The 115,343-nt window shown below is 56.8% G+C and carries 103 protein-coding genes, 1 tRNA gene and 1 pseudogene (1 of these 105 running past the window's edge); 55 read left to right on the top strand and 50 right to left on the bottom strand.

The genetic code is table 11. The features are described from left to right. Both VFA76_13500 and VFA76_13495 read right to left on the bottom strand, forming a co-directional pair. Window positions 1-890, bottom strand: partial view of an agmatine deiminase family protein gene (locus VFA76_13500; GenBank protein HZR32855.1) — the 5' portion only. Its footprint begins 169 nt before the window's first position; the window shows 890 of its 1,059 coding nt (coding positions 1-890); it begins with the start codon at window positions 888-890; its stop codon lies off the left edge, out of view. A 95-nt stretch (window positions 891-985) separates the two neighbouring features. Continuing rightward, window positions 986-1,909, bottom strand: a complete 924-nt coding sequence (locus VFA76_13495) for a carbon-nitrogen hydrolase (GenBank protein HZR32854.1) — start codon at window positions 1,907-1,909, stop codon at window positions 986-988. Window positions 1,910-2,011: 102 nt separating this feature from the next. On the opposite strand from VFA76_13495, the gene VFA76_13490 reads away from it, so the two are divergent. After that, complete coding sequence (locus VFA76_13490; protein HZR32853.1) at window positions 2,012-3,145, top strand: deoxyhypusine synthase family protein; 1,134 nt, start codon at window positions 2,012-2,014, stop codon at window positions 3,143-3,145. Window positions 3,146-3,156: 11 nt separating this feature from the next. Here VFA76_13490 and VFA76_13485 read toward each other — a convergent pair whose 3' ends face one another. Next, window positions 3,157-3,714 carry an arginine decarboxylase, pyruvoyl-dependent gene (locus tag VFA76_13485; protein HZR32852.1) on the bottom strand — a complete coding sequence of 186 codons (558 nt, stop codon included), beginning with the start codon at window positions 3,712-3,714 and terminating at the stop codon, window positions 3,157-3,159. Window positions 3,715-3,875: 161 nt separating this feature from the next. Further along, a complete protein-coding gene (locus tag VFA76_13480) occupies window positions 3,876-4,214 on the bottom strand; it encodes a hypothetical protein (GenBank protein HZR32851.1) in 339 nt (112 codons plus the stop codon). 172 nt (window positions 4,215-4,386) lie between these two features. Between VFA76_13480 and VFA76_13475 the strand changes: the two genes are divergently transcribed. Continuing rightward, complete coding sequence (locus VFA76_13475) at window positions 4,387-5,964, top strand: M20/M25/M40 family metallo-hydrolase (protein ID HZR32850.1); 1,578 nt, start codon at window positions 4,387-4,389, stop codon at window positions 5,962-5,964. 7 nt (window positions 5,965-5,971) lie between these two features. Here VFA76_13475 and VFA76_13470 read toward each other — a convergent pair whose 3' ends face one another. Beyond that, window positions 5,972-6,880, bottom strand: coding sequence for a LysR family transcriptional regulator (locus VFA76_13470; GenBank protein HZR32849.1), 909 nt, complete (start codon window positions 6,878-6,880; stop codon window positions 5,972-5,974). A gap of 369 nt (window positions 6,881-7,249) precedes the next feature. Here VFA76_13470 and glnA point away from each other — a divergent pair, with 369 nt between their 5' ends. The 4 genes from glnA (at window position 7,250) to mdh (ending at window position 14,362) form a co-directional block, all read left to right on the top strand. Next, window positions 7,250-8,662, top strand: a complete 1,413-nt coding sequence (gene glnA, locus VFA76_13465; GenBank protein HZR32848.1) for a type I glutamate--ammonia ligase — start codon at window positions 7,250-7,252, stop codon at window positions 8,660-8,662. 211 nt (window positions 8,663-8,873) lie between these two features. Further along, window positions 8,874-11,882, top strand: a complete 3,009-nt coding sequence (locus VFA76_13460) for a hypothetical protein (protein HZR32847.1) — start codon at window positions 8,874-8,876, stop codon at window positions 11,880-11,882. 47 nt (window positions 11,883-11,929) lie between these two features. Beyond that, entirely contained in the window at window positions 11,930-13,354 is a 1,425-nt protein-coding gene (locus VFA76_13455) for an NADP-dependent isocitrate dehydrogenase (GenBank protein ID HZR32846.1), read from the top strand. Between the two features lie 81 nt (window positions 13,355-13,435). After that, window positions 13,436-14,362: a malate dehydrogenase gene (mdh, locus tag VFA76_13450; protein ID HZR32845.1), complete on the top strand. Its 927-nt coding sequence runs from the start codon at window positions 13,436-13,438 to the stop codon at window positions 14,360-14,362. Between the two features lie 64 nt (window positions 14,363-14,426). On the opposite strand, the gene VFA76_13445 is transcribed toward mdh, so the two are convergent. From VFA76_13445 to VFA76_13400, 10 genes are all read right to left on the bottom strand, one after another. Continuing rightward, on the bottom strand, window positions 14,427-14,954 hold the full coding sequence (locus VFA76_13445; protein ID HZR32844.1) for a peptidylprolyl isomerase: 528 nt from the start codon (window positions 14,952-14,954) through the stop codon (window positions 14,427-14,429). A 23-nt stretch (window positions 14,955-14,977) separates the two neighbouring features. After that, window positions 14,978-15,706 (bottom strand): peptidylprolyl isomerase, encoded by a 729-nt coding sequence (locus VFA76_13440; GenBank protein ID HZR32843.1) that lies wholly within the window; start codon window positions 15,704-15,706, stop codon window positions 14,978-14,980. Between the two features lie 77 nt (window positions 15,707-15,783). Continuing rightward, window positions 15,784-17,046: a dipeptidase gene (locus VFA76_13435; protein HZR32842.1), complete on the bottom strand. Its 1,263-nt coding sequence runs from the start codon at window positions 17,044-17,046 to the stop codon at window positions 15,784-15,786. 65 nt (window positions 17,047-17,111) lie between these two features. Then, window positions 17,112-17,891 carry a DUF5715 family protein gene (locus VFA76_13430; GenBank protein HZR32841.1) on the bottom strand — a complete coding sequence of 260 codons (780 nt, stop codon included), beginning with the start codon at window positions 17,889-17,891 and terminating at the stop codon, window positions 17,112-17,114. Between the two features lie 129 nt (window positions 17,892-18,020). Continuing rightward, complete coding sequence (sdhB, locus tag VFA76_13425) at window positions 18,021-18,773, bottom strand: succinate dehydrogenase iron-sulfur subunit (GenBank protein HZR32840.1); 753 nt, start codon at window positions 18,771-18,773, stop codon at window positions 18,021-18,023. 33 nt (window positions 18,774-18,806) lie between these two features. After that, a complete protein-coding gene (sdhA, locus tag VFA76_13420) occupies window positions 18,807-20,597 on the bottom strand; it encodes a succinate dehydrogenase flavoprotein subunit (protein HZR32839.1) in 1,791 nt (596 codons plus the stop codon). 39 nt (window positions 20,598-20,636) lie between these two features. Beyond that, the gene (locus VFA76_13415; protein ID HZR32838.1) at window positions 20,637-21,374 is read right to left on the bottom strand and encodes a succinate dehydrogenase; all 738 of its coding nucleotides are present in this window, start codon (window positions 21,372-21,374) and stop codon (window positions 20,637-20,639) included. 164 nt (window positions 21,375-21,538) lie between these two features. Beyond that, a complete protein-coding gene (locus tag VFA76_13410; protein HZR32837.1) occupies window positions 21,539-21,973 on the bottom strand; it encodes a hypothetical protein in 435 nt (144 codons plus the stop codon). Between the two features lie 35 nt (window positions 21,974-22,008). Beyond that, window positions 22,009-23,208: a zinc-dependent alcohol dehydrogenase gene (locus tag VFA76_13405; protein HZR32836.1), complete on the bottom strand. Its 1,200-nt coding sequence runs from the start codon at window positions 23,206-23,208 to the stop codon at window positions 22,009-22,011. Then, window positions 23,205-23,981 carry an SRPBCC family protein gene (locus tag VFA76_13400; protein ID HZR32835.1) on the bottom strand — a complete coding sequence of 259 codons (777 nt, stop codon included), beginning with the start codon at window positions 23,979-23,981 and terminating at the stop codon, window positions 23,205-23,207. Before VFA76_13400 ends, VFA76_13405 begins: the two co-directional genes overlap by 4 nt. 147 nt (window positions 23,982-24,128) lie before the next feature. Between VFA76_13400 and VFA76_13395 the strand changes: the two genes are divergently transcribed. The 6 genes from VFA76_13395 to VFA76_13370 all read left to right on the top strand — a co-directional run bounded on the left by VFA76_13395 (window position 24,129) and on the right by VFA76_13370 (window position 30,549). Further along, complete coding sequence (locus tag VFA76_13395) at window positions 24,129-24,416, top strand: glutaredoxin family protein (GenBank protein HZR32834.1); 288 nt, start codon at window positions 24,129-24,131, stop codon at window positions 24,414-24,416. 40 nt (window positions 24,417-24,456) lie between these two features. Continuing rightward, entirely contained in the window at window positions 24,457-26,031 is a 1,575-nt protein-coding gene (locus VFA76_13390; protein ID HZR32833.1) for an AMP-binding protein, read from the top strand. Window positions 26,032-26,169: 138 nt separating this feature from the next. Further along, window positions 26,170-28,704, top strand: coding sequence for a sulfatase-like hydrolase/transferase (locus tag VFA76_13385; GenBank protein HZR32832.1), 2,535 nt, complete (start codon window positions 26,170-26,172; stop codon window positions 28,702-28,704). Window positions 28,705-28,794: 90 nt separating this feature from the next. Continuing rightward, window positions 28,795-28,884, top strand: a tRNA-Ser gene (locus VFA76_13380). Between the two features lie 112 nt (window positions 28,885-28,996). Continuing rightward, a complete protein-coding gene (locus VFA76_13375; GenBank protein HZR32831.1) occupies window positions 28,997-29,839 on the top strand; it encodes a DUF5677 domain-containing protein in 843 nt (280 codons plus the stop codon). Between the two features lie 50 nt (window positions 29,840-29,889). Continuing rightward, window positions 29,890-30,549 carry a hypothetical protein gene (locus VFA76_13370; GenBank protein HZR32830.1) on the top strand — a complete coding sequence of 220 codons (660 nt, stop codon included), beginning with the start codon at window positions 29,890-29,892 and terminating at the stop codon, window positions 30,547-30,549. Window positions 30,550-31,387: 838 nt separating this feature from the next. On the opposite strand, the gene VFA76_13365 is transcribed toward VFA76_13370, so the two are convergent. Beyond that, a complete protein-coding gene (locus VFA76_13365) occupies window positions 31,388-33,868 on the bottom strand; it encodes a glucan 1,4-alpha-glucosidase (GenBank protein ID HZR32829.1) in 2,481 nt (826 codons plus the stop codon). A gap of 204 nt (window positions 33,869-34,072) precedes the next feature. After that, window positions 34,073-35,026, bottom strand: a complete 954-nt coding sequence (locus VFA76_13360) for a hypothetical protein (protein ID HZR32828.1) — start codon at window positions 35,024-35,026, stop codon at window positions 34,073-34,075. A 355-nt stretch (window positions 35,027-35,381) separates the two neighbouring features. Here VFA76_13360 and VFA76_13355 point away from each other — a divergent pair, with 355 nt between their 5' ends. Then, a complete protein-coding gene (locus tag VFA76_13355) occupies window positions 35,382-37,094 on the top strand; it encodes a sodium:solute symporter (GenBank protein ID HZR32827.1) in 1,713 nt (570 codons plus the stop codon). 5 nt (window positions 37,095-37,099) lie between these two features. Then, window positions 37,100-37,645, top strand: coding sequence for a hypothetical protein (locus tag VFA76_13350; protein HZR32826.1), 546 nt, complete (start codon window positions 37,100-37,102; stop codon window positions 37,643-37,645). Window positions 37,646-37,663: 18 nt separating this feature from the next. Here the strand turns inward: VFA76_13350 and tadA are convergent, their stop codons facing one another. Then, the gene (gene tadA / locus VFA76_13345; GenBank protein ID HZR32825.1) at window positions 37,664-38,137 is read right to left on the bottom strand and encodes a tRNA adenosine(34) deaminase TadA; all 474 of its coding nucleotides are present in this window, start codon (window positions 38,135-38,137) and stop codon (window positions 37,664-37,666) included. A 166-nt stretch (window positions 38,138-38,303) separates the two neighbouring features. Between tadA and VFA76_13340 the strand changes: the two genes are divergently transcribed. The 12 genes from VFA76_13340 (at window position 38,304) to VFA76_13285 (ending at window position 51,956) form a co-directional block, all read left to right on the top strand. Next, a complete protein-coding gene (locus VFA76_13340; GenBank protein HZR32824.1) occupies window positions 38,304-39,383 on the top strand; it encodes a hypothetical protein in 1,080 nt (359 codons plus the stop codon). Between the two features lie 156 nt (window positions 39,384-39,539). Then, window positions 39,540-40,007, top strand: coding sequence for an NADH-quinone oxidoreductase subunit I (locus VFA76_13335; GenBank protein HZR32823.1), 468 nt, complete (start codon window positions 39,540-39,542; stop codon window positions 40,005-40,007). A gap of 3 nt (window positions 40,008-40,010) precedes the next feature. Further along, complete coding sequence (locus VFA76_13330) at window positions 40,011-41,447, top strand: hypothetical protein (protein HZR32822.1); 1,437 nt, start codon at window positions 40,011-40,013, stop codon at window positions 41,445-41,447. A gap of 84 nt (window positions 41,448-41,531) precedes the next feature. Further along, window positions 41,532-43,643, top strand: coding sequence for a prolyl oligopeptidase family serine peptidase (locus VFA76_13325; GenBank protein HZR32821.1), 2,112 nt, complete (start codon window positions 41,532-41,534; stop codon window positions 43,641-43,643). Between the two features lie 33 nt (window positions 43,644-43,676). After that, entirely contained in the window at window positions 43,677-44,567 is an 891-nt protein-coding gene (gene mtnP, locus VFA76_13320) for an S-methyl-5'-thioadenosine phosphorylase (GenBank protein HZR32820.1), read from the top strand. Next, window positions 44,564-45,487 (top strand): PfkB family carbohydrate kinase, encoded by a 924-nt coding sequence (locus tag VFA76_13315; protein HZR32819.1) that lies wholly within the window; start codon window positions 44,564-44,566, stop codon window positions 45,485-45,487. The genes mtnP and VFA76_13315 overlap by 4 nt, the downstream gene beginning before the upstream one ends. After that, window positions 45,484-47,196, top strand: a complete 1,713-nt coding sequence (locus VFA76_13310) for a hypothetical protein (GenBank protein HZR32818.1) — start codon at window positions 45,484-45,486, stop codon at window positions 47,194-47,196. Before VFA76_13315 ends, VFA76_13310 begins: the two co-directional genes overlap by 4 nt. Before the next feature lie 138 nt (window positions 47,197-47,334). After that, window positions 47,335-48,000: an MgtC/SapB family protein gene (locus VFA76_13305; protein ID HZR32817.1), complete on the top strand. Its 666-nt coding sequence runs from the start codon at window positions 47,335-47,337 to the stop codon at window positions 47,998-48,000. Then, window positions 47,997-48,803, top strand: a complete 807-nt coding sequence (dapF, locus tag VFA76_13300) for a diaminopimelate epimerase (GenBank protein HZR32816.1) — start codon at window positions 47,997-47,999, stop codon at window positions 48,801-48,803. The genes VFA76_13305 and dapF overlap by 4 nt, the downstream gene beginning before the upstream one ends. A gap of 23 nt (window positions 48,804-48,826) precedes the next feature. Further along, window positions 48,827-49,834: an LD-carboxypeptidase gene (locus tag VFA76_13295; GenBank protein HZR32815.1), complete on the top strand. Its 1,008-nt coding sequence runs from the start codon at window positions 48,827-48,829 to the stop codon at window positions 49,832-49,834. After that, a complete protein-coding gene (gene mpl, locus VFA76_13290; protein HZR32814.1) occupies window positions 49,831-51,255 on the top strand; it encodes a UDP-N-acetylmuramate:L-alanyl-gamma-D-glutamyl-meso-diaminopimelate ligase in 1,425 nt (474 codons plus the stop codon). Before VFA76_13295 ends, mpl begins: the two co-directional genes overlap by 4 nt. Beyond that, window positions 51,252-51,956 carry a lysophospholipid acyltransferase family protein gene (locus VFA76_13285; protein ID HZR32813.1) on the top strand — a complete coding sequence of 235 codons (705 nt, stop codon included), beginning with the start codon at window positions 51,252-51,254 and terminating at the stop codon, window positions 51,954-51,956. Before mpl ends, VFA76_13285 begins: the two co-directional genes overlap by 4 nt. Before the next feature lie 18 nt (window positions 51,957-51,974). Here VFA76_13285 and VFA76_13280 read toward each other — a convergent pair whose 3' ends face one another. From VFA76_13280 to VFA76_13270, 3 genes are all read right to left on the bottom strand, one after another. Next, entirely contained in the window at window positions 51,975-52,754 is a 780-nt protein-coding gene (locus VFA76_13280; GenBank protein ID HZR32812.1) for a response regulator, read from the bottom strand. A gap of 34 nt (window positions 52,755-52,788) precedes the next feature. Further along, complete coding sequence (gene lpxD, locus VFA76_13275; GenBank protein ID HZR32811.1) at window positions 52,789-53,805, bottom strand: UDP-3-O-(3-hydroxymyristoyl)glucosamine N-acyltransferase; 1,017 nt, start codon at window positions 53,803-53,805, stop codon at window positions 52,789-52,791. A 90-nt stretch (window positions 53,806-53,895) separates the two neighbouring features. Then, complete coding sequence (locus tag VFA76_13270; GenBank protein HZR32810.1) at window positions 53,896-54,372, bottom strand: hypothetical protein; 477 nt, start codon at window positions 54,370-54,372, stop codon at window positions 53,896-53,898. A 319-nt stretch (window positions 54,373-54,691) separates the two neighbouring features. Between VFA76_13270 and VFA76_13265 the strand changes: the two genes are divergently transcribed. The 5 genes from VFA76_13265 to VFA76_13245 all read left to right on the top strand — a co-directional run bounded on the left by VFA76_13265 (window position 54,692) and on the right by VFA76_13245 (window position 64,030). Then, on the top strand, window positions 54,692-56,299 hold the full coding sequence (locus tag VFA76_13265) for a CCA tRNA nucleotidyltransferase (protein ID HZR32809.1): 1,608 nt from the start codon (window positions 54,692-54,694) through the stop codon (window positions 56,297-56,299). Between the two features lie 98 nt (window positions 56,300-56,397). After that, window positions 56,398-59,871 carry a DNA polymerase III subunit alpha gene (dnaE, locus tag VFA76_13260; protein HZR32808.1) on the top strand — a complete coding sequence of 1,158 codons (3,474 nt, stop codon included), beginning with the start codon at window positions 56,398-56,400 and terminating at the stop codon, window positions 59,869-59,871. A gap of 23 nt (window positions 59,872-59,894) precedes the next feature. Continuing rightward, window positions 59,895-60,977, top strand: coding sequence for an acetyl-CoA carboxylase carboxyltransferase subunit alpha (locus tag VFA76_13255; protein ID HZR32807.1), 1,083 nt, complete (start codon window positions 59,895-59,897; stop codon window positions 60,975-60,977). A 169-nt stretch (window positions 60,978-61,146) separates the two neighbouring features. After that, window positions 61,147-62,982 (top strand): 2-oxoacid:acceptor oxidoreductase subunit alpha, encoded by a 1,836-nt coding sequence (locus VFA76_13250; protein HZR32806.1) that lies wholly within the window; start codon window positions 61,147-61,149, stop codon window positions 62,980-62,982. Window position 62,983: 1 nt separating this feature from the next. Beyond that, on the top strand, window positions 62,984-64,030 hold the full coding sequence (locus VFA76_13245; protein HZR32805.1) for a 2-oxoacid:ferredoxin oxidoreductase subunit beta: 1,047 nt from the start codon (window positions 62,984-62,986) through the stop codon (window positions 64,028-64,030). A 14-nt stretch (window positions 64,031-64,044) separates the two neighbouring features. On the opposite strand, the gene VFA76_13240 is transcribed toward VFA76_13245, so the two are convergent. After that, window positions 64,045-64,392 carry a hypothetical protein gene (locus VFA76_13240; GenBank protein ID HZR32804.1) on the bottom strand — a complete coding sequence of 116 codons (348 nt, stop codon included), beginning with the start codon at window positions 64,390-64,392 and terminating at the stop codon, window positions 64,045-64,047. A 152-nt stretch (window positions 64,393-64,544) separates the two neighbouring features. Here VFA76_13240 and VFA76_13235 point away from each other — a divergent pair, with 152 nt between their 5' ends. Beyond that, window positions 64,545-64,835 carry a hypothetical protein gene (locus VFA76_13235; protein HZR32803.1) on the top strand — a complete coding sequence of 97 codons (291 nt, stop codon included), beginning with the start codon at window positions 64,545-64,547 and terminating at the stop codon, window positions 64,833-64,835. Between the two features lie 64 nt (window positions 64,836-64,899). Continuing rightward, window positions 64,900-65,208 carry a hypothetical protein gene (locus tag VFA76_13230; protein HZR32802.1) on the top strand — a complete coding sequence of 103 codons (309 nt, stop codon included), beginning with the start codon at window positions 64,900-64,902 and terminating at the stop codon, window positions 65,206-65,208. A gap of 98 nt (window positions 65,209-65,306) precedes the next feature. Here the strand turns inward: VFA76_13230 and VFA76_13225 are convergent, their stop codons facing one another. Beyond that, window positions 65,307-68,573: a TonB-dependent receptor gene (locus VFA76_13225; protein ID HZR32801.1), complete on the bottom strand. Its 3,267-nt coding sequence runs from the start codon at window positions 68,571-68,573 to the stop codon at window positions 65,307-65,309. 728 nt (window positions 68,574-69,301) lie between these two features. Here VFA76_13225 and VFA76_13220 point away from each other — a divergent pair. Beyond that, entirely contained in the window at window positions 69,302-69,760 is a 459-nt protein-coding gene (locus VFA76_13220) for a hypothetical protein (GenBank protein ID HZR32800.1), read from the top strand. 69 nt (window positions 69,761-69,829) lie between these two features. Here the strand turns inward: VFA76_13220 and VFA76_13215 are convergent, their stop codons facing one another. The 6 genes from VFA76_13215 to tolQ form a co-directional block, all read right to left on the bottom strand. Next, window positions 69,830-70,657, bottom strand: a complete 828-nt coding sequence (locus tag VFA76_13215) for a tetratricopeptide repeat protein (GenBank protein ID HZR32799.1) — start codon at window positions 70,655-70,657, stop codon at window positions 69,830-69,832. A 162-nt stretch (window positions 70,658-70,819) separates the two neighbouring features. Then, entirely contained in the window at window positions 70,820-71,554 is a 735-nt protein-coding gene (gene pal / locus VFA76_13210; GenBank protein HZR32798.1) for a peptidoglycan-associated lipoprotein Pal, read from the bottom strand. Between the two features lie 122 nt (window positions 71,555-71,676). After that, complete coding sequence (gene tolB, locus VFA76_13205; GenBank protein ID HZR32797.1) at window positions 71,677-73,008, bottom strand: Tol-Pal system beta propeller repeat protein TolB; 1,332 nt, start codon at window positions 73,006-73,008, stop codon at window positions 71,677-71,679. Window positions 73,009-73,078: 70 nt separating this feature from the next. Beyond that, window positions 73,079-73,870, bottom strand: coding sequence for a TonB family protein (locus tag VFA76_13200; protein HZR32796.1), 792 nt, complete (start codon window positions 73,868-73,870; stop codon window positions 73,079-73,081). Next, the gene (locus VFA76_13195; GenBank protein HZR32795.1) at window positions 73,854-74,282 is read right to left on the bottom strand and encodes a biopolymer transporter ExbD; all 429 of its coding nucleotides are present in this window, start codon (window positions 74,280-74,282) and stop codon (window positions 73,854-73,856) included. Before VFA76_13195 ends, VFA76_13200 begins: the two co-directional genes overlap by 17 nt. Before the next feature lies 1 nt (window position 74,283). Beyond that, window positions 74,284-74,994 carry a protein TolQ gene (tolQ, locus tag VFA76_13190; protein ID HZR32794.1) on the bottom strand — a complete coding sequence of 237 codons (711 nt, stop codon included), beginning with the start codon at window positions 74,992-74,994 and terminating at the stop codon, window positions 74,284-74,286. Between the two features lie 228 nt (window positions 74,995-75,222). Between tolQ and recN the strand changes: the two genes are divergently transcribed. From recN to VFA76_13125, 13 genes are all read left to right on the top strand, one after another. Then, window positions 75,223-76,923, top strand: a complete 1,701-nt coding sequence (recN, locus tag VFA76_13185) for a DNA repair protein RecN (GenBank protein HZR32793.1) — start codon at window positions 75,223-75,225, stop codon at window positions 76,921-76,923. Window positions 76,924-77,089: 166 nt separating this feature from the next. Then, window positions 77,090-78,073: a 4-hydroxy-3-methylbut-2-enyl diphosphate reductase gene (gene ispH, locus VFA76_13180; GenBank protein ID HZR32792.1), complete on the top strand. Its 984-nt coding sequence runs from the start codon at window positions 77,090-77,092 to the stop codon at window positions 78,071-78,073. 5 nt (window positions 78,074-78,078) lie between these two features. Beyond that, the gene (gene shc, locus VFA76_13175) at window positions 78,079-80,055 is read left to right on the top strand and encodes a squalene--hopene cyclase (protein ID HZR32791.1); all 1,977 of its coding nucleotides are present in this window, start codon (window positions 78,079-78,081) and stop codon (window positions 80,053-80,055) included. A 28-nt stretch (window positions 80,056-80,083) separates the two neighbouring features. Then, complete coding sequence (gene hpnH / locus VFA76_13170) at window positions 80,084-81,205, top strand: adenosyl-hopene transferase HpnH (GenBank protein ID HZR32790.1); 1,122 nt, start codon at window positions 80,084-80,086, stop codon at window positions 81,203-81,205. Next, complete coding sequence (locus VFA76_13165; GenBank protein HZR32789.1) at window positions 81,202-81,633, top strand: hypothetical protein; 432 nt, start codon at window positions 81,202-81,204, stop codon at window positions 81,631-81,633. Before hpnH ends, VFA76_13165 begins: the two co-directional genes overlap by 4 nt. An 18-nt stretch (window positions 81,634-81,651) precedes the next feature. Then, entirely contained in the window at window positions 81,652-82,638 is a 987-nt protein-coding gene (hpnA, locus tag VFA76_13160) for a hopanoid-associated sugar epimerase (GenBank protein ID HZR32788.1), read from the top strand. After that, entirely contained in the window at window positions 82,631-83,374 is a 744-nt protein-coding gene (locus tag VFA76_13155) for a hypothetical protein (protein ID HZR32787.1), read from the top strand. The genes hpnA and VFA76_13155 overlap by 8 nt, the downstream gene beginning before the upstream one ends. Before the next feature lie 2 nt (window positions 83,375-83,376). Further along, the gene (locus VFA76_13150) at window positions 83,377-84,501 is read left to right on the top strand and encodes a zinc-dependent dehydrogenase (GenBank protein HZR32786.1); all 1,125 of its coding nucleotides are present in this window, start codon (window positions 83,377-83,379) and stop codon (window positions 84,499-84,501) included. A gap of 8 nt (window positions 84,502-84,509) precedes the next feature. Next, on the top strand, window positions 84,510-85,547 hold the full coding sequence (locus VFA76_13145; protein HZR32785.1) for a zinc-binding dehydrogenase: 1,038 nt from the start codon (window positions 84,510-84,512) through the stop codon (window positions 85,545-85,547). A 46-nt stretch (window positions 85,548-85,593) separates the two neighbouring features. Next, window positions 85,594-86,550, top strand: a complete 957-nt coding sequence (hpnC, locus tag VFA76_13140; protein ID HZR32784.1) for a squalene synthase HpnC — start codon at window positions 85,594-85,596, stop codon at window positions 86,548-86,550. Window positions 86,551-86,571: 21 nt separating this feature from the next. Further along, a complete protein-coding gene (locus tag VFA76_13135) occupies window positions 86,572-87,507 on the top strand; it encodes a phytoene/squalene synthase family protein (GenBank protein HZR32783.1) in 936 nt (311 codons plus the stop codon). A gap of 22 nt (window positions 87,508-87,529) precedes the next feature. Beyond that, window positions 87,530-88,942 carry a hydroxysqualene dehydroxylase HpnE gene (gene hpnE, locus VFA76_13130; protein ID HZR32782.1) on the top strand — a complete coding sequence of 471 codons (1,413 nt, stop codon included), beginning with the start codon at window positions 87,530-87,532 and terminating at the stop codon, window positions 88,940-88,942. Window positions 88,943-88,999: 57 nt separating this feature from the next. Continuing rightward, window positions 89,000-89,968, top strand: coding sequence for an ATP-dependent Clp protease proteolytic subunit (locus VFA76_13125; GenBank protein HZR32781.1), 969 nt, complete (start codon window positions 89,000-89,002; stop codon window positions 89,966-89,968). 285 nt (window positions 89,969-90,253) lie between these two features. Here VFA76_13125 and VFA76_13120 read toward each other — a convergent pair. The 7 genes and pseudogenes from VFA76_13120 to VFA76_13090 form a co-directional block, all read right to left on the bottom strand. Then, window positions 90,254-90,352: pseudogene (locus VFA76_13120) on the bottom strand (IS1 family transposase). A 328-nt stretch (window positions 90,353-90,680) separates the two neighbouring features. Then, window positions 90,681-91,061, bottom strand: coding sequence for an EamA family transporter (locus tag VFA76_13115; protein HZR32780.1), 381 nt, complete (start codon window positions 91,059-91,061; stop codon window positions 90,681-90,683). Then, complete coding sequence (locus tag VFA76_13110; protein ID HZR32779.1) at window positions 91,058-91,483, bottom strand: EamA family transporter; 426 nt, start codon at window positions 91,481-91,483, stop codon at window positions 91,058-91,060. The genes VFA76_13115 and VFA76_13110 overlap by 4 nt, the downstream gene beginning before the upstream one ends. A 9-nt stretch (window positions 91,484-91,492) precedes the next feature. After that, on the bottom strand, window positions 91,493-93,010 hold the full coding sequence (gene hpnJ / locus VFA76_13105; protein ID HZR32778.1) for a hopanoid biosynthesis associated radical SAM protein HpnJ: 1,518 nt from the start codon (window positions 93,008-93,010) through the stop codon (window positions 91,493-91,495). A gap of 205 nt (window positions 93,011-93,215) precedes the next feature. Next, window positions 93,216-94,445, bottom strand: a complete 1,230-nt coding sequence (locus VFA76_13100; GenBank protein HZR32777.1) for a TolC family protein — start codon at window positions 94,443-94,445, stop codon at window positions 93,216-93,218. A gap of 199 nt (window positions 94,446-94,644) precedes the next feature. Continuing rightward, window positions 94,645-95,595 (bottom strand): tetratricopeptide repeat protein, encoded by a 951-nt coding sequence (locus tag VFA76_13095; GenBank protein ID HZR32776.1) that lies wholly within the window; start codon window positions 95,593-95,595, stop codon window positions 94,645-94,647. A gap of 36 nt (window positions 95,596-95,631) precedes the next feature. Further along, window positions 95,632-96,888: an efflux RND transporter periplasmic adaptor subunit gene (locus VFA76_13090; protein HZR32775.1), complete on the bottom strand. Its 1,257-nt coding sequence runs from the start codon at window positions 96,886-96,888 to the stop codon at window positions 95,632-95,634. A 273-nt stretch (window positions 96,889-97,161) separates the two neighbouring features. Between VFA76_13090 and VFA76_13085 the strand changes: the two genes are divergently transcribed. From VFA76_13085 to VFA76_13070, 4 genes are all read left to right on the top strand, one after another. Further along, complete coding sequence (locus VFA76_13085; protein HZR32774.1) at window positions 97,162-98,013, top strand: YihY/virulence factor BrkB family protein; 852 nt, start codon at window positions 97,162-97,164, stop codon at window positions 98,011-98,013. Window positions 98,014-98,072: 59 nt separating this feature from the next. Further along, on the top strand, window positions 98,073-98,489 hold the full coding sequence (queF, locus tag VFA76_13080; GenBank protein ID HZR32773.1) for a preQ(1) synthase: 417 nt from the start codon (window positions 98,073-98,075) through the stop codon (window positions 98,487-98,489). 252 nt (window positions 98,490-98,741) lie between these two features. Then, window positions 98,742-99,989, top strand: a complete 1,248-nt coding sequence (locus tag VFA76_13075) for an MFS transporter (GenBank protein HZR32772.1) — start codon at window positions 98,742-98,744, stop codon at window positions 99,987-99,989. Between the two features lie 74 nt (window positions 99,990-100,063). Beyond that, window positions 100,064-101,161 (top strand): glycosyltransferase, encoded by a 1,098-nt coding sequence (locus tag VFA76_13070; GenBank protein HZR32771.1) that lies wholly within the window; start codon window positions 100,064-100,066, stop codon window positions 101,159-101,161. 5 nt (window positions 101,162-101,166) lie between these two features. Here the strand turns inward: VFA76_13070 and VFA76_13065 are convergent, their stop codons facing one another. From VFA76_13065 to VFA76_13045, 5 genes are all read right to left on the bottom strand, one after another. After that, the gene (locus VFA76_13065; protein HZR32770.1) at window positions 101,167-101,742 is read right to left on the bottom strand and encodes a hypothetical protein; all 576 of its coding nucleotides are present in this window, start codon (window positions 101,740-101,742) and stop codon (window positions 101,167-101,169) included. A gap of 5 nt (window positions 101,743-101,747) precedes the next feature. Next, on the bottom strand, window positions 101,748-102,014 hold the full coding sequence (locus VFA76_13060) for a hypothetical protein (protein HZR32769.1): 267 nt from the start codon (window positions 102,012-102,014) through the stop codon (window positions 101,748-101,750). An 18-nt stretch (window positions 102,015-102,032) separates the two neighbouring features. After that, window positions 102,033-102,272, bottom strand: a complete 240-nt coding sequence (locus tag VFA76_13055) for a carboxymuconolactone decarboxylase family protein (GenBank protein ID HZR32768.1) — start codon at window positions 102,270-102,272, stop codon at window positions 102,033-102,035. A 164-nt stretch (window positions 102,273-102,436) separates the two neighbouring features. Continuing rightward, complete coding sequence (locus VFA76_13050) at window positions 102,437-102,781, bottom strand: STAS domain-containing protein (GenBank protein ID HZR32767.1); 345 nt, start codon at window positions 102,779-102,781, stop codon at window positions 102,437-102,439. Beyond that, window positions 102,778-103,224 (bottom strand): ATP-binding protein, encoded by a 447-nt coding sequence (locus tag VFA76_13045; GenBank protein HZR32766.1) that lies wholly within the window; start codon window positions 103,222-103,224, stop codon window positions 102,778-102,780. The genes VFA76_13050 and VFA76_13045 overlap by 4 nt, the downstream gene beginning before the upstream one ends. Before the next feature lie 521 nt (window positions 103,225-103,745). Between VFA76_13045 and VFA76_13040 the strand changes: the two genes are divergently transcribed. After that, window positions 103,746-104,984: a CBS domain-containing protein gene (locus tag VFA76_13040; protein HZR32765.1), complete on the top strand. Its 1,239-nt coding sequence runs from the start codon at window positions 103,746-103,748 to the stop codon at window positions 104,982-104,984. Between the two features lie 124 nt (window positions 104,985-105,108). Next, complete coding sequence (locus VFA76_13035; protein ID HZR32764.1) at window positions 105,109-106,368, top strand: Nramp family divalent metal transporter; 1,260 nt, start codon at window positions 105,109-105,111, stop codon at window positions 106,366-106,368. 13 nt (window positions 106,369-106,381) lie between these two features. On the opposite strand, the gene VFA76_13030 is transcribed toward VFA76_13035, so the two are convergent. The 9 genes from VFA76_13030 to VFA76_12990 form a co-directional block, all read right to left on the bottom strand. Continuing rightward, window positions 106,382-106,774, bottom strand: a complete 393-nt coding sequence (locus VFA76_13030; GenBank protein HZR32763.1) for a (deoxy)nucleoside triphosphate pyrophosphohydrolase — start codon at window positions 106,772-106,774, stop codon at window positions 106,382-106,384. A 7-nt stretch (window positions 106,775-106,781) separates the two neighbouring features. Then, the gene (locus VFA76_13025; GenBank protein ID HZR32762.1) at window positions 106,782-107,273 is read right to left on the bottom strand and encodes a GAF domain-containing protein; all 492 of its coding nucleotides are present in this window, start codon (window positions 107,271-107,273) and stop codon (window positions 106,782-106,784) included. A gap of 47 nt (window positions 107,274-107,320) precedes the next feature. Continuing rightward, window positions 107,321-108,142 carry an ABC transporter substrate-binding protein gene (locus VFA76_13020; protein HZR32761.1) on the bottom strand — a complete coding sequence of 274 codons (822 nt, stop codon included), beginning with the start codon at window positions 108,140-108,142 and terminating at the stop codon, window positions 107,321-107,323. A gap of 43 nt (window positions 108,143-108,185) precedes the next feature. Further along, window positions 108,186-109,373: a radical SAM protein gene (locus VFA76_13015; protein HZR32760.1), complete on the bottom strand. Its 1,188-nt coding sequence runs from the start codon at window positions 109,371-109,373 to the stop codon at window positions 108,186-108,188. Between the two features lie 80 nt (window positions 109,374-109,453). After that, a complete protein-coding gene (locus VFA76_13010) occupies window positions 109,454-109,810 on the bottom strand; it encodes an iron-sulfur cluster assembly scaffold protein (protein HZR32759.1) in 357 nt (118 codons plus the stop codon). Window positions 109,811-109,864: 54 nt separating this feature from the next. Next, window positions 109,865-111,139, bottom strand: coding sequence for an MFS transporter (locus VFA76_13005; protein HZR32758.1), 1,275 nt, complete (start codon window positions 111,137-111,139; stop codon window positions 109,865-109,867). 94 nt (window positions 111,140-111,233) lie between these two features. Further along, a complete protein-coding gene (locus tag VFA76_13000; GenBank protein HZR32757.1) occupies window positions 111,234-111,917 on the bottom strand; it encodes an HAD-IB family phosphatase in 684 nt (227 codons plus the stop codon). Between the two features lie 47 nt (window positions 111,918-111,964). Next, window positions 111,965-112,606, bottom strand: a complete 642-nt coding sequence (locus VFA76_12995) for a nucleotidyltransferase family protein (GenBank protein ID HZR32756.1) — start codon at window positions 112,604-112,606, stop codon at window positions 111,965-111,967. Between the two features lie 214 nt (window positions 112,607-112,820). Then, a complete protein-coding gene (locus tag VFA76_12990; GenBank protein ID HZR32755.1) occupies window positions 112,821-113,675 on the bottom strand; it encodes an XdhC/CoxI family protein in 855 nt (284 codons plus the stop codon). A 105-nt stretch (window positions 113,676-113,780) separates the two neighbouring features. Between VFA76_12990 and VFA76_12985 the strand changes: the two genes are divergently transcribed. Together VFA76_12985 and VFA76_12980 are read left to right on the top strand one after the other, a co-directional pair. Then, window positions 113,781-114,803 (top strand): zinc-binding dehydrogenase, encoded by a 1,023-nt coding sequence (locus VFA76_12985; protein ID HZR32754.1) that lies wholly within the window; start codon window positions 113,781-113,783, stop codon window positions 114,801-114,803. Between the two features lie 17 nt (window positions 114,804-114,820). Further along, on the top strand, window positions 114,821-115,342 hold the full coding sequence (locus tag VFA76_12980) for a GNAT family N-acetyltransferase (GenBank protein ID HZR32753.1): 522 nt from the start codon (window positions 114,821-114,823) through the stop codon (window positions 115,340-115,342). The last annotated feature ends 1 nt before the right edge of the window (window position 115,343 follow it).

Genomic DNA, 115,343 nt, shown 5'->3' with positions numbered 1-115,343 from the left:
ACCAGGACCAGGTTATCTGCAATATAGAAATTGGCGTAGCTTGCGGGCAGACGACGCCCACGGAAGCTCACCGGCCCGGGCATAGGCAGATCGACGACTTGAAGCCGCTGCCCTCTCTGGTCGGTGCTCGACTTCAGACGCTGCCGATTTTGCTGCAGTGGCGCGTAATTGGGATCACTGGAATTAAGTTCGACGGCTGCAACTACCGTATCAGGAGCCACGAAACGTGCGATGTCGTCCACGTGACCGTGGGTGTCGTCGCCGACGATGCCTCTGCCAAGCCAGATGACCTTTTTGATGCCCAAATACTCGGAGAAAAGTTTTTCCAGTTGCTCACGGCCAACCCCCGGGTTGCGCTGTTGTACCGAACTCAGCAGGCACTCCTCGGTGGTAAGCAAAGTGCCCTGCCCATTCACGTCAATGCTGCCACCTTCGAGCACGATCTGGCGCGGGCCTTCGGCGGCATTCAAGCTGGGTCGAACCTCGGGAACGCGCAGCTGACAGGCAATTCTGGTCGCCACCGTGGCGTCGTTCTGCCAGTCGGAATACTTCGCCCAGGCATTGAAGCGCCAAACTGTAGCCGCGATTCGGTCCTCCGCTGTCTGCTCTCTCACAAAGATCGGTCCATAATCGCGCGTCCATACCCGATCGGTGGCCCAGCGATGGAACCGGACCTTCTCAAGCGATGCGCCGGCCGTCTGCAGCACCTTGCGGGCGTTCTCTTCCACAAGGTTGTTGCCGACAATGATTTCTACCCGCTCGTTGCGTGAAAGATGGCGAACAATCTCAGCGTAGACCCAGGGGATGGGCTGAAATTTTCCCGGCCAGTCAGAGCGATTATGAGGCCAAGCGAGCCAGGTGGCGGCGTGCGGCTCCCATTCAGCCGGCATACGGTATTTGCCTGAAGCGGTTAAGCCCTTGAACTTCGGAGGAGAAGATTTCGAGGAAGAAGACTTCGGGGACGCAGACTTCGTTTTGCGCGGGCTCACGGAAGCGTTGTATCCAGGAAGCGACTGGTGATGGTCGCGTAGCTATCAATTCGCCGGTCGCGCAGAAACGGCCAGTTGCGGCGAACATCTTCTAACTTCCGCAAATCAACCTCGCCGATCAGGATTTCTTCTTTGTCGTGCGAAGCTTCGGCAATGACGGTCCCAAAGGGATCACAGATGAACGAGCCGCCCCAGAACTCAAGGCCGGCGCCGGGAGCCGAGTTGCCGCGAATGTCGCCGGTTTCATGTCCTACACGATTTACTACGGCCACATAGACGCCGTTGGCGATCGCGTGCGCTCGCTGGATGGTACGCCACGCATCATGTTGCGCGGCACCGTATTCTTCCTTTTCCGCGGGATGCCAGCCAATTGCTGTCGGATAAAACAGAACGTTCGCACCCTGCAGCGCGGTGAGCCGCGCGCCTTCGGGAAACCACTGGTCCCAACACACCAGTGCTCCGACCTTTCCGGCTTCGGTATCGAAAGCTCGAAAGCCGAGATCGCCGGGGGTAAAGTAGAACTTTTCGTAATAGAGAGGATCGTCGGGGATGTGCATCTTGCGATAAATGCCGCGCATGGCCCCGTCGGCATCGAAGACCACTGCAGTGTTGTGGTAAATACCAGACGCCCGCTTTTCGAAAAGTGAAGCAATCAGCACCACTTTTTGCTGGCGCGCCACTTGCGAAAGCCGTGTGCTACTGGGCCCAGGAATGGGCTCTGCAAGGTCGAACAGGCTGGCGTCTTCCCGTTGGCAAAAGTATTGAGTGCTGAATAATTCGGGCAGGCAGACCACGCGCGCCCCTCGCCCGGCGGCATCGCGTATGCGGTCCATGGCGCGCTCCAGGTTCTCCTCGGGATTGAGTGTGCAGGACATCTGCACCAATCCGACTTTAAAAGTTTGCGGCGCACCAGCAGACATGGCCTTAGCATAACAAAGAGGAGCGTTGCGGCGGTTGACGACGCAGCTACAAAGAGATACTTTGCTGTTTCCTGCGAACTGCGCGGTTAAGGAGGTGAACCGGTGAAGCGCGACAACCATCATCACGGAGAAGGAAGCGAGCGCAAGCTCCACGATCCGATCAAGGACAAACTCATTCCGCTGGAACCGCTCGATCTTTCACGTGCCCACACCATTGACGAGTTGCTGCGCGCGATGTCGCGAACCGCCTTCACCGGTCGTCAATTGGGCGAGGCCGCCGACGTTCTGGAAGCCATGGCGCGCGACAAAGATTGCTTTGTGGTGATGACCCTGGCTGGCGCCATGACGGTTGCTAAACAAGGTCTGATCATTACCGAGTTGATTGATCGGGGAATCGTGAATGCGCTGGTTTCCACTGGTGCGCTGATGGCGCACGGGTTGGTTGAAGCTACAGGCCGCGCCCATTTCCGTGTTAATCCCAATGTGAGCGACGAAGATCTTTACCAGGCTGGCTATAACCGCGTCTACGACACTATTGAGCCCGAGCAGAACCTCGACGATGTGGAGCGCGTGGTGTTTGAGGTGCTTCAGGGCTGGGATCCGAAGGAGGTTGCGTGCTCCTGGAAGTTGAACCGGGCCATTGGCCGCTACCTGAATCAACATGTTGAGGAGCGCGGCATTCTCAAGGCAGCTTATGAGAAAGATGTTCCTGTATTCGTCCCGGCATTCACCGATTCCGAACTCGGACTCGACTTTGCGTTGCATAACCGGTTACGCGCCAGGGAAGGGAAGCCCAACCTGAGGTTTGATCCCTTTGAAGATCTTGAGCACTTCGCGGCGACGCTGCTCAAGCAAAAGCGCCTGGGAATCTTCACCATCGGCGGCGGAGTACCCAGAAACTGGGCCCAGCAGTTCGGGCCGTTTATCGAGCTAAGGCATCGCCGCGCGGGCGAGCAGGTGCCCCTAAAGCGCTATCACTACGGGGTCAGGATATGCCCCGAGCCGGTGTACTGGGGAGGCCTCTCCGGCAGCCCCTACAGTGAGGCCGTTTCCTGGGGCAAGTTCGTACCCCCCTCCGAGGGCGGGAGATTTGGCGAAGTGTTCGTGGACGCGACCGTAGGTTTGCCTCTACTGGTGGCTGCCGTTCTGGAGCGCTTGGACAAAGATCCTGTGGAGGTGCAGGAAGCTACCTCAAACCGAAAAACAGGGAATAAGAAGGCACTCAGCCGAAGCTAGTCCCAGCCGAGCTAGTCAATAATAAGCATCGCGGCGGCGATCACTGTTGTCCACAGACCGCGTTTGTCGCCCACTGCGGACTGCGTAATGTTGGCGGTGCGGACGATCTTGTTGGAGATCCGGTAAATCTCCTTTTTCTCATCCCAGGAGCGGTCGGGATCGAACTCCACGTTCAGCGTCGTGGCCAGCATTTCAGCGGCTAGCTCTTCGGCATAATCGCCCGCAGCTTCTTCTTTTTCACCGAAAGAATGGTGTTCGCTCAAGTATCCGTAGGTGTTGCGGTCCGCAGGAATCGCCACTCCGATGCTCGCCGCCATCAGGCGATGGGGTTCGCGGGTTGAATTCTCCGCCACCACCGCAAATACCACCTCGCCATGACGCAGGTACTTCAGTCCTTGAGAGCGCGAAACCAGCTTGCAGTTGGGTGGGAAAATGGAGGAGACGCGGACAAGATTTTGGGAGGCGATGCCGGCATCACGGAGCGAAAGCTCGAAAGAGGTTAGCCGTTCCCGATGTTTCCCCACTCCCTTGGTGAAGAAAATTCTCTTGGGAACCATGCTCAGTGGCAATTCGCGAGTCCTCCGACCAGCGCAGGGATAAAAGCGATTTCAATCTAACATAGCGCCCTAAGTATGTGTATGAATTTAGGGAAAAATTTGACACAAATGGGAACGGCGGAAACCTACTGGCCCCCGCCCTCGACAGCTTGCAGACATTCGCGATCCAATCCTCAGAGCGCTTTAACCGAGGTGACTTCGACCGTGTCGCCCTTAACCGCGCCGGTTACCTTTACTTTTTGGTTCGCCAGCTTTCCGAGCTCGTCGCTGTGTCCCTCAAGGGTGTAGACCTTATCGCCCACTACCAGCGCGTACTTCGATCCTTGCTTCACGCAGGCGCGGAGGCAGTCGGCCTCTTTTCCTTCCATCATGTGTTTGGCTCCGCACATGGAATCGCTGACCACCCCAGTCAGGCTTTGCTTGCCGTTTTCTTTGTTTGGGGGCTCCGCCGCCACGAGTGTACTGAGCACAACCAGGGTTGCGAATAAGCTAAAAAGTTTGCAAGATTTCATCCGTATCTCCCGATAGTTCTGGATTGACCGCTGCCTCTAAAAGATAGCGAACTCTGCCAACGGTGTCATCAGTAGAGAGTAGCGGGCCTGAAAATGGTTTCACGATTTCAGCTACAATGAGATTCCGCTGCTCACATCAGGCAAGTCACCGCAGTACCTCTGGAGGACAATCATGCATGGTAATGTTCCCCGTGTTTTCGTAATTTCTCTTTGCCTGCTGGCCGGCATGAGCTTATGGGCCGCCGGACCGGCGATTCTCGATCCGCCCCCGCCTACCGAGGATGGCACTATGCCGGCACTCACGGCCATCGCCGGGCACGGCATGCTGGATTCTCATCCTGTCGAAGACCTGCAGGAACTGAGCGACGACATCGGCGGCCGAGTTACCGGCTCACCGCAAGCCGCGAAGGCAATTGAGTGGGGGCTGGCGAAAATGCGGGCGATCGGCTTGAGCAACGTTCACACGGAAAAATGGCAGCTCTCTCGCGGATGGACGCGTGTTTCGGGCGACGCTGAAGTGCTGTCACCCATCCAGAGGGGATTAACGATTGATTCCATGGGTTGGGTCGGATCTACACCCAAGGGCGGCGTGGAAGGCGAACTGGTTGCGGTTGACGTAGGCCACCTTGACCAGGAAGTAAAAGAGAACTCCGGAAAATGGCCGAACAAGATCCTGCTGGTGATCAGGAAGGAGAAAGGCGAAGAGCCCAAGCGGGAGGAGCGCAGGAAAGCGTTCCTGAAATTCGGTCCTTTTCTAAGGGCTGCGTACCAAGCTCACGCTTTGGCTGTGATCGGTGGACAGGGTGGCTCCACGGCCGCGGGGATGCACCTGACGCACACTGGAGTGCTCGGCTTCGATACGTTTTACGAAATTCCCGTGGTGAGCATCATCGCGGAAGACCATCAGCAGTTGGAGCGCTTTCTGGAGGCGGGCAAGACGGTGCGCCTGAAGATGAACGTCCAGAACCGCATCACAGATGGGCCGGTGGAATCGGCGAATGTGGTGGGTGAGATCCGCGGCACGCAGCACCCCGAGCAGGTGGTTGTGATTGGTGGACACCTCGATTCCTGGGACCTGGCGCAAGGCACCACTGACGACGGCTGCGGGGTTGCGACCACTCTGGGAGCGGCAGAAGCCATCGCTAAAGCCGGCCAGCGGCCCAAGCGGACCATGCGATTTGTGCTCTTCACTGGCGAGGAACAGGGGCTGCTCGGCTCGTTCGCCTACGTAAAAATGCACCAGGATGAAATGGCGAACCATGTGGCCGCGGTGATTCTGGACAACGGCCAGGGACCGGTGGTGAGCCTGAATCTGGGTGGGCGCGACGATTTAAAGCCTGCCGTCCAAAAGTTCGCCGAGTCAGTGAAATCCTTTGGCGAAATCAAAGTTGACGATAAGACCAGCTTCGGCACCGATAGCGGACCGTTCACTTTAGCCGGTCTGCCGGGAGTTAACATGGGACAGGATTCGCCCGAGTACAAGTACACCCATCACTCTGCGGTTGACACCTTCGACAAAGTCAAACCCGACCTGCTCACTCGTGACGCCACGTTGATGGCGCTCACCGCCTTCTGGATTGCGGATCGTCCAGAGCGCCTCGCCAGCCCATGGCCGCCGGAGAAGACTGCGCGGGCGTTGGTGAAACAGAAGGACGACCTTATGCTGAAGGCATTTGGCCTCTGGCCGTTTGGAGACTTGGGAAAAGATGCGCGACCGGATAAGGAGAGCTCGGAGTCAGACAGTGAATAATTCTGCCCTAATCGCGGCCTGAACTAGCCGTTTGCGCCGGCTTGAGCCGGACAGCGATATCAATGAAGGCTAGTGCCGCGCGGCTGAGCGCTTTGTCTTTGCGAAATACGAGCGCCAGGTCACGGCGAATTTGAGCATCCGCGATTGGTAGTGCCACCAGTACGCCAGCCCGCACGTCTTCAGCGACGTTGGAACGGGCAATGAAACCCACGCCAACATCGGCAGCCACAAAGCGCTTCAGCAATTCGCTGGAGTCGAGCTCCATGGAGACGTGAGGACGGAGCCGTCGTTCATGAAATAAATTCTCCAGGGCGTCGCGTGTGCGTCCGACCTTCGGCAACAGAAGCGGATATTTGGCAATTTCTGCCAGAGGCGCGCCTGCCATCTTTGCCAGCGGGTGCCGTGGCGGCGCGATCAGTACCAGGTCGTCTTTGTGAATTGCAACCACGGTCATGCGAGTGTCCGTGACCGGGAGTGATACCACACCGAAGTCCACCGAGTTATCAATCACGGATTCCAGAATCTTGCTGTGCTCGGACCGCTTAATACTCACCGCAACTTTGGCATATTGCTTTTTGAATTCAGCGAACACTTCGGGCAGGATGTGCAGGCAGGTGCCCTCATTAGCGGCCACAACAATTTCGCCGCGAGGGACGCGCTCCATCTCTTCGACGGTGGTCATCACCACGCGGCGGGACTGCAAAGCCTCCTCAGCATACTGCTGAAAGACCTTACCCGCGGCGGTGAGCGCTACCTTACCGCCGCTGCGGTCGAAAAGCCGGGCGCCGATTTCTTCTTCCAGGGCGCGAATCTGGGAAGAGATCGCGGGCTGAGTGCGGAAGCGCTTCTCCGCCGCCCGTGAAAAGCTGGCGTGCCGCGCCACTTCCAAAAACGTCTCTAGCTGGTCAAAGTCCATGGAGTGCAAAACTAGCTAAGCACAAACAACGCCGAGGGCACAAAGTAACCTTCGTGAACCTCTACGTTTTGAATCATGAGGCGCGATCACGGCGAGCCCAATTGCAGCTCCCACCGACCGGGAGTAAATAGTTAATTTTCATCAACATAGGGTCGGGGATAAAACACCTTTATGGGGCCCATAAAAACAATCAATTTCCCCGCACCAAGGTAAGCACGTATGCTCAACATGTCTTGCTGCGAGGAGATTGTAGCAGCAGGTGTTCCCGCCGAATTGATGAGACTTTCAGTTTTGCCCGAGCCCACAACACCTTTGCAGGTAGCGGTGTGGGGTCTATTCGCGCCCGTTGACGGCGCAAAGGAGAATTAAATGGCTGATCCGAAGACCATCCTGGAGTTCGTAAAGAAGAATGGGGTCAAGCTGCTCGACCTCCGCTTCACCGATCTCCCTGGATTATGGCACCACGTTTCTTATCCGATTGACCAGTTCACCGAGGATTCCTTCGAAGAGGGCTTCGGTATGGATGGCTCTTCCATCCGTGGCTGGGCGGCAATCCACGAGAGCGACATGCTGCTCATGCCCGATCCGGCGTGGTACATGCTCGATCCCTTCACCGAGGTTCCTACGCTGGTAATGGTGTGCGACGTCGTAGATCCGGTGACCAAACAACGGTACGACCGCGATCCGCGCTACATCGCAAAGAAAGCCGAGATGTATTTGGCGTCCACGGGGCTGGCTGACACCGCGTTCTTCGGCGCCGAAGCCGAGTTCTTCATCTTCGACAACGTGCGTTTCGACCAGCGCGAGCAGCATGGCTTTTACTTTATTGACGCCGAAGAAGGGCGTTGGAATTCCGGTCGCGCCGAGAACAACCTGGGCTATCGGCCGCGCTTCAAGGAAGGCTATTTCCCGGTTCCGCCCACAGACCACTATCAGGACCTGCGCACTGAGATGGCGATGACCATGCAAAATTGCGGCCTCACGGTCGAATGCCATCACCACGAAGTCGCAACCGGCGGTCAGACTGAAATTGACTTGAAATTCGATTCTCTGGTGCGCTCTTCCGACAACATGATGCTCTATAAGTACATCGTGCGGAACGTCGCCAACCAGTATGGCAAGACGGTCACCTTCATGCCCAAGCCGCTGTTTCAGGATAACGGCAGCGGAATGCACACCCACCAGTCACTGTGGAAGGGCGGCAAGCCGCTCTTCGCCGGAGACGGCTATGCGGGACTTTCGCAGATGGCGTTGTGGTACATCGGCGGGCTCATTAAACATGGCCCGGCGCTCTCCGCGCTCATCGCTCCTACCACCAACTCGTACAAGCGCCTTGTACCGGGCTTTGAAGCTCCGGTGAACCTGGCCTACTCGCGGCGCAACCGCTCGGCGGCGTGTCGTATACCGATGTACTCGGCTTCACCTAAGGCCAAACGCATCGAGTTCCGCCCGCCCGACCCGAGCTGCAACCCGTACATGGCCTTCGCCGCGATGATGATGGCTGGACTGGACGGCATCGAGAACAAGATCGATCCCGGCCAGCCGCTCGACAAGGACATCTACGATCTGGGCGCAGAAGAGTTGGCGAAGGTACCATCCATGCCCGGCTCGCTCGAAGACGCCCTCGATGCTCTGGAGAAGGACCACTCGTTCCTCCTCAAGGGTGACGTCTTCACGGAAGAGCTGGTTAAGACTTATGTTGACTACAAGCGTGAGAAAGAAGTGAATGCGGTGCGTTTGCGTCCGCATCCGTTTGAGTTCGCGCTGTATTACGACATTTAACCCGGTTGCTTACCTACGTGGCTGTTGGTTCAGGCCCGGCAGAAATGCCGGGCTTTTTTTTATTAACCACAGAGTGCACAGAAGCTCACAGAGTGAGAGAAAAGCGAGCGGATGCCTTATGCGGCCATTTTCTGTGGTTCACCTCTGTGTTCTCTGTGCCCCCTGTGGTACGCCAATCCCCGTGCTATGCTGAAAATTAGAGTCAAGCACCTTGTCCAGCGGACCTGTTTCGAACTCCCGAATTCTCCAGCACGCGACTGCTGCAGCGCCCATCGAGTTCCGCGACCCCGGCCGCGCTGCGGAGACGCTGGCGCGGATTGTGCAGCGCGCTCCCGCGGCAGTGTCTGCGGCGCTGCAACCTCTCTTGGCCGAATCCCCGGATCCCGATTCCGCTCTTAATCTTTTCGACCGCTTGGTGGAAGCTGACGCGGAAGCAGGTGGCGAACTATTGCGGTTACTGGACGCTCACCGTTTCCTGATTCACTACGCGCTGGTGGTGTTCGGGTACAGCCGCTATCTTGGGGACACGCTGATCCGCAATCCCGACCTGCTGCAGAGCTTTGTGCGTGGACGTAACAACCTGGACCGCAGCCTTTCTCGCGAAGAGTTCCATGAAGGGCTCGCCAGGTATAGGGCTCGATCTTTGGATACGGATATCGCGCTGTTGCTCTCCCGATTCAAGCGACGTGAGTATGTGCGCATCATGCTGCGCGACGTGCTGCGAATCGCGCCGCTGGCAGAAACTACCTCCGAGATCTCCGCCTTGGCAGACGTGCTCATAGAGGATGCCTTGCGCGAGGCGGAAGCCGTGCTGCGCCGCCGTTTCGAGGCCCCGAGGCATATGGACAGTGAGGGCCGCGTGGTAGAAACGCCATTCGCAGTGTTGTCTCTGGGGAAGCTTGGCGGCAACGAACTCAACTACAGCTCCGATGTTGACCTGTTTTTTCTGTATGGCGACGGCGAAGAGTTGCCATCTGCGGCCATTTCAAACCGCGAATACTTCATCCGGCTGGCGCAGCAGGTCAGCGAGATTCTCTCCCGCATGACCTTCGAGGGCCGGGTGTTCCGCATTGATCTTCGCTTACGTCCGCAGGGAAGAGAAGGCGAGCCGGCAGTTGCACTGGGCCATGCGCTCAGGTATTACGCCACCTTCGCCCACGACTGGGAGCGCCAGGCCCTGATCAAAGTCCGCTACACCGCGGGGGACGCGGCGCTGGCGCGAGAATTCATCCGCGGGGTGCAGCCACAGGTGTACAGCGGCGACACGACCCGGCTCAATTTTGCCGCCATTGCGACGGCGCTGGACACGCGCGAACGCATCAGTGCGCGCCGGCGCGCCACCCACGAACTGGGCGATATTGACGTAAAGCTTGATCGGGGCGGCATTCGCGACATCGAATTTCTGGTGCAGTGCCTGCAGCGCGTTCACGGCGGAGCAGAGCCGTGGCTGCGCTCCGGCGGCACTTTGTTTTCTCTGCAGAAATTGCATGACAAGGGCCACATTACCGGCAAGGAATTTCACGAGCTAACTACAGCCTACGAGTTTCTGCGCAAAGTGGAGCACCGGTTGCAGTTGCGCGAAGGCCAGCAGACACACCGTTTACCGCAGTCAAGCCATGATTTGCGGGTGCTCTATCGGTCGGTTGTAAGTGAAGCCCATGGTGGTAGTTCCTCCGGCGATCCCGCGACAGCGCTGCACAAAGAGGCGAAGATCCGGCCAAGCCAAGTGGTTCATCTCGTGCGTGGCTGCATGGCCGCAGTGGCGGATATTTATGAACGCATCATTCACCAGCAGCAGTTTCAGCAGGACCGGGAAGGCGAATTCCGATTGCGGCCGCGCATGGAAGATAGCGGCGCCGAACAGCAATACCATCAGCTTTTGCAACGTCTCGCTGAAGAATCCAGCGCGCTGTACGAAACAGCGATGCGTCCTGACCTGGACGCGATTACCAGACGCAATCTCTACCGTTTTCTTAGTGCAGCATTTACGAGTTCGGAGCGCTATGCAGCGCTGATGTCCGCGCCGCAAGCGGTGGAGCGCGCGTTGGCCTTATTTGGCTCAAGCGAATATCTCACCGACATTTTGGTCCGCCATCCGGAAGAGATTGAGACCCTGGCTGCACTTTCAAGCGGCCCTCGGACCGCCCAGCAGATTCCAGATTTGTTTGCGGGGGCTGATTCCATACAAGGGCCGAACGATTCGACGTTCGATTTTCTGTCCTCGTCGGTCTGGTCGGATGGAGACAAGCTGGCGCTACTGCGGCGCCACTATCGGCATCGTGTGTTTGCCTCGGGTGCAGCCGACATCCTGGATTTGCGGCCAGTGTATTACTCGCTGTGTAGCAGCACCCTGGTGGCCGAGCAATGCATCCGCGCCGCCCTGACCATTTCGGGACAGCCGCCCGGACTGGCGATTCTGGCATTTGGACGACTGGGAACTTCCGAGTTCGACCTGCTTTCGGATGCCGATGTGCTTTTCGTCCGTGACGAAAAGCTCGATCCTGCGGTGGCGACCAAAGCCGCCGAGCAGACCATGCAGGCACTGGCCGCCTATACGCGTGACGGAACCGTGTTTCCTGTGGACGCGCGCCTTAGGCCACACGGATCGGAGGGAGAACTGGTGGTCACTCCGGCGCAGTTGCGCGCCTACTGCGCTCAGGAGGCGCAACCCTGGGAGGCACTCACTTGTACCAAGCTGCGCTGGGTGGCCGGATCGGTTGAAGTCGGGACAGAGGCGGTGTTAGCAGCCCAAGAATGCCTGCGAAGGTATGCTAAGGAGCCGGCTTTTGGTTCCGCGGTGCGGGACATGCGACGGCGGCTTGAGGTCCTGGAGCCGCGAGAGCGAAATTTCAAAACTGATCCAGGGGCGGTTTACGACATTGATTTCATCACCTGTTATCTCAAAATTCGCCACCAGATCGAAGGCCATCAGGGCAACTTGCACGAACGTCTCGGCAGGCTCCGCGAGTACTCGCTATTGGCCGAAGATGATTACGTGCTCCTGGAAGAAGCTGCGGAGCTGATGCGCACCGTGGAACACGTGGTGCGATTAGTCGTGGGACGCTCGCGAAAAACGCTGCCGGCAACTGAGCACGCGCGGCGGATTACCGAGCGGCTGACCGCGCGCATTCTGTCCCGCGACCTGGTCGGCGGCCTGGATGCTGAGCTGGCACGCACTTTCCACGGTGTGCGTCAGGTTTTTGACCGCATAATCCGGTAGTTTCCTTTCGCCGCCCGGTTCTCGTATCATTCTGCAAAGGAGTGCCAATGGCTTCATACAACGGGGTTGCGTTGCCCAGTGATGGCGCGGCCATCACGTTTAGTAATGGAAGATTCAACGTTCCCGATAATCCCATTGTCCCTTTTATTGAAGGCGATGGCACGGGACGCGACATCTGGAAAGCTTCGCAACGGGTGTTCGATGCCGCGGTGAAGAAGGCCTATAGCGGCAAACGGCGGGTTGCTTGGTACGAAGTCTTCGCTGGCGAGAAAGCTTTCAGAAAGTTTAAAAACTGGTTGCCGGATGACACGGTCGCTGCGGTCCGCGAGCTGCGAGTCGCGATCAAGGGCCCACTGACCACGCCGGTGGGCGGCGGTATTCGGTCGCTGAATGTTGCATTGCGACAGATTCTCGATCTATATGCATGCGTTCGCCCGGTGAAGTATTACCAGGGAGTGCCTTCGCCGGTGAAGCATCCCGAACGCATGAACGTGGTCATCTTCCGCGAGAACACGGAAGATGTTTATGCCGGTATTGAATGGAAGCAGGGCACGCCGGAGGCCCGCAAGCTGATTGATTTCTTGAACAATGACATGTTGAAGAACAGTCCGAAAAAAGTGCGGACAGATTCCGGCGTGGGCATCAAACCTATCTCGGTCACCGGCACCAAGCGACTGGTGCGCATGGCGATTCAGTATGCGCTGGCGAATAATCGGAACGCGGTCACACTGGTACACAAGGGAAATATCCAGAAGTTCACCGAGGGTGCATTTCGGGAGTGGGGATACGAGTTGGCGACGGAAGAATTTCGCGACCAAGTGGTCACTGAGCGCGAGAGCTGGATTCTCGACAACAAAGATAAAAATCCGCAGCTCAGCATCGAGCAGAACGCGGCCATGGTTGAACCTGGTTTGGAATTCGCCAGCGAGGATTTTCGCAAGTCCGTCTATGCGGAAGTAAAAGGTGTTCTAGACAAGATCTACAAGACACACGGCCAGGCCGGATGGAAGAAGAAACTAATGGTCAACGATCGCATTGCCGATTCCATATTCCAACAGGTAGTTACTCGTGCCGATGAGTACTCCGTGCTGGCCACGCCTAATTTAAATGGAGATTACATATCCGACGCCTGTGCAGCGCAGGTGGGAGGCCTGGGCATCGCGCCTGGCGCCAACATTGGCGACGAGCACGCCATCTTTGAGGCGACCCACGGCACGGCACCAAAATATGCCGATAAAGACGTGATCAATCCCGGTTCGGTTATTCTTTCTGGCGTAATGATGTTTGACTTCCTGGGTTGGAAGGAAGCCGCCCGGCTGATTGAAGAGGCGTTGGAGCGCACCATTCAGCAAAAGAAAGTCACTTACGATTTCGAGCGCCTGATGGAAGGTGCGACCAAGGTCAAGACCAGCGAATTTGGGGACTACATCATCAGCAACATGGGCGCCAGATTCTCAACTGCGGCAGACTAGGATTTAACTTTTAATCGGCTGGGCATGGGTGGCATGGCTGATATCCACACACCCGCCATCGGCGCTGGAGAGAGAAGGTCAATGCGAAATAAAGTCACGATTGTTGGTTCGGGAAACGTAGGCGCTACCGCCGCGCACTGGATTGCGGCCAAGGAACTGGCGGACGTTGTACTCATTGACATTATTGAAGGTGTGCCGCAAGGCAAGGCCCTTGACTTGCTGGAAGCGATGCCGATCGAGAAGAAAGATTCCTTTATTCTTGGCACGCAGGATTACAAAGATACTGCCAACTCCGACATCGTCGTGATCACTGCCGGGGTACCCCGCAAACCAGGCATGAGCCGCGACGACCTGCTCAACATCAACCACAAGATCATGAAAGACGTGGTGGGCAGCGCGGTGCAGTATTCGCCCAATTGCATTCTGATCATCGTTTCCAACCCTCTGGATGCGATGGCGCAAGCCGCCTACAAGCTGAGCGGTTTTTCTCGGAACCGGGTGATTGGCATGGCGGGTGTGCTCGATTCAGCGCGCTTCCGCGCCTTTATCGCCATGGAGTTGAAGGTCAGCGTGGAGAACGTCACCGCATTTGTGCTCGGCGGTCACGGTGACACCATGGTCCCATTGGCACGCTATTCAACTGTGGCGGGCATTCCTATTACCGAACTGATGGACAACGCGACTCTAGAGCGGCTGGTGCAGCGCACCCGGGACGGCGGAGCCGAAATCGTCAAATATTTGAAAACCGGCAGCGCCTATTACGCGCCTTCGGCCGCAGTTACGGAGATGGTCGAGGCCATCCTCAAGGACAAAAAGAAGATTCTTCCCTGTGCCGCTTATCTGGAAGGCGAATACGGATTGAAGGGCCTATTTGTCGGCGTTCCTTGCAAACTCGGAGCGCGTGGTATTGAGCAAATCATCGAGATCAAACTGACGCCGGAAGAGCAGAGCGCGCTGCAAAAGAGCGCAGGCGCAGTGAAGGAACTGGTCAGCGTAATCGGCGTGTAGCACGAACTGCGTTGGCTTAAACGGCGTACCTTCCGAGCCCCCCGTGTCTTCGTGGTGAAATCGCCTACGTTCGCTCGATCTTTACCGAATTCACTTTCACATCTTTCTTGGGCCGGTCTTGCGTATTTCGCGGAAGGCGAGTGATCTTGTCCACGACATCCTGACCTTCCGTCACTTCGCCAAAGATGGTGTGCTTGCCGGTGAGCCACGTGGTTGCGGCAACCGTGATGAAGAACTGCGAGCCGTTGGTGTTAGGCCCGGCATTGGCCATCGCCAGTTTGCCTGGCTTGTCGAAACGATGTGGTGAGCCTTTGGTCTCGTCCTCGAACTGGTAGCCCGGTCCGCCTGTTCCATTGCCCGCCGGGTCTCCGCCCTGGATCATGAAGGCGGGGATCACACGATGGAAGATTGTTCCGTCGTAGAGCCGATCTTTGGACTTCTTGCCGCTGAGCGGGTGCTTCCATTCGCGCTTGCCTTCCGCAAGCTCGATAAAATTCTGCACGGTTTTGGGCGCGTCTTTTTCAAACAGTCGGCATGCGATTGTGCCTTCAGTAGTATCGAAAATAGCGTAGGTTCCGGGTTGCCGGGCCATGGTGCTCCTCTCCTCCTGATTTGTTATTGCTTCGGCGCTGTTGCTGGTTTGGCAGCCGGTTTCTTTGCGGCTGGCTTGCGATGCGCCGGGCTGGTAGCTTTGCGCGCGGCGCCGGGTTGCAGGATATCTACATGAACAATGCGCACTGGATGGAACGGCCGGTCATTCGGATCGCGTGCCATGGCTTCCATTTTCTTAACCAGAGCCACGCTGGCCGCATCGCACTGTCCAAAGATGGTGTGATGTCCATTCAGGTGTGGCGTTGGCACATCGGTAATGAAAAACTGTGAGCCGTTGGTATTCGGCCCGGAGTTGGCCATCGCCAACCGTCCCGGACGATCAAACGCGAGGTCCTGCCGGAACTCGTCCTCAAAGGTGTAGCCGGGATCGCCGCTGCCGTTGCCGGCGGGATCTCCACCCTGAATCATGAAATTTGGAATCACGCGATGGAAGATGGTGCCATCGTAGAGTGGCGTGTTGTGCTTGGTCACGTGGCTAACCGGGTTGGTCCAGTCCTTGGTGCCTTTTGCCAGGCCGATGAAGTTGGCAACGGTCTTTGGCGTCTTGTCTGGAAACAAAGTGCAGGTCAGAATACCGGCCGTGGTGTGGAAGACGGCGGTGGGCTCGGCCTTGGTCGCTGCCCCCGGCGTAGCTTTGCGTACGGGTGCCTTGTGAGCCGCACTCGGCTTGGTTTGGGCCAGCAGGGGAGCACTCGCGAGAACAACAGTAATCAAACTGGACAATTTGAACATTCGTAGCTCCTGACTAAATTTATTGAGCGAGAGTCACGCATTGAGGCAATGATTCAATGAGTCACTCGCCCAATCATTCAATTTTTGGCTGGTTCTTCGGCCTGCATCTTCCGGCTGACCTGCTCGACCTCGCCGAACACGCGCAGCATATTGCCGCCAACCATCTTCTTAATATCAGCAGAGCTGTAGCCGCGATCCAGCAATCCTTGTGTGATCTTGGGCAAATCGGCGGCGGAGTCGATTCCGGCAGGTAAAGCCCCGGAGACGCCGTCGAAATCCGAGCCCAATCCCACATGATCCACGCCTGCCACCTTGGCGATGTGGTCAATCTGATCAATCAGCGATTTCAGCGGCGGCCGCGGAATTTTGGCATTCCATTCTCTCTCCAACTGGTCGAATTCCGGATAGCTGAAGGGCTTTCCCTCTTCCTTAAGCCGCTGTAGAAAGGCATTCTCAGCGGCCTGACGATCCTTGGCCATCTCCTGCTCGGCCTTGCGGAAATTATCATCCACAAAAGCAGAATAAAAGTTTACGTTCACTACCCCGCCATTTTTCGCTACCGCCTTCAGCATGTCGTCGGTCATGTTGCGGGCATGGTCGCAGAGTGCTCGCGCCGACGAATGTGAGGCGATCACTGGTGCTTTGGTAACGGCGATAGTGTCCCAGAATGTCTTGTCGGAGACGTGAGAGATATCCACCATCATGCCGAGGTGGTTCATTTCCCGCACCACCTGCCTGCCAAAATCGGTGAGTCCGTCGTGGTGCTTCACTTCGGGGTTTTTGATGTCGCCAGAGGAGTCCGCCCACTCATTGGTGTTGGACCACGTCAAAGTCATGTAACGAACGCCGAGGCGATAGAAGTCTCTCAAAATGTGTAAATCATCCTCAATGGCGTGTCCGCCCTCGACTCCCATCAGTGCCGCAAACTTCTTCTGTGAGCCTGAGCGGGCGCGGACGATGTCTTGCGCGGTATAGGCCATCACCATCTGATTGGGGTGGCGCGACGCCTGCGCGTAAACTGAATCAATCAGATCGAATGCGCGCTTGGCGTAATGCCCACCGTTGCTTCTGGGATCCACCCAGATCGAGAAAAACTCGGCGCCCAGATTTCCTGCTCGGGCCTTCTCCAGATCTATGTTTCCCTTGGTGGTCGGGGTGACGCTTCCGATGTCGAAGTTTTCATCGAGAAAGCGCTGGGGGGTATCCGCGTGGGTATCGATTACGATTGCCGAATCGTGAATGCGGCGCGCCTGAGGTGAAACAGACGGGCTGTCGCCCTGAGCAAAGCTAAAAACACAACAAAGCAGAATTGGGAGAAGGCGGGTGGTTCGGGAGAACATGAGCTTTCATTCTACACGGGCAGGCTGCCAGTGTTCAGGACAGGAGAAGGTATGCCAGACGCCTGCTAATTCGCGCTGGCAGGAACTTCGGTTTGCGGCGACGCCTGGTCCGTAGTTGCGGGCGACTGCTGCCGGGATTCTCTTACCGTTGGTTCATGCAAGCTTGCGTAGCGCTGCGACACCATGACGTGGAAGACCGGCTCCCGGCGCTCCTCCGCTGCTTCGATCAGGCCTCGTTCACGCAGGTCGTAAAGGTATTGCGCCATCCACTTTCGCTGCGCGCGTGTCATGCCATGCCGGGAGATGTCCACGGTGATGCCGGCAACGTGAGATGACTCGGTGTCCCCCGATGCGGGCGCGGCGTTATGGTTCCAGCGGCGCAGACGCTTCTGCTGTTCTTCGGTGCGGACCGCCGAGTTCACCTGAATAGGCTGATGAAATTGCCGATAGTACGCGGCTGCCGCACCCTGTAAAAATTGCCGTGTCCACGGGCGGCAGAAGCGATTCTTTGGGTCGAGGTTGGGATGGACTACCAAAGTGCGGCTCTCCACAATCGGCACCAGTTCCTGTTGCTGCTTCAATTCCTGGAGTTGGTCGTCATCAGCGATGCGGGGCAGCCCCAGGCGGTCAATCTCCTCGTTTTGACGGAGCAGAGAGTCGTGCGAACCACGGATCGGAGACCGCCACGCCCACACCACGTGGCGATGGTGCACGCGCACTCGGCTGTGTCGCCGGCTCCGGTAGCGCAATGACCCGGTGCGATAGTGCAGCGAATAGGCCTGGGTGGAAGCCAAGAAGAGAAACAGTGCAAGCAGCGGTTTGATACGGCCGAAATTCCTGAACACGACCCGATCTCCAGAACTTATCTAACTGAAGTGATCGGCATTGTAGAACGCGGCTTGAGAATTTCAGCCCGACTTTTTGAAAAGATGAACCAAGAGAGGTACACGTTAGTAGGTGTACTGCCGTGCGTGCTAACGGCGGAACAGGTCGCCAATGGCCTGCTTCATGACCTCGCGGCCAACTTCTGCGATGGAGCGCGTCAGCGGAATGTCTTTGGGGCACACCTCTACGCAGTTCTGCGCATAGCCGCATTCATGGATTCCGCCGTCGCCCATGAGCGCCGTCAGGCGTTCGCGTTTGAGCGCGCTTCCGGTGGGGTGAGTATTAAAGAGCCTCACTTGTGAAATCGCTGCCGCCCCCACGAACCCGGTGTGCTCGTTGAACTGCGGGCAGACCTCCATGCAGCAGCAGCACGAGATGCAGCGCGAAAGCGGGTAGGCCTGCTCCTGCTGGTCCATCGTCATGCGCGGTCCGGGACCGAGGTCGTAGGTGCCGTCAATCGGAACCCAGGCCTTCACCCGCTTGAGGTCCTCGAACAGGACAGCGCGGTCCACCGCGAGGTCGCGGACCACAGGAAATTTCGAAAGCGGCTCCAAGCGGATAGGCTTCTCCAGCTTATCAACCAGCGCCGAGCAGGCCATGCGAGCCCGCCCGTTAATCAGCATGGCGCAGGAGCCGCAGACTTCCTCCAGGCAGTTTGAGTCATACGTAATGGGCGTGGTCGGCTTGCGGTCGCGGGTGACAGGATTCGCCGCGATATCCATCAGCGAGGAAATCACGTTCATGCCGCGCTTCCATGGCAGCTCGAACTCCTCCCAGTGTGACTTGGAGTTTGGATTCTCCTGCCGTTTTACCTTGATGATTACGCTCTTGTTATCTGCCATGTTTAGGTAGCGCCGGCGTTCCGCTGCCAGGCTTTACTTCGCCACGTCATACCGTCGCGGCCGCGGTGGAATCAGCGACACATCCACCGGCTCGAACTCAAAGCGCGGCTCATCCGCATCGGCGGCGAAATATGCCTTGGTCGTCTTGAGCCAGTTCTTATCGTCGCGCTCGGGAAACTCGGGCTTGTAATGTGCGCCGCGAGACTCGTTACGCATGAGGGCCCCTTGCGCAATCACCCGTGCCAGCTGCAGCATATTGTAAAGCTCGCGAGCAAAAACAAAGCTGGTGTTCGCCCACATCGAACGATCACTCAGGTTTATGCGCTCAAAGCGCTCCAGCATCTCGCTGATTTTCCCGTCAGTCTTCTGCAAATCATTGTTGTGCCGGATCACGGTGCAATCCCGCGTCATCAAATCGCCGAGCTCGCGCCACAGCCGGAACGGATTCTCCTTCCCGTCAGAGCGCACCAGCTTAGAGTTGATCTCTTCCTGGCGTTTTCTCTCGGCGTCGAATACTCCATTGCTCAAAGCAGCGGCTGATTTGTCCAGCGAGCGGGCGTACGCAACTGCAGCGGGGCCAGCTACAAATCCACCGTGTATACAGGAGACCAGCGAGTTGGCGCCCAAGCGGTTGGCGCCGTGATATTGATATTCGCACTCACCAGTGGCAAATAGGCCGGGTATGTTCGTTGCCTGCTTGTAATCAACCCAAAGTCCACCCATGGTGTAGTGCATCCCGGGGAAGATCTTCATCGGCGTGTCGCGCGGATCATCGCCAACAAACTTCTCGTAAATCTCGAGAATACCTTCCAGTTTGCGGTCGAGAACCTTGCGGTCGATGTGAGTCAGGTCAAGGTAGACCATGGGCTGGCCATCAACTCCCATGTTCAGCTCATAGACCACTTTATGGATGGCGCGGGTGGCGACGTCCCGAGGCACCAGATTGCCGTACTTTGGATACCACTCTTCGAGGAAGTACCAGCGCTCCTTTTCGGGAATGGATTTCGGATCGCGATTGTCCCCAGGCTTCTTGGGAACCCATACGCGTCCGCCTTCACCGCGGGCAGATTCGGACATCAGCCGCAGCTTGTCTTCTCCCGGAATCGAAGTGGGATGGACCTGGATGAACTCACCATTGGCGTAGAAGGCTCCTTGCTGGTAAAGGGCGGACTGCGCCGATCCCGTGCAGACCACCGAGTTCGTGGACTTGCCGAAGATGGCGCCGATACCCCCGGTCGCGATGATGACCGCGTCAGCAGGAAAAGTACGTACTTCCATGGTGCGGAGATCCATGGCGCAGATTCCGCGGCTGGCGCGGTTGGTGTCGAGCACCACGGAGAGGAATTCCCAATGTTCGTACTTCAGGACCTTGCCGTCCGCTTCATGACGGCGCACCTGCTCGTCGAGGGCATACAACAATTGTTGACCGGTGGTTGCCCCGGCAAACGCCGTCCGGTTGTACAGCGTTCCTCCAAAGCGGCGAAAATCGAGCAAGCCCTCCGGAGTACGGTTAAAGGGGACGCCCATCCGGTCAAGCAGATCAATGATGCCGGGCGCGGCATCGCACATTTCCTTCACCGGCGGCTGATTCGCGAGGAAGTCGCCCCCGTAAACCGTATCGTCAAAATGCTGCCACGTGGAGTCGCCTTCGCCTTTCAGGTTCTTGGCGGCATTGATACCGCCCTGCGCGCATACTGAATGCGAGCGCTTCACCGGCACGATGGAGAACAGATCCACGTGACCGCCCGTTTCGGCGATCTTGATGACGGCAGACAGACCGGCCAGCCCGCCACCCACAACAATGATTTTCGGATTAGCTGCCATGATTGAAGTCGTCGAATCCCAGTGGGTACACGGAAAATGTCACAGGATCCAGGCTCCGTTCAGATTTGCCGGCGGCGCAACCGGTGGCGTCCTTAGGAACGCGAGTATGGAAACCGTTCCCACCGTAATCAAGACCACCGCGACTAGCCAGCAGACCACGGCAAACCTCCGCCGCGCCCGGTCGCCGGCAAAGATGCCCCACTTCGCGGCGAACAGCCACAAGCCATATCCAAAGTGCCAGGATGCGGCGATGATGCCTACAAAGTAGAACGCCACTGCCCAGGGATGCCGCAGCTCATTTTGTACCTTCCAAAACGCGGCGGCAGAATTAGTGAGCAGATGGACGCCGTTAAAGCGCATGGACCAGACGTGCCAACCCATGTAGAAGAAGGCAATTGCACCCGTCCAGCGCTGGGTTGCGTACATCCAGTTTCCCGCCCAGGGATACTCCGCCAGGTTCGATTCGCCCCGGAACCAAATGTAGAAGCCATATCCTGCGTGATATGCGATTGGCAGCCAGATGAAAAACAGCTCCAGGTAGAACACGAAGGGCAGCCCGGTCAGGAAGCGAACATTTTCGTTGTAGGCTTCAGGACCATTGGTGGCGAAGGCATTGGAGAAGAAGTGCTCGACCAGAAACGCACCGATCGGAACGATTCCGCTCAGTGAGTGGAGGCGGCGCAACAGGAACGAGTGGCCTTCTCCAGCCCGCAGTGGAGCAACTCCGGACCGAACGGCGGGTGCTCTGCCTGAGGCCGTAGAACTGGCCGAAGCCAAAATAGCTCCTATGAGTTCAGGGATAAATGCGCAAACATTTTATTATGTGGACTGGAAGGCACGAGAGTCAAGGACAAGTCACGCGGGCGCAGTGTCCTAATCTGCTCAAATTAGGACACCACATCACCCGGGGTAGTGTGCGAGCATCCACGTGGCCAGCAGCTTCAGGCTGCCCTGCGCCGCTCGAACCGCTTCTCGAGACGTCCTCTTTGACGCACAGCACCTGAATCGTCGTCGTAGTCGGTGATACCGGCAATTACGGTCTCGCCTGCGCCTTGCATGCGGAAGTATTTGGTGGGTGCACTGTTTTCTATTCCGAGGAGAGCGGGAAGCACGGCGGAGGCCGTCGCGACTCCGTAGTCTAAGATCCCGTGCACCTTGAAGCTATAGAGGCGAAATACGCCAAGCGGGTAATCCGTCATCAACGCATTCGCCAGCACCCCAGCTCCGAGGGCCAGGGCAGCGTTGCGGGCACGCCGGTTTTTTCGGAACAGCGCAGCCGCTAAAAAGTTGGTACCGGCGTGAATGTAATCAATGAGGCCATGAGTTTTTGCGTCGATGATGCTGGGCATCGCGTCATCGATAGTCAGTCCGGCCATTTTCAAACTCCTCAGTTGTTCGTAAGACTGGTGCTCTATGCTGCGGCTGCTCCATCCGCCCAGGGATCGAGCACCACTTTGGTGCAGTGCTCTTGCTTGTCGCGGAAAATCTTGTACATCTCGGGCGCTTGATTGATCGACGGGCGGTGGCTCACCACAAAGCTGGGATCGATATCGCCTTTCTCGACGCGTTCAAGCAGTGGTTTCATGTAGCGCATCATGTGCGTCTGACCGGTTTTCATCGCCAGGCCTTTGTTCATATAGGCGCCCATGGGCAACTTGTCAACGAAACCGGCATACACGCCGGGCACAGAAACCGTTCCACCTTTGCGGCAGGCCTGGATGCACTGGCGAAGAACAATGGGACGGTCGGTCTCGATTTTCATCGCCTGCTTGGTGCGATCAACCAGGTACATGAAACTGTGATCGTGGGCTTCCATGCCTACGGCATCCATGCAGGCATCCGGCCCGATGTTGGCAGTCATGTCTTTTAGCGTTTGCACCACATCGTCCACTTCTTCGTAGTTGATGATCTCCGCTCCGGCCTGCGCAGCCAGGCGAAGCCGATAGTCGAACCTGTCAATTGCGATCACCCGCTCAGCGCCGAGCATGAATGCACTGCGAATGGCGAACTGCCCGACGGGGCCGCATCCCCAGATGGCAACCGTGTCGCCCGGCTTAATGTCGCAGTTTTCAGCGCCCATGTAGCCGGTGGGAAAGATGTCAGATAAAAAGACTAGTTTCTCGTCGGGAACTCCTTCGGGGAGCTTGAGCGGACCAACGTCGGCATACGGAACGCGAGCGTACTGCGCCTGGCCGCCGGCATATCCGCCCATCATGTGGGTGTAGCCGAAGAGCCCGGAAGGTGAATAGCCCATCATCTGCTCGGCAATCCAATAATTCGGATTGGAGTTGTCGCAACACGACCAGAGCTGCCGCTGGCAGAAAAAGCAGCGACCGCACGCAATCGTGAATGGGACGACTACACGGTCTCCCACTTTGAGCTTCTCGCGGTCAATCGCCCCGCCGACTTCTACCACCTCACCCATAAACTCGTGGCCGAGGATGTCACCCTGCTCCATGGTGGGAATGAGCCCGTTATAGAGATGAAGGTCGGAACCACAGATGCAGGTGCTGGTGATGCGCACGATCGCATCCCGCGGATTCAGAATCTTCGGATCCGGCACGTTCTCGACGGTGACTTTTTCTGTACCCATCCAACAGACTGCTTTCATGCTATCCTCCGCAACGCGTTTAACACTTCGGTGATTCGAGATTCCGGCCGCAGTGGCCGATCGGGATCGGCGAGACGGAGCACCGCTATCTTTAACGAACGCGGGCCGTGCGTCTGTCCCTCCGTGGTGGGTATTTCGCCGGTTTCGACCAGGGCTTTGAAGCGCCGCAGGTCTTGGCGCATTACAAAGTTCGGATACTTACCGAAGATTTTCGCAACCGCCCGCCCGACCCCGCCGGAAGGTGGGCGGAAGCGCATCATGGCTTGAATGATGGTTCCACGATTCGCGGGCGCGCTGCGAAACTCCACAGAGCCGTCAACTCGCAGCCGCGACCCGGGAAGCGCTTGCCACTCAATCACTTCGTTCGCGCGCTCAGTCACGATTTCTGCGTCCCAGGTAATGCGGGTGCCCAGAGGGCCTAGCGCAATCCATGTGGTGCGCTTGTCGCCGGATACGCTTACAGACTCAAGGTGACGCATGAAGAGCGGTAGGTTCTCAAAATTCCGCCAGAACTGATAAGCCTCTTGGGGGGAGCAGTTCACTAAGACGCTGCTGCTGGCCACGATCACTCGAGGAATGCGGTCCGCGGTGGCGCCAACATAGGCCAGAAGTCCGCCGGCAGCAGCCATAGCAACACCGGATTTAGAACGCCGCGTCAGACCGACGAGCGCCAGTGAACCTCCGCCAATCAGTGCAGCCCAGCGCTGAAATGAGCCTGCGTCGCCGGAGACGGTGTCAGCATCCCGCACTAGAAGCCCTGCGACCTGATTCATAAACGAACACCTTTCTTTTGGGAACGATCGTTTTCTTTATAGGGTCGATGCGGTGTGATGCGACCACCAAGACAAGGGTGCCCTGCTCATGCGGTTTTTCGAGCTCTGCCGGAATTTTGTGTAGTGTGGCTAAATCAGCTTGACGGGATGCGCAGAGATGCTCTTCTGCCCGGGCCTTCTGATAAACTCTCCGCGATGCCGGCCGAAGTGATTGTGTACTCTCGCAAGGGCTGCCACTTGTGCGAGATAGTGAAAGAAACGCTTTCAAAACTTGCGCGCCGTGCTAACTTCAATTGGCACGAAATTGACGTTGATTCAGACGAACTCCTGCGGCGGCAGTTCACTGACGAAGTGCCTGTAGTTTTTATTAATGGCAGGAAGGCCTTCAAGTATCGCTTGAACGAGCGCGACTTTCTGCGCAAGCTCGCGCGATGAAACGCTATTCGTCACTGCCGAGTTAATTACAATATTACCTATGCGTCGTACGCGGCTCTACGCCGATCCGCAGGGCATATTCCTGCACCGCGCAATTCTCGAGTCCTGCCGGCAGTTCGGGAGAAAGATCGCGCTGGTGGACACTTCCTGCGAGCCACGTCGCCGCTTTACCTATGCCGAATACGGTGAACTCGTCGAGCGTCTGGCACACGGGCTGGTAGGTGCTGGTCTCAAGCCAGGCGAGGTTTTAGCGATTGACCTGCCGAATTCCTGGGAATTCGCCGTTGGTTATCACGCAGCTACCCTCGCCGGCGCAGTTCCCACGCTACTGAATCCCAGTTACCGCGAGCGCGAGGTGCGTTATCAACTGGAGAACTCTTGCGCAGCAATGTTGATCAGCGACGGCTGCGTAATGAAAGGCATGAATCTTTCTGGTCTGCCCGGGTTGCGGCAGGTCTTTGCGACCCGGCAACATATTTCCGGCGCTCTGGATTTTTCTGACCTGTTGCGCCCCAGCAAGAATTCATTGCCATCGCCGCAACGGCCGGCCGAGCAGGAGGTCGCTGCCTTACCCTATTCCAGCGGCACTACAGGACTGCCGAAAGGAGTCATGCTCTCCCATTACAACCTGGTGGCAAATGTGTTTCAGGTAATCGGCCCCGGGGCTACTCCGTTTCAAGAAGATGATGTCCTACTCTGTTTTTTGCCGCTTTACCATATTTATGGGTTGAATGTGGTCCTCAACCCAACGTTGATGATTGGCGGAACCGTGGTACTCGCGCCCCGTTTTGACGTGCAACAGGCGGCGCGCCTGATCAATGAAGAGGGCATCACCGCCATGCCCTGCGTCCCGCCCATGTTGAATGCGTTTGCTCAGGCCGCCGAACGAGGCATGTTCCCCAAAGAGCACGATGTCCGCTGGGTAAAGTCAGGGGCAGCGCCGCTGGCCCCTGATCTCGCACGCCGTTTCACTGCACTCACCGGAATTCCCATCATGCAGGGTTACGGGATGACCGAAGCATCGCCGGTGACGCATGTCGGTTTCATTGAGCCGGAGCTATACCGTCCGGCGTCTATCGGCCCACCTGTAGCACGAACCGAGTGCCGCATACTGGATGAGGCTGAGAGGGAAGTCGCCGCCGGAGAACGGGGCGAATTGGTGATGCGCGGACCGCAGTTCATGTTGGGGTACTGGAAAGATCCGCAAGCAACCGCCGCGGTTCTGCGCGAGGGCTGGTACTGGTCCGGCGATATTGCCAGCCGTGACGCCGATGACTTCTATTACATTCTGGATCGCCGCAAAGAGATGATCAAGTACAAAGGATTTCCCGTAGCGCCCGCCGAAGTGGAGGCAGTGCTGCTGGAGCATCCTGCCGTGCGCGATTGCGGAGTGGTGGGAAAACATGATGACGGCGCCGGCGAATTGCCCTGCGCCTTTGTTGTATTGCGCGAGGGGTACGCAGCCGACGATCGCATGGCGTCAGAGCTTTGCGGCTTTGTCGCCGAGCGCCTCAGCGGATACAAGCAGCCCCGCGAAGTTCAGTTCGTATCTGCGATTCCGCGGACTCTTTCCGGCAAGATCCTCCGCCGGGAGCTGCGAACCCTGGTTTCATAAATACAGAAACAGAGAAGCCTCTACTAGCTGGCCGTCCCTTGGGAACGCAGGGCAGTCAGGGTACTTCCGTCACTTTGTAGGTCGCCGGACCGCCAATATCCTTCAATATGGGTCTCCCGATTCGAGCTAATGATGCTCATGCCTTCACAGAGCACTCATCCCAAAGTGTGTTTCTTGATGCCGGTGGCGGCGCGGCTCTGCTACGCCGCGCTGCTGCTAATGACATCAATTTACTGTTTGTTGGCCTATTTGCCGGATACCTATTACGCCTTCATTCAAGCGCCCTTCCAGCGCTGGCTGCCCTGGTTTATTCGGCTGCACCCATATCTTTACAGCGTTCTCGTCCTCGTGCTCTGTCTTTCCCTCTTGAAGGAGCGGCGCGAAAAACAATCACGCCGATTGGCGATCGAGTTTGTCTGTTTTAACGCCGGAGCGACGCTCTACCTTCTTATCTCCCGGCCTTTTTCTCATATCGGAAACAACTCCCAAAGCTACATCTGGAGCTTGGTGTTGCTGGTTCCAGTGATCCTGATCGCGGGGATTGATTATGTCGCTTATTGGCGGAATCCAATAGCCAGTGAGAACTGGTCGGGGCATTTGGGATTTGTCCCGCTATTGATCACTGCGGCAGCTATCGGCGTTCTGTATCCGGCGATGTCCTTTTTACGGTTTCTACAGATGGGGACGCCCTTCCAGTTCAGCCAGGTGGATCTCATGGCCTGGTTGGCAGCAATTTGCGGTCATTTGATTCTGTGCGCCTTCGCAGTGAGCCTAGTCAACCTCGGCGAATCTATCGGAGCTCGTACCAGGAACGCAGCACGGTTCCGTTGCTTCTCCTATCACCTGCTGGCTTGGTTCGCGCTGCAGAGAATTTTCCAGAATGTAATTCTGGCGACAATACCCTTCAATTCCATCGAAGCAAAAATCTATTCTGGGATGATGGCGTTGACCCTCGTGATGTTCTTTGGTGCTCTCCTGCTGAGGCGGCAAAAAGTAAGCATTGCAGCAGGAGCCACATCCTCAGCGGCTTGGACCTTGCGAACGAAGGTCGCTCTTGCCCTGGCACTTTTGGCAGCCGCTTACATAGTCCCCGCAATAATCGGGGTTGTTGACTGGAATTTTCTGCTGGAAAAATTGTGGTCACTCGTCCTCTGGTCGTGCGCCTTGGGATTTTTATTCGTGTACTTCAGGGTGCGCAGAGCGGGGGGCTATCCCATCTGGCTGCTGGTCTTAATCGCGGTACTGAGCCCACTGACCTATTACTTGCTTTTTACACAGCCGACGGGGACCGCTGCTTCATCACCGCCGGTCAAGGCGATGACCGATGCCATGCTGCGGCACTCGTACTATAACGCGTCTTTCCAAGTGGTCAACGAGATCTGGACGTCACCCCAGCAAAAGCCATGCGACGAGCTCTGCCAATTTCTTCTTACCCAAACCAATGTGCCGCCCAGCGCTACCGTCATTCCACCTGAGGTCAATCTGGTGGATCAGTTGTCGCCGGCGCGCGGGCCATTACCCAACGTCTTTATCCTTGTCGTAGATAGTCTGCGGCCCGACTACCTCTCCGCCTATAACCCCGCTGTGCACTTCACTCCCGAAATCGGCAAATTCGCAGCCGAAAGCACCGTAATGCGGAAGGCGTTTACACGTTACGCGGGCACAACTCTCGCCGAGCCCTCGATCTGGGCGGGCGCCATGCTTCTGCATAAGCACTATATCCAGCCGTTTCACCCGGTAAACAGCCTGGAGAAATTGCTCGATACGGATGGCTACCAACGGTTCATCAGCGTGGACACTGTGTTGCGACTGTTGCTTCGCCCCACTCCTGACTTAGTTCACCTCGATGAAAACGTGATCAACTGGACTGACGAAGATCTTTGTTCCACGGCAGCCGACGCGGAATCCAAAATCTCACGGCTGCACGTTCCGGGCCGGCCGATTTTCATGTATGCGCAGCCGCAGAACATTCACGGAATAACGCTGGGACATCTCCCGCCAGAGCGACAACCCAAAAAAACTTATCCCGGTTTCAATGCGGTCGTCGCTTCAGAACTGGAGCGGCTCGATGGTTGCTTCGGAGGATTTATACGCCATCTGAAATCCTCTGGGCTGTATGACAACAGCATCGTCATTCTTACGGCCGACCACGGCGATGCTTACGGAGAGTTCGGACGCAAAGGCCACGGTTTTGAGATGAATCCATCCGGGATGCGCATTCCATTAATTGTTCATCTGCCGTTGTCCATGCGCAGTAAGTATTACTGCAATCCCGACAATGTCGCCTTCAACATGGATATCCCGGCAACTCTTTATTATTTGCTGGGACACCGTCCCATTGTGAACGATGAGAGGTTTGGCAGGCCTTTATTCACCGGGTCTCAACCAGAGGCGTCTTCGTACCTTCGCAACAACTATCTGCTGGTCTCAAGCTATGGCCCTCTCTATGGACTTTTGGGCAACGACGGCCGCACGCTCTTTGTCTCGAACGCCCTGGAAGGCACAAATCAATATTTCGATCTGGTTAAAGATCCGGGGGCGGTGGTCAATCGTCTGGATGACCAGACCCTGGCCAAAGAGCAGCAACTCACGCGCAGCTACGTCCAGCAAATCGCGGATTTATACCACTTCAAGCCTCGGCGGCACACCCTGGCGGAGTGGCTGCTGCATTAGCGCGGTTACTTTGGCGGGCTTTTCCGTCAATTCCAAAACCGGGTAAACTGAGAGTGCCGGTTCAAATCCGGCGATTCGCCACAGCCTCGCGGAGAGGTGCGTGAGCGGTTGAAACGATCCGCCTCGAAAGCGGACATACCTGAAAGGGTATCGGGGGTTCGAATCCCTCCCTCTCCGCCAGCACCTTTGATTTCTGCTGTTTGCAGTGCCTGAACATTCAGGTTGCTGAGGGACACCTGGTGCCTTCGCAGGTCCGCGCTCTTATCCACGTTGATCTGGGTACAATCTGGTCATGAGCAACACCGACTCCACTCCTACGATATCGCTTTACGGGTTCTCTGACGCAGCAACGGCGTTTGACCAACGGCACCCACAATGGACAGCGGTGATGTCCCGTCTCGGAGAGGTCATAGATTTGGCATTCACCCGCACACAGGTGATGGATACTTCGATAGACAAGTTTGTGTACTTCTACGGCTCACTTGTGGCGGAAGACTTCATGGAACTCTTCCTCATGGCAGCGAACGGATACGGTTACGGAGCCATGAAGCTACTGCGCTCGATGTACGAGCACACCATTACGCTCAAGTACCTTCACGACCACCCTGACGAACTTCAGACATTCTTTGATTTCGACCGTGTCCAACAGTACAAGCTGATGAAGCCAATCTTCGACACATTCGGCGATGGTTCGCTGCCACCGGACATTGTGGCGGATACAGAACGCAGGTACGCGGAGGTTAAGGCCAGATTCATGGTGAAATCGTGCAAGTCCAAGACTTGCGAGGAGAAACGAGTTGGGCACACGTGGAATAAGTTGGACTTCGTTTCAATGGCGAAGAAGACGGGAGCTATCGGTTCACTGATAGTGCCCGGCTACTTCTACCCGCTGCGACACGCTCACAGCACATCTCGTGCGATGACCGAGCGACTAGAAAAGGGAGAGGGGCATTTGGGCTTTAGCCGGGAGTCGCAGCCCAAAGAAGCTGACGAAGCACTGATGTCGGCACACAATTGCCTACTCGTGGCTCTGGAGGTTCAGGAAGAGCGGTTCAAGATTGACGGTCTGCAAGCGGCCATTCAGAAGGCACTCCGTGATTGGGCGTTGATTTGGTCTCCAGAATCGCTTGCCTAGTTGGAAGCGGATTCTGCTAGGGGAGTCTGAACTCCGTGACAATGGGGCGAATGAAAACACTAGATCGCAACGTATTGATCGAGAAACTCCTCGTGACGAAGCATCGCTTGGAATGCGCCTTGGATAGGTTCTACGGCCACGACGTCTCGGGTAACCAGGTCGCTCTGGAGGCCGAGGTTCTTGATATTGCTCTTCCCATTCGCGTGTTTGTTCATCATGTGCCGGACAAAAAGCCGCCCTCGCCGTGTTTGCTGCACCAACTCGATTCTGAGTATTGGAAGAGGCCGATTCACTTTAAGCCGCTGATCGCGCCAGCACGCGGTAGGTTACCGTCCGGTGAGCAATGGATGACTGTTTCCATCCCCGTGAATCTCAGCATCGGGGCCAGCGGAGCTGCGTTTGTGAGATATAAGAGGGGTTCAGATGCTGAGGCAAAAGCGCCATTGAGAGACTGGTGGCTTACCCCATGCTGGGACAGCGGAAACAACAAGGTCTCGAATAAAGATATCGTGCTCGCAATGGCGAACAAGGAAGGTGGTGCCCACGTCGCTGCCGATCTAAGCGCGAAATACGAGAAGGCAAAAGGGCAGGGCCGCCTCTCTATTGGCGAAAAGTCAATCAGTGACATCGCTAGACTGGGCAGCTTGCTAGGAATCGCTGGAGATGAACTGTTGGAATACTTGCAGGAGAATTTCCCAGAATGCGCGTAGAAGCGCCTTGAGCCTTTCCCCCCACGCGAAAATACCCGCGCAATCGCTGGGACAGTAAGACGGCGACCATGCTCGACAATGAAATCTGGTGGCGGTTTCGGTGCGATGACTGCTCGTGCGAAATAGGTTAGGGCTGGCTGCTTGACTCCAGGCAGTGCTGAAATTACGGCGATTCACCTATGGATTTCACAGGTTGCGAGTTGGTAAAATAAGCTCGAAGTCGGAACACTATCAGGAGGTGAAACATGAAGAAGTTGGCCAGTTGGCTTGCTTCCTACCTTGTGAAAGCGTCCCGATGCAGGTTCGAGCAGGTAGCAATCGGGATTTGATTCTTCCCGCGACTGAGCTACGGGATTTTGCTATCTTGCCATCGGCTTAAGACGATGCATCAGAGTTGTACCGTTGGTGACTTCTGCCAGGGTCACGCCCTGCGTCAAAGTTAAGCGCAGATTTTGGAGACTCGCTGCCTCCTGACAAGAACAGTGAACCAGAAGGAGCTTTACGGAGACCGAACTTGCGAACTCAGCCGTTGTGGTAGGCTCTGGCTCCCGCGCTAGGCCAGTGCGGGAAGGAGCTGGCACCCACCGTTAAGGGGCCGCAGTCAACGTTCGCAAAACGAAAACCGCGGCTCTGAAATTGTCTCCTCTCCAGCGCCTTCTCCGGTGGTCCAAAAGTGTGCCCGGTGTGCCCGGTCGGTGTAGGGCTGCATATAACGTATGCTTTTTGTAATATTGAAATAAATCTGTAACCCTATATTGTTGTGATTTCAGGAGCTTTATTGAATCCCTCCCTCTCCGCCAGACCTTTAGTTCCAGTGTGACGCGCCGAGGTGCCGGCCTTAGTCATTACGTGATCCGGTGCGGGCAGTCGCAAGGGAGGCCGCCGGTAAAGCGTCGGGCACTTCTTCTTCCGGCTTTATCACTACCTCGAAATCCGCGCCTTCCCACTCATCTGCCTGGTGCCAATAAAAGGTGAAGCAAACCCGCGTGTCGGCAGGAAGGTCCTTTGTGGGTAGGTCCACGACGTAGGTACCCAGGCCGAAATCGAGGGTATTCGTATCCTGAGCCGTTGCCCAGCGGTCAGTGCTCCAGTGCACCAACGCGGGCTTGAGCAACGAAATGCGTAGAACCTTTCCCCGCATCATGGAGGAAGTTTTATTGTTGTAACGCCACTCACAATGGATTGCGGCCATCTTTTGGACTTGATAACGCTCTACGGTTTGAGGCGGCTGATCGAAGACCTCGCCTTCCAGAAGGGAACGCCGAAGCTTGATGTACTCGGCATGGGCCCAAACTAACGGACAAGCAGATCCAGAAGGCCTGCCGAGAAATAGCTCTCGCTTGGGGATGTCCGCTGAGTCCCAGATTTGTTCCGGGATCAAATGATTGCCATTTGTGAAACGTTCCATCGCAGCGAGGAGAGACTCGGCTGCTTCCGGTTTCCCCGCAGCTAACTCGTAATGGCCCCGCTCCCCTGTAAGCAGCGGCCAAAGCCGGCCGATGCCGGTTCCGTCGAAAGGGGAGCCGTCTTCGTGTTCGCCATAGCCGTCGCCGTTGTACCGATACCAACAAGATCCCTGGGGTAAATCCACCCGCAGCAAGGCATCAATGACCTTTACAGTATTTAGAATGCGCGGATCATCCGGTGCGCGCAGGCCAAAGCGCACGAGTGCCAGGGAATCCGGACTAATAACGTGCGCAGCCGACTTGATAGTCTGCGCCGCAATACGATTCTTGATCAGAACCAGACCGGCGATGGGCCCAGCCGCAGTTCCTGCCTCCGGGGGAGCGATCCGCACGTAATAGCCATCTACGCCGAGGTTACGAGCCAAATCGCTGTCCTCGGCGTAACACCAGCGCTCTACGTTATCGTTCCAGATGTCCGCAGTGTCGCGGAGATACTGGGCGGTAGCTGCCTTTCCTGCCAACTCGGCGATGTCTGCCGCGGCGAGCAATGCCGCGATCTCGGTGGCTAACGTGAACGGAGAGTATCCCGCATCTTCCTCCCATCGGTCCTGTTGGGTTACCGGACCGGTGCGCACCAAGTAGCCTGCTGCTTTACCGACCATGGGCCACCAGCGATCCATGCGTTCCATCTTGTCGGGAGCTTTACGGCGGATAAGATCGACGAGCAGGATGGGGAGCGCAGTTTCGTCCATCTGGATGCCATTCCAGTATGGTTCGCCATTCAGCCATAGGTTCTGCGCCCAGTTACCCTCCGCTTCCTGTGTGGCCTCCAGATACCGCAGCACGCGAAGCGCATCGTTAACGGCTCCGGCAGCGAGAAAACCGCCCGCGACCTCGACTAAGTCCCTTGGCCAGACCAAGTGGTAGCCGCCAAGGTCGTCGTCCCCCTTGTTGAATCCCCACGGGATAGAAAGGCTGGCAATGGTCCCTCCCAGAAAATCCTTTGATTCATGGGACCGTAGAATCGCCGCGCTGGCCCTATACAAATCGTGTTTACGACTCTCACGATCGGCGGGGAAGAGCGTGGTGTGCCAGTTTTTCCAAGGGGTCACATAGTGTTCACGAACCAGATCGTAGTTTTCGAACAGGCTGGAGGCGGTCAACTGGCCAGCCTCGTAAGGGGTTGAGCCGAATCCAATGGCTACGAAAAATTCCCCGTTGCAGGCGGCAAGGTCGATCTCTCCCGTCAGGGCAACGTTTCCGTTCTCCGCCCGAGTGTATTCCCATTGCATTTCGTAGTGCTGCGAGAGGTCTTGCCAGCCGTCAGAGACACCCACAAATCCAACCGACATTTTTCGCCAGGGAACAGAGCATGCTACCGCCAGGCTCACGCCGTCTCGTTGGGCGAAAAGCATGGGTGAACCCTTGTATTGTCCGCACCAGGCAGTATTGCCGTAGCCGTAGTTGGCCAAGTGTGGAGCTAGAAGAGAGTAGAGATGGTAATCCGAAAGAGCACCTTGCAACGGCAGAAAACGAACTTTCTGCAGGACCACATTGCGATAAGGATCAGTGAGGACTTCCTTCTTTATTTGATAGCGTCCGTCAACCGATGTATTGGTCAGGCAGTGCAGTGGAATTCCGGGTTCCCAAGGAATACTTTCGAAGGTGCAATCTCTCTTTTCTTCAGAAAAGTACTGCTTTCCATCAGTAACAAGAAATCCCTGATCGCGTGTGCAGGCTTGATCCACTCGTGGGAAGTAAATTTCATTCAGGATGCCGTGACTCAGGGTGAACCAAACGCGGCTTTGCGCTACCAAGGAGGTGCCCACTCCGGTCTTGGAGCTTGAGGTCCAGCGCGGCGGAATGCCGGGCCAACCTGGCGCAATCCGTTCCTGCCCAATGTTCATGTGCATGTAACCGTTGATTCTACTGACCGAGGGCTTGTGCCTGTTTCCCTCCGCTGCGCCGTGACCTCAGCACTTGTTACCGTCAGCAGAGAAACAATCAACAGTACGCTGTACCCCATCCTCCCGTGCCACCCCCGACTCCAAACTACACAATTTTCCAGTGCACAAGGAGGATACCCATACATAGTTCGAAAGCCAATCCTTACAGGGTTATGGGGAGGGACTCGGCACTCCGCTTCCGGAGCTGGGGGATCGCCTTCTCATCCTTCGGTAGAACAGCCCTATGCCGAGGCCCAGGGCGAACCCTGCACCCGCCGCGATGAGCCCGTCGCACACCTTACAAAGTGGAGGCCCTGGAACGGCCGGGTTGTTGAGGCACTGCCCTCCTATACAAATCTTGACTATAGTTTGCGACAGGCAGCGACCCGCAAATTGGAAACCACATCCCCACTCGATGGTTGTTAATAGAGGAAACTGGGGATGTGCCGTCGCATGAAACGGGACCAAACACACGGAGGCGACTGTGAGAGTGGTATTTACAAAAGCTGTCCTTCCCGCCTGGTCAGTTACCGTGACCCCGAAGGAGAAGGTTCCAGCTACCGCTGTGCTGGGCGTGATCGTCTGACTGGTTGCGCCAGTGTTCCACTTGAATGTGTAAGGAGGAGTTCCGCCGGTGGCTACTGCCGTTAGAGTGACCAGGTCGCCCTTGCAGGCGGATTGCGTTCCAGTTATTGAAACTTTCAGGGGGGCGGGGGTGATGGTGACGGTTGCTTTCTCCGTGATGAAGTCAAGGACAGTGGTCGTGCAGATGTTACCCTGGCATACGGTGTAACTGGCGCCCGTCTGCGAGGTGTTCGTGGTTGTGGTATTAATCACCGCGGTGCAAGTCCAAGTCCAGATTTCACCAATATCCAGCAAATTATTGTGGTTTGAGTCTCCGCCACTAAAAATCACCGACGAGCATTTATCGTCCGACGGCTTATCTACCGATAACGCGTGATGACCTTGGCTGTTATCGAAGGTATAGGTATAAACCACGGTCAGAGGGGCGGAACCCGACGAGGGGTTTGCTGTCTTGCCGAAAGTTTCCTGAGCGAGTGCACCTCCTGGGTGCAACAACACGGTCGCTGTCACCAGAATCACCAAAGCGCAAATACGGTTCATTTTGATCCTGCCTAGTCTGCTCAGAGAGGCTGAGCCATCAGTAACTCCTAAAGATAGGGACCTGGACCTGGCCGCAAAGGAACCACGCGCGCGCACGTGTGGCGGAGATGAACTGAGCTCCGCATTTCTAGAAGCTGAATTCGGAGTGTCGTCTTGCTGAACGCGGCAACCGTTCCCCACCAGCTTACACAACCACTACAACCGCAGCAATTGTCACGGCCCCGAACCGGCTATTGCGAATATTTAACCACTAGGATAGATTTCGTCACTTGGTCTGGCGCACTTCGCATGATCTGTTCCGGTCCCTTGGCTTGCGCAGTGGCATGGCGACTGGGGATTTCAGGAGAGGAGCAACATGGTTCAAGCGGTGGCGCACGTTACCCACAAAACTCTTACCACCTTGGATCTGGGCATCATCGGAGCGTATTTCGCGGTAATTTTTGCCATTGGCCTTCATTTTGCGCGGCGTGAACGCACCTCCACGGATTATTTTTTGGCGAGCCGAAATATCGGTTGGTTCGCCATTGGCGCGTCTCTGTTTGTATCCAACATTTCTACCGAGCACTTCATCGGACTTGCCGGGTCGGGCGCCACCACAGGGCTTGCCGTCGGGCACTTTGAGTGGCTGGCGTGCCTCATCCTTTTAATCCTGGGGTGGGTGTTCGTTCCGTTTTACTTGCGTTCCAATGTCTTCACCATGCCGGAATTCCTGGAGCGACGATTTAGTCGCCAGTGTGCTGTTTACCTCGCGGTAATTTCCATCCTGGCGTACATATTTACAAAGATCTCCGTCCACCTGTACGCGGCGGCAGTGGTACTCGAAAGGGTCGTGGGATGGAGTCCTCTTACCGCGGCGATCATTCTGGTTGTCGCTACTGGGATTTACACCATTGCCGGTGGGCTTGCCGCGGTCATTTACACCGATCTGGTGCAGACTTTGATTCTGATTAGCGGGGCGGTAATCCTCAGCTTTATTGGATTACACCGGGTGGGTGGCTTCGCGGGATTGCGCGCAGCGCTGCCTCCTGATTATTTCCACATGATCAAACCAGCAACTGACCCCGAATTCCCGTGGACGGGAATCTTCTTGGGCGCTCCTATTCTAGGTATCTGGTACTGGTGTACCGACCAGGTAATCGTGCAGCGCGTGCTCTCCGCCAAAGATGAAGGCCACGCCAAAGCCGGAACAATCTTCGCCGGGTTTTTGAAGATTCTGCCCGTGTTCATGCTGGTGCTTCCGGGGATGATCGCGCTCGCGCTTTATCGCGATCTTTTTAAGATCGGTCCGGACGGCCGGGTCCTGAACGGCGATATTGCTTATCCGACATTAATTATCAATCTGCTGCCGCAGGGCTTAGTGGGCTTGATGATAGCGGCCTTGCTGGCCGCACTGATGGGCGCCATGAGCTCGGTGTTTAATTCGGCCTCTACTTTGGTGACGCTCGATTTTTATAAGAAGCTCCGTCCCCAGGCGTCGGAGCACCAACTGGTAAGCTTTGGACGCGCAGCCACGGGCATCATGGTGGTTCTCGGCCTGCTTTGGGTGCCATTCATTCATCTGATCAGCAGTCAGCTGTACATTTATCTGCAGAGCGTGCAGGCCTACATCAGTCCTCCCATTACCGCGTGCTTTATTCTTGGCATCCTCTGGACGAGATTAAATTCATCGGGCGCGATTTCTTCTCTGCTCACGGGGTTCGTCTTGGGAGCAGTGAGATTCGTCTTCGAGATATTGGACCGGGCGGCGGGAGGCCATCGTTTCGCATCACCCCTGGTTCGCTGGATTGTTGACATTAACTTTCTTCATTACGCTATTTTCATGTTCGTGGTGTGTTCGGCGGTGTTGATCGTGGTAAGCCTGGCAACCCCCGCCCCAGATCGCCGCAAACTTGCTGGCCTGACCTTTGCGACTGTCAGCGACAAGCTTGATGTTTCGGCGATGGACCCCAGCCTGCTTCGGGCCCAGTACAAACCGGCTGCTGAAACTCAACGGGAACATCGCATCAATTTGATCTTTACCTTCCTGCTAATCGCGACCGTAGTGGGTCTGTGGGTTTACTTCCGTTGAACAGTATGGACACGATTCTCAGCCTGCGGCCGAACGTCACTCGCGATGAGGCAGTGCGCCAGATGTCTGCTGGGATTTCAGGGTTGTTGCGCAACGCGTATCCTGGACCGCTCCGCGTGGTGTCGGATTTCTATCTTCCATTTCGAGTTTTTCGCACCGAGATTCGAAACGGCGCCGGCAGCGATTCCCGCCTTATTGGCATAGACGTGGTGAACGGCAGCCTAGACATTTTCAGCTTTGGGCGCGATGCGCCAGAGACAATTCGCGTCCAAACCCGTAATCGGGTCGCCCCTGTGCTGAATGACGGAGAGGCTCAATACTTGCTGGTGGAAAAGATCCGGCGCGTTGTCTTTCGGCGTGGCTTTTTCCGGCTCAGAGACTTCTCGATCGTCGCACAACCCATTCAGGACCTCTACGTCCCTTATTGGGCAGGCTTCTCGGGACGAGGCACGAGCGCTCATATCACTGTGCTCAATGCAGTGCGCCGCCGTATCGAAGGTGGCAAAGTACGCCAGTTGTTGCACGGGTGGCTCGTTTCCGAGGCTCTGTAGAAATAATTCTCTCGAGACTTACGCTTTCTGTTCGGCACGCCGCCGGCGGAAGAAGGCCTGCAGCAACTTTCCACATTGCTCGGCGAGCACGCCGCGCCGAACTTCTATGGAGTGATTCAACTGCGGGTGATTGATCACCGAGAGCACCGAATGGACGGCGCCAGCTTTGGGATCATCAGCGCCGTACACCAGGCGCCGTAAGCGGGCATGGATCATCGCGCCTGCACACATCGCGCAGGGCTCGATTGTCGCATACAGCTCGCAATTGAGGAGGCGGTGGTTACCTAGAGCGGCGGCCGCTTCGCGCAGGGCGACAACCTCGGCATGCGCAGTGGGATCGAGGTCGCGCAAATTGCGATTTAATCCGCGGCCAACCACCCGGCCCTCAAAAACCACGACCGCGCCCACGGGGACTTCCCCTGCGTCCAACGCGCACTGCGCCTGGCGCAAAGCTTCCTGCATCCATACCTCATCGCCGGAGTCGGTCTTCATTGGGAAAGGTAGTCATTTTAGTCGGTTAAAGGCATCCAGCAGCAAGTCAGTATCTTTTTACCGGGAGCAAACCCCGGCTCAAGCAGCTGGTTCTAATGACCTGATTGTTCAAAGATCGACCCCTGTACCTTTGCGCCAGAGGCGGGGAACTTTTCGGAGGAAATGCATGAAGAAAGCATTAAGTTTGAGCTGGATTCTGCTGCTTGGGGCTGCGGTGGCGATCGCGCAAGATCAGGGTACATCGTCCTCAGGCAGTGCCAGCGGCAGCGCTAGTCAGCCCTCGGCTCAGGGTTCGCAATCCACCCCGACGCCAGACCAGAATCAACCATCCAACCCTAACTCATCGGCAACCTCCCCCAGCAGCAACCAGACGCCGGGGCAGAGCACGCCTTCAGGCCAGTCCGCAGATCAGAGCGGCATGGCAGCTTCATCCAGCGGTCAGAACAGCGTTCAAGGCTGTCTGCAAGGTTCGAACGGGAGCTACACTCTGGTTCAGGACACCACTGGCACCACCTACACCGTCACGGGCGATACCAGCAAACTGGCTGAGCATGTTGGACACGAAGTTCAGGTGACCGGCACGTCGGCTAGCGGTTCCGGCAGTTCCGCCAGCACTGGCACCAGCTCTGCGAATGGCAACACCATTCAGGTGAGTGACGTGAAGATGGTCTCCGATCATTGCGCGTCATCCTCCTCGAGCTCACCCTCGGCGGGCATGAGCAGCGGAGCAGCCTCCACCGGTTCTGCTGCCGGAGAGACCAGCCAAACCGCGGCTGCCAATCAGCCGTCTTCGGCCTCGACTCCGTCAACTGCGACTCCGAGCGATCAGAGCGCGAATTCATCTGCTGCTTCGTCCAGCGCTGCCAATCCGTCGGCCTCCAGCACTGCTGGTAGCCCGTCGAATGCGCAGCCTGCCGCCGGCAGCAATGCCAGCACGCCAAGCGCCAGTGATCAGAGTGCCTCTGCCGCCAGCTCCAGCCCGAGCAGCAGTACTCCCAGCAGCAGCGATCAGAACGCCGCCGCCGCGAGCAGCAGCACTCCCAGCAGCAGCGATCAGAACGCCGCCGCTGCCAGCAGCAGCACTCCCAGCACCGACCAGAGCGCTGCAGCTGCTAGCGATCAAAATGCCGCCGGCACCCAGACTGCAGAGAACAAGCTTCCCCAGACGGCTTCTCCACTGCCGTTACTCGGGCTGCTTGGTTTCGGCTCCCTGGCCGCTGGTGTTGTGAGTCGTAGAAAGAAGTAACGCTACAAACGGCATTTAAATGCCGTCAGGGCCCCGGCCCGTTAAACGACGGGCCAGCTAACTGCTCGAACCGCAGACGCTTGGGATGCCAGAAGATCGGCGAAGCGAGGGCGGTTCGGGCAGTTCTTATTTTGGCGGGAATGGTAAACTGGCTTCGTGGCCCTTACATTCTCCAACCTGCTACGCCGCGTCTTGATGGTGGACCTGCTCAAGGGTCTCTCCATTACCTTCCGCTACCAGGATCCAAAAGAGATCTATACCGAGCAATATCCGCTGCAACGGCCCAAAGTGGCTGAGCGTTATCGTGGGGCGCCGCGGCTGAATGTCAACGCGGACACCAATGAGACTCTCTGCATAGCGTGTGACTTGTGCGCGCTAGCCTGTCCTGAGCACCTGATTGTAGTCAGCAGTGAGCGCAATGCAGCTACCCGACGCAAGGAACTGACCACCTTCACCTACGACCTGAGCCGCTGCATGTTCTGCGGCCTATGTGAAGATGCTTGCCCGACCGACGCCCTCGAACTCACTCAGGATTTCGAGCTGGCCAACTACACTCGTGAGGGCGCTATCTGGGACCGCCAGACTCTGGAAAAAGGTCCGCAGCCCACCGTGTACACCCGGTAATCGGTGGTAAGGTCTCTCCCCCATCGCTTTCTGCTTTTTGTACCAATTCTGTTTGCCATTGCCGCGAGTCCAGTTCAAACCACCGCTGAGCCTGCCAAGGCTTCACAGACCGTACCCCAAGCCCCTGAAACCCGCATCACTGCCGAGCAAGCGAAGGAACTCTTTCGCTCGGTGGATGAAATTCTCAAGTTTGCCAGCCAAGACACCGGCCTGGCGCTGAGGCACGAGGTAAAGCGGGCTTTGGTAAACCGCGAGCAGGTCGGCAGCTATGTGAAATCACGCTTGGAGACGGATGAGGATGCCAAACGCTTGCAGCGCTCCGAACAGGTGCTAAAGAAGTTCGGATTGCTGCCGCGCAATTTTGATCTCAAGACGTTTCTGGTCGCGCTGCTTCAGGAGCAGGTAGCCGGCTACTACGATCCGAAGACCAAAACCGTGAATCTGCTCGACTGGATTGAAGCGAACCTGCAAAAGCCGGTGCTGGCCCATGAGCTCACACATGCCCTGCAGGACCAGGACTTCGACCTTGAAAAATGGGAGAAGAATGGGCCCACCGTAGAGTGGAAAAAAAGCGCCGACCAGCGGGAGCCCGATGAGGATGAGCAAAAGGCCGCTCGGCAGGCGGTGATCGAAGGCCAGGGAATGCTGGTGCTGATTGATTACATCCTGGCGCCGACAGGCAGAACGGCCACCGAAGTTCCAGAGATTGCCGATGCCATGAAAGCCGGTGTCATGGAAGGCTCGCCGCTTTTCAACACTGCGCCTCTTTACCTGAAAAATCTGCTGCTTTTCCCCTATCGTTATGGCCTGGACTTTGAGCGTGAGCTATTAGCGAGCGGCGGTCAGCAGGCAGCGTTCGCGGGAGTGCTCCGCAATCCGCCGGTGAACACGCGCCAGATCATGCAGCCGGACGCCTATATCTCTGGAGAACGCCTTCCTCGCCTGCCCTTAGCCGATGCGAAACGGGTGCTAGGTACAGAGTACGAACAACTGGATGTGGGTGGTGTCGGCGAGTTTGACGTCTTGGCGATGCTCGAGCAGTTTGACGATGCGGATGCAGCAAAGTCGCTCGCGCCAGAGTGGCGCGGCGGATACTACTACGCCGGACATTCGAAAAGCTCAGCATCCGGTTCGCTCGCGCTGCTCTACGTCTCGCGCTGGACGACGCCTGAGCAGGCGATGCTATTTGCGCGAGCCTATAGGAAATCCCTAAAACAGAAATACAAGACCATAACGTTGGCGCAGATGCCTCAGGCTGCAACCGCGCCTTCGTCCGCGGCGATGCCGGGCGCGACCGCGACCACGGCAACTCGTTGGAATACAGAAGAAGGCCCGGTCTTTGTAGAGCACCGCCAGAATCTGGTGATAGTAATGGAGAGTTTTGACGAAGCCAGCGCCGCGAAGCTACGTGCTGCCGTGCTGGCAGCGGATGCCCAGTAGGGATTTTGCTCTCAGCATCTCTGGCGTCCTGGGTTTGCGACGCCGCGCATCGTCAATCTACACTGATTTTTAACAGAGGTGCGCATGGGCAGGTTCCGGAATGTTTATCTGGAGATTGCGGCCATATTGGCAATTATGTCCTTAACTTTATCTTTTAGCTCGCAGGCCAAAGAGCAAACTTCTGGTCCGCCGCCAACGCGGCGTGACGATGTGGTGGACGTCCTTCACGGAGTGCGGATTTCCGACCCTTATCGCTGGCTTGAGGACCAGAACAGCCCCGAAACGCGATCCTGGATAGAGGCGCAGAACAGCTATACCCATTCCATCATTGACCGGCTACCCGGGCGCGATCACTTGTCTGCTCGCCTGGGGCAGTTGATGAAGATTGACAATATCGAAGTTCCCGTCGAGCGCAATGGACGCTACTTCTTTCGCGAGCGGCGCGCCGACCAGGACCTGTTCGTGATCCACATGAAGCAGGGAGCCGAGGGTAAGGATGAGGTGCTCATTGATCCGCATCCCATGAGCCCCGACCACACCACCAGCGTGACCATTCTGGACGTCACGGAAGATGGAAACGTACTGGCGTATGGCGTCCGCCGCGGCGGCGCCGACGAGATGGAAGTTCACCTGATGGATGTGAGCCAGCGTCGCGACCTGTCTGACCAGCTGCCGAAAGCGCGTTATTTTGGAGTGTCATTCAAACCCGACAAGAGCGGTTTGTATTACTCGATGATGGGCGAAGATGCTCCCCACGTTCGCTACCACGCTTTGGGCACGGATGCGAAACAAGACGCCGAGATCTTCGGCAAGGGCTACGGCCCACAGAACATTGCCGTAGCCGATGTCTCCGAAGACGGACGTTATCTGGTCATCCAGGTGTTGTACGGCGCGGCGGCCGATAAGACCGACATTTTTTATCAGGACCTCTCGAAAAAAGCGCCGATCGAACCTTTAGTCAGAGACATTGACGCGCGCTTCCAGGCAAATATCGGCGGCGACAAGATCTTCCTGCAGACGAACTGGAAGGCCCCGAATGGCCGCATCCTGGCAGTTGACCTGCATGACCCGGCGCGCGAACGCTGGCGCGAGATCGTGCCGGAAACGAATTCAGTGATGGAGAGCTTCGCCCTGGCCGGGGGCAAGTTGCTGGTCCGTTACCTGCATGATGTAACGTCTCAGGTGAAGGTCTTTGGTGCGGATGGGCGTCCTGCAGGTGAGGTGAATTTCCCTACGCTCGGCACTGTCAGCGAGATCAGCGGGCACTGGCAAGGCGATGAGGCGTTCTTTGGCTTTAGCTCGTTTCATGTTCCACTCACCATCTACCGTTATGCCCTCAGCTCAAGTTCGAAATCTGAATGGGCACGCCTGAAGGTTCCGCTCGAGAGCGAGAATTTCGAGTTGAAGCAGGTCTGGTACGAGTCGAAGGACAAGACTCGCGTACCCATGTTCCTGCTCCACAAGAAAGGTCTCAAGCTGGACGGGTCGAATCCCACCTTGATGACTGCGTACGGCGGTTTCAACGTAAGTTACACTCCGCAATTCAGCGCCACCGCTGTGCTGTGGGCAGAGCACGGTGGGGTGTTTGCCGTGCCCAATCTCCGCGGTGGTGGCGAGTTCGGCGAGAAGTGGCACCGCGCCGGCATGCAAGCCAATAAGCAAAATGTCTTCGACGACTTCCTCAGCGCCGCCCAGTGGCTGATCTCGAATCGTTACACCAACTCCTCCAAGCTCGCGATTGAAGGCCGCAGCAATGGCGGCCTGCTTATGGGGGCAGCGATCACTCAGCGGCCCGACCTGTTCAAGGCTGTAATTTGCGGGTACCCCCTGCTGGACATGCTGCGCTACCAGGATTTTCTCGTGGCAAAATTTTGGGTGCCGGAGTACGGCTCTGCCGCCGATCCGGAACAGTTCAAATACATCTACGCGTATTCCCCTTATCAGCACGTCGAAAAAACGACAAAATACCCAGCCATCATGTTTGTAAGCGGAGATTTCGATACCCGGGTGGCGCCATTGCACGCGCGCAAGATGGCGGCCCTCATGCAGTGGGCGACGGCCGGATCGTCCAATCCCGTTCTGCTGCATTACGACACAAAGGCGGGGCACTCGGAAGGCAGGCCGGTAAACAAGCAGATCGAAGACGTCACCGACGAGCTCAGTTTCTTGATGTGGCAATTGGGCATGAAGCCGTAGCCCAGCTTTTTATTTCAATCTTCAGGAGGAGATTTGCCGGAAGCAGAAATCGGCATCATTGGTGGCAGCGGCCTGTATGCCATGCCGGGATTGACCGATACGCGAGAGCTTCGTGTGGATACTCCTTTCGGCCAGCCATCAGACGCCTACATCTTAGGCAAGCTGGACGGAAGGGCAGTGGCATTCCTGGCGCGTCATGGACGTGGCCACCGCATCCTGCCAACAGAGTTAAATTTCCGGGCCAATATTCACGGCCTAAAACAGCTGGGTGTGGAACGCATAGTTTCCATCTCCGCAGTCGGATCTTTGAAGGAGGAGCACAAGCCGCTGGATTTCGTCATTCCAGACCAGTTTTTCGACCGTACTACCAAGCGGGTATCTACCTTCTTTGGAGACGGAGTTGTGGTCCATGTTGCACTGGCCGATCCAGTCTGCCCAGAGATGTCCCACGTCGTGGAAACTGCTTGCAAGAAAGCGAAGGTGACGGGCAAACCAGGCGGAACGTATCTCTGCATGGAGGGGCCGCAGTTCTCAACCCGCGCCGAATCACAGGTCTATCGAAGTTGGGGGATGGACGTGATCGGAATGACCAATCTTCAGGAAGCCAAGTTGGCGCGCGAGGCGGAGATTTGTTACGTCACGGTGGCTATGGTCACTGACTACGATTGCTGGCATCCTACGCACGATTCGGTCACCGTGGACCAAGTGGTCGCTGTCCTGCTGAAGAATGCAGAGAATGCCTGTAAGGTCGTTCGCGAAGCGGTAGCTGCCACACCTAAGACCCGCTCATGCAAGTGCGGTTCTGCTCTGGCACACGCGATTTTAACCGAGCGCGACAAAATTCCCGCCGCTACGCGCAAAAAATTAAAACTGATTTTGGGCAAGTATCTCGATTCGCAGGGCAAGGCGGGTCAACAGAAATGAGTGTGCTTGGAGTCGGTTCCATCGCCTTTGACACCATCGCTTCGCCTTACGGTAAGGTGGAGCGCGTGCTCGGCGGTTCGGCAACATACTTCGCCCTCGCAGCCAGCTATTTCACAAAGGTACGGATCGTTGCGGTGGTGGGCGACGATTTTGCCTCTGAACACGAGCAAGTTCTCCGGCGGCGCGGCGTAGATACCTGCGGTATTCAGCGCGCGAAGGGCAAGACCTTCTTCTGGGCGGGCGAGTACGGCGCCAATGTCAATGAGGCCAAGACTCTGGTGACAGAGCTCAATGTCTTCGAGCAGTTTCATCCGGAGGTTCCCGCCGGCTACCGCGACACCGAATTTCTGTTTTTGGGCAACATACAACCTACTCTCCAGGCGCATGTGGGACGGCAAATGAACGGCGCGAAACTGGTGGGCGGCGACACCATGAATTATTGGATCAACCACACGCCGCGAGAGCTGGTGGAAACTATTAAGGTCTTCGACGTGCTGCTGATTAACGACGCGGAGGTTAAGGCGCTGGGCCATGAATCCAGCCTGCCGCGCGCCGCTCAGCGAGTGCTGGCGATGGGTCCTCAGGCGCTGGTTGTTAAACATGGCGAATACGGGGCGACCATTTTCTTTCGCGAAGGAGCTTTCGGAATTGGCCGGCATCCCTTCCGCGCTCCTGCCCTGCCTATTGAAGAGGTTCACGACCCCACCGGAGCTGGCGACTCCTTTGCCGGAGGATTCATGGGCTACATCGCTTCCCAAGGCGAACTGAACCGCGAAGTGCTCAAGCGCGCCATGTTCTACGGAGGCGTGATGGGGTCATTTGCCGTCGAACGCTTCGGCACCGAGAGACTGCAAAACCTGACCAGTGAGGAGATTCAGGGGCGATTTCAGACATTTCGCGAACTCACCCATCTGGAATGAGAGTGGCTAAAAGCGGCGAGTCCGGTGAGCAGCGGAGTGACGTCTCGACGGTCTTGATTCTTGCCGTTCTCGTTTCCTTGTTCAGTTTTCTATATTATTTCCGTCACAATCAGGTCCTGCTCTATGGCGACGCAGTAGCGCACATTAACATTGCTCGCCGTGTCTTCGATTCGCTGACTCCAGGATGGAAGCAACTCGGCACAGTGTGGCTGCCGTTGCCGCACATCCTCATTATTCCGTTCGTGATCTCGAACCAGTCCTGGCACACGGGCTTCGGCGCTTCCTTTCCCTTCATGATCGCGTACGTTGCTGGCATGGTCGGCATATTCCGGCTGGTGCGGGACGGATTGGCAGCCTTAACTCGGCCGGGAAATGGCCCGGCCACACCGGGAACTCGTCCCGCGCGGCTCGGAGACCCGCACTATCTCGCCGCGTGGTTTGCGGCGGCTTTATATGGCGTCAATCCCAACCTTATCTACCTTCAAAGCACGGCCATGACTGAGTCGCTCTACTTGGCGCTGTTTATTTGGGCGCTCGTCTTCTTTAGTGAGTTCGTGCGCTTAGTAAGAGCAAATGATTCGGGCAGAGAAGAACAAGCTAGCCGCTGGTTAATGTGGTGCGGCTTATTCGTCGCCGGCGCGATGCTGACCCGCTACGACGGCTGGTTCCTGGGTTCCGCATTGGCCGTCATATCAGTCGCAGTGGTAGTCGGTAGAGGGCGATTGGGTAAGCGGGAATCGAAGGAGCCCAGAGGATTATTGGTGTTTCTGGTGCTGGTAGCGGCCGCTCCAGCTTTCTGGTTGGCCTATAACGCTGCTATTTACGGCAACGCGCTCGATTTTGTGAATGGTCCCTATTCGGCACGTGCGATCGAGCAGAAAACTGAAAGCCGAGGCGAGCCTCACCATCCTGGTTATCAAAATATCCGAGTGGCAACAACCTATTTCATAAAGTCCGTCGAATTAGATATAGGGGAAGGGAATTGGTCGAAATTCTGGCTTGTGCTGGCGGCGGCGGGTACTTTGCTTGCCGTGTCTGCAATTCGGAGCCTCAGTATTTGGCTGCTGCTATGGTTGCCGCTGCCCTTTTACGCGCTCTCGATTGCCTATGGCGGCGTGCCGGTTTTTGTGCCGACGTGGTGGCCATTTTCGTATTACAACCTCCGCTACGGACTGCAATTACTTCCGGCCATCGCAGTATTCTCAGCGGTGACACTCTACTTCCTGGTTACTCGAGTGCAGTCCCGCCGCTGGAAAGTGGCCGTTCCGTTTACGGGTTTTGCCCTGCTGGCTTTGAGCAACGCCCTGATCTGGCGTGCGCAGCCGGTCTGCTTAAGAGAAGCGATTGCGAACTCCCGCACCAGAATTGGGTTCGAGAAGTCATTAGCGAAAGAGCTGGTTCGGTTACCACCATCTTCCACTCTGCTGATGTACATCGGCGACCACGGAGGCGCGCTGCAGGACGCCGGCATTCCGCTCGGGCGTGTGATTCAGGAAGGCAATCACGGCGATCCCAGGCAGTGGGGGAAGGAAGGGATGTGGCAACGCGCGTTGCAGGCCCCGAACCGCTACGCTGATTTCGCTGTTGCTTTTGACAATGACCCGGTGGCCAAGTCGGCCCAGGAGCATCATCTTCCAGCGCTGGTAGTTATCCAAACCACTGGCCAACCTCGGGCAACCATCTATCGCACCCGGCAGCTTATCCGCTGACGTTGGCAACTCGAACGGTACCTTGCCCGTTACCTCAGTTCCGCGGGAAGTCAGAGAGTCGGCAACAGCCGATGTTAAAATCCAGCCCAAGCTCAGAATATGCGCAGATTGTGGGAGATCTTCGGCCCGAGGATGGACATGGCTGCCATCGTGGCGCAGACCATCATGCGCCTGATTCTCGCGGCGATACTGGGCGGAGTCATCGGCTTAGAGCGGGAAATCGCACACAAACCTTCCGGACTGCGCACCAACATGTTCATCTGTTTCGGGTCGGCGTTCTTCACCATTCTTTCTTTTGAGTTGGCCAATCAATATCCCGGCGACCACACTCGCATCGCGGCCCAGATCATTCCCGGAATCGGTTTCATCGGCGCCGGCTCCATTCTGCACTCCCGCGGTTCGGTAGTGGGACTCACGTCGGCCGCCACCCTGTTCGTAGTTGCATCGGTGGGAATGGCGGTGGGCGCAGGACTGTATCTGCCTGCTGTTTTCGCGACCCTGGTGATTTTGCTCGCCCTGTACACGCTTGGACGCCTGGAATCAAAGTTCCAGGGTAAGGGCTCGTTCACGAGCTATAGCGTCATTGGAGAGAGCGCGGAAAACGTCATCGCCGAATTGAACCAGATCTTGCAGGATGAAAATCAGAGCATGTCATCGGTCAATATCACGCGCATGAACAATCAGGTGCGGGTGCAATTCTCTATCGAGGCTGAGAGGAGCGAACACCAACGGGTGTTACAGCGCCTGCGGGAATCAACCTTATTCCGTGGCGTCGAATGGTTGGGGACGGCTGAGCGCGAATGAGTTCTTCCCCTGATAGCCTGAATGCTGCCATTCCATTCGTTAAAGCCAGCGCCTGCGGAAATGATTTTCTGGTGATTGATGGCATGCATGCCCGTCCCGATCTCGCGGCCCTAAGCCGGCGCCTTTGCGATCGCCATAACGGGGTGGGTGCGGACGGCATAGAGTGGCTCTTTCCCGCGACCGATGCTGATGTGCGCGCGCGGCTGTTTAATGCTGACGGCTCGGAAGCCGAGATATCGGGGAATGGCACGCGCTGCGTTGCAGCCTACCTCGCGGCTGAGCAGCAAAAAGAAAAGATGCTGATCCGTACAGGAGCGGGCCTGAAGGCCTGCACTCTGGTGAGTCACAAGGGCTGCGAGTTTGAATTTGAAATTGATATGGGCGAGCCGCAAGTAGGCGACGAATTTCCCATTAAACTCGCCTTTCGCGAAGTGCGGGGAATTCCGGTCTCAATGGGAAATCCTCACTTCGCAGTGTTCGTGCAGGAGTTTGCGCCCGGATGGCAGGGCGAAGCGGCGGAGATCGGGAAACATCATGACTTCAAGTATGGGATTAACGTTGAATTGGTGAAGCTTGGTAAGAACGGCGATCTGCAGGCGCGCTTTTTTGAGCGCGGAGTGGGAGAGACACAGTCGTCCGGCACCGGCTCTTGTGCGTCGGCAGTTGCGGCAATCTCTGCCGGGCATGCCCAGTCGCCCGTCAGAGTGCACACCCCGGGCGGGACACAGACGGTTCGCTGGGAAGAGCGCGTGTTCTTGCGGGGCCCGGTACGGCTGGTCTGCCGGGGAGAGTTTTATGTCTAAAGTATTACTTTAAGGTTGCAGCAATGAAATCTCGCGACTCAAATCCGCTTGAGCAACGCGTCAAACCACCTGCGCTCCGTCCGGGTGACACGGTGGGCATCGTCGCCCCAGCCAGCGATTTCAAGCGCGATCAGTTTGACGCCGGGTGCCGAGAGTTGCGGCGGTTGGGCTATCAGCCTTTTTACCTTCCATCGATTTTTGAACGTGACCAGTACTTTGCGGGATCGGCGAAGCGTCGGGCGCGTGAAGTGGAGGAGATGTTCGAACGTGAAGAAGTGCGCGCTATTGTGTGCGCACGCGGCGGGTACGGGTGCAATTACCTGCTGCAAGAAATTGACATGGAAATCGTTCGCCGCCACCCAAAAATCTTCGTCGGATACAGCGACGTAACCACGCTGCTTACCTGGTTTTCAGACGCTACCAATCTGGTTACATTTCATGGCCCCATGGTCGCCAAGGATTTTGCCCACGCAGATGGTGTAAACCTGGCGTCATGGAATGTGCTCTCAGGCGCCGGCCAGCGCATCGAAGCTGCAGACAACGCGAATGTGCAACCATTGGTTGAAGGTACGGCTGAAGGCATCTTGTATGGCGGCTGCTTGTCGATGCTGTCTGCCTCCTTAGGGACGCCCTACGAAATCCAGACTAACGGAACCATTTTGTTCGTTGAAGATGTGAACACCAAGCCATTTCAGATCGACCGCATGCTGATGCAGTTGAAGTTGGCCGGCAAGCTCGATAAGGTGCGCGGCGTCGTCTTCGGTGAGATGCTCGGCTGCGTCCAGCCGGGAGAACAGCCCTACAGTTTGCAGGAAGTCGTATTGCGAGTGGTCGGTGACCTGGAAATTCCAGTCGCATATGGATTTCCCTCGGGCCACGTCTCGGGAGACAATCACACGCTTCCGTTTGGACTTCAGGCCGCGCTGCGCGTGGATAAAGCCAAAGCCCAGCCGGTGCAGTTGAGCTTCGAGTCTCCCGTTGTTTCGCGATCTGAAGCCTCAAAGTCCATTAAGGCCTCGGTAAAAAGATGACCAAACACATCCACCTCATCGGAATCTGTGGCACAGCCATGGCCTCATTGGCCGGAATGCTCAAACAGCGCGGGTTTCAGGTGACGGGATCCGATGCTGCGGCGTATCCCCCAATGTCCGATTTTCTTGCTGAAATGGGCGTACCTTTGGCGCAACCCTATGCCGAAGGAAATCTAAATCCCAGGCCGGACCTGGTGGTGGTCGGCAACGCGATTTCCCGCGGCAATCCAGAGCTTGAATTCGTTCTCGACCAGCGCATCCCCTTCTGCTCGCTCCCGCAAATACTGCACGATGAGTTTCTGCGTGGACGCGAAGTGATCGCCATTGCCGGTACGCATGGCAAGACAACTACCACTTCCATGCTGGCGTGGATTTTTAAAGTGGCTGGCCAGGAGCCATCATTTCTGGTGGGCGGTATTGCCGAGAACTTCGGCAGCAGCTTTGCGCTGGGAGAAGGCAAACACCTCATTATTGAAGGCGACGAATACGACACCGCATTCTTCGACAAAGGCCCGAAATTTCTGCACTACTTTCCGGATTCACTCATACTCACCTCCGTCGAATTCGATCATGCGGACATCTACCAGGACCTCGACGCGGTGAAGACCGCGTTCAAGCGACTGGTGAACCTGGTACCCCGGCGAGGAAAGATCGTGGCGTTCGGCGGCAATGGCAACGTCACTGAATGCACAAAAAAGGCATTTTGTCCGGTCGAGCGTTACGGATCTTTCGGGGACATTTACTGGAAGGTTGAAGACCTTCATATGGAGCCGAGTCGAACCTCCTGGTCTGTGCTGCGTGACGGCAAACGCTGGGCGGACTTTGAATTTCCGATCGCCGGTGAATATAACGTGCTCAATGCCACCGCAGCAGCGGCCATGGCCGCCGGTTATGGCATCGAAAAGGACACGATTGCCGAAGCGCTAAAAACCTTCAAAAGCGTAAAGCGGCGGCTCGAGGTAAAGGCTGAGGTCAAAGGCGTCACCATCATTGATGATTTCGCCCATCATCCTACCGCCATTTCGGAAACGATTAAGGCGCTGCGCTCACGCTATCCGGGGCGGCGGCTATGGGCGATTTTGGAGCCTCGGTCGAATACACTGCGCCGCAACGTACTGCAGAATGAACTCGCCAACAGTCTGGGACTAGCTGACGAGGTCATCGTCGCACGCGTGTTCCGCCCGGAGGCGATTCCCGCCAGTGAATGTCTCGACTTACCAGCTGTCATCGCCCGCATCAACCGCACCGGGAAACGGGCGCGCACGATTCCCGACGCCGACGCCATTGTGGCGCAAATCGGCGACGAACTGCGCTCCGGGGACGTGGTGGTCATCCTGTCGAATGGCGGATTTGGCGGCATCTACGAAAAGCTGCCGCGCCGGTTGCAGTCGCTCTCTGCGCCGGCCAAAACCCACACGTGATCCGCACCTTCGCTATGTTGGGATTCTGGGCGTTAGTAGTCCCTTTTGCTGCGCTGGTCGGATTTCCCTGGACCCTGCTCACCGGCGAAATTGATCTGCTGTACTGGCTCGGCACTCGCATCGCCTGGGCCGGAGTGCGGCTGGCTGGTGTGAAGGTGAAGGTGGTCGGCCTCGATCGCCTCGACCCTCAACGGACATACATCTTCATGTCCAATCATGCGTCAAATTTAGACCCGCCCATCCTGGTGCCCCTCATTCCGCGGCGAACGTCAGTGCTGGTGAAGCGGGAATTGTTTCGTATTCCGATCCTCGGCCGCGCCATGCGGTTGGGCTCGCTGGTGCCGGTTGACCGTAGCAATCGTGACAACGCCATCGCCAGCCTCCGCGCGGCCGCCAATGTACTCGCCCAAGGAGTGAATATGACCATTTTTGTGGAAGGAACGCGCTCGCCGGATGGCCGTCTCCTGCCGTTCAAAAGGGGTCCCTTCCATCTCGCCATGGAGAGCGGCACACCTGTGGCGCCGGTCACCATCGCCGGAACCCACAATCTCATGCCAAAGCGCCGCTGGAGCTTGCGCCCTGGCACCGCCACGGTTACTTTCCACCAGCCCATTGATCCAACTCAGGTTTCCGATCGGGAGGAACTTATGGCCGTTGTCCGGGAGCAGATTCAGAGGGCGCTGCCCGAAGAATTTAGTTGAAGAAATGGCTTCTTGCTTCTACTTTTTCTCGATTAACCTGGCGCTGAGTAACGCGCCATCGCGGTCGTCGTGCAGCTTAATGGGAAATACAAGAACGTTCCACGTCCAGCGTGCAGCTTTACGGGGCAGGTGGGGCAGGCCACGGAAGCCGCGGTCTATGTAGGTTTCTCGAGTGTCGACGACGGTGCGGATGATCTCTTCCCAGTCCCCACGCAGTGCGGGAAACTGCTCGAAAATATTACGTCCAATAAACCAGGACCGCTTGTGATTGTTGAGCGCTGCATAATAATCGTTCACATACTGCCAATTGCCATCGCGGTCGACGATCTGGATGACCATGTCGTCTCCCATGGACATGCTGATACGCGAGTAGTAAAAGTCACGCGCGTCCACCACTACAGGCTTGCCTCGCCGTTTGGCCTCGAACGAGCGCAGGGCGGCCACCAGGTCATCCACTGAACTATTGCCCTTCAGCAGTTGCATGTCCGCGATGCCGCCGAAGCGGTGCTCCAAGGTTGCAGAGAGAATGATGATGGGCACGTGCGGACGCTTCTCGCGCAAAGTTTGCGCCACCTCGCTGCCGAATTTGCCGCGGCCGAGGTGATAGTCGAGCACGGCGATGTCAATGTCCTGCAGCTTGGCTTCGGCTTGCTCGATGGAGGATGAGGTCACAACGTGATATCCCTTGCGGCGCAGGATGGTCGAGCGCAGCAGTAAATTCTCTTCCCGGTCGTCGAGCAGAAGGACACGGATGGGGCCCGGCTCTTTGCTGGCCGAAATTTGGAGGCCCTCGGTCATTTATGGAGTTGGATGCTACAGGAACAAGTCACCCTTATACGTCCTTTTCTTCGCCTTTTCCGCCGCCCCTGATGGCGCGTGCCAGTTCCGGCAGGCGATTGAATACGGCAACACAACGGAGCCACAACTTGTTATCTATTGCGGGGTAGCCACTGACCGTTTTGCCGGCCGCAACATCGTTCGGTATGCCGCTTTGTGCGGTTGCAATCGCTCCATCGCCGATCTTGCAATGTCCCGCGACGCCCACCTGCCCCGCCAGAATTACATTGCTCCCAACGTCGGTTGAACCCGCAAGACCCACCTGGGCGCATAGAAGTGTGTTCTGTCCCACGCGTGAGCCGTGGCCGACCTGCACCAGGTTATCAATGCGTGTCCCGCGCCCGACCCGCGTTTCGCCAATACTGGCGCGGTCCACACACGCATTGGCCTGTACCTCGATGTCGTCCTCCAGGACCGCAGGGCCAGACTGCACGATTTTGCGCCACTTGCCTTCGTTGTCCTTGGCAAAGCCGAAGCCGTCTCCGCCGATTACCACGCCGTTTTGCAGCGTCACGTTATCTCCGACCCGGCAGTACTCGCGCACCACAGCATGCGCATGCGCGAAAAAATTGTTTCCAATGCGTGCCCCGCGATAGATCACCACGTGCGGCAGGAGAACGCAGTTTTTTCCAATCACCACATCCTCATCAACCACCACATAAGGCCCGATGGCGGCATTCTTACCGATCTCAGCAGAGTCGTGGACGAACGCCGTGGAATGTACGCCGGCGGGATATTTAGGCGGCCGGTAGAAAAGCTCGAGGGCACGGCCAAAATCCAGATAGGGATTGCGGGATCGCAACATAGAGGCGGCGATGGCAGGAAAGTCCTCAGCCACAATTACGGCCGATGCCTTCGTCTTGCGAGCGGCCTGTGCATAACGCGGATTCGCTACAAATGTGAGCTGGCCCGGTTGCGCCGATTCGAGGGGCGCAATTCCAGAAATTTCTGTTTCTGGTGAGCCATTCTCCAGGCGCATGCCTAAAGACGAGGCGATCTGTCCAAGTTTCATGGGGCTACATCCTCTTGAGCGAAGTGGCGATTGTAATTCAGCGGCGCTATGCGGCACAGGTGGTCTTTGCGAGAACTTGTTGCTTGCCAGCTACTGCTCGAACATCGGGACCTGGAGCTCTGGGGCAACGTGCTTACGGCGGCGTGCCTTGGAAATGCCGACAACTCCTAACACGGTGAGTGCGGAAAGAGCCGTTCTTGGAATGAACATGCGCTGCGTGTTCGCTCGAACGTCCGGGGGATTGACTAAAAATCCTTCCACGCCGACCAGGGCCAGGTCATTGGGCATCATGCCCTCGATGACCTCGTTATCTTTGAAGCGGAGCCGCACCCACAGTCCTTCGGTGCGGGGTCGAGTAGCGAAAGTCTTGCGCACAGGCGCGCCTTCCGCAAAGTCGCGAACGAAGTAAACAACCTTGATTTCATGCAAATCAATGGCGACCAGGTTACCGGCCGTGTTCAACATCTCCAGCTTGCCGGCCACGATAAAGTTGGCCGGCGCGACGTGGCCATTGATGGTGTCGCGGTCCATCTTGCGGACAATCACTTTTTTATGCGTTGAAGGCATGGTTCAAAGCCGACGATTACGGCGCCTCCAACTCAGAGGTGCGGGGCGGGAAAGGACTGCTTCCGCCGGGCTGGTTTCGCCGCTCAGGATTGTCGCATTTTTCCTGCTCCGGCGCGTAAATTGTGGCGCTGGATGTAGCCAAAGCGGTAACGTTGTGATATCTTCATCAGTTTGCCGCGCCCCGTTAGGGAAGTCTAAGTCCATTTATTCAAGTAACTTACAGGCAATCGGGGAGTCCGGGCTACCAAGACCGGAAACGGGTTGGGCCGGGCCTAGGGGTGTGCGCGGGTTGGCAGCCACTCCGGGCGAACAATAAAGCATGGCGGACTACATTTACACCTTGGAAATCCGGCTGACCCCAGAGCAGCAGCGGGGCGTCACCCTGGTGCAGGACGTGGCCAGGGCGGCGGAGATCAATGTTTATCTCACCGGCGGGGCCATGCGCGACATCATCAGTGGCTTTCCTATCCGCGACCTCGATTTCACTGTTCAAGGTAACCCGCTGCGTTTGCAGAAAGACCTGGAACGCGCCGGCGTGGTAGTGCAGGGGGTGGATGACGACCTGAAGACCCTCTACCTATTGCTGCCTGGAAACGTGCGAGCTGAGATTTCGATGGCCCGCTCCGAGCGCTATGAGAAGGCAGGGAAGCCGCCGGTCATCTCACCCGCTACTATCGCCGAGGACCTTCGGCGCCGTGACTTCACCGCCAATGCCATGGCGCTCTCGCTGAATCCGGGTTCCCGCGGTTTGCTGCTGGATCCATTTAACGGCGCGGCGGACATTGAAGCCAAACTGCTGCGGATCCTGCATAACTATGCCTTCGTAGAAGACCCTTCGCGATTGATTCGCGCCACACGATTTGCAGCGCGCTTTCACTGGCCGCTCGAAGAGCGCACGCAGACACGGTACGACTCAGCCAAAGAAAATAAATATATCGAGCACATTAGCGATCGCGCCATTGGTTACGAGATCGAGCAACTGGCCTATGAAGACGACCCTCTGCACATCATTAAGGCTCTGGAGAAAGAAGACTGGCTGAAGGTGCTTAATCCTCACTGGAGCACGTCGAAGGTGGATACTGCCGGCCTGGCACAGTTGAGTAAGCTCAAGCAGCAGATGGGCGAGTTTGGCTATTCCTCAATAGACACTGGCCCCGCGGTGCTTCATTTCCTCACTCGGCGGCTAGGCAGCCGTGACATCTCCGACATGCAGAAGCTGATTCCGCGCCGTGACCTGGTTGAGAAATGGCGCCGCTTGGACGATGACGCCCGCGATTTGGGGAAGAGACTCTCTGGAAAGGAAGCAGCTACTCCCTCGCGCGCCTGGGATTTACTTTCAAACGCGCGGCCGGAGACCATTTTGTTCTTTGAACTCACGACCCGGCAGCAAGCAGCTTCCCAGAAGATTAAAAATTTCTTCGGCAAATGGAGGCAGGTACAGCAGAAGATTCCACTGGCAGAAATGGTGGAGCTGCGCATCACGCCCGCCATGCCGGAGTATCCCAAGATCGCCGATCAGGTCTTTCACCTTTTGCTCGATGGCAAGCTGCGTTCCCGGACGGAAATTCTGAAATTCCTCAAGCCGCTGGCTCCACCTCCCCCGCCACCGCCTCCGCCACCTCCCAAAAGGGGTCGCGCCGCTAAGGCACAAGTGACACCCGTGGCCACGCCACCGGCAGCGGCAGACGCGGGCAAAAAGGGGAAAGAATCCGGGAAAAAGAAGGGAGCTCCGGCTCCAGCGCAGGCGCCAGCTGCCGCGGCTGCGCTTACGCCCGGCCAGAAACGACCGGCTGCAGAGGCCCCTAAAAAGCCGGAGTCCAGACCGCCAGTCGCTGCCAAGGCGAACACCAAGGCCAGCCCGAAGCCGAGGGCTAAGCCTGCCGCAAAGCCTGCCAAGGCCAAGGGCAAGGCCAAGAAGCGCCGATAGCATTCCCACCGCATGTTTTCCACGAGGTGTGGATAATTTGCGTGTCGCGCACGCCCGTCGTTCCCCGTAGAATGTAAGTACAGAATCCCACAGCTCTGATGTCCCAATTCATCCATCTTCACCTGCATACCGACTATTCGCTGCTGGACGGCGCCTGCGATGTGGACAAGCTAGTCGCCCGTGCCAAGGAACTGGGTATGCCAGCCGTGGCCATGACCGACCACGGAAACATCTTTGGCGCAGTCCATTTTTACAATGCGGCAAACAAGGCAGGGATCAAGCCGATCATCGGTTGTGAACTGTACATCTGCAAAAAAGATGACCACCGGGCGGCTCCTGAGGGCGACACTTACAACCACCTGCTGGTGCTCGCGGAAAACGAACAGGGCTATCGCAACCTGGTGAAGATCACCTCCGAAGCTTCCCTCCACGGCTTCTACTACAAGCCGCGTGTGAGCAAGAGATTTCTTGCGGAGCACAGCGCAGGGCTGATTGGCCTCTCCGGTTGTTTGAAAGGCGAAGTCGCAGAGCGGCTCACGGAAGGGAACTACGATGCGGCCAGGCAAGCCGCTGGTTCCTTCCGCGAAATCTTCGGGCCACAGAATTTCTTCCTGGAAATTCAGGACCAGGGCCTGGAGATGGAAAAGCGCATCCAGCCCGGACTGTTGCAGCTCAGCAAAGAGCTGAATACACCTCTGGTCGCCACCAACGACAGCCACTATCTTTGCGAAGACGACGCGCACGCCCAGGACGTCATGGTTTGCATTCAGACCGGAAAGTCCATCCAGGACACCAACCGGATGAAGTTCCAGGGGACGGGGTTCTTCGTCAAAAGTTACGACGAGATGTACCGCGTCTTCAAGGACACCCCGGATGTTCTTAGCCGCACGGTTGATATCGCAGCGCGTTGCAATCTGCGCCTGGAGAAAGTTGGCAATCCGTTTCCGCATTTCGAAGTTCCGCCCGGTTTTACGCTGGACACCTACTTTGGGCATATCGCGCGGGAGGGTTTTGCGGGTCGGCTGGAGAGTTTGCGGCAGTTTGAGGCGCGTGGGCAGCTCAAGAATTCTTTGGCGGATTACGAACAGCGTCTTGCCCGTGAAATCGGCATCATCCAGCAAATGCAGTTCGCTGGGTATTTTCTTATTGTTTGGGACTTCATCCGCTATGCCAAAGAACACAACATTCCTGTGGGCCCCGGGCGCGGCTCGGCGGCCGGTTCGCTGGTCTCCTACGCCATGGGGATCACCGACATAGATCCGCTGCAACACGACTTGCTGTTTGAGCGCTTCCTTAACCCCGAGCGCGTGTCCATGCCGGACATTGACATTGATTTTTGCATGAACCGACGGGGCGAGGTAATTGATTACGTCACCAGCAAGTATGGACGCGAGAACGTGGCGCAAATCATCACCTTCGGCACCATGGCCGCCAAGGCCGCGATTAAGGACGTCGGCCGGGCCATGGATATCCCCTATGCGGAAGTGGACCGCATCGCCAAGATGGTGCCGGCGCAGCTCAATATCACTTTGGAGAAAGCGCTGCAGGATTCGCCTGCGCTGCAGGCCGCATTTCAGAACGATGCTCAAGTCAAAGAGTTGATTACCACTGCCCGGAAGCTGGAGGGTTTGGTGCGGAATTCCGGTGTGCATGCTGCCGGAGTGGTGATCTCGCCGCGCCCACTGACCGAACTTGTGCCGCTGCACAAGACCAAGAACGATGAAATCGTCACCGCCTTCGACATGACGGCGATCGAGAAGATGGGCCTGCTCAAGATGGATTTTCTTGGGCTCACCACGCTTACCATCCTCGATGACACCATCAAGCTGATTGCGCAGACGCGCAGCGAGCAGGTCGCCCTTGAGGGAATTCCGCTCGAGGATGTCGAAACCTATGAAAAGGTATTCCACAAGGGACTGACTTCGGGCGTCTTTCAGTTTGAATCACACGGCATGCGGGATGTGTTGCGCCGCTACCAGCCCAACTCCATCCAGGACCTCACTGCCTTAAATGCACTGTATCGGCCAGGACCGATCCAGGGCGGAATGATTGATGATTTCATTGACCGCAAACACGGCCGCAAGCGGATTGAATACGAACTGCCGGAGCTCGAAGAGATACTGAAAGAAACTCTGGGCGTCATCGTGTACCAGGAACAGGTGATGCAGATCGCCAACAAGCTGGCGGGCTATTCGCTGGGTGAAGCCGACCTTCTGCGGCGGGCAATGGGCAAGAAAATTCCGGCTGAGATGGCGGCCCAGCGTGAGCGCTTCGTCCAAGGCGCGGTGCAGCGTGGACTTCCGCCGAAAAAGATCGAGAAGATCTTCGATCTGATGGAGCAATTTGCCGGCTACGGATTTAACAAATCGCACTCCGCCGCGTATGCGCTCCTGGCCTATCACACGGCTTATTTGAAGACGCATTATCCGGTGGAGTTCATGGCGGCGCTTTTGACGTCAGTGACGGGCAATACCGATGAGGTCGTAAAGTACATCAACGAATGCCGTGAGATGGGGATCGCCGTCGAGCCGCCGGACATTAACGTTAGCGATGCGAATTTCACTCCTCACGGTGCTGCCATTCGCTTTGGCCTGGCTGCGGTGAAGAACGTGGGCCACAACGCTATTGAATCCATCGCTCTGGCTCGGAAGGGGCTGGGTCGGTTCTCTTCCATGTTCGAGTTTTGCGAGAAAGTAGATCTGCGGCTGCTCAACAAACGCGTCGTGGAATCTTTGATCAAGAGTGGCGCCATGGATTCTCTTGGCCGGCGCGCGCAGCTCATGGCCGTAGTGGACAAAGCCATGGAGCGCGCGCAGAAAGCCCAGCGCGATGCCGAATCCGGTCAGCATGGATTGTTTGGTGTATTCCAGCAGGACGAGGCGCCGGTCCACAATGACCACCTACCCGAGATTCCAGATTGGGACGAGCACACGCGGCTGTCCGCAGAAAAGGAAATTCTCGGATTTTTCATTACCGGGCATCCGCTGGAAAAATATCAGGACAAACTCGCCGATTTCAGCGCTCTAACTATCGAGGACATAGGCCGCATGAAGCAGTCCACCGCCAAAGACGCGGAAATTTATGTCGGTGGTGTCACCGCCAATGTTCGCGTCCTTAAGTCAAAAAAGGGCGACCTCTACGCGCAGGGCTCTCTTGAGGACATGACCGGGTCTTTGGAGATGCTCGTATTCCCCGAAGCATTTAAACGCCTGCAAGAGCGTCTGAAAATCGAAGCCCCAGTGCTCATCCGGGGAGGAGTTCGCATTGAGGAAGGAGCCAATCCCAAGCTCACGGTCAGCGACATCGTCCCCTTGGAAGAAGCCCAGCCCAAGCTCCCGAATGCCCTGCGCATCAGAATCCCGCTTGAGACTGCCACAGAAGCCACAGTTGATGCGCTCCATTCCCTTTGCGCCGAACGCAAGGGCCAGGCGAAACTGTTATTCGATGTGGAACGGCAGGGCGACTTCATGGTGGTTATGGAAACTGAAGGCTATAATGTGCAACCAGATCGGGGCTTCATCGCACGGGTGGAGCAGCTCTGTGGGCGCGGAAGTGTACGAGTAGTCGGATAAGGGATCGGATAGAAGCAAGCAGCATGGAAGCTACGGCAGCGGCAGCAGCGCGGATGATGGGCGGCGAAGGCAGATTCGCCGTCTCCGAGTTTCTGCTGTCCATGGTGGAGTCGCTTTGGTCTCACGGCAGGAACGGCCACTCAAGCAAGATGGAATCAGCCAGTAAGGCACAACACGAACTGGAAAAGATCGAGCAGCAGATCGGGCAGCTTGAATCTCTGGCCGGCGAGAATAAGGAAGCCCAGCGCAGGCTGCAGCAATTACACGAGCGCGTGAACGCGCTTCGCCAGCAGATTTATGCGCACCTGAACGCATGGGAAAAGACAGAGCTGGCGCGTCATCCGCAACGCCCATACCTTCTCGACTATATCGAGCGCATCTTTACTGAGTGGAGTGAGATTCACGGCGATCGCACTTTTGGTGACGACCCCGCAATTATTTGTGGCATGGCCCGCTTCAACGGTGAAGAGGTGCTGCTGATCGGGCATCAGAAGGCCCGCGACACGCGCCAAAAGGTTTACCGCAATTTTGGCATGCCGAATCCGGAAGGCTATCGCAAGGCGTTGCGAGCCATGCATGTTGCTGAAAAATTCGGCCGGCCCATCTTCACATTTGTGGACACGCCCGGTGCTTACCCCGGCCTGGGCGCCGAGGAACGTGGACAGGCGGAGGCCATTGCCCGCAACTTGCGGGAGATGGCGCGCATTAAGGTCCCCATCATCAGCACCATCACTGGCGAAGGGGGAAGCGGTGGTGCACTGGCAATTGCGGTCGCTGACCGGGTCCTAATGATGGAGAACGCCATCTACTCCGTAATCTCACCCGAAGGCTGCGCTTCGATCATGTGGCGCGATGCCAGTAAGAAAGACCTGGCAGCGCAAGCCTTGCGGATTACCGCTTCTGATTTGCAGGGGCTGGGATGTATTGATGACGTCCTCCCCGAACCTGAAGGAGGGGCCCATCGCGACCACGAAGCTGCCGCAGCCCTGCTGGCCGCAGGGCTACAGAAACACTACTCGGAGTTGAAGAAAATTCCTGCTTCCGAATTAGTCGCCTCACGATACAATAAATTTCGCCACATGGCGGAGTTCTTCCGCGGAGAATAACGACACAAGCAGTGGGCCCTGTGGCGAGGTTTACCACCTCTGTTCCTCCGAGCGGGGAAGGACTTTCGTGCGCCGCTATGTCTCCGCCTTACCGTATAATTAATAGTTTCCCAATAAACCTCGAGACGGCGGACGTTTCCACCGGCTCCACTTCATAAGGATAGAGTTCATGGCCACCACCGATGTAGCAATACGAGAAGTCCCGGGACAACCGGTCCAAAAGCGCGTTGTGAATGATATGAGCATTCAAGTCGCGACGGTTAACGGCTCGGGATCACAAAGCTCTAACAGCGTTCTTCTGCGCAGTATTTTCCAGATGGGCGTACCGGTTTCAGGTAAGAACCTCTTTCCGTCTAATATCGCCGGCCTGCCCACCTGGTACACCATCCGCGCCAATAAAGATGGCTACATTGCTCGCAAGAAGGAAATTGATCTACTGGTGGCAATGAATCCGGAGACGGCGCAAGAAGACACTATGTCGCTGGCGCCAGGCGCAGTCGTGCTCTATGACGAGCCGCTCAATTTGCGTGCCTTGCGCAATGATCTCACTTTCTACTCCGTGCCCTACGACAAGTTGGTTGCGACCGTCTGCCCGGAAGCCAAGCTGCGCAAGCTAGTCAAGAACATGATTTACGTCGGCGTCGCGGCGCGGCTGCTCAACATTGACATGGCGGAGATTGAGAAGGCCATCCGCAAACAATTTGCCAGGAAGGCAAAAGCTGCGGACCTGAACTTCAACGCGGCCCGCGCCGGATACGAATATGCCGTGAATACACTGACCAAGCAGGATCCTTACTGGATCACGCGCATGGACAAAAACCAGGGCAAGATCATCATTGACGGCAACTCAGCCGCTGCATTGGGCTGCATGTTCGCCGGCGTCACGGTGGTGACCTGGTATCCGATTACGCCCTCCTCTTCGCTGGTGGAGAGCCTGATTGATTACATGAAGCAATACCGCATCGGCAAGGATGGCAAAGCGACATTCGCAATCGTCCAGGCGGAAGACGAATTGGCGGCTATTGGCATGGTTCTGGGCGCGGCTTGGGCGGGTGCTCGCTCGATGACCGCAACCGCCGGACCCGGCATCTCGCTGATGGCGGAATTCGCCGGCCTCGGTTACTACACAGAAATTCCCGCGGTCATTTGGGACATTCAGCGGGTGGGGCCATCCACCGGGTTGCCTACGCGTACTTCTCAAGGCGACATTCTGTTCACCGCCGTCCTATCGCATGGCGACACCAAGCACATCATGCTATTTCCGTCGTCGGTCGAGGAGTGTTTCACCATGGCCGGCGAGGCCTTCGACATCGCCGAACATTTCCAGACGCCCGTATTCGTAATGTCTGATCTTGATTTGGGCATGAACAACTGGATGTCCGATCCGTTTCCCTATCCCGAGAAGCCGCTAAATCGCGGGAAATTGTTGAGCAAGGAAGATCTCGATCGTCTCGGCGGATTTGCCCGCTACAAGGACGTGGACGGCGATGGCATCGGGTATCGCACCCTGCCGGGAACTGACCATCCGGGCGCCGCTTACTTCGCGCGCGGCAGCGGCCATAATGAGAAATCGCAATATAGTGAGCGGGCGGACGACTACTCCAATAACATGGAGCGCCTAAATCATAAGTTTGAAACCGCGCGCAAGTTCGTTCCGCGCCCCGAAGTGCACACCGGCAAGTCCAAAATCGGCATCATTGCTTACGGCACCAGTCACTGGGCGATCGTCGAGAGCCGCGATCAGCTCCGCAAGGAATACAACCTGGAAGTTGATTACCTGCGGATCAAAGCCTATCCATTCACCCGTGAGGTGCATGATTTTGTGGAGAAGCATGATCGCGTGTATCTGGTCGAACAAAACCGGGACGCTCAGTTGTTGTCTCTGTTGAAACTGGACATTTCGCCTGAACGCATCACCCGGCTGCGCAGCATTGCTCATATTCACGGGCTGCCGCTCGACGCTCGCTCGGTGACTGACGAAATCATCATGATGGAGGGCAAGTAAAATGGCCACCACTCCCACTTCCACCCCACCGCCGAAGACGAATCGCATCGGCCTTTCAGTGCTCGATTACAAGGGCGGAAGGACCACCCTGTGCGCGGGTTGCGGGCACAATGCGATCAGCGAGCGAATTATCGATGCCATGTATGAAATGGGCGTAAAGCCCGAGCGCCTGGCCAAACTCTCAGGCATTGGGTGCTCATCCAAGACCCCTGCTTATTTCATGAACCGGGCGCACAGTTTCAATTCCGTGCACGGACGCATGCCCTCCGTGGCCACCGGCGCCGTCCTGGCCAATCAGCAGCTTATGGCACTAGGGGTCAGTGGTGATGGCGACACAGCTTCGATCGGCATCGGACAATTCGTTCATCTTATGCGCCGTAATCTGCCGATCATCTACATCATCGAAGACAACGGCGTCTATGGCTTGACCAAAGGACAGTTCTCCGCCACCGCCGACGTGGGCTCAAAACTGAAGACTGGTGTCATCAACGACCTGCCGCCCATTGACACTTGTGCTTTGGCCATTCAGTTGGGGGCTACATTCGTGGGCCGTTCATTCTCCGGCGATAAGCGGCAACTGCACAGCCTGTTGAAGGCTGCCATTGCGCATCGCGGTACCGTGATGCTCGACGTCATCTCTCCCTGCGTTACCTTTAACGATCACGAGGGCTCGACCAAGTCTTACAAGTACATGAAGGACCATGAGGAGCCGCTGCAGGAGATCAGCTTCGTGCCCGCGTTTGAAGAGATCAGCGTGGATTACGATCCGGGCACCACGGTGAGCGTCACCATGCATGACGGTTCTCAGCTGCGGCTGCGCAAACTGGAGGAAGATTACGATCCCACCAACCGCATTGCAGCCATTAAGCGCCTGATGGAGGCGCATGAGAATAGCGAAGTGCTGACAGGCATTCTGTTCGTAGACACCAAGGCGCCAACCTTCATTGATATGCTCAACGTCACCGAAGAACCCCTGGCAACGTTGCCGCAAAGCGTGGTGCGGCCCGGGCGCGAGGTGCTTGAGCAGGTGATGGAAGAGCTCAGATAGCTGACCGGCCGCTTTTAAGCGACCAGGGGATCGTCTTTCTCGTCACCCTGATTTTGTTTCTGGCGGTGGCCAGGATCCTGGGTCTGGCCAACGTGCTCGGGGTTCTGGGGACATGGCCTTTGCTGGGCTGTGCCTTCACCGCATCCGCTGTCCTTGTCCAGAAGGCTTTTACCTTGCGGTTCACCCGTGTGTTCGGGACTTTCGCCCGGTTCGGGGAAGTCGGTGTCCGAGGATTTCACCAGCGGGTTCTGATCGCGATGTCCCAACTGGCCACTAAGGGAACTGTTTCCGGCCTTCTCATCCCCTTCGACCGCTCCTTTGCCGAAATCTTCGTCACGCTGCCGCTCTGCTGAACCCGCCATGAAGTTTCCTTTCTGTGACATAGCAAGAGATGTCTGTGGCCGCTCGGTTGTTGCTCGGTAAGGCTCCCCATCTCGATCCGTTGCAACTTTTTGCAGCTTCTGGGTTATAACATGATAAGCGTTCAGGGTGGGGGGAAGGTCAGGGAGGCAATTTGGGGCGTACGGGTCTGCAGACACTGCGGCTGATGGTGGTCTTGGTCGCGGGACTTTGCCTGGTCGGAGTGGCAGCGGCCCAACAGGGAACCAGCCGCGCTGACGCTCCCAAGAAGCGGCATGGCGTAAAAGGCCCCAAACATACAATGACCCATCCCGCGCGCCGCCTCAGCGAGCGTGAGAAAGCCGAAATGAAGTTCCTGAAGGCCGATAAGAAGCGGCAGGAACGCCTGGCTGCTCAGCAGCGCAGAGATGCAAAGCGCAATGCGCATCGTACTCCCAGCCAGTAGCCCGCGAGTCTAGCGCCTTTCGTTTTAGCTGCCGGGAAGCTACCCAACATACAATTCATTCAACATGACAGCCCCTGGACCTCTGCTGCGGCCCTTCGACAAGCTTGTCAAAATCCAGGTGGGCGGACGTGTCTTCGAGGTCCCAGAGAACAACACCCTGCTTCGCTGCTTCCAGCAACTGGCTCCGGAGGGTGTTTCCTACGGCCGCTTCTGCTGGAATGAAGACTGTCAATACTGCCGCGTGACCTACGACCATGGCGAAGGCACCCCGCAACGAGCAGCACTGTCCTGCAAACTGATGGTGGTAGAAGGCATTCGGGTGTTGGAGATGACCACCGAGATCCGCTACTGTCTGCGGAGTCTGAATCTGTAGCAGAAAAGACTCGTGCCAAGCGGGGCCGCCGAGCGGACACGCCGCAAAAAAAGGATGCGCGAGAGAACTCGCGCATCCGACGAAGTAGCGAACAATCGTTAGAAAATAATCTTTATAGCCAGCTGCATGTTGAAGGGCTCACCCGGCCCAAGGCCCGGGGCGCCGTTGAAGTCGCCGATCGTATCTGTGATTGTGCCGTCGGAGTTCACTGCTCCCGCTCCGGATACGAGGTTGATTCGATTGAATAGGTTGAACATCTCTGCGCGGAGCTGAAGTCTGAACCGCTCCGTGATGGGAATGTTCTTGAAGACAGATAGATCCACGTCTCCAAAGCCAGGCCCAGCGAACTTATTACGCGAAAGGTTTCCAGGACCCGTTGCCGAGGCGAAAGCTAACGGGTTAACCCACTGCATGCCAGCACAGGAGCAGATCGGCAGGTTTTTCGAAAAGCTGTGCGAAACACCCGCAAAAGGATCGCCAATCAAATTCTTGCCCGGACGAGTGATGTCGTAAGGTTGCCCGCTATGGAAGTTCAACAAACTGCTCAGCTGCCATCCATGCGTCAGGATTTTGGGACCATGCGAAGACCCCGGTATGTCGTAGGTGAAACTGGTGGTGAATAGGTGGCGGGTGTCGTAGTCGCTATTTCCATAGTCCAGGTGCAGGTTGAAGCTGTCAAAGGGGATGACGGCACGATACTCGCTGATCTCATCGAGAGAATGCGCCCAGGTGTAAGCGAACTGGGAGGTCAACCCGTGCCAGGATTTCACTCTGAAAACGGATTGCAGTCCGTTGTAGTTTGAGGTGCCTGAGCTGTTGAGCTGCAGGATCGAACCGACGTTGGGATATAGCGTGTTGTAATCTCCGTTCTGGTTCAGGTTCAGCATTATGTTCAGCTTGCGCCCCTGGTTCCCTACGTAACCGATCTGGACCAATGCGGCATTGCCGAGGGCTTTTTCGAGTTGCAGATTGTAGCTGTAAAAATAGGGGGCGCGGAAATTCTGGTTGACACCAAAAACGTTGTAGATATTCGTGCCGCCGGCGCCCGGAACGCCGCAGCCAGGATCGATGTTGAAGTTCAAACTGGGGCAAGTCTGGACACCAGGGAAGATCGACTGCCCGCCGGCTTGCACCGCCTGCCAGTTATACCCGTTGCGAGTATAGGTAGAGTATGGGGACGGACCAACGGGGTTGCCCTGTAAACCACTCGCCGCGGTGATGGGTGGGCGGAAGTCCAGGAAAGGATTCATGTTGATCTGATCGAAGAAGACCCCGATTCCGCCGCGAACCACCAGATCGCCGTTCTCTCTGGGCTGATAGGCAAAGCCGAGGCGAGGTGCAAAGTTGTTTCTGTCTGGCGGGAAGATGGAATCGATGCCATTTCCCTGAATGAGCAGGGCCTTACCCGGGATGAAAACTCCCAGGTCCTTTTTGCCGCTATGCAGCGGACCGAAGTATTCATAACGGAGTCCGTAATTCAGGTTCAGCTTGCGGGTGACCTGCCAGGCATCCTGAATGTAGGCGTTAAATGCATTGACAGTGACGGCACGTTCCGCGTTGCCTACCGCGATGGTGGACTTCAATACGTTCCCGGCAAGAAAATCAGCCAGCGCGGCCGTGTTGCTGTCAATGCAACCTGGTGCGGGTGGAGTAGAGCATATGGAAGACGCCCAAGGTCCTTGAGATCCGTCGAAGGTGAACTGTCCGGTTCCACGGCGGAAATAGAACTCATTAACGCGGCCCTGGCGAACCTCGCCTCCGAAGCGGAATTGATGCTTACCCATGGTGTAGGAGACGATATCGGTAAGATGGCCGGTAATGTCATTGCGGCCTTCCGGAGGCGTGAGACCGATATGCTCAAAATCTCCGATGACGATTTGCGGCGCGCCGCGAATCGGCTGACCGTTCACTTTTGCATCCGGGCTCAAAAATAAGCCCATCGATTTGGTATCGAATTTGTTGTTGAAATCATGGAAGACCTGGTTGAAATAGTTCACTCCAAAGAGGACCTGATTGGTCAGCCGTGTGGAGAAAACCGAGTTCCAAACCAGGGCGTAGTTATACACATGCAGCGGCGCCACCTCGAAATAGTCCTTTAAGTTCGAACTGGCGGTTCCCAAGGCGGGGCTGCCACCGAGCGGCGCTGTCTGGCTACCCTGTCCTCCGAACCAGCGGAAGGAGAGGCGCTCGTTCTCGGTAAAATTATGGTCGATCCTCGCATCGGCGTTGTAGCTGTATCCGGTAGAGGCAACAGGGCTAAAGAAGTTGTGGGTCGTGGCAGGCAGGTTGCCGATCAAGTTCTTTGGCCAGAAACCATTCGGCCCAATTAAGTTTGCGGAAAGAGAACTCTCTGGTACACCGAACTTATTCAAGACACTTTGCGCGTTGGCAATCCACGCATCGGATGGCTCAGTTGCCAGGCCTGACAAACCAATCAAATATTGTTGCTTCTCGTACCCGAGGAAGAAGAAAGTCTTGTTCTTAATTATGGGTCCGCCAACGCTCAGCCCATAGTTTTGATTGCGAAGCGGCGGCGCCTTTGTAACGGTTGCGCTCTTGGTGAAGAAGGGCGAAGACGCGGCATAGAATTCGTTCCGATTGTAATAATAGACGGAGCCATGGAACGCATTTCCGCCGGACTTCATAACCACATTTACGGTGCCACCGGCGTTGCGTCCTGCCTCTGCGCCAGACTGAGTCTGTGCGGAAAATTCGTCAATAGAGTCGATGGGGAGGATGATACCGGCGATCCCAGAAACGCCACCTTGGTTGACCGCTGGAATGTTGTGCCACAGGTCATTATTGTCCACGCCGTCAATCTGCCAGTTCACCTGATTGGGACGGGTACCATTCAACGAGCCAAAGCCGCCCACGTTGTATCCGCCAAAGCCGGGCTCCACCGAGATCAACTGCGTGAAGTCGCGTCCATTCAGCGGAACATCCTGAACAACCGCTGATGGAATCGTCATGGTTTGGGTTTGGGTGGTGGTATCGACCGCAAGAGCGGCAGCGGAAACTTCAATCGAGGTGGATTCTTGCCCTAGAGCAAGCTTGACCGGCAAGGTGTAGATGGAGCCGGCGGTCACGATTACGTTGTCAACCGCGATCGGGCGGAAACCGCTAGCCGAGACGCTGACCTTGTAGGAACCCAGCGGCAAATCCTGAAACGCGAACTGGCCATTACTGGTGGTGGTCATCGCGTTGGTCACGCCGGTGGCGTTGTTTACAGCCTTTACATTGGCGTTAGGCACGACGGCTCCCGAGGGATCCGTGACTGTACCGTTGATCGCACCACGAAAGGTTTGCGCATAACCTGCAACCGCAAACAACAGAAGTAATACACTAGTTCCCAGTAGGCGTCGCATGTGGTCACCTCAATAATTAAAATTGCGGTGGTGCCCTGCTGCTATATAACGGAACCCCTATAAGACCAACTACTTATAAGAAAAAGTGCGGGTATTGGGTGCCTCAGAGGCAATTCAGAGTCCATTGCACTCTCGTTTGTTTCCTGCAACTTACTATCAGAGAGGCGGATACATATACGGTTTTTTGAATAAGCTCACATAACATCTATGGACAGTCATATGTGCTGAAAACGACACCTGGTTCCAGCCCAGATCACGAACCTACCATTGGCGGGACACTTAATCAGAAAATTGGCCTTCTGTCGAGCTTTTTCGTAAGAATCCAAGCTTCACCATGCACACCGGAGTGGCGTACATCTCTCGACCTGGAGTCTCTATTGCCGCGACCCATTGCTCCCACCCGTAAGGGCATGTGTCTTGCTGACCCACGGCGCCCTGTACGTGTGGGCATTCCTGCGTTCGGCATGTGGCGGACAAGAGTGTCCGCCCTACACTTGTTCGCAAAATTCATCTCACCTTGCGATTAGGCAGTTTGCATCACAGGGCATGGAATCGGCCCCCCTCGGGCAACTTCGGTCGGTGAATTCCCCGACAGGGTACGACCAAGCGGCTGCACAGTTTCACATCCAGAAAATAGCGACCTGTCTATGGGTTAGTCCCTGTTCAAGAAAAAAGAACGGTCAACAATTACCTTGGTTTCTTGACCTCCAGCTCGCGACTGAGCAGAATTGGCAGTCACGTCCTCGGAGACCAACATTATGTTTTCGGAACAATCCCAGGAAGAGCTTCGTAGGCTGACTTCGTTCTCCCGATTACTGCTTCACAGGATCGGACCGCTGTGCATCTACGCATTCGCGTTTACCATGCTGGCGGGCGTCATGGTAACCACCTTCGATGCTTTTCAACCCCCAGCCCACCAATTCATGAGCATCCACGCAACCTGTCTCACCAATGGCGAGTTCGGAATCCTGACCCGCAGTTGCGCGGGGCGTCTGATCGCGCATTCCAACCGTTTCCCGGGAATTGAAATTACAGGTGTTACCGGCATTGCTGACATCAGCCCCACGACTAAACGAGTGGAGTATGAATGGATGGATAAAGACTCTGAGGGTCTGGAAGAGCCAAGAACTGGTCGAGGCACAGCCGTTTTTCGCAAATACGACGACGGCTGGCGGCTTTCTAATTAGATTTACTAAGAGCTAAGCGCAGGGACAACCGGTACGGACTCAGTACGTGCCTCTGTCTTCGACGAAGAATTATTCCGATGGCGAAGTTCGCCGCACCCTACTCGGCCCCACTCCTAACCGACGCAACTGGTCGCGCGCTTGGGTCGCCTCCGGAGAGCGAGGAAAGCGCTGGATGACGGTATTGAGTTCCTTCACTGCGCCCTGTTTGTCTCCCAGTTGCATCAGAGACAATCCCTTCTTCAGTTCGGCAGAAGCGGCCTTGTTGCCGCCAGGGAACTGGGCGAGAACTTTGTCGTAATCCTGGGCAGCCGCCTTGTAATTGCCGTCACGATACTCCATCTCTGCCAGATAGAACTGCGCGTTGCCCGCCAAATCAGTGTTGGGGTAGTACTTCAGGTAGTCGCTGAATTCCTGCTTGGCGAGATCAGACTTGCCGGCGTTGTAATCCCGCACTCCGTTGTTGTAAAGCACGTCCGGAGCGGGCGCTTGTGCCGCCTGCTGCTGTTGCGCCTGCAGATTCTGCTGGTTGGCCTGCATATCCTCGAGTTGCTTGCTTACCCGGGCAAGGCGCGCCTTGAGTTCGTCCACACTGTCGTTCAGCGATTGCAACTGCCCGGATAGCTGATCGCTGCGCGAACCCGCGTCGGTGGCCTGCTTCTGCAGAGCTTGCTGCAGCTGGCCCATAGTGGCCACGATCTTATTCATGTTGTCTGTGTTCTGTTCCACCAGGTTCTTCATCACGCCCATGCGCTCATCAAAGCTTTGTTGCATGCGGGCCATCTGGTCTTGCAGAGCCTGGACCTGGGTCTGGAGCTGGACGATCTCTTTGCTGGCGGGGAACGCCGGCAGAGAAAGCCCCAGAAACACGAGAGAGAAAAGCAATTTGCGTATTTTCATGACCATTCCATAGTAGATGATTAGATGCTGAGTAGCTGACCAACGACCACTTGCGAAGAGTGTGCCGGCCGGCTGTATGCTGCGCGGCCAAAACATCGGTCACGCATGATCTGGGATCAAAAATAAAGCAGGAGGACGGTTCGACCGTCCTCCTGCCAAACCTTACTTCTGATACACGAAGTGAGCGCGCCGATTCTGTTGCCAGCACTGTTCGTTGTGCTCGGTGCAGACCGGCTTCTCCTTACCGTAGCTGATGGTGCGAATACGGTCCGCAGCAACACCGGCCTGCGTCATCGCCTGTTTCGCCGCGTTGGCACGGTTATCGCCTAAGGCCAGGTTGTATTCTGTGGAACCACGTTCATCGCAGTGCCCTTCGATGGTGATCTTGATATTGGGGTGCTGCGACAGGAACGCGGCGTCAGCTTGGGCCGTGGCCTGCTGATCTGCCCGGATATCGTACTTGTCATAATCGAAGTAGATGTCCCGGACGCTCTGGTTGAACAACTGTTCGTCACTTGCGCTTGGGGCTTGCGTCGGTGGTGGCGGCGGTTGGTTGACTGTAACCCGCGCCGTCGCCTCTTGAGTGCCGCCCGGGCCTTTGGCCACCAAGCGATAGGTGGTCGAGTCCGTGGGGGTTACGCTCTTCGAGCCGCTCGGCTGCACGGCGCCCTGGCCATCAATGCTGACGTCGGTGGCATTTTGCGTCTCCCACGTCAGCGTGGTTGACTCGCCCTTGTTAATGGAACTGGGGTTTGCCGTCAATGACGCTGTGGGAGCGGTGGGCGGCGGCGGTGGTGGCGGTGGTGGCGGAGCTACCTTCTTCTTGCATGCGCCCAGCATCATGACGACGCTCAGCGCAAGTACCAGCGTGAACCATTTGCTATAAGTGTGCTTCACCTCATCCTCCCTCAAAAGAACAACGCGCCCTCAGGCGCGTAAGTAAACTCCAGTGGGATTGATTTCCCCAAGAGCGAATGCAAAAACGATTTGATCTCCAGATTTCTGAAATGTAATTCCAATTATTTCCAGCTCCAATTTGGCTGTGTATTGCTGCCCGCGGTGGTTAATTGTTGTGGCTGCGTGCCATCCGCCAACATGCTCCATAGCTGTTCGGAGCCTGATCGGCTGGACTGAAACACGATGTGTCGCCCGTCAGGCGACCACGACGGAAAGTCGTTGCGCCCGCCGTCATGCGTCAATTGAACCCACTGATGGGTAGTCAGATCCATGATGTAAATGTCTGCCGCACCCGGGGCACCTGGTCCGTAATTCCGCACCCAGGAGAACACCAGGAACTGCCCATTGGGTGACCATGAGGGGGACACCGAATAGCCCTGGTCCGTAAGCCGCTGCAAGTTCGTGCCGTCGGCTTCCATGGTGTAGAGCTGCGGGAGCTCAGTACGGCCGCTGACCCAGGCGATCTGAGCGCCCGTCTTGGGGTTCCAAACCGGGGAAACGTCCGGCCCTTTAGAGTTCGTTATGCGCTTTAAGTTCTGACCGTCGCTGTCCACCACATAAATTTCAGGGTCGCCGCTGCGTGACGAAGAAAACGCAAGTTTGGTTCCGTCTGGCATCCACGCCGGCGAAATGTTGGTTCCACCGAAACGCGGGAAGCTGACCAAGCGCCCCAGGTCAAGGGAGTACATCAGAAGGTCAACCCCACCTTTGGCATACGAGGTAAAGGCAATGCGTGAGCCATCCGGAGAGATACGCGGCGAAAGCGAAATCGAATCGAGATGGGTGACCTGGTGCTGGTTGGCGCCATCGTAATCCATTTCCCAGATTTCTTTGTGCCCGGAGCGATTGCTGACAAAAACTATTTTGCTCTCGGCAATCCCCTGTATGCCGCCACCCAGACGGAAGATAATCTCATCCGCAAAACGATGCGCGATAACTCGCGCGTGCTCCGGCGTGGCCGTATCTCTGTACTGTTTGCCAAGAACTTGTGGTGATGCCGCATTTCTTACGTCGTAGAGCCATCCTTGGACGATAACGTCCTGACCCGAGATTCCCAGATTTCCAAACGCCACCATTGCGGCGTTTGGCGGCGGGACGTTCCAGATCTCAAGCTTGATATCTTGCGGGCTGCCCAACGATGTAACCGGATAAAAGCTCTTGGAAACCAGATCAAAAATGCCGGCGTGGTCGAGGTCATACCACAAAGTGTCGTTGAAAACTTTGTTCAAGGCAGCTGTCTGGGGATTGGCGTCGGCGGCCTTGAAATCAGGAACGGCAAGACGGACCCGCTCCACCCCCAAGCCGGTCCCGGTGCGAATCCAATCCTGCTGCGCAGAAAGTGATCCAAGCAGTAAGAAAAAAGAAAAGATTAAGGAAACAAGACGCTTATTCACTAGTTTGACCCTACCAATTGAGGACTTGAAAATTCAACCAAAAAATCCTTCAGCCGTACCTGAACACTTATTAGCGGTGGTAATCGAACCAGAACTCCACTGACACTTTGCTGCCAGAATAATCGCCGGGCAGCGGCCCGAAGCTGTCAATCCGCTGCAACGCGCGTACTGCGGAGACATCCAGCGAAGGTACGCCGCTGGATTGCTCAACCCGCACATTGGTCGGCTGGCCTGAGCGCGTGATGTCAAACGTCACATAGCAGCGGCTGGCATCGCTGATGCGCGCGTCAACTTCGTACTTAAGCCAGTTCTCGGAAACTTTTCGACGCACCACATCCACGTACCACCCGTACTTGGCGCCGAAATCGCCTCCACCTGCACCGGAGAAATCGAAGCCCCCTTTGGCGCCCGCAGAACTGAAACTGTACATGGTGGTGACCGGTCCCCCCTCACCGTAGGGCACCGCATTGCTGGGCACTTCCGCAGGCTCCACCGGTTTCGCATGGCTCGCGCTGGGAATTTTCGCGGGTTTGGTTCTGGCGTCACGCTCGGGAATCGGAATTGCTTCGGGTGTCTGCTCAACCGCTTTGGAAGCCGATTGCGTGAGGCCCTTCGACTGGTTCGCCAGTACATTGTTGGTCTGCACTGGATTTGCGGGCAGCGGAACATTGCTGACCAGCGTAGCGTTCATCGCCCCTCCGCCGCTGCCTGTATTGCTACCCCAGTCAGAACCGCGCCAGTTTCCGATTACCGCTGAATAGAGCAGAATTCCGCCGAACAGAGCGGAATGCAGGATTGCCGACCAGGCCAAAGGCCCGCGCCAACCATCGCGTTCTAAAAAAATGTCAGCGTTTGCTGCCATGCTGCTGTATGGGTTGGGTAACGATGCTTACGTTGCTGATGCCAGCTTGCTTCACCGCGTCCATAACGGTGGCGAAGGCGCCGAACGGAACGTCTTCATCGGAGCGAAGGAAAATTGATTGTCGCGACGGATCGCGCATTTTCTTCCGTAACCGGGCGCCGATCTCATTGATGTTGATTGGATCGTTGCCTAGAAACACGCGCTGTTGGCGATCAATGGTGATCACCGTCCGCTCTTCGGTGATTTCTTTAACCGTACGTGTACGCGGCACGTTCACGTCAATACCCGACTGCAATACCGGCGCGGTGAGCATGAAAATAATTAGCAGTACCAGCACTACGTCCACCAGTGGAGTGACGTTTATGTCGGAAAGCGAACTCTGCGTACGCCCTTGTGCATTGGTGAAAGCCATCTTAGTCGCGGACCTCGGATAGCACTGCGCTGCGATGCGAGGGCTGGGGCTGCACCGGCTGTGGCTGGCTACGTTCAAGAGCGTTCATCAGTTCCAGTGCAAAGTCGTCACTGCGCGCCGCAAACTCGCGAATCTGCTGGCTGAAGAAGTTGTACGCGATCACTGCCGGAATTGCGGCGAACAGACCCGCGGCGGTCGTGATCAAGGCTTCGGAAATGCCTGGCGCAACCGCACGCAACGTCGCCGCGCCCGCGGTGCCCAGCCCCTGGAACGCGTCAATGATTCCCCACACCGTTCCGAACAGGCCCACGAATGGCGTGACCGCGCCGGTGGTGGCGAGCCAGGGTAATCGCCTCTCCAGCCGGGTCAGCTCTTCCGAAGAAGCAATCTGCATGGCCCGCTGAATTGCGCCCAGGCTTTTTACAACCCCGTTCGGACCCACCTGGCGACGATATTCCTCATTTGCTCCCTCGAAAACCGCGGCCAGCGGACTTGGCTTAAACTGATCGGCCACGGCGGCAATATCTTGCAGGCGCGTTGCCTTTCGAAAAGCGCGCAAGAAACGGGCGCTCTGCACCCGCACCCGGCGTAGCGCATTCCATTTCGAAAGAATAATCGCCCAGGAAAGAACGCTGAAACCTAGCAGGATAAGAAGTACGATTTTGGCCACCGGGCCGCTTTGCAGCACCAACTCTAGGACTTCGCTACCCATTGCAAATCCAATCACACAGGGATTGACCATTGATGTGAAGACGCGCTCGCGCCCTCAACCTCCGTTCTTCGCGAGAATTTTTTCTAGTGGCGTTCGCTCATTATATCTCCAGAGATGCTGGGTAACCTGTGGAGAACCCACTGATTCGAGGACCACGAATCAAGGCTGGTACTCGTCGACCTATATGGTATTCTCGCCGCAACAGAACTCAATTTACAGGACTTCACGGTGCTCCTCGAGCTGCGGCTGGAGAACTACGCGGTCATTGACAACGTGGTGGTGGAGTTCGCGGCCGGCCTGAATCTGCTGACCGGCGAAACCGGCGCCGGCAAATCCATTCTGATCGATGCTCTGGCGCTGCTGCTGGGTGATAAATCGTCCACGGATGTGGTCCGCCACGGTGCCGATCGTGCCATAGTCGCGGCCGTATTTGAGACCCAAGGCGGCGAGGCGAAGCGCGTCGCGCAAGTGCTCGAGGCCAACGGCTTGGATTCGGAAGGCGACGAAATCATCGTGCGCCGCGAAATCGCAAGCAACGGCAAAGGCCGCGTCTTCGTGAACAACCAACCCGCCACGCTGGCGGTATTGCGGCAGCTTGCACCTAGTCTTGCGATCATTCACGCGCAAAACGAGTCACTGGTTTCATTCAATGCTGCCGTCAGGCTCGAATTGCTCGACCAGTTTGCGGAGAGCGACCTTCAGCCGGTCGAGAAGGCCTTTGCCGAGTGGACTGCGGTCCGTAGGCGCATCGCCGAGCTTGAAGGAGACGAGCAGGACCGCCTTCGCCTGCTCGACTTGTGGAATTTCCAGAAGAACGAAATCGAAGCTGTGCGTCCCCAGCCGGGAGAAGATGAACTGCTGGAGACTGAAAAACGCGTTCTGGCGAGCGCGGAGAAAATTTACACCGCTGCCATGGCTGCTTACGACTTACTGTATGAAGGCGCGTCTTCAGCGGCCGCCTCTCTGCGAGCCGCTCAGCGGCAAATCGAAGTCCTGGCGCAATATGAGCCCAAGTTTCTAGAAACCCAGGCCGCCGTGGATTCAGCACGAATCAATGTGGAAGATGTGGGAACGACCTTGCGCGACTATGCGGCTGGTATTCAGGCCTCGCCCGAGCGCCTGGCCGAAATCGAAGACCGCTTGGCCGCGCTCGCTCAGCTAAAGCGCAAGTACGGGGCCACAATAACGCAGGTAATCGCATTCGCCGCCGATCTGGCGCGCAAGCTTGATGAGATGGACAATAAGGACGACGTTCTGCGCCAGCTCCACCTTCAACTGGCCACGGCAGGGGAGCACTACGTCACCGCCGCCCGGTCATTGTCGAAGCGGCGACTGGAAGCGGCGCGCAAGCTGGAGAAACTGGTCGAGCACGAAGTAAATCAGCTCGCCATGAAAGCGCAGTTCAAGATTGTTGTATCGGCTTCGGAAGAAGAATCGCGCTGGACAACCGCTGGCTTCGATCAAACCGAATACCTGATTGCCACGAACCCTGGGGAACCGTTGAAGCCCCTGGAGCAGATCGCCTCGGGCGGGGAGCTTTCCCGGGTGATGCTTGCGCTCAAGGCAAGCGTCGAGGTGGGCACAACGGGCGGCGGTCGCCGTCGGAGTAAGACTGCGCAGCGTACCCTGGTTTTCGACGAAATTGATACCGGCATCGGAGGCGGGGCGGCAGAGGCCGTGGGTCGAAAACTTAAGGAGTTGGCGCAGAGCAGCCAGGTGGTATGCGTTACCCATCTGCCGCAGATCGCCACCTTTGCGGACCAGCACTACTTGATCGAGAAGAAGACCGTCTCTGGGCGCACCCGCGCGTCGGTTCGCAGGATTTCAGGCGCTGAGAGGACCGAGGAAGTCGCCCGTATGCTTAGTGGAGCTGCCCTTACCGAGGCCTCCCGCAAGAATGCCGAGCAGATGCTCAAGGCCAATGCCTGATGGGGCCCAGAAGCGCGCCGTCCCCATACCCTCTCCATTCACTGCAGAAATCGGCAGAACAATGCTAATGCTTGGTGTTTGTGTGGGTTACGTTGCCGAAGTGCAGCTTTTTGCGATAGCCTTGGAAGGTTATACTGTGGGGGAGACTAGCCTTTAAAGGTATTGAATGACGGCAAAGCCATTGAACGGCAAAACGTTGCTACTTTTGAAGCCGCGCGGATTCTGCGCTGGCGTAGTACGGGCCATTGACATCGTCCGCATAGCCTTGGAGACATTTGGCCCGCCCATCTACGTGCGCAAGGAAATAGTACACAATCGCTTCGTGGTGGAGGAGCTTTCGGCCAAGGGCGCGATTTTCGTAGATAGCGTTGATGAAGTCCCCCACGGCGAACGCGTAATTTACAGTGCCCACGGGGTCTCACCTGAAGTACGGGAGGGAAGCCAGGGGCGCCAGCTGCGGGTGATTGATGCCACCTGTCCGCTGGTCACAAAGGTACACGTGGAGGCGGTAAAGTTCGCCCGCGAGGGTTATACGCTCATCCTGATTGGCCACCGCGACCATGATGAAGTAATTGGAACTTTGGGCGAAGCGCCCTTGGTTACACAGGTAGTTGGCACTCCCGAACAGGTAGCATCTTTGGTGGTGCCCGACCCTGACCGGGTCGCCTACCTCACTCAGACCACATTGAGCCTGGACGAGACCACCGGGATCATCGAAGCTTTGAAACAGCGTTTCCCCAACATCACGGGACCGGCCGCGCAAGACATCTGTTACGCCACTGAGAACCGTCAACTCGCGGTGAAGCATGTGGCCGGTGATGCCGACCTGCTGCTCGTCGTAGGCTCGGACAACAGTTCCAACTCCAACCGCCTGGTCGAGGTGGCGCGTAACCAGGGGACCGCTTCCTACCTGATCGAGAACTGCCGCGCGATACGGCCAGAATGGCTGGAAGGGGTCAACACGATCGCCCTGACGGCTGGGGCATCGGCGCCGGAAGTATTAGTGGAAGAGGTGGTGGAGTTCCTCTCAAGCAAGGGTTTCGACAATCTACGCGAAGTCGAGGTCATGCCGGAAAACGTTCGCTTTGGACTGCCGCCGGAGATCGTGGAAGCCATTGCCAGTGCGCCTGCAGGCGCCCCAGCGGAGTGAATGGCATGGAGGATATCTCGGGGAGTACGCCGATCGCCCCGCAGATGCGTTTCGGCAAAATTGACGATCTCAAGAGCCGTGTAATGGCGGCTGCCGATGCCGCGCGGAAGTTCCTCTTTTCCCAACAAGACGAGCGTGGCTATTGGTGTGGCGAATTGGAAGCCGATACCACGCTTGAATCGGACTATATCCTGCTCCACACCCTTCTAGGCACCGGCAGGCCGGAGCGTATTACCAAGTCCGCCCATACCATACTTCAAGGCCAGAACGATGACGGCGGTTGGAGCATCTACGAAGGTGGGCCTTCCAACATCAGCGCCACAGTGAAAGCGTACTTCGGCCTGAAGCTGGCTGGTTATGAAGCGGACCATCCTGCGATGGAGCGTGCCCGCGATTGCATCTTCGCACTCGGCGGCGTTACCGGGATCAACACTTTTACTAAGATCTATCTCTGCTTTTTCGGGCAATACGACTACGACGCGGTACCGGCGATTCCACCGGAGATTGTTCTGTTTCCGAAATGGTTCTGGTTCAATATTTACGAGATTTCATCATGGTCACGCGCCATCCTGGTGCCGCTGTCGATTGCGTACGCCAAAAAGCCATTTAAGAAAATTCCTGTCGAACGCGGCATCGCTGAATTGTTCCCCAATGGATGGCAGGGCACCAACATGCACCTGAAGTGGTCGCCAAAACTGGTTTCGTGGCGAAACTTCTTCCTGTTTCTCGATCGCATGACCCACTGGTTCGAGCGCGTGCACGTACGTCCCCTGCGCTCGATCGCGCTGCGCGCTGCCGAGAAATGGATGCTCGAGCGGTTCGAAATGAGCGACGGCCTGGGCGCGATCTTCCCCGGCATCATGAACTCCATCATCGCTCTGCGCTGTTTGGGTTACTCGGCAGATGATCCGCAATTCATCCGGGCGATGGACGAATTCGAGGCGCTCGGAATCGAGGAAGAAGACAGCTTCCGCATGCAGCCAGCTAAATCGCCGGTATGGGACACGGCTTATGCCCTGTTTGCGTTGGGCGAGAGCGGAGTTCCGCCCACCGAGCCACGTATGGTTGCTGCCGCTGAATGGATGCTGCAAAAACAGGTCACGCATAAGGGCGATTGGGCGGTTAAGAATCGTAAAGCAGCACCGGGCGGTTGGTACTTCGAGTTCAACAACGAGTTCTACCCTGATGTGGACGACACTGCCATGGTGAATCTCGGGCTCAGTCACGTCGAGCACCCCAATGGACGTTATCAGCGCGAGTCGGTGCAGCGCGCCATTGATTGGGTGCTTTCCATGCAGTGTAAGAATGGCGGCTTTGCGTCGTTCGACAAAGACAACGACAAGATGGTTTTTCAACACATTCCCTTTGCCGATCACAACGCCATGCTTGATCCGCCCACCGTTGACATCACCGGGCGGGTACTGGAGATGCTGGCCGCCTACGGCTACACCCGTGACTCTGTAGCCGTGAAGCGCGCCATCCAATTCATTCAGAGCGAGCAGGAGCCGGATGGTTCGTGGTTTGGGCGCTGGGGTGTCAACTACATCTACGGCACCATGCAGGTGCTGCGCGGGTTGGAAGCGATGGGCGTGGATCATCACGAATCCTGCATCCAGCACGGAGCGGAATGGTTGCGCTCGATCCAGAACCCTGATGGGGGCTGGGGAGAGACCTGCGGGTCCTACGACGACTCTACGGTCAAGGGCATCGGTCCAAGCACACCCTCGCAAACCGCCTGGGCAATACTGGGCCTGCTGGCCGCGGCAGATACTCGTAGCGATTCTGTGGTCCGGGGCATTGCCTATTTGCTGAAGACCCAGAAAAAAGACGGTTCGTGGGAAGAAGAGTCTTTTACTGGCACCGGGTTTCCCCGCGTTTTCTATTTGAGCTATCACTTGTACAGGCAATATTTCGCGCTGCTGGCTTTGACCACCTACGCCAAGGTGATTGCCGCAGTGAACAACATGGCTGGATCGGTTTAACGGGACCAACGGGGACCGAGGGAGAAGAATGGCAGTACCGATTTCGCAGATGTGGACGGTGGCAACATACGTCCTTAAGCAGAAGCTCAAGCGACGTAAGCAGTATCCGCTTGTGCTGATGCTGGAGCCCCTTTTCCGCTGTAATCTGGCTTGTGCCGGCTGCGGCAAGATTCAGTACCCCGCCCACGTCCTGAAGATGGACCTGACCCCGGAGGAATGCTTCCGCGCGGTAGATGAGTGCGGTGCTCCCACCGTGGCCATTCCCGGTGGCGAGCCCCTGCTGCATCCCAAGATCGGCGAGATTGTTGCGGGATTGGTGAAGCGCAAGAAATATATTTATCTCTGCACCAACGCGCTGCTGCTCAAGCAGAAAATTCACCTGTTTACGCCCAGCAAGTACCTGACCTTCTCCGTCCACATGGATGGCGAACGGGAACACCACGACTTTTCGGTGTGCCTGGAAGGTGGTTACGACAAGGCGCTCGAAGGAATCAAAGAAGCCCTGAATCGCGGCTTCCGCGTTACTACCAACACGACGCTATTTGATGGCGCCGACCCCAACAGCGTGCGGGCTTTCTTCGATCAGATGATGGAACTCGGAGTCGAGGGCATGATGCTCTCTCCCGGCTACTCATACGACAAAGCGCCGGACCAGAGCCATTTTCTGGGAAGGGCGCGTACCCGGCGATTGTTCCGGGGAATTCTTTCCAATCGTAAAAAGAACTGGAGATTCAACATGTCTCCACTATTTCTCGAGTTCTTGATGGGAAAGCGCGATTATGCATGCACTCCCTGGGGAATGCCGACATTTAACGTCTTTGGTTGGCAGAAGCCCTGCTATCTGCTGCAGGACGGCTACGCCGACACATTTAAGGAGCTTCTGGAAACCACGGACTGGGAACGCTACGGCACGGAGTCAGGTAATCCGAAATGCGCCAACTGCATGGTGCACAGCGGCTATGAGGCCTCTGCGGTGAATGACACTTTTAGTTCTCTGCGCGGGCTGTGGGAGACGGTGCGGGCCACTTTCTCCAACCGCTACGAAGATCGCGGCGCCCTCGATCTGCTGAATGAACCAATTCGACCGGTGCACAGCTTCAATCCGCTGGTTCAAATTGAGAGCGATTCGCAGCAGGAGACGCGGGTATGAACGCGGGCGATCCGGCAAAAGACCTTTCGACAGAGTTGGATACCGACGCCCTGGAAGTTGCTCCCGGCGCCGCTCACGAGCAATTGCAAGGCTGGGTCCCGGAACTTGCGAGCGATGAAGAACTCCGCGCTGCTTTGGAGCAGGCATTCGATTATCGCGGTGATGTGCTGATTACTCGCAAGGATGGTTCGAAGATCGAAGGCTATATCTTCGACCGGCGCAACGGGCGCACGCTGGCTGACTCTTTGGTACGGATCATCTCGCAGGATAACCAGAAGACGTCAGTCTCCTATTCCGACATTGCGGCGCTGGCCTTCACCGGGCGCGACATGGCTGCGGGCAAGAGCTGGGAGACATGGGTCCGCCAGTATTGGCAGAAGAAGATGGCGGGTGAGAGCATTTCGCTCCATCCGGAAAAGCTCGAGTAGCGGCGGCTGCGCATTCCGATGAAGGTGTTTGTCACCGGAGCTACGGGTTTCGTCGGCAGCCATGTCGCCCGCCTTCTCGCTCAACAAGGCGCTGAGTTGCGCCTGCTGGTCCGCTCCACCAGCCCGACTGCCAACATTGATGATATTCCCGCCGAGCGGGTGATCGGCGACCTGCGTCAGCCGAATGCGCTGGGCAGTGCCATGACAGGGTGTGAATTTGTCTTCCACGTGGCTGCCGATTATCGCCTGTGGACACGGCGTCCCGAGGAGATGTATGCCTGCAACGTGGAGGGTACCCGGGGGATTATTCAAGCGGCGCAGCGGCAGGGCGTGCGGCGCGTGATCTATACCAGCAGCGTGGCCACAATGGGTTTCACGTCCAATGGGCATCTCGCGGATGAAGACTCCCCGGTCAGTCTCGACAACATGATCGGCCACTATAAGCGGTCAAAGTTTCAGGCGGAGCAGGTAGCGCTCGAAGCTGGTCGCAGTGGTTCCGATGTAGTGGTGGTGAATCCCACCACCCCGGTTGGCGAGCGCGACATAAAGCCCACCCCCACCGGGCGCATCATCGTGGATTTTTTAAAGCGCAAGTTTCCCGCATACGTGGACACCGGCCTGAATGTGGTGGATGTGGCGGAAGTGGCCCGCGGGCACGTAGCGGCGATGGAACGAGGCAGGAGTGGTGAGCGCTACATATTAGGTGGCGAAAATCTGACCTTGAAACAGATTCTGGACAAGCTGGCCGCCATCACGGGCCTGCGCTCCCCGAAAGTTAGATTACCGTATGCCGTGGCACTAGCCACGGGTGTGGTGGACACGGTGTTCACCGGCTTAGTGTTACGTCGCGAGCCGCGGGTGACGCTGGACGCGGTCCGCATGGGTCGAAAGAAAATGTTTGCTTCGTCCGCAAAGGCCGAGCGCGAGCTGGGTTGGAAAATTTCACCGGTAGAAGGCGCGTTGCGCCGCGCCGTGGAGTGGTTCCGGGAGCAGGGATATGCCTAGGACCGCCATCATAAGCGCCCTGGAGCGCGAGGTTCGCGGCGCCATTGGCGACTGGCGCATCGTGCGGCGCGATCATGGTGGCCGTCGTTTCAGATTTTACGAAAACGACCAAGCCGTCCTGGTTTGCGCTGGCATAGGGCCAGAGGCCGCGCGCCGAGCATGCGAGGCGATCATTGTGCTGTATCAGCCCGAGATGGTGATATCGGCGGGATTTGCGGGCGCGCTTGATCCGGCGCTCAAGGTCGGCGATTCATTCATTCCGCGGAGCATTGTGGACGTTTCCGACGGGAGCACCGTCGAGATTAATGCAGGCGATGGTGTGTTACTCAGTCTCGGTTCAGTTGCGGGAGCGGAGCAGAAGAGGAAACTGGCTCAGGTTTATAGTGCCCAGGCAATCGACATGGAAGCAGCAGCGGTCGCGCGCGGCGCCCAGGCCCGTGGGGTTCGGTTCGCGGCATACAAGGTGATTTCGGACGAATTGGATTTTGAACTGCCTGAGTTGGACCGTTTCATTACATCAGAAGGGAGATTCCGCACCGCAAGTTTCGTGTTTTTTGCCGGGCTGCGGCCGTGGCTCTGGAGCAATTTCGTGCGTCTGAAGGTGAACAGCGATAAGGCGGCCGAATCTCTCTGTCAGTGGCTGGAGCAGTACAACCGTCCTGCGGAACGTAACAATATTCGGACGTCAGGCGTATATCAGTCCGGCCAAAGCCGGGTAGTCGGCAGTACGAAGTAAATATGGCAGTGGCAAAAGCATCCACGCTTAGCGAGCGCCCGCAGGCCATTCCGGCGACCATGCGAGCTGCCGTGTATCGCGGCAAAAATGATGTTCGCATGGAGACCGTATCCGTCCCGGAGATCGGGAGCGGCGAACTGCTCGTCCGAGTGCACACCTGCGGCATCTGCGGGACCGATCTGAAGAAGATCAGCACCGGGTCGCACTCCGTCCCGCGCATCTTCGGGCATGAGACTTCGGGAACTGTTGCCGCTGTGGGTACAGGGGTTCGCAACTTTCACCCTGGGGATAGGGTTATGGTCTTTCATCACATCCCTTGTGGCGAGTGCTACTACTGCCTCCACAAAGTGTTTGCGCAATGCCCAGTGTACAAGCGAGTTGGCTGCACTGCCGGATTCGAGCCTAGCGGCGGCGGTTTCGCCGAGTATGTACGGGTGCTGGATTGGATTGTTCAGCGTGGTGTAGAGCGCATTCCAGACAGCGTCTCATTCGAGCAGGCGTGCTTTGTGGAGCCGGTGAACACGTGCCTCAAAGGTATAGAAACGTTGCGCCTGGAACCGGGTGAGAAAGTCCTGGTTATCGGACAGGGCCCTATCGGTATCATATTGGCAGCATTGGCCAAACGTGCAGGCGCTAGCGTAATAACTACCGATTTGTTCAGTCAGAGGCTTACAATATCTAAGAGATTCGGCTTACAGGAAACCGTGGACGCATCGCGAACCGACATGGTTCAGCGGGCGAGAGAACTCACGGAGGGACGCGGGGCGGACGCGGTGATCCTGGCGGTTGGGGGAAATAGTCTGATTCGTCCTGCTATGGACGCCGCCCGTCCTGGCGGGCGAGTGTTGCTTTTTGCGCAAACGGTGCACGGCGAGGCATCAATAGATCCTGCGGCCGTGTGTGTGGAGGAAAAGACGCTGCTGGGATCGTATAGCGCGTCGGTAGACCTTCAGAAGGAATCGGTGGGGCTGGTGTTCAGCCGCGAGCTGGATTTGGAACCGTTGATCAGCCACCGTTTCCCGCTGGAGCAAGCGGTGGAGGGGCTCGAACTGGCTGCCCATCCTCAACCAGAGTCGCTGAAGATTGTTATTCAGCCGGGCAGCTCGTGGGAAGGAAAGCTAGAGTGAACGGAAAAATGACAGCCGCAGTCCTCTATGGAAAAGAGGACATCAAGATTGAACAGGTACCAATACCCCGCCTGGCCGAAGGCGAGGTACTCATCAAAGTCCAGGTAGCCCTCACTTGCGGAACTGATCTGAAGGTTTATCAGCGCGGCTATCACGCGCGCATGATTGTCCCCCCGGCGCTGTTTGGCCATGAACTGGCCGGTGTAATCGAGGAAGTTGGTCCCAATGTGCGCGGCTTCAGGCGCGGCATGCGGGTTGTCGCACTGAATTCCGCCCCCTGCCAGATGTGTTTTTATTGCTCCAAACACCAGGAAAACCTGTGCGTGGACCTGCTCTTCAACAATGGCGCTTACGCCGAATACATACGTGTTCCGCGCCGCATTGTTGAGACCAATATGCTGGTTGTGCCCAACAGCGTCTCCTTTGAAGACGCCGCCATGACCGAGCCTTTGGCTTGCGTGCTGCGTGGCCTGCATGAGACTACCCCCGAAATTGGCGACACCGTGGTCGTGATTGGCGGCGGGCCGATCGGCATGATGTTCATCCAGGTTTCCAAGCTCACCGGGTGTAACGTGATTGCCGTAGTGAAGCGGGACTCACAAGTGGCTGCCGCCAAACACATGGGCGCGCACGAAGTTGTGCAGATCACCAAAGTGACGGACCCGATCGAAGCCGTGCGCTCACTCACCCCTGAACGCAGGGGTGGTGACGTAGTGATCGAGGCCGTAGGCCGCCCGCAGGCGTGGGAGTGGGCGATTGACATGGTCCGCAAGGGAGGCACCGTCAACTTCTTCGGTGGCTGCGCCAGTGGCACCAAGGTGCAACTGGACACCAATCGCCTGCATTATTCTGAAATTACCTTGAAAGCCACATTCCATCACACTCCGGAAACCGTACGTCGTGCCTTCGCCCTGATTGCAGAAAAGAAGGTCCGGGGCAACGACTACATTACTGGAGAAGCTCCGCTCTCAAGGCTGCAGCAGGTGTTGCGGCATATGTTGAATCGCAACGGCGACATAAAGACCGCCATCATTCCAGGACACTGATTCTCAGGGAATGACCGCGGCGCGCCGACCGGGAGACGCGAGTTCCATGGCATCCACCGCCAGCAAGCTTTCTAAGCAAAGACCGGAAATTGATGTTGCTGATGTGAGTGCCTGGAGCAAGTTGCCCGTGAAGTATGCCATTCCGCGCACCGCTCCCACTCTGGCGGAAGCTCGTGTTTATTGCGAGCGCCTGGCGCGCAGCCATTACGAAAATTTTTCGGTAGCCAGCTGGTTCTTACCGCGTCGCTTGCGGCAGCATTTCTACAACGTTTACGCCTATTGCCGAATTTCCGACGACCTTAGCGACGAGGTTGGCGATCCCGCCCAGTCGCTCGAGCTCTTGGACGATTGGGAATCTGAGCTGGAGGCCTGTTATACCGGCACCGCCCGGCATCCAGTTTTTGTAGCATTGGCTGAGACCGTACATACCTGCGAGGTCCCCAAGCAAACTTTTGCTGACCTGCTGATAGCTTTTCGCCAGGACCAGCGCGTAAGCCGTTACGAGACGTTCCAGGACGTCCTCGGATACTGCCGCTATTCTGCCAATCCCGTGGGACATCTAGTGCTCTACCTGTGCGGCTACCGCGACGCGGAGCGCCAGCGGCTATCTGATTTCACCTGCACAGCCCTTCAACTTGCGAACTTCTGGCAGGACGTGGCTGTGGACTTCGCTAAGGGACGCATCTACCTGCCGCTTGAAGACATGCGTGTGTGCAAGGTGAGCGAGGAAGACATTGCGGAGCGCCGCGCCACACCACAATTTTTGGAGTTGATGGAATTTGAAGTGGGACGCGCTCGCCAGTGGTTCGCGCAAGGTCTGCCCCTGGTAGATAAAGTTGACGATGAACTCGCGATTGACATTGAGCTGTTTAGCCGCGGTGGCCTGGCGATCCTCAGCGCAATTGAGCGGGACGGATATAACGTTCTACAGCGCCGTCCGGTTATCTCCAGGGCGCGCAAGCTTAGCCTGGTGGCCAGAGCCGCACTCAGGAAGTTGATGTGAGCGGCAGTGCGGGGTGCCGGCATGGGTGAACCTTCCCAATTCACGCCCTATACAGCAACTCCCGAGCAGCTGAGGACGGCGTACGCCATCTGCCGGAGCGTAGCCCGCGCCGCCGCCCGAAACTTCTACTATGCCTTTCTAGTGCTCCCACGGCACAAACGTGATGCCCTGAGCGCGGTGTACGCCTTCATGCGTCATTGCGACGATATTAGCGACCAGCCCGGGCTGTCTCAGCAGGAACGACGGGCCCGTCTTGATTCCTGGTTGGAATCCCTGCACCGCGTCCTCGAAGGTCATGCCAGTGATGACCCCGTTTTGATCGCCTTAGCAGATGCAGTCCGAGAGTTCCGCATACCAGTGGAATTGCTGGATCAGCTCGCCTACGGGACCGCGATGGATTTGGAGGACACGACTGTAGACCCCGCCACGGGCGCGATTTCCAAGATCCATTACCGTACTTTCGAAGAGCTGTATGTGTATTGCTACCGCGTTGCCTCGGTTGTCGGCCTGGTCTGCATTCGCATCTTCGGATATGAGGATCCCAGTGCGGAGCCTCTGGCAGAGGCTTGCGGGGTCGCCTTCCAACTCACCAACATCATTCGTGACGTGAAGGAAGACGCTGCAATGGGGCGGGTCTATTTGCCGGAGGAGGATCTGGCCAAATTCGGACGGTCGCCCATGGAGTTGAGCAACGGCTGCGATCCGGCGCGTTTCCGTCCAGTGCTGGAACTGGAAGCGGCGCGGGCGAGGGATTTCTACCGCGCTGCCGACGATTTATTACCTCTGATCTTTGACGACAGTCGCGCCGCTCTGTGGGTCTTGGTGACCATCTACCGCCGACTTCTGGAAAAAATTGCAAGCCGTGGCTACGACGTATTCAGCGGCCGAGTCTCCCTTACTACCCTGGAAAAGCTCAGCATCCTCTCTCAAGGCTGGGTGCGTCGCCTTACGGCATAATGTTGCTTCCGCTCTCCTCGCTATGACCAATTCCACTCCAAGAGCCACCGTTGCGGTTGTAGGCGGCGGCCTGGCAGGCTTGGCCGCCGGTTGCGCTCTAGCGGATACGGGATTTCGCGTCCAATTGTACGAACGCCGTCCTTATCTGGGCGGCCGTGCCTCGTCCTATCAGCATCCCGCCACGGGGGAAGTGGTTGACAACTGCCAGCACGTGCTTCTCGGTTGTTGCACCAACTTGATAGATTTTTATCGGCGTATCGGCGTTCTCGACCAAATTCGATGGTTCGACCAATACTTGTTTGTTGAGCCTGGTGGAAGACAGTCAACCCTGAAAGCTTCATCTCTGCCTCCGCCATTTCACCTGGCACCGTCATTCTTACGTTCTTCCGCGCTTCCCTCTCGAGATAAAGCTGCGATTGCCCGCGCGATGATGGCGATTGTCACGCGTTTGCCCTCAGATGACGGTCAACAGAATTTTCTCGATTGGCTCAAACTCCGCGGCCAGACGGGGGATGCAATTGAGAGGTTCTGGAAGCCGGTCCTGGTCAGCGCGCTCAATGAGGACCTCGACCGCGTCTCGGTTTACTACGGCGCGCAGGTTTTCCGCGAATCTTTTTTGAAATCAGTTGAGGCGGGAAAAATAGGTCTTCCCACCGTGCCACTCACAGAGCTTTATGGTGCGGCTGATGACTACATCCGCGCGCGTTCTGGCGAAGTCCATCTGCGGGGAGCGGTGGATTCGTTTTCGCCGGAACTAGACAACGTGCGGTTGTGCGTTGGTGGCCAGGAGGTCACGGCTGACTTTGCAGTTTTGGCGCTGCCTTATCAGGTCACAGCGTCCGTGCTACCACAAACTGCGGAGTCTGAGCCAATTCGCAACTCCGTCGCAGCATTGCAGAGTTCACCGATCACGGGCATTCATCTATGGTTCGACCGGCAGATTACAGATTTGGAGTACGCTGTTCTGCTGGACCGAACCATTCAGTGGATGTTTCACAAATCGAAGTTCCTCAAGCGGTCGGAAGATGCAACTGGCAGCTACGTGGAGCTGGTTGTGAGTGCATCAAAAACGTTGGTGGACAAGTCGAAAAACGAAATCGTCGAGCTCGCAATCCGCGAACTGCACGAATTCTTTCCTGCCGCTCGTGAAGCCAAGGTGGTGAAGTCAACAGTCATCAAGGAAGTCCATGCCAGTTACTCGCCTGTTCCGGGCGTGGACAGACTTCGCCCTCCCAACGTCACCGCGTGGCCGCGCGTATTTCTCAGCGGCGATTGGACGGCAACAGGTTGGCCGGCAACTATGGAAGGTGCTGTACGCAGCGGTTATTTGGCTGCGGAAGCACTGGCTCGTGCCGCAGGGCAGCGGCGGGTGAGTTTCCTACAACCCGACTTGCCCGCAAAAGGCTTCATGCGGTTTGGTAGTGGGTCAGTTTAGTTTTCGACAGGCTGGTGGTACACTTCCGGACACTACAGAAGGAGCAGTCAGACCGCAATGCCAGAAGCCGCCCCAGCCACTAAGCCGCAACCAATTGAAGCAGTACAGAATCCAGCCCAGCCAGAACCAATACCGGATTCCATTAGGAACACTCTCAATTTGAAAGTCGAAACAGACCAATTCGTGACAAGTCTTGCGGAATCGGAAGATGCCGTTTTGGTCTGTGCTATCGCGCCGTATGCATCCGTGCGGATATCCCCAGTGCAAGAGGTGAGCGCTGTCATTGGGCTACACGAAGAATTCGCATTTGAGGCGCTGATAGACGAGATTACCAGCCTTGGCTACAGCGAGCAGAAACTCATGATGCTGCTCAATTCGCCCGGAGGCGGTCTGCACTCCTCCTTTAAGGTTGCCCGCGCGATCCGTCAATCGTTCAAAGAAATTGAAATCTATGTACCACATATGGCAGCAAGCGGAGGCACCCTGATTGCGTTGGCTGCTGATAAAATTGTGATGGGTATCATGAGCCAGCTAAGCCCCCTCGACCCCCAGATTTATTACAATGGACGTCAGATTTCGGCTCTATCAGGACGGCACGCATACAATCGGATTTGCAAGATATTTGAGAACATAACAAAGGAAGAAGCACCTTACCCTGCGCAAGCAATAGCCGACAAACTTGATCCGTTCATCATGGAGGATTGGAATTGCGCTATTGAAACCGCCGAGGACTATAGTGGGCAGATTCTACAACTGGCCAATTACAAGCAGCCCGATAAGTTGGCGCATGAATTGATTCACCATTTTGCCGACCACGACAGTGACATCAATTTTGACACCGCTAAACACTTAGGAATTCGTGTCGAGAGACACGATGCGAACGAACGCAACAAGAAAGTATGGCGGATATTCCGTGCTTGGCTTGGGAAATTTTTGTTTCTCGAATCTGGTACACATGTGATCCGTTATGTGCTTCCAAAGCGCAAAGAAGGGAAAGGCGACGATGGCGAGCGACAAGCGGCCTGAGATAAACGGACGAGAAAGAGACGAAATGCACCATTCAGTTTGGGAAATTCCTGTTAGCAAGCTGCCTAATCGGGCGGCTGAGGTATGGGGTCACTGCTGCGCGACGCATTCCGATGAGGGGCCACACCCGAAAGAAGGGGAGAGTATAAAACCGGCGGCTCCACAACGCCGGTCAAGAGCTGAAAGAGCGGCGGGACATCTGCGCTAATCTCTCCCTAAGGCTTCCGTCACTAGCCGACTCTCGATGCGCGGCACTGAGACGGTCGGCTTTGGTATTAGCCTACACAATTCCTCAAGAGTCCATAGGTGGTCAGCCAGCCCCGCTTCCATTGCTGGCGTGCACCTGATTGTTTGGTGCGGGCGGCAATAGTTGTAAAACATGTGCCGCCGTTTACCGCCGATCTGACCACCCTTGCGCCCAATGGCAGCCATGTACTCGGACAGGTTTGCTGGCGCGGAAACTGGCGTTTCCGGCTTCGGTTCTTCGGCTGGAGCGTCAGACGTTGACCGCTCTACCAGCCATTTGGCTAACTGGTTCGGGTCGCGTGGGCGCTTGCCTTTTGCTACGGGCATGGCAATATGATGCCACACGCGGAATGCTAAAGCGACCCTTTGGATTCTCAAACTGACCCACTACCTGCGGTTTTTCCCGTAGGACCGTCCTAGGACAATCTGCAAGATCTCGTTTTTGGGAGTCGCTACCTGTTCAGGATTACACCGCGACTAGTGCGACTCCGCCGGCCACCAGGAGAGCCGCAATCCAGCGACGCCGGTCCACCCGCTCGTGCAGGAAAATGCGCGCGGCGACCGCGTTGGCGATGAAAGTGAGGGAAGCAGAGGCTGGCGCCACAAGGCTCACGTCCTCCCAGGAGAGCGCCAGAAGAAGACCGTAGAAGGCGACCGTCATTGCCAACAAGCCAAGAAGAAAACTGGGATTGCGAGCGGTCCGCAGTATTACGACTCGCAACCCACAACGCCGGCGAAGTTCGCCCAGATCGCCAACCTGGCGCATGGCTCGTGCGAGTAGCACATCGCCGATCGTAGATGCCACGACCACTAGGGCGATCGAAAGCCAGATATAAAGATCGCTCATGATTCACACTGCGGAATAGCAGGCGCTTCGTGCTCAATAGGAGCGGTGTGGGTCCGTGCCGGTCCCCCCGCGACAAAGCCGACGCCCGCAGCGATCATGGCGATTCCCATCCATCGCGTGGCCGTAACCTGCTCGTGCAATAGGAACTTGGCAATAAAAGCCAGCAAAACGTAACCGATGGAAGTCGCGGGAAGAACGTAGGTCAGGTCCGCCCACGAGAGCGCCGTCATATAAGCGGCAAAGAACGCAATCAGCAGGAGCACGCCGATTGCGACCCAGGGGTGGAGGACCGCAAGAATCACTTTCTGCAAGTTGTCTAAAGGGACCGCGCCCATGGACTTCATGCCGCGCGAGAGCAAGGCATCACCCGTGGCCCCAAAGACCACGATGCCAAGAAGTACAAGGTATTTGCGTAGATTCACGCCGGCTTCCTAGGCGCTGGCCGTCTCCACGGAAGCTTCCGCCTCTTCCGGCTGAGACGTACGGCCAGGGGTCGCAGGAGTAGGGCCTGGCTTGCTGTGCTGCTCCTTGACCCAACGCTGGCGCTGCGCTCGCAGCTTCAGGAAAGTCCTGGCCTCTTTGTAAAGACGCTTGCGCTCGGAAGAGTCGAAGAATGCCTTCTTCACAATACGGAACACAGCCCGCGGCCGGAAATAGTATTCATCATAAAAACGGTGGACGGCTTCCAGGATCTCCTCGCCGGAAAGCCCGGGATACTCCACGTGCGCGAGCTGATGGCCACCTTCATCCACCATTTGTTTGTTCGACATGAACCCATTCTTCACCGCGAAATCAAACAACTCGGTGCCAGGATAAGCGTGCGCCACCGATACCTGGATGGTCTCTACGTCCAGTTCCTTGGCGAAGTCAATGGTGGTGCGTATAGTCTCTGGAGTTTCTCCCGGCAGACCAAGAATAAAGTCTCCGTGGATCACCAAGCCGAGCTTCTTGCAATCTTTGGTGAATTGGCGGGCACGCTCTATGGTAGCGCCCTTCTTTATATTCTTGAGGATTTGCTGGTCGCCGGACTCATAGCCGACAATCAGAAGCCGGCACCCCGCCTCACGCATCGCCTTCAAAGTTTCGTAGTCGGTGGTCACGCGTGAAGTGCAGGACCAGGTCAGGCCCAGCGGTTTCAATTTCTGGCAGAGCTCAATCGTGCGAGCTTTCTGCAGATTGAAAGTGTCGTCATCAAAGAAAAATTCCTTCACCCACGGCCAGTATTCCTTTGCCTTGGCCATTTCGGCAGCAACACTGTCAGTGGAACGCTTTCGCCAGGGGTGTCCGCTGAGCGTCTGCGGCCACAAGCAGAACGTACATTGCGCGGGGCAACCGCGGGTAGTGTAGAGAGAAACAAACGGGTGCAGCAGGAAGGGCACGTTGTAGCGCCGCGGATCAAGGTCCCGGCGATAAACGTCTACTACGTCTGGAAGAACATCGAGATCACTGATCTGTGGACGGTCCGCATTGTGGACCACTGAACCGTTTTTGCGATAAGAAATGCCGGCGATCTCCGAAAGTGGCTTGCCCTGCGCAAATTCGACAATTGAATAATCGAACTCCTTGCGGGCGACAAAATCTATGGCCGGACACTCACGTAACGAGCGCTCCGGCAGTACCGTGACATGCGGACCCACAAATGCCACTTTAAGATTGGGGTTTGCCGCCTTCATCTTTTCCACCAGCCGAATGTCTCCCGGGAACCCCGGGGTGCTAGTGAACAGCACCAGAAACTCGAAATCGCGGCCGATCTGAATGGTCTCTTCGGCCGAAACGTGGTGGGGAGGTGCATCGAGCAATCGCGATCCCTCGAGCATGCCAGCCGGATACGCCAGCCAGACGGGATACCAATAAGATTCGATTTCGCGCGTTGCCGGCCAACGGGAGCTCGCGCCCCCATCGAAGTTTTCGAAAGAAGGTGGATTCAGAAAAAGTGTCTTTAAGGGCATATTGGGCGATGGGTTATTTTAACATCCCGGTTTGCGACAGGCTTCCCCAAACATGCCTAAACGCTATTGTCAGAAGATGCGCGGGAGCAACCTCTTTGCGGCGAATGCTCGGTTTGGAGCATTCAGAAGCACAAAAGAGTGCGTAGAGAGAGCATCCCAATAGGCCCAAAATTTACTTGCAGGCTTGGGTTCCAGAGTTGCCGGTTTAATTGTGCGACATCGCCCATTTTTCCAGATCTCCGGTTTCGCGCATAAGTTGAAGTTGAACACGCTCGACTTCGAACTCAGTATCCAGCAACGCAGCCGATCGCTCACCTGCCTGCAACATTGCGCTCTGCAAGTCCCGCAAAGTAGCGTTACCCGCCTCGGTGCGCGCCTCAGCGGTGTCGAGATCGGCCCTGGCCAACTCGGACTGCAATTGCGCCACTTCCCGTGCGGCTTCGAGCTGCCGTAATGTGCGGTGCAGCTTTATTGCTTCCAGCGAGACTTGGTCCTTTGCCGCTTGTGCCTCTTGGCGGGCGTGGACAGCTTGGGCATCGGCTGCGGCGGCATGGGCTCGCTGGGTCCAGTTCAAGAATGGGAATCTAATCACTAAACCAAAGGTCGCATTTTGTTTTTGGAAAGAGCCACGCACGAAGAATTGTTCAAAGTTGGTAAATGATGTGCTGATCAAGCCGTACTGCAGGGCAAGGTCAATCGCCGGTAACAGCGCCCTGTGCTCGCCCTTGGCGCGCAATTGTTGGGCGAACGCCCGCTGCTCGGCCGCCTTCACTGCCGCGCTGGTGTCAGCCGCTCGCTGACCGAGATCTTGATCTGCTTCCACTTCTGGCGCCGGCAGCGCAGGTATTGAGCTCGATTCCGTATTGACGGACTGCACCGGTATGCCGGTGAGCTGTGCCAGATGGGTCCGGAGCACATCGACCGCACCTTCGGCTTGGGTAATCCCGAGATGCACTTGCGCGGTCGTAAGACGCGCCTTCGTCTGGTCACGGGGACTATCAATTCCTTCCTTGATTCGCTCTGCCACTGCCGACTCAATCTTGTGGCTGATTGCGGCTTGCTCGTGCAATGTCTCCAGCTTCTTCTCCCATTTGTCTAACTCAGCGTAGGTGAGCGCGGTATCCAAAAGTACGCGGCTGCGTTGGTCTTTGCTTTGCGCGGTACTGGCCTGCCACTCGGTCTTGGCGGCGCGAATGAACTCGCGCTGCGCAGGATTGAGCAGGAGCGACTGCGAGGTTACGTTGAAGATAGTAGGCGCCGAGCCTTCAAGACTAAGCGGGAAGCCGTACGAGTAAGCCAACCCGGAGCCGACGGTCACCTGTGGAATGTATGTGCTGCGAGCCTCCCGCAAATTCTGGTAGGCATGCATTTGATCGGCAGTGGCCATTGCCATCTCGCTGCTGTGCACCAATGCCAGCTCAATAGCACGTCGCATCGTAAGACTTTGCGCACCACCCAAAGGCGGGAGGAATACGGAAAAGATCACCAAGAGCGCGGCAAAGAGTTGTGCTCGTGCACATGGAAGGAGTCGCAGCATTTTTTTCATCACGTTACCCTCGGAGGAAGTCTGCAACTGACAAAACAGGAGAATATAACAACCGGGCGGATGCGGATGTGCCCCTTGGGGAACCGCCTTAACGTTGCAGGCGGCTCAACGCTTGCTGCGCGGGAGGAAAATTGCTGGCGAGCGAGAGGGCTGCCCGGTATTCATCGGCGGCAGCGCGCTTGTTCCCTTCTTTTTCGAGGATCATGCCGAGCAGGTAATGTGCCTGGAAGGTGGGAGCATCCGCGACCGTAGCATTAGATGAAAGATAGCGCTGGAGGAATTGCGCTGCGGCAGGGAAGTTGCGGCCGCTGCGGAACAGCAGTTCGGCAGCGTCCACCCACGCTTCCCCGTCATTCATCTGCGCATGGTTGGCCTGGGCGATGGCGTTCTCCATCTCATCCAACCTCCCACGACGGCGATAAAATGAGGCCAGATTCAGCCAATAGCTCGCCTGATTGCCGCTTGCCCGAATGGCCGCCTGGTGTTCTTGCTCGGCCGCCGGCCAGTTGCTTTCTTTCTCTGCCAGGGATGCAAGTACCCAATGGGCTTCAGATTGATTCAGGTTGGCAATGCGCTTGGCCTGAGCACGCGCCTTGTCTTTTCCTCCCCCGAGAAAAGAAGGGGCTTCCAAATAAAATTCGGCGAGATCAGACTGCGCTCTTAGATTGGAATTATCGAGTTGCACAGCCCGCTCGAATTCACTGCGAACTTTCTTGGCAAGACCTATGGCGGCGAACCAACTGGAATGTTCGGCCTTCTCCCCGTACGCTCGACCCAGCCACATGTGGTAATTGCTGTTAGCGGGTTCCAGTGCGACTGCTTTTTGGGCGGCGCGGACCGCCTCATCCCAATGCTCCAGTGAGTAATAGGCTCGCGAAAGTAAACTGTAGGCGCGAGCATCATTGGGATCGGACCGCAACTGGGCTTGCAAGTTCGTGATAGCGACATCCACCCGGCCGGCCGATAGCAAGGCTTCTGCGGCTATGTCCGACCGTGCCGGACTGCCCGAAATCAGTAACGCGAAGAACAGGATCAGCATTCGGTTCATGCCTTAAGCCCTGATTTTTTCGGATTTCTACTGCACCGGCCGCGCCGCTAAACCACCGGCCAGCGGCTGACCATTGAGCGCACCTAGCGCCACCTGAGAATTTTCCGGAAGTCCAGAAACCTCAGCTAATGTCAGGTTAGAGATGCCGACGCTTACTGCTTGCCGCCGTAGCACGCCATCCACGATCTGAAATACATAGGGCTTGCCGCCGTCCTGATGGACTGCTTCGCGAGGCAACGTCAAAACGTTGCGGTGCTCGCCGGTCACGATTGTAACGTTGACGTTAACATTAGGCAGCAGCTTCATATCGTGATTGTCCACTGCGCAGGTAACCTGGCCCACGTTCCGTGTCCCAACCAGCTGGACTGCCACCGGCACGCCTTTCACATTTCCTCTCCAGATTCTCCCTGGCAAAGCATCCCACGTGATTTCGACTCTTTCTCCAGGCGACAAACGGCCTATATCGGGTTCGTCCACGAATGCACGCACCTGCACGCTAGAAGTGTCGGCGACTTGAATCAGTAAATCCCCGGTATTTACGAATGCGCCTTCGCGCACTGGTAAGGAGTAGACGATGCCGGCGCGAGGCGCGCGTATGTTCGAATTGCGCAGCATGTCCTCTGCGGCGGCGTAGGCTGCCTTGCCCTCGGTCTCCTGGGCCTGGACTTTTCCCACTTCGCTGGTGGAGTAGCGGTCTTTCAATTTTTGTTCGAGCAAATTTACCTGTGACTCAGCGCGTTGAAGTTGGTTTTCGGCGTCGTTAATTTCGCCCTTCGAGGCATCGCCCTTCTTTTCCAGACGCCGCATAGCATCCAGATTTCGGCGCGCGACATCGCGGTCGGTGCGGGCCCTCACCAGCTCTGCTTGAGTGGTCAGGACCTCTTCGCGGCTGCCTCCGCCCTTAATGGCTTCCAGGGCTGACTCGGCCGAACGCAACTGGGCCAGCGCCTTGGCCGCCTGCGCCCTGGCATCGCTGTCATCCAATTGCAGTAGCGGTTGCCCGGGCTTCACGTGATCGCCTTCATGCACCAGCACGCGTCGCACGCTGGCCGGAGCGAGTGCGTGCGCTTCGAAGTTTTGCACCGGCTCAACCTTGCCGTTGGTGGAGATGGTTGCGCGGATCGTTCCCCTGACAACGGTCGTCGCTCGCACCGGAATGTCGCTGCCGCGCAGCGACACAAACGCAGCCAGCAGCACTACTCCTACAATCAGTGCGAGCGCAACCAGCCAGCCCCTATAGCGGGTCAGCAATCCAGCGTGTCCGTTATTGGTTCTTTGTGCCATCGATGCGACTTCTATGTTACTAAGTTACCACCACTTGCGAGCACCAGCAGAGTCACATAGGTAACGGGTTCAACTCCTGGTGCTCGAACACTCGTTACTGCGGGAACGGCCTTTCGACGTTCCACAGGTAAAGTCTTAGATGCCCTAGGCTTATTGGGGTAGCGGCGATATTCGCCATCTCGCTGCGACGCGAAAACATCTCACTAAAAGCCATTCACGAATATGCGATTGGGACTGATAAAACGGGCGGTAGCCAGGACTGTGGATGACGTAATGAAGAACCACACTATGGCCTTTGCTGCCGCGCTTTCCTATTATTTCGTGCTTTCCTTGTTCCCGCTGCTAATCGTGTTGGCGGCGCTGGTGGCTCATCTTCCTGTTCCTCACTTGTTTGACAGTATTCTGGGAGTATTGGCGCGAGTTGTACCGTCGGACAGCATGGGGCTGGTGCGCAAGATCGTGGCCTCCGTCATTCAGCCTCATCGCGGCGTGCTCACTCTGGGCATCGTGCTCACAATATGGTCGGCGTCCAGCGGCTTTGCCGCCATGATCGAGGCCCTCAACGTTGCCTACGATGTGCCCGAGACTCGGCCATATCTGAAAACACGTTTCCTGGCAATCGGGCTCACATTCATGGTTGGCTCCTTGTTGGTGGTTGCTCTCAGCGTCCTGGTCGTGGGACCTCAATTCGGAGGCTGGCTCGCGGGCAAGGTCGGTTTGGGACCGGTGTTCGTTGCCGTCTGGCCGTACTTGCGCTGGACTGTCGCCATAGGTTTTACCGTGCTGGCGGTCGAGACCCTATACTTTCTGGCGCCAAATGTGAAGCAGAGATTCTTATCCACTTTGCCAGGCGCCGCGATTGCGGTGGGTGGCTGGATTGGCCTTTCCTATCTTTTGGGAATTTATTTTCGCAGTTTTGCCCAGTTGAACAAGACCTACGGCGCACTGGGCGCCGCCATCGCGCTGTTCGTATGGTTTTACTGGACCGGCCTGATCATGCTGATTGGAGCCGAGTTCAACTCCGAATTGATTCAACTGCGGAACCAGGGTCGTCTGCCGCTCAAGCAGCCCCCGCCACATGAAGTCACCCCCAAACCAGCCACCGAGGCCGATCTGGCTGCATAATTTTCGCGGTTACCCAGCCGAATCCTCGCTGCGCGTATCGCAGTGGTTACAATGGCGACATGGCCCGTGCTCCCCGCTATACGCCAGAACATGCCAAAGCTGGACTGGACGCCTCATTTCCCGAGATTGAGACCTGGCCCAACCAGTTTCCGGCTTACGAGATTGTAGTTGATGTGCCGGAATTTACTTCGGTGTGCCCAAAAACCGGGCTGCCGGATTTTGGCGTGCTGAAGATTCGTTACATGCCCGATAAGCTTTGCCTGGAGCTGAAGTCACTGAAAGAATACCTGCTCACTTACCGCAACCTTGGAATTTTCCAGGAAAATATTGTGAACCGCGTCCTCGAAGATGTGGTGCGGTGCGCCAAGCCGATGTGGGCAGAGATCACGGGAGACTTCCGGCCGCGAGGCGGAATTGCCACCGTGGTGACTGCTCGCTGGCCGCGTCCGAAGAACCGGAGCCGCAGCCGAGTTTAACCACAGAGGACACAGAGGAACACAGAGAAAATCTTTGACTTCTTAATCAATGAATCAAATCTAGTAGGGTCAGCTGTCTAGGCCGCCGTACCCAGGCCAAATAAGAAGAGGCTTCGGCGGACGTCGGGCGGAGCTCGCAAGGGCTTGATAAAAAAAACTAAATAGCCGGGCTGAAGGATTTCCTCTGTGTTCCTCTGTGTCCTCTGTGGTTAAAAATCTCCGCCGGATGCCATGTTATAGTCGCGCCAGCCCATGCAAACCCGGCATCACGCGCGGCTGGCACTCTTGCTGCTCACCGCACTTAATTTCCTGAACTACATTGATCGGTCGGTTCTCTTTGCGGTGCAGCCGCTGGTGCAGGCGGAATTTCACCGCAGTGACGCGGACTTCGGTTTCCTAACCACTGCTTTCTTCCTCTGCTATATGTTCGCTGCGCCCATCGTCGGCGTGCTGGCAGATCGCTATCCGCGCAAGTTAATAATCATTACTGGAGCGATTGTTTGGAGTGCGGCAACGCTGCTTACGGCTGTCACTCACGATTTTCATACGCTGCTCTTTCGCCACGCAATCGTCGGCATTGGGGAAGCAACGTTCGTGACCATTGCGCCCGCCTTTTTGGCTGATCTGTTCGGCGAGGAGCGCCGGGGCCGAATCATGGGCCTGTTTTTTATGGCCATTCCCGCGGGTACAGCGTTGGGATATGTGTTGGGCGGGCAGTTGGGGCCGCAATACGGATGGCGCACGCCGTTTTATGTGGCCGCAATTCCAGGGCTCCTCCTGGCATTGGGGATGCTGTTCATTCCCGAGCCGAAGCGTGGAAGTTGCGATCGTTTGCACGAGAGCGTAGAGCGCGGCACTCTCCGCGGGTTGCTACGCAATCCCGCGTTCTGGACGGCAACTCTGGGCATGGCAGCGATGACCTTCGCCTTGGGTGGACTCTCGGTCTGGATGCCAACCTTTCTATCGCGCATGCGCGGCTATTCGCTCGCCCGGGCGAATCAGATCTTCGGCGGAATGACGGCCTGCAATGGCATTGCTGCCACTCTAACGGGTGGCTGGTTGGGTGACAGGTTGCTGCGCCGAACCGCGGGCGCGTACTACCTGGTTTCAGCAGCCAGCATGGCGTTGGCAATTCCTGCCATGATCCTGGCCCTGTATTCCAAATCGTCGCTGATGTTGCCCGGAATCTTTGTGGCAGAATTCTTGCTGTTGTTGAATACCGGTCCGTTGAACGCCGCGGTTGTTAACTCTGTCGGCGCGCACATACGGGCCACTACAATCGCTGTCAACATCTTTACCATCCACTTGCTGGGTGACGCCCTATCGCCCACCGTGATCGGTGCAATCTCCGATCGCCGCTCTCTCGAATGGGGTTTCGCGCCCGCCGTTGTGGCCATCGTTCTTTCGTCCGTCATATTGTTTTACGGCATGCGTTTCGCCCCCAAGTTGGGTAGTGGAGCGAATCCAGGCGATGCCATCTCAGGAGCGACGGCGGGGTGATCTACTTCTGGTGGATTTCAGGGTTAATCCTGGCAGCCGTTTGGTTCTCGCGCGTGCTCGACGCAGCTCTCGGAATGCCAACCATCGCAGATCTCGCCCGCCCCGAGTGGGACCGTCCTACTTCTTCTAAATCCAAAATCAGCATGATTGTTCCGGCCCGCAATGAAGAAGAGATGATTGGCAAGACGCTTCCTACAATGCTGCGGCAGGACTATGAAAACTATGAGGTGATCGCCATTGACGACCGCTCTACTGACCGGACCGGCGAGATTATAGATCGCATAGCTTCCGCCCATGCTGCGGGCCAGGATGGACCTTCGTTGAAGGTGATCCACATCTCCGAGCTGCCCACAGACTGGATGGGGAAGCCGCATGCCATGTGGGTTGGCGCACAGCAGGCTACGGGCGACTGGCTGCTGTTTACCGACGCCGACATTACTTTCAGTCCGGACTGCCTGCGCCGAGCGGTTACTTACGCCGAGGAAAGTAAGACCGATCACCTGGTGCTGATTCCCACCCTGATTATGCTCAGCGTGGGGGAGAGAATGATGTTGGCATTCTTCAACATTCTTTTCGTCTTCGGTCATCGTCCCTGGAAAGTTGCCGATCCGCGTACTAAAGACCATATGGGCGTGGGCGCTTTCAACCTGATTCGCCGCCCGGTGTACGACCAAGTGGGCACACATGCCAAGTTGCGGTTTGAAGTGTTGGACGACGTAAAGTTGGGCAAGATCGTCAAAGAGAATGGATTCACGCAGAGGGTCGCGCTGGGCCGGAACTTGATTTCGCTGCGCTGGGCAAAAAACGCCATGGGCGTGGTTCGCAATCTTACAAAGAACTTCTTTGCGCTAATGCAGTTCCGCTGGCCACGCGCGTTGGGGTCATGTCTTCTGCTGGCGTTCTTCCACTGGATGCCATTTCTTGGCATTTTTCTAGCGCCGGGATGGAGTCGAATCGGTTACGCCCTGGCCTTGGTTTCAATTTTTCTTATTTATGTGGGGCTCTCCTGGACCGAACCGATCTCGCCGCTCTACTTTGTTCTGCATCCCGTGGCTGGCCTGTTGTTCATGTACATCATGCTGCGGTCCACAACATTGACGCTGTGGCGTGACGGCGTGGTTTGGCGAGGGACGTTTTATCCCTTGAACGAGTTACGCCGCGGCTTGGTGTAAGGCTCTCATTCCGGCACATTGGGCTTGTCGGGCCGGTTCGCGCCGGGACTCGCACCATCATCGGCATCCGCGTCGGGAAAAGCCACGCTATCGCCGGGAATTTTTCTTTTGCTTGCTTTCTTGGTCCGCGGTTTCTTCCCCGGCCGGAACTTTCCGGCACTGTAGTGGCCACGGCGTTCTACGTCAAACTCTTTAGGGACGGGCGGTAGCCGTCCGGTGTCACCTTTCAATTGGCGGGTTTGATTCAGGACAATTTCCGGGCGGCCATCATATTCGCGGATTTGACCGTGAATTTCGATGGATTTGCCAACCAGCTCGCGCACATCCCCCAAGTTGCGAAGGTCACGAGCAAATACCACTACGCTGAACGGACACTTGCGGTAATCCTCACAAAAGTTAATGAACGTCGTCCCGGTATGGCTCTCATTCACTCCCACCACCTCGCCTATCACACAAGCTGTATCGCCGATATGTCTGGCAGCTTCCTGAATAGCCATACATTCCGCAGAAGCGAGTAGCGAGCCGCTTAGCGTCAAAATCGCGGCTGATGATGTCACGCGAAAGAAATTTCGTATGGTCACAAGACCTACTTCGTCGGCTCGATTTTCAGCGCGTCATTAAAGCGATTGAAATAGTTGAACAGACCAACCGCGGCCGCCAGTTCCACGATCTGGCCCTCGTCGAAATGTTGGCGCAGTTCCGCCCACAGCTGGTCGTCAATGGTATGGGCATCACGAGTCATGCGCTCCGCAAAACGCAGCGCGATCTTTTCCGCTGCTGTGAAATCCTTCCGGCCCTCAAAATCTTCCAGATGCGTGATCTGGTCATCGCTCCAGCCGTGCCGTCTTGCCAAGACGGTGTGCGAGGCCAGTCAATACTCACAGCCGTTAATCTGCGAGGTCCGCACAACCAGCAACTCTTTGAGCTTTGCGGGAACTGTGCCGGTATTCATGACGGCCCGGAAATGCGCGATCAGCGTGCGCAAAATGTCCGGGCGATGCGCGGCGGTCCGGAACATGTTGGGAACATTGCCGCGCTCCTTCAGGTAGGTGTCGAAAATTTCGGCACTACCAGCGTCAACCTGCGACTTTTCCAATCGGGAAATGCGCATAAGAGTCCTCTCTAAAGGCCTTCATTGTACGTTGGGTCGGCGACTCGGGATGTGACGAGGAGCAAAGCCGCCATTTTCCGCGAGCAAAGGAAAAGCCCGGGAGTCGCGGACCCGAACTTGGTGGCCACGAAATCCCGGGCTTAATTCAGTTCAACGAATGACCGCTACTTAAACGATTTGATCGCAGTGGCCTCGTCGTCTTTAACGTCGAATACGGTATACAACTTTGTGATTTGCAGCAGGTCGTGGACCTTCTTGGTCAGCTTCAGCAGCTTCAATTCGCCGCCCTGATTGCGCACCGTGGTAAAGGCGCTGACAAGCTCACCGATCCCGGAGCTGTCAATGTAGTTGACGTCACCCAGGTTCAGCAGGATCTTCTTGCTCCCTTTTCCCACCAGGTCGCGAACCGTGTCCCGCAGGACCACGCTGCCTTCGCCCAGAGTGATGCGGCCGCTGAGGTCAACGATCACTACTCCATCCACTTGCCGTGTGCTGGTCTTCATACTCACTGGGAAGCCTCCTTGTGTCCCGCGGCTGGGCCGTGGACGTGCTTGATAAGTTTAATTTCGGTGCCTGGATGTAAAGCGCGTATTTGCACGTCATCCATAAATGCACGTATTAAGAAAATTCCTCGCCCCGATTGCTTGAGCAGGTTTTCCGGCGCCAGGGGATCGGGAATCCTGCTGGCGTCCAGGCCGCGCCCCTCGTCGGTGATCGTAATGATCAGGGAGCCGGGGGTCCGCTCGAATACCACCTCCACTTTCTTGGCCGGATCATAAGCGTTGCCATGGAGGACTGCGTTCACCATGCTCTCGCGTACCGCCATCGCGATCTTAGTGACGTCTTCTTCACCGAAACCGGCACTGGTGGCAACTTGGGTGGCTGTTTCCTCCGCATGATTCACACTGTCGAGCGTCGAGTTGAGCGTGTAAGAAACGCGCTTACCGGACATGTTAAAGGTGGTCAAAATGGTAAACGACGGAGCGACCTTCGGCAGCTGCTGTCGCGATCCACATACATCCTACGTCAAATGGCGGCTGGACAGCAGTGGGGTAGTTTGCCTGTCAGCTTGGGAAATGTCAATGAAAGCGCAGTTCGCTTGGGCCTGGGCCGGATTGTAAATGAATCGCTCGCGCCAGGAACGATTTCGAGTTTTTTCGGGCCTCGCAGCTCGGCTAGCGCTTTGCAGTTCAGCTCGATTACGGCCGGGTCTCTGTCGCCAACCATCAGCAACGTTGGCGCAATTACCTGGCGCAGCGCGTCTCCCGCAAGCTTCGGACGGCCTCCACGGGAGACAACTGCCGAGATCAACTCTGGAAGCTCGGCCGCGGCGCACCAGAGCTGCCGCACGCTGCTGGACGGAACCCGGCAACCCCAGCTGGCCAGGGGTATGAAGCCAGCTCCAGATAAAACTGGGGTAACAATGCAGGTTAATCTGGATTCCTCGCAAACTCTTTTGTATTCTCGTGCTTGATGTCGAAAGTTGCCCTCACCGAGCTGTTGGGCGCGCCCGTGTTCGATTCCGCGGGCGCGAGCGGACGGGTGCGCGAAGTTGCCATGCATCCCCAGGAAGACTCGGCGCGAGTGGCGGCATTGGTGGTTAAGACCAAGTCCGGCGACCGAATGCTATCGTTCGCAGCGATAACCAACATCAATGGCGGAATACGTTCCTCTACTCCGATGAAGGACTGGCCTAAGGGCTCCGAGTCGGAGGGCACTTTCCTGCTGAGCCGTGACCTGCTGGACCAACAAATAATTGACGTCCATGGACGCAAGGTCGTTCGCGTGAACGATGTGGACCTGCAACACGAGTTGGTCAATAACCACGTGGTGCTGAAAATTGGCGGGGTTGACGTCGGCCCGCGTGGCGCGGTACGTCGGTTGCTCAAAGGACTGGTTCCGATGCCCGCGCTCCGAATCTTATTGCGAAACATTCCGCCGCGCGAGATTCCCTGGGAATTTGTCGACGTAATTGAGACCGATCCAGCTCGCCGGGTAAAGCTGAAGATCTCTTATGAGCGACTAGCACGGTTGCACCCCGCCGATATTGCCGACATCATCGAAGAATTGGCGCCAGCCGAGCGCGAAGCTGTCTTCGAGACTCTGGATCACGGAGTGGCGGCCGAGGCGCTCGAGGAGGTACATCCCAAGCTTCAGGCCTCAATTGTGGAATCACTCGATTCTGATCGCGCCGCCGACATCGTTGGCGAGATGGACCCCGACGCGGCTGCGGCTCTGCTAAAAGAGCTGCCGGAAGAGACTAGCGAAGAAATCCTGGGAGAGATGGAACCCGAGGAGCGCAGCGAAGTAGCCGACCTGCTCGAGTTTAGTGGCGACACGGCTGCCGGACGGATGACCACCGAGTACATGGCCCTCCCGCCCAATGCTACAGTGCACGACGCCGTCGAGATGTTGCGCCACTTTGAGGGTGGGATTGAAACCGTAAGCACCGTGTACCTGGTGGATAAAGAAGGAAAGTTGGTGGGAGCCGTGCCCTTGTCCAGGCTGGTGTTGGCCAGTGCCGGCGACCCGCTTCAACCCCTCAGCATGGAGCCACTGATTTCAGCCCATGCAGGGGCGAGTGAGAAAGAAGTGGCAGAGTTGTTCGATAAATACAATCTTATTACCCTGCCTGTAGTGGATGATGAGGGTAAGCTGACCGGCGTCATCACTTCGGACGATGTGATCAGCCTTTTGCGCAGCAAGCTCTGACCTCGCGTGCCTTGCATTTCGACTTCCGAACCAAAAAAGTCCTGCCTTGGGCGTTAAATCTATTTACCAAATCTGCTAGACCGCATTTATTCTGTTGCCACTCTGATAAATCGGACTTCTTAACGTGAAGCGTGCATTACGATGGGCCAGACAGCGCAGGAAAATTCTCGTCCTCCTGGCTGTTATTGGCCCCGGAATCATCACCGCCAATGTAGACAACGATGCCGGTGGCATCCTTACCTACTCGTCTGCCGGCGCTCAATTCGGTTACTCGCTGCTGTGGACCATGATCCCAGTCACGCTATCCCTGATTGTGATTCAGGAGATGGCATCCCGCATGGGGGCGGCCACCGGCAAGGGGCTGAGCGACCTCATCCGCGAAGAGTACGGCTTCCGCATAACTTTCTTTATGATGCTGGGCGTTACCATCACCAACTTTGGCAACGTCGTGGCTGAATTCGCTGGCATTGCCGCCAGCCTGGGACTGTTCGGAGTGTCCAAGTACATTTCGGTGCCGATTTGTGCGGCGTTGGTTTGGCTGCTGGTAGTTAAAGGCCAGTACAAGACGGTTGAGAAAGTCTTTCTGGCTGCCTCCGGATTTTACGTTTGTTACATCATTGCCGGGGTAATCGCCGGCCCAGCGTGGAAAGAATCGTTGGTCTCCACGGTTAAACCGCCGCCCTTTACTTTGCTCACCCAGCGCGACTATCTGTACATGGTCATCGCCTTGGTCGGCACCACTATTGCTCCCTGGATGCAGTTTTATCTGCAAGCCTCTGTGGTTGAAAAAGGTATCACCCGGCGGCAGTATGGCGCTTCTCGCATTGATGTGGTCGCAGGCTGCATCTTCACCGATGTGGTCGCGTGGTTCATCATCGTCGCCTGCGCTGCAACCCTTTATGTACACGGACACACACAGATCCACGATCCTGCGGATGCTGCCCAGGCGCTGCGCCCCCTGGCGGGTGAATATGCGTACATCTTGTTCTCGGTTGGATTATTTAATGCGTCGTTGTTTGCAGCTTCCATCCTGCCGCTTTCCACCGCTTACACGGTGTGCGAGGGTCTGGGCTTCGAATCCGGCGTTGGAAAGCGATTTGGTGAGGCGCCGGTTTTCTACTGGCTTTACACCATTCTTATCGCCGCCGGTGCCGGCATTGTGCTTATCCCCAACCTGCCCTTGATTCCAGTGGCGATTCTGTCGCAAGTCGTGAACGGCATCGTCTTGCCCTTTGTGCTCATTTTCATGTTGCTGTTGATCAACAAGCGTGAGCTGATGGGTAACCTGGCGAATTCGTGGCTCTATAACGTAGTGGCATGGGTCACGACCATTACCATGATCGGACTGACCGTCGCCTACGTCATGTACTCAAGAAAAGGGTGAACGAAACGAGCTTTCACAAGATTCTTCCGGCGGCGATATCACCCACCAGTTCCAAATCAGCTTCCAGGAAGTCATAGTCCTTCAGCTTGCCCTTCTCTACCCAGCGCACGTCGCGGAAGATCCGATTTTCGAGCTCACCCTTGAATTTGTGGACCACAAAAAAGCGCAGCTCAACCGAACTGCCGCCCTTGTAGGTATGACGGATTCTCGTGACCTCCTCGCCAACATCGGCGTGGATGCCCAGCTCTTCTTCCAGTTCGCGGCGCATAGCATCGCGCGGCTGTTCACCCTCTTCGATCTTGCCGCCGGGGAATTCCCACTTAAGCGGCATGGTCTGGTGCTTGGTGCGTTGGCAGATAAGTAGTTTTCCGTCTTGTACGATCAGCGCGGCGGCCACCAGTTTCATCGCGCCCTCAGGAGCTGGATTTTTCCATGAATTGCCCGACGACTCGGGCGCAGTACTCAACCAATTGGCATTCGTCGGAGCCGAACGCGGCGGGGAAGTGGCTGTCTATGTCGAGTTCACCGACGACCTTGCCGTGAACAAAAATCGGCACCACAATTTCGGATTTCGTCTCCAGTGAGCAGGCGAGGTATCGGGGGTCGGATTGTACGTCGTCCACCACTACGGTTTTACCGCTGGATGCTGCCGCCCCACAGATGCCCTGATGGAGAGCAATCCGGGTATGCGGCGTCATCGCGCCAACAAATGCGCCCAGCACCAACATAGGCTGCTGGCCGGTCTTCTCCTCTTCCAGCATATAAAACCCCACCCAATTGAACTTCAAGACGCGCGCATTCAAGCAGGTGACAATATTGGTCATCAGCTCGTAGGTAGAGGCGGCAGTGGCCGCCATAACTTCAATTTCTTTCTTGATCTGGTGGGCCTTCGCTAGCGCTGGCATTTAGCTCAATTAAACCACAGGAGTTTACTGTTGGGATGGATTGCGGATTAACTTGCAATGCGACGGACGCCGGGGGCTTCCACTGACATCCCAGGGTTGATGATTTTCGCCAGCGCCTTGAGCCCAATCAACAATGTCGGTGCTGGAGTATTGAAGTAGGGGTCGGGCACACAATAGATATTACGGTCCTGTACGGCACGCATGCTCTCCCACCCGCGACGTTCCACGATCTTCTCCAGCGGGACGCGATCTCCGGCGCCGCACCATGCCGCCACAACTATGTCAGGGTTGGCCTGAAGGACTTCCTTCGCAGTGGTTTGGCTCCCCGGAATCCCGACAAATTCGCCGCCCACAGCTTCCACCAGTTCTGCGACCCAGCGTTGCGAGCAGATGAGGGGCTTGCCCCATTCCTCGCAGAAAATTCTCGGTCGGTCCGATGGTTTTCTTGCGCGGACCTCCTGGCTAACCGACTCGATTTCACTTTGCATGCTCTCGATTACTTGTTGGCCCCGCTCTGCCATTCCCAGTATGCCAGCGATAGTCGCAATATCCATGTAGATATCGGCCAGACTTTTTGGGGCGAGACCTAGAAAACGCGCTCCGGACTTGAGGATCTGCGTAAGTGCTTCTATTTGGTAGGGGACTGATGCGATGACCAAGTCGGGTCTTGCTGCGACGATTTCTTCCGCTTTTGCTGTCCACGAATCGGCTACAAGCGCGCGACCGTTCGCCACACCGGGCCACACTTCTTCGCAGTATTTGGTGCAAGCCACCAGCCGATCCAATGCCCCAAGTTCAGCCAGCACCACAGTTGCACTAGGTTGGAGGCTCACAATCCGCTGCGGACCGTAGTCATTCATGATTTTCATTTCGCGCGGGTTTCATCTAGAGAAGAATGTTGCGACTTCCGGATCACGCCATGACTGATGGCCGCTGTAACTCAGGCGCGTCCCTAACCAAAAAGCGTTCCATCTCCGCGGCACGGGTCTTCGGCAATTTGTCCCAGCGGTGCTTTAGATAGGCCCATGGAATGTGAAACAGCAGCACCCGCGGGCTGAACTTGCTTGAGGAATGGATCCAGCAGGAATGGGTGCACCAGCACTGGGCTCCCGGAATGGCAGCGACTTCGTCCTTCATCTGCTGCGAATTCAGCGCCGCGGTGAGATCAAAATTGTAGTCCTGCAGCCGTCCCAGCTTGCCGCGCATCTCGCACGCCCGAAAATGACCGTCGTGATCAATCACAATCGTGGTCTCACCGGCCGTACAACGCATGGGCCAAGCTTTGTTGTTGTAATGGTTTCGCTCATGAATCTCGAAGTGAAGCTTTAAATTTCCCAGGTAATACATCCGGGCCAATTCGCGAGCGGGTGACTGCAAATGCCCGAAGAGACGATCGGCATACTTTTCGTGAAACCACATCAGCTGGCGATGCAGGTCTGCAAGGTCCTCGCGCGGAACCTGCTTCAATGAGGGATCTAAGGGGTCGCCGCGAACGATCTCAAAGTACTGCCCGTCCAAATCAGATTCGCGCATGAGCTCCAGGCCGAGTTCAACCAGTTCGCGATAATTCTCGCTGGTGATACAGGTAGCCACATTCCGCCGCAGACGACGGAAGCCGTTCCAGCGTTCCGCGGCCATCTCCATCGTGGCCAGGGTCTTGACGAAATTATTAGGCACGCCGCGAATGGTGTCGTGTGTGTTGGCAAGGCCGTCGAGCGAAAAATTCAGGTCAATCACCAGCTCGGGACAGCGTTCCAGCAGGTATTCGATCGCACTAACCAGCTGCTTGGGCAGTAGTCCGTTGGTAGGCAGATTGATGTGTCGTACGCCGTTATTGAGATAAAAAAGCTCGATGATCTCGGCCAGTTCCTTGCGCATGAAGGGTTCGCCGCCCGAAATCCAGAGCTTGTGGAAGGGCGGAGCCGTCGCACTTATGCGCGCCAGCTGCTCGAAGCTGATGTCGTGTCCCTGATTCAGCTCCTCCCAGTAGAAACAAGTGCGACATAGCGAATTGCAAGTTGAGGTGACAAACAGAAATAGCGATTCCAATTTGATGGGTTGGAAAAGGGTCTTGGCGTAATGGAAGTACCTGAAGGCCACGGTGCGCCGATTATAGACCCCGATGGGTGCCCCACTGCTCGTGAGAAAGGGCGGATGTTGTCACCGCAAACCCGGACAAGCTACGACAACTTCTTCAACACCGCCCCCAATGCATCCATTGCCAAATGGCTGGCGTGTACGGATTCATCAGGCAGGCTACCGGCGGCTGCAACTAATTCCTCGCGACGCAATTTCCTCGCATCAGCCAGGCTGCGTCCTTTTACGAGCTGAGTCAGAAGCGAAGCGCACGCCATCGAAGGAACGCACCCCTTGGCCAGGAATCCAATCTCCGAAATTCGCCCATCCACTACCTTTACGCTTAACCGTAATACGTCGCCGCAGGCGGGGTTTTCAATTTGCGCCGAGGCGTCAGGCTGGGCCACATCTCCGGCATTTCGCGGGTTCTGAAAATGATCGAGTACCTGCGCCGAGTACACCCTCCAATTGTAATCAGGAGCGAAGAGGAGAGGCTCGATTCTTTAAGTAATACTTTAGGTCGCAGTTTGCCCGGTCGGCTCACGTGGACAGAAGAGCACCAGAATCCCAGCGACCGCCAGTGCTGCAACCATGCAACTGAGTCCCGGAGTGAACGAGTGTGTGCGGTTATAGAGATATCCAATTAGATATGGTCCACAGAAACCGCCCAGATTGCCCAACGTATTAATGAAACCAATGGAGGCCGCCGCCGCGGAGTCGCTCAGCAGTGCGCTGGGTAATGCCCAGAACGCCGGCAGATACGCGTTGACGCTCACCGCGACAAGTGTGAACAATCCCAAGGTCAGTGGCACAGATCGAGGCAGCGAGCTTAACGGCAGCAAGGCAGCCGCGCCCAGAAATAAGGGAATGGCCACGTGCCAGCGCCGCTCGCGAGTGCGGTCCGAGTGCCAGCCATTCACCTGCATGGCAATAAAAGCGGCAATGTACGGAAGGGAACCGAACAGACCGACACGAAAATCAGAGAACATTGAAAGCCGCTTGAGCATGGTCGGAAACCAGGAGATGAAGGCGTAATAACCGGTGTAAGAGAATATGACCACTGCCGCCAACAGCATCACACGTCCTGAGCGCAGCGCTGCCAATACGCTCCCAGAGCCGGATGAAGCTTTAGCCAACTTTTCCCTCTGCAACTCCGCGGTGATCCACTGGCGCTCGTCGGGCGCCAGCCATTCCGCGTCATGCGGCCAATCCGGTAAATAAAATAGCGTGACCACCCCGAGTACAACCGCCGGAACGCCTTCCAGCAGGAACAGCCAGCGCCACCCCTGCAGTCCGAACCAATGCACGCCTAGCAGCGCCCCCGCGAGCGGCGACCCAATGATGAATGAAAACGGGATCGCGGCCATGAAGTTGGCTACTGCCTTGGCGCGATCTTCATAGACGAACCAATGCGTCAAATAAACGATAACGCCGGGGAAAAAACCGGCCTCGGCTGCTCCCAATAGGAACCGCGCCAGGTAGAGCTGGTTGGTGGTATGTACCCATCCGGTCAGGCCGCTAAGTACTCCCCACACAATCATGGTGGCGGCAATCAGGCGCCGCGCACTCCAGCGCTCTACCAGCAGCGCCCCGGGAATCTGCAGCGCCGTGTAACCGATGAAGAAAATACCGAAGGCGGTGCCGAAAACCCGATCACTGAAGTGTAGATCGCGCGACATTCCCAGCGTCGCATAGGCGAGGTTGGTTCTGTCCAGGTAATTCGTGATGTAGATGACGAATAAAAAGGGAAGCAAGCGGCGCGCAATGTGCCTGCGGGCGCGTTCAGCCACAGCTCCGCGCGCGGTGGATGTTCCTGGCAAAAGGTTGTCAGTATATACCTGCAGTCGGAGCAACAATTCTCAGGGACGGCAGTCTGCAGGGCTGTCAGCGCCGTGCGCCTGCCTTGGCAGGAAAATACATAGGCCACCCGCGTTTTTGCGCTAATTCTTCAAGGTCAGGATTGGGGTTGATCACGTAGGGCTGGCGGGCGAACTCAAGCATCTCAACGTCCCAACGCGAGTTGCCGAAGGCGGCATCAACCGGCGTGCGCACGTGCACGCGAATGGCCTCGGTTTTACCTTCCCCACTCGGAATTCGTAGCAATCGGTCGGTGATACTGCCGTTCTCGATCTCCACAGCTACAGCCAGCACGCGGTCTGCAGGAATTCCGAAACGCTGCGCGCCAGCACGAACCACCCAGTCATTGGTTGAGGAGATTGCCCAGATATCGCATCCCTGAGCCCGCATACGCTCGACTAGCTGCCGCATCTCAGGAAAGATGCTCGCCTCAATGCAGCTGGCAAAAAATTCTTCCGCCACGCTGGCGAGATCGGGGTCACGCATGCCGGCATGGATCGCGACCATTTCGCCGCACATCACATCTTCTTCAACTTTGCCCGCTTTGTAATCGGTGTAGCGGTGGCGAAGCCAACGGGAACTCTTTTCCGGCAGCAGGCCGCGCTCAAGTTCCCATTCAAGAAATCCTTCACCCGAATCCAACGCCCATAAAGTTCCGTCGCAGTCGAATACTGCAACCCTGGGGCTAAGACGCGCAACCGCATCAAGCAGCTCGTCAGCGCTCTGAATAACATTCCCTGTTTCTGAACCGGACGCTGTCAGGAGCTCACCTGCAGGCGCGCGTAGTCGGCGGGGTTGTCCACGTTCATGGTGACGTAAGGATCATCGACGGTCAGATACTCGATACGTTGCTGGTGCTGGTGCTCAATTTCCCGCGCATTCGATGTGGCGGGAGCCCGCAAAAAAGCCTCGATCATCTCGCGTCCAATAACGATTGGATGGCCGTGTTTATCGCCGTATTGCGGTACTACCGCCCACTTTCCCTGGCCAATTGCTTTCACAAAAACATCTTTGAGTTTCTGCACTGTGGCTGAGCGCGCCGGCGGCCGGTCAATCAAGGTCAGGATGGCAGCATCTCGGCCGCGATTGAGCACCTCGCGCAAGCCTACCTGCAGGGAACTGAATTGACCGCGCTCGGGAGCCGGATTCACCACCACCGCAGCGCCTGTGGCAAACACCAGAGGTTTTAAATTCGCGGCATTCTTGCCCACGACCACGATCACCAGGTCAGAGTGAGCTTCCAGCAATTGCATGATGGCAGAGAGGAAAGTTCCTGCGTGGGATGACCGTGCCTCGCCCGGTTTTTGCGGTGGCCAGGGCAACAATGCTTTGTCCTGACCCATGCGCGAAGATTCTCCGGCTGCCAGAATCACGCCGCAAAAGCCCGGAGCACGCGTCATGCGAAAAAGATAACACGGCACGATAACAAGAGCTGCTGATCTGGCGGATACGGCAGACACATACGCGGTTGACGGAAACCACAATCTCGTGGGCACAGGCGCCCTCGCCTGTGCGGGCGAGCGCAGCTCGCCGGGGTATTTGTAACCCCCATCAATTTGTCACCACGGGGAGGGCCGAATTAAGAGGGACTCCTTGTCCGCCAAACTCGCAATATCAACTCGACTTCGCGATTTCAGCTCCGTCTGCCTCTTCGGAAATCTCTTTTTCGTCGAAATACCGCATATGTGGCAGCGCGGCGCCACTGTGTCGGCGTACGGCGATCATCTCCGCCGTGATCGCTACCGCGATTTCTTCTGGCGTAACCGCGCCAATATCCAATCCCACAGGCGCATGCACGCGCTCGAACAGCTCGCGCGACAGGCCCTCTTTCTCGAGTTCGCGATAGATCGCGATCACCTTGCGTTTGGAGCCGATCATGCCGATGTAGCGGGCCGGCGTCTGCACCGCCCAGCGCAGCACGCGCATGTCATCACGGTGCCCTCGGGTAACGATCACAATGTAGGAGGACTCGCTGGGCGACAGGCTGGCCATTGCTTCCTCGAAATCCTTGGCATGGATCTCGGCGGCCTCAGGGAAGCGCTCGCGGTTGGCATAGCTCTCGCGATCGTCAACCACCACTGTGTCGAAGCCGGCATTGTGCGCTACTTTGTAGAGGTTGTGAGCGACGTGCCCGGCGCCAAACAGGTACAGCACGGGGATAGGCAATACCGGTTCTACAAAAATTTCGAGGGTTCCGCCGCAGACCAAGCCGGTATCAAACTTCGGATTTTGGTTGAGGTTGAAGGTAAGCGTCCGCGGCTTTTCTTGCTCCATCACGTCGCGCGCAGCCTGCCAAACCTCGGCTTCGACACAGCCTCCGCCAATAGTACCCACAATCGAACCGTCGTCCCGCACCAGCATTTTGGCGGTCTGAAACGACGGGATCGAGCCGCGAACGCTCACAATCGTAGCCACGGCGCCCCGCCGGCCTTCCCGGCGCAATTTGACGATCTCCTCGTAAACGTCCATCCCGCTTGATTATTGGCTGCCGCAGTGTCTAAGTCAAACGCCGACTTTAGCGGTCGCTTTATGTTAGCTTGGGGAGTTTTCCCGACTCCATCAGGGAGCACAATCATGCACGCGATTCGCTTTCACGAGTACGGCGGGCCCGAGGTTCTGCGTTACGAGGAAGGACCCGATCCCGTGTTGCGCAAGGACCAGGTATTGGTGCGAGTGAAGGCATGCGCTCTCAACCATCTCGACCTCTGGGTGCGGAAGGGAACTACGAAATCACCGTTGCCGCATATTCCAGGAAGCGACGTCTCGGGGGAAGTCATAGAGGTCGGCGAATACATCACCGGCCTGCGCGCTGGACAACGCGTGCTGCTGGCGCCCATGACTTTTTGCAATCATTGCGCGCAGTGCACCGCCGGCCGCCAGAACTTGTGTCCGGAGTTTTCCGTCCTCGGCAACCGCACGGATGGTGGCTGTCGGGAGCTGATTGCCATACCCCAGGTCAACGTCATCCCCATTCCCGACAGCCTCAGTTTTGAAGAAGTCGCCAGCGTCCCACTTGTGTTTCTAACCGCCTGGCACATGCTGGTCGGGCGCGCAGGCATCCGGCCGGGCCAGACCGTGCTGGTGTTGGGCGCGGGTTCGGGCGTGGGCTCGGCAGCCATCCAGATTGCCAAGCTTTTCAACGCTGTTGTGATCACCACCGCCGGCGACGACCGCAAGCTGGCGAAAGGCCGCGAGCTCGGCGCTGACCACCTCATCAATCACTACAAGCAGAAGATTTCCGACGAAGTGAAGCGCATCACCCATCGTGAGGGCGTGGATATTGTCTTTGAGCACGTCGGCAAGGCCACTTGGGAGGAGAGCGTAAAGTCGCTGAAACCGGCAGGCACGCTGGTCACCTGCGGCGCAACCACCGGCCCGGACGCGGGCCTGGATTTGCGCTTCGTCTATTCACGGCAGCTCTCAATTCTGGGTTCTTACATGGGAACCATGGGTGAACTTCACGAAGTGCTCAAGCACGTGTTCAGTGGCAAGCTGAAACCGGTGGTGGACAAAGTCTTTCCGTTGAAAGAAGCCCGCGCCGCCCACGAACGCATGGAGAAGAGCGAGATGTTTGGCAAGATAGTGTTGAAGCCCTAGCGCCCCTGACCCGCTCTATGGAAATTCGCCGACTCACAAAAAAAGATGCCAAGGCGCACTGGCATCTACGCCTCGAAGCCCTCGAGCAGGAACCGTGCGCCTTCAGCACCTCGGCGGCGGAGCACCGAGCGACCACGCTTGAAATGACTGCGAAGCGCCTGGTACCTGACCGCACCGGCAACAGCTTTGTGCTGGGTGCTTTTGAGGGCACCCAAATGGTCGGCATGGCCGGCTTCTTCCGCGAAAAAGATGAGAAGACCAGGCACAAGGGTTTGATCTGGGGGGTGTACATCCAGAAAGAATTTCGCGGCCAGGGTTTGGCCCGCGCCCTATTCCAAGAGTTGCTGCGGCAGGCGCGCGCTCAGCCTGGATTGGAACAAATTAATATTGCCGTCTCTGCCGGGAATGCAGCCGCTCGCGGTCTTTATTCCTCCCTGGGCTTCCAGCTTTATGGTTGCGAGCCGCGCGCCTTAAAAGTCGGGGATAGGTACATCGATGAAGAACAAATGGTGCTGCGCCTGGTACAGCAGGGGCGCTAAG

Source organism: Terriglobales bacterium (assembly GCA_035651655.1).
Classification (GTDB): Bacteria; Acidobacteriota; Terriglobia; order Terriglobales; family Acidobacteriaceae; genus DASRFG01.
The sequence above is the reverse complement of the archived record's forward strand: the minus strand, read 5'-3'. Positions and strand labels throughout refer to the sequence as shown.

Excerpts from the sequence above, each read along its gene's own strand:
- VFA76_13495 (HZR32854.1), bottom strand. The coding sequence starts at position 1,909 with ATGTCTGCTGGTGCGCCGCAAACTTTTAAAGTCGGATTGGTGCAGATG.
- VFA76_13480 (HZR32851.1), bottom strand. The coding sequence starts at position 4,214 with ATGAAATCTTGCAAACTTTTTAGCTTATTCGCAACCCTGGTTGTGCTC.
- VFA76_13475 (HZR32850.1), top strand. The coding sequence starts at position 4,387 with ATGCATGGTAATGTTCCCCGTGTTTTCGTAATTTCTCTTTGCCTGCTG.
- VFA76_13470 (HZR32849.1), bottom strand. The coding sequence starts at position 6,880 with ATGGACTTTGACCAGCTAGAGACGTTTTTGGAAGTGGCGCGGCACGCC.
- glnA (HZR32848.1), top strand. The coding sequence starts at position 7,250 with ATGGCTGATCCGAAGACCATCCTGGAGTTCGTAAAGAAGAATGGGGTC.
- VFA76_13455 (HZR32846.1), top strand. The coding sequence starts at position 11,930 with ATGGCTTCATACAACGGGGTTGCGTTGCCCAGTGATGGCGCGGCCATC.
- mdh (HZR32845.1), top strand. The coding sequence starts at position 13,436 with ATGCGAAATAAAGTCACGATTGTTGGTTCGGGAAACGTAGGCGCTACC.
- VFA76_13445 (HZR32844.1), bottom strand. The coding sequence starts at position 14,954 with ATGGCCCGGCAACCCGGAACCTACGCTATTTTCGATACTACTGAAGGC.
- VFA76_13440 (HZR32843.1), bottom strand. The coding sequence starts at position 15,706 with ATGTTCAAATTGTCCAGTTTGATTACTGTTGTTCTCGCGAGTGCTCCC.
- VFA76_13435 (HZR32842.1), bottom strand. The coding sequence starts at position 17,046 with ATGTTCTCCCGAACCACCCGCCTTCTCCCAATTCTGCTTTGTTGTGTT.
- sdhB (HZR32840.1), bottom strand. The coding sequence starts at position 18,773 with ATGGCAGATAACAAGAGCGTAATCATCAAGGTAAAACGGCAGGAGAAT.
- sdhA (HZR32839.1), bottom strand. The coding sequence starts at position 20,597 with ATGGCAGCTAATCCGAAAATCATTGTTGTGGGTGGCGGGCTGGCCGGT.
- VFA76_13410 (HZR32837.1), bottom strand. The coding sequence starts at position 21,973 with ATGGCCGGACTGACTATCGATGACGCGATGCCCAGCATCATCGACGCA.
- VFA76_13405 (HZR32836.1), bottom strand. The coding sequence starts at position 23,208 with ATGAAAGCAGTCTGTTGGATGGGTACAGAAAAAGTCACCGTCGAGAAC.
- VFA76_13400 (HZR32835.1), bottom strand. The coding sequence starts at position 23,981 with ATGAATCAGGTCGCAGGGCTTCTAGTGCGGGATGCTGACACCGTCTCC.
- VFA76_13395 (HZR32834.1), top strand. The coding sequence starts at position 24,129 with ATGCGCAGAGATGCTCTTCTGCCCGGGCCTTCTGATAAACTCTCCGCG.
- VFA76_13390 (HZR32833.1), top strand. The coding sequence starts at position 24,457 with ATGCGTCGTACGCGGCTCTACGCCGATCCGCAGGGCATATTCCTGCAC.
- VFA76_13385 (HZR32832.1), top strand. The coding sequence starts at position 26,170 with ATGCCTTCACAGAGCACTCATCCCAAAGTGTGTTTCTTGATGCCGGTG.
- VFA76_13375 (HZR32831.1), top strand. The coding sequence starts at position 28,997 with ATGAGCAACACCGACTCCACTCCTACGATATCGCTTTACGGGTTCTCT.
- VFA76_13370 (HZR32830.1), top strand. The coding sequence starts at position 29,890 with ATGAAAACACTAGATCGCAACGTATTGATCGAGAAACTCCTCGTGACG.
- VFA76_13365 (HZR32829.1), bottom strand. The coding sequence starts at position 33,868 with ATGCACATGAACATTGGGCAGGAACGGATTGCGCCAGGTTGGCCCGGC.
- VFA76_13360 (HZR32828.1), bottom strand. The coding sequence starts at position 35,026 with ATGAACCGTATTTGCGCTTTGGTGATTCTGGTGACAGCGACCGTGTTG.
- VFA76_13355 (HZR32827.1), top strand. The coding sequence starts at position 35,382 with ATGGTTCAAGCGGTGGCGCACGTTACCCACAAAACTCTTACCACCTTG.
- VFA76_13350 (HZR32826.1), top strand. The coding sequence starts at position 37,100 with ATGGACACGATTCTCAGCCTGCGGCCGAACGTCACTCGCGATGAGGCA.
- tadA (HZR32825.1), bottom strand. The coding sequence starts at position 38,137 with ATGAAGACCGACTCCGGCGATGAGGTATGGATGCAGGAAGCTTTGCGC.
- VFA76_13340 (HZR32824.1), top strand. The coding sequence starts at position 38,304 with ATGAAGAAAGCATTAAGTTTGAGCTGGATTCTGCTGCTTGGGGCTGCG.
- VFA76_13325 (HZR32821.1), top strand. The coding sequence starts at position 41,532 with ATGGGCAGGTTCCGGAATGTTTATCTGGAGATTGCGGCCATATTGGCA.
- VFA76_13315 (HZR32819.1), top strand. The coding sequence starts at position 44,564 with ATGAGTGTGCTTGGAGTCGGTTCCATCGCCTTTGACACCATCGCTTCG.
- VFA76_13310 (HZR32818.1), top strand. The coding sequence starts at position 45,484 with ATGAGAGTGGCTAAAAGCGGCGAGTCCGGTGAGCAGCGGAGTGACGTC.
- VFA76_13305 (HZR32817.1), top strand. The coding sequence starts at position 47,335 with ATGGCTGCCATCGTGGCGCAGACCATCATGCGCCTGATTCTCGCGGCG.
- dapF (HZR32816.1), top strand. The coding sequence starts at position 47,997 with ATGAGTTCTTCCCCTGATAGCCTGAATGCTGCCATTCCATTCGTTAAA.
- VFA76_13295 (HZR32815.1), top strand. The coding sequence starts at position 48,827 with ATGAAATCTCGCGACTCAAATCCGCTTGAGCAACGCGTCAAACCACCT.
- mpl (HZR32814.1), top strand. The coding sequence starts at position 49,831 with ATGACCAAACACATCCACCTCATCGGAATCTGTGGCACAGCCATGGCC.
- VFA76_13280 (HZR32812.1), bottom strand. The coding sequence starts at position 52,754 with ATGACCGAGGGCCTCCAAATTTCGGCCAGCAAAGAGCCGGGCCCCATC.
- lpxD (HZR32811.1), bottom strand. The coding sequence starts at position 53,805 with ATGAAACTTGGACAGATCGCCTCGTCTTTAGGCATGCGCCTGGAGAAT.
- VFA76_13270 (HZR32810.1), bottom strand. The coding sequence starts at position 54,372 with ATGCCTTCAACGCATAAAAAAGTGATTGTCCGCAAGATGGACCGCGAC.
- VFA76_13265 (HZR32809.1), top strand. The coding sequence starts at position 54,692 with ATGGCGGACTACATTTACACCTTGGAAATCCGGCTGACCCCAGAGCAG.
- dnaE (HZR32808.1), top strand. The coding sequence starts at position 56,398 with ATGTCCCAATTCATCCATCTTCACCTGCATACCGACTATTCGCTGCTG.
- VFA76_13255 (HZR32807.1), top strand. The coding sequence starts at position 59,895 with ATGGAAGCTACGGCAGCGGCAGCAGCGCGGATGATGGGCGGCGAAGGC.
- VFA76_13250 (HZR32806.1), top strand. The coding sequence starts at position 61,147 with ATGGCCACCACCGATGTAGCAATACGAGAAGTCCCGGGACAACCGGTC.
- VFA76_13245 (HZR32805.1), top strand. The coding sequence starts at position 62,984 with ATGGCCACCACTCCCACTTCCACCCCACCGCCGAAGACGAATCGCATC.
- VFA76_13240 (HZR32804.1), bottom strand. The coding sequence starts at position 64,392 with ATGGCGGGTTCAGCAGAGCGGCAGCGTGACGAAGATTTCGGCAAAGGA.
- VFA76_13230 (HZR32802.1), top strand. The coding sequence starts at position 64,900 with ATGACAGCCCCTGGACCTCTGCTGCGGCCCTTCGACAAGCTTGTCAAA.
- VFA76_13225 (HZR32801.1), bottom strand. The coding sequence starts at position 68,573 with ATGCGACGCCTACTGGGAACTAGTGTATTACTTCTGTTGTTTGCGGTT.
- VFA76_13215 (HZR32799.1), bottom strand. The coding sequence starts at position 70,657 with ATGAAAATACGCAAATTGCTTTTCTCTCTCGTGTTTCTGGGGCTTTCT.
- VFA76_13200 (HZR32796.1), bottom strand. The coding sequence starts at position 73,870 with ATGGCAGCAAACGCTGACATTTTTTTAGAACGCGATGGTTGGCGCGGG.
- VFA76_13195 (HZR32795.1), bottom strand. The coding sequence starts at position 74,282 with ATGGCTTTCACCAATGCACAAGGGCGTACGCAGAGTTCGCTTTCCGAC.
- tolQ (HZR32794.1), bottom strand. The coding sequence starts at position 74,994 with ATGGGTAGCGAAGTCCTAGAGTTGGTGCTGCAAAGCGGCCCGGTGGCC.
- ispH (HZR32792.1), top strand. The coding sequence starts at position 77,090 with ATGACGGCAAAGCCATTGAACGGCAAAACGTTGCTACTTTTGAAGCCG.
- shc (HZR32791.1), top strand. The coding sequence starts at position 78,079 with ATGGAGGATATCTCGGGGAGTACGCCGATCGCCCCGCAGATGCGTTTC.
- hpnH (HZR32790.1), top strand. The coding sequence starts at position 80,084 with ATGGCAGTACCGATTTCGCAGATGTGGACGGTGGCAACATACGTCCTT.
- VFA76_13165 (HZR32789.1), top strand. The coding sequence starts at position 81,202 with ATGAACGCGGGCGATCCGGCAAAAGACCTTTCGACAGAGTTGGATACC.
- hpnA (HZR32788.1), top strand. The coding sequence starts at position 81,652 with ATGAAGGTGTTTGTCACCGGAGCTACGGGTTTCGTCGGCAGCCATGTC.
- VFA76_13155 (HZR32787.1), top strand. The coding sequence starts at position 82,631 with ATGCCTAGGACCGCCATCATAAGCGCCCTGGAGCGCGAGGTTCGCGGC.
- VFA76_13150 (HZR32786.1), top strand. The coding sequence starts at position 83,377 with ATGGCAGTGGCAAAAGCATCCACGCTTAGCGAGCGCCCGCAGGCCATT.
- VFA76_13145 (HZR32785.1), top strand. The coding sequence starts at position 84,510 with ATGACAGCCGCAGTCCTCTATGGAAAAGAGGACATCAAGATTGAACAG.
- hpnC (HZR32784.1), top strand. The coding sequence starts at position 85,594 with ATGGCATCCACCGCCAGCAAGCTTTCTAAGCAAAGACCGGAAATTGAT.
- VFA76_13135 (HZR32783.1), top strand. The coding sequence starts at position 86,572 with ATGGGTGAACCTTCCCAATTCACGCCCTATACAGCAACTCCCGAGCAG.
- hpnE (HZR32782.1), top strand. The coding sequence starts at position 87,530 with ATGACCAATTCCACTCCAAGAGCCACCGTTGCGGTTGTAGGCGGCGGC.
- VFA76_13125 (HZR32781.1), top strand. The coding sequence starts at position 89,000 with ATGCCAGAAGCCGCCCCAGCCACTAAGCCGCAACCAATTGAAGCAGTA.
- VFA76_13115 (HZR32780.1), bottom strand. The coding sequence starts at position 91,061 with ATGAGCGATCTTTATATCTGGCTTTCGATCGCCCTAGTGGTCGTGGCA.
- hpnJ (HZR32778.1), bottom strand. The coding sequence starts at position 93,010 with ATGCCCTTAAAGACACTTTTTCTGAATCCACCTTCTTTCGAAAACTTC.
- VFA76_13100 (HZR32777.1), bottom strand. The coding sequence starts at position 94,445 with ATGCGACGTGCTATTGAGCTGGCATTGGTGCACAGCAGCGAGATGGCA.
- VFA76_13095 (HZR32776.1), bottom strand. The coding sequence starts at position 95,595 with ATGCTGATCCTGTTCTTCGCGTTACTGATTTCGGGCAGTCCGGCACGG.
- VFA76_13090 (HZR32775.1), bottom strand. The coding sequence starts at position 96,888 with ATGGCACAAAGAACCAATAACGGACACGCTGGATTGCTGACCCGCTAT.
- VFA76_13085 (HZR32774.1), top strand. The coding sequence starts at position 97,162 with ATGAAGAACCACACTATGGCCTTTGCTGCCGCGCTTTCCTATTATTTC.
- queF (HZR32773.1), top strand. The coding sequence starts at position 98,073 with ATGGCCCGTGCTCCCCGCTATACGCCAGAACATGCCAAAGCTGGACTG.
- VFA76_13075 (HZR32772.1), top strand. The coding sequence starts at position 98,742 with ATGCAAACCCGGCATCACGCGCGGCTGGCACTCTTGCTGCTCACCGCA.
- VFA76_13070 (HZR32771.1), top strand. The coding sequence starts at position 100,064 with ATGCCAACCATCGCAGATCTCGCCCGCCCCGAGTGGGACCGTCCTACT.
- VFA76_13055 (HZR32768.1), bottom strand. The coding sequence starts at position 102,272 with ATGCGCATTTCCCGATTGGAAAAGTCGCAGGTTGACGCTGGTAGTGCC.
- VFA76_13045 (HZR32766.1), bottom strand. The coding sequence starts at position 103,224 with ATGTCCGGTAAGCGCGTTTCTTACACGCTCAACTCGACGCTCGACAGT.
- VFA76_13040 (HZR32765.1), top strand. The coding sequence starts at position 103,746 with ATGTCGAAAGTTGCCCTCACCGAGCTGTTGGGCGCGCCCGTGTTCGAT.
- VFA76_13030 (HZR32763.1), bottom strand. The coding sequence starts at position 106,774 with ATGAAACTGGTGGCCGCCGCGCTGATCGTACAAGACGGAAAACTACTT.
- VFA76_13025 (HZR32762.1), bottom strand. The coding sequence starts at position 107,273 with ATGCCAGCGCTAGCGAAGGCCCACCAGATCAAGAAAGAAATTGAAGTT.
- VFA76_13020 (HZR32761.1), bottom strand. The coding sequence starts at position 108,142 with ATGAAAATCATGAATGACTACGGTCCGCAGCGGATTGTGAGCCTCCAA.
- VFA76_12995 (HZR32756.1), bottom strand. The coding sequence starts at position 112,606 with ATGACGCGTGCTCCGGGCTTTTGCGGCGTGATTCTGGCAGCCGGAGAA.
- VFA76_12990 (HZR32755.1), bottom strand. The coding sequence starts at position 113,675 with ATGGACGTTTACGAGGAGATCGTCAAATTGCGCCGGGAAGGCCGGCGG.
- VFA76_12985 (HZR32754.1), top strand. The coding sequence starts at position 113,781 with ATGCACGCGATTCGCTTTCACGAGTACGGCGGGCCCGAGGTTCTGCGT.
- VFA76_12980 (HZR32753.1), top strand. The coding sequence starts at position 114,821 with ATGGAAATTCGCCGACTCACAAAAAAAGATGCCAAGGCGCACTGGCAT.